This window comes from Azospirillum thermophilum (assembly GCF_003130795.1).
In the GTDB taxonomy this organism is placed as follows: domain Bacteria; phylum Pseudomonadota; class Alphaproteobacteria; order Azospirillales; family Azospirillaceae; genus Azospirillum; species Azospirillum thermophilum.
Genome location: NZ_CP029356.1, coordinates 712,672 through 828,014, shown reverse-complemented (window position 1 = coordinate 828,014; position 115,343 = coordinate 712,672). Strand labels below are relative to the sequence as shown.

General features: G+C 70.2%; 81 protein-coding genes and 6 pseudogenes (2 of these 87 only partly in view). 41 read left to right on the top strand and 46 right to left on the bottom strand.

Going from position 1 to position 115,343, the window contains the following annotated elements:
- Positions 1-455 carry the 5' end (the start) of a hypothetical protein gene (locus DEW08_RS30835; protein ID WP_146214759.1) on the bottom strand. Its footprint begins 670 nt before the window's first position, so 455 of the gene's 1,125 nt are visible here — the first part of the coding sequence; it begins with the start codon at positions 453-455; the stop codon falls past the left edge of the window.
- A gap of 275 nt (positions 456-730) precedes the next feature.
- Between DEW08_RS30835 and DEW08_RS31595 the strand changes: the two genes are divergently transcribed.
- The 4 genes from DEW08_RS31595 to DEW08_RS24730 all read left to right on the top strand — a co-directional run bounded on the left by DEW08_RS31595 (position 731) and on the right by DEW08_RS24730 (position 5,599).
- A complete protein-coding gene (locus DEW08_RS31595) occupies positions 731-1,912 on the top strand; it encodes a MerR family transcriptional regulator (protein ID WP_181449482.1) in 1,182 nt (393 codons plus the stop codon).
- A gap of 685 nt (positions 1,913-2,597) precedes the next feature.
- The gene (locus DEW08_RS24740; RefSeq protein WP_245986970.1) at positions 2,598-3,245 is read left to right on the top strand and encodes a hypothetical protein; all 648 of its coding nucleotides are present in this window, start codon (positions 2,598-2,600) and stop codon (positions 3,243-3,245) included.
- Positions 3,238-4,059 (top strand): response regulator transcription factor, encoded by an 822-nt coding sequence (locus tag DEW08_RS24735; protein WP_425429134.1) that lies wholly within the window; start codon positions 3,238-3,240, stop codon positions 4,057-4,059. Before DEW08_RS24740 ends, DEW08_RS24735 begins: the two co-directional genes overlap by 8 nt.
- Positions 4,043-5,599, top strand: a complete 1,557-nt coding sequence (locus DEW08_RS24730) for a sensor histidine kinase (RefSeq protein ID WP_109332183.1) — start codon at positions 4,043-4,045, stop codon at positions 5,597-5,599. The genes DEW08_RS24735 and DEW08_RS24730 overlap by 17 nt, the downstream gene beginning before the upstream one ends.
- Positions 5,600-5,606: 7 nt before the next feature.
- Here the strand turns inward: DEW08_RS24730 and DEW08_RS24725 are convergent, their stop codons facing one another.
- Positions 5,607-6,227, bottom strand: coding sequence for a glutathione S-transferase family protein (locus DEW08_RS24725; RefSeq protein WP_109332182.1), 621 nt, complete (start codon positions 6,225-6,227; stop codon positions 5,607-5,609).
- Between the two features lie 309 nt (positions 6,228-6,536).
- Between DEW08_RS24725 and DEW08_RS24720 the strand changes: the two genes are divergently transcribed.
- The 13 genes from DEW08_RS24720 (at position 6,537) to DEW08_RS24660 (ending at position 23,382) form a co-directional block, all read left to right on the top strand.
- Positions 6,537-6,938, top strand: a complete 402-nt coding sequence (locus DEW08_RS24720; RefSeq protein ID WP_109332181.1) for a response regulator — start codon at positions 6,537-6,539, stop codon at positions 6,936-6,938.
- A 122-nt stretch (positions 6,939-7,060) separates the two neighbouring features.
- On the top strand, positions 7,061-7,987 hold the full coding sequence (locus tag DEW08_RS24715) for an NAD-dependent epimerase/dehydratase family protein (protein ID WP_109332180.1): 927 nt from the start codon (positions 7,061-7,063) through the stop codon (positions 7,985-7,987).
- The gene (locus tag DEW08_RS24710; protein ID WP_245986968.1) at positions 7,975-8,856 is read left to right on the top strand and encodes a glycoside hydrolase family 191 protein; all 882 of its coding nucleotides are present in this window, start codon (positions 7,975-7,977) and stop codon (positions 8,854-8,856) included. Before DEW08_RS24715 ends, DEW08_RS24710 begins: the two co-directional genes overlap by 13 nt.
- Positions 8,853-11,120: a polysaccharide deacetylase family protein gene (locus tag DEW08_RS24705; RefSeq protein ID WP_109332179.1), complete on the top strand. Its 2,268-nt coding sequence runs from the start codon at positions 8,853-8,855 to the stop codon at positions 11,118-11,120. The genes DEW08_RS24710 and DEW08_RS24705 overlap by 4 nt, the downstream gene beginning before the upstream one ends.
- A 15-nt stretch (positions 11,121-11,135) precedes the next feature.
- On the top strand, positions 11,136-14,192 hold the full coding sequence (locus DEW08_RS24700) for a tetratricopeptide repeat protein (protein WP_109332178.1): 3,057 nt from the start codon (positions 11,136-11,138) through the stop codon (positions 14,190-14,192).
- Between the two features lie 85 nt (positions 14,193-14,277).
- Positions 14,278-15,858: a tetratricopeptide repeat protein gene (locus tag DEW08_RS24695; RefSeq protein WP_109332177.1), complete on the top strand. Its 1,581-nt coding sequence runs from the start codon at positions 14,278-14,280 to the stop codon at positions 15,856-15,858.
- A 36-nt stretch (positions 15,859-15,894) separates the two neighbouring features.
- The gene (locus DEW08_RS24690; RefSeq protein WP_245986967.1) at positions 15,895-16,548 is read left to right on the top strand and encodes a CsgG/HfaB family protein; all 654 of its coding nucleotides are present in this window, start codon (positions 15,895-15,897) and stop codon (positions 16,546-16,548) included.
- Positions 16,549-16,561: 13 nt separating this feature from the next.
- The gene (locus DEW08_RS24685) at positions 16,562-17,923 is read left to right on the top strand and encodes a GAF domain-containing protein (protein ID WP_109332176.1); all 1,362 of its coding nucleotides are present in this window, start codon (positions 16,562-16,564) and stop codon (positions 17,921-17,923) included.
- Positions 17,920-19,008, top strand: coding sequence for a tetratricopeptide repeat protein (locus tag DEW08_RS24680; protein ID WP_181449481.1), 1,089 nt, complete (start codon positions 17,920-17,922; stop codon positions 19,006-19,008). Before DEW08_RS24685 ends, DEW08_RS24680 begins: the two co-directional genes overlap by 4 nt.
- Positions 19,005-20,555, top strand: coding sequence for a GT4 family glycosyltransferase PelF (gene pelF / locus DEW08_RS24675; protein ID WP_109332175.1), 1,551 nt, complete (start codon positions 19,005-19,007; stop codon positions 20,553-20,555). The genes DEW08_RS24680 and pelF overlap by 4 nt, the downstream gene beginning before the upstream one ends.
- A 2-nt stretch (positions 20,556-20,557) precedes the next feature.
- The gene (gene pelG / locus DEW08_RS24670) at positions 20,558-21,937 is read left to right on the top strand and encodes an exopolysaccharide Pel transporter PelG (protein ID WP_109332173.1); all 1,380 of its coding nucleotides are present in this window, start codon (positions 20,558-20,560) and stop codon (positions 21,935-21,937) included.
- Positions 21,938-21,977: 40 nt separating this feature from the next.
- Positions 21,978-22,454: a hypothetical protein gene (locus DEW08_RS24665; protein ID WP_245986966.1), complete on the top strand. Its 477-nt coding sequence runs from the start codon at positions 21,978-21,980 to the stop codon at positions 22,452-22,454.
- Positions 22,455-22,536: 82 nt separating this feature from the next.
- Complete coding sequence (locus DEW08_RS24660) at positions 22,537-23,382, top strand: hypothetical protein (protein ID WP_245986965.1); 846 nt, start codon at positions 22,537-22,539, stop codon at positions 23,380-23,382.
- A 64-nt stretch (positions 23,383-23,446) separates the two neighbouring features.
- On the opposite strand, the gene DEW08_RS24655 is transcribed toward DEW08_RS24660, so the two are convergent.
- Positions 23,447-24,664, bottom strand: a complete 1,218-nt coding sequence (locus DEW08_RS24655) for an E22 family MetX-like putative esterase (protein WP_109332172.1) — start codon at positions 24,662-24,664, stop codon at positions 23,447-23,449.
- A 96-nt stretch (positions 24,665-24,760) separates the two neighbouring features.
- Positions 24,761-25,081 carry a heavy metal-binding domain-containing protein gene (locus tag DEW08_RS24650; protein ID WP_109332171.1) on the bottom strand — a complete coding sequence of 107 codons (321 nt, stop codon included), beginning with the start codon at positions 25,079-25,081 and terminating at the stop codon, positions 24,761-24,763.
- Positions 25,082-25,295: 214 nt separating this feature from the next.
- Between DEW08_RS24650 and DEW08_RS24645 the strand changes: the two genes are divergently transcribed.
- From DEW08_RS24645 to DEW08_RS24620, 6 genes are all read left to right on the top strand, one after another.
- A complete protein-coding gene (locus DEW08_RS24645) occupies positions 25,296-25,934 on the top strand; it encodes a hypothetical protein (RefSeq protein ID WP_109332167.1) in 639 nt (212 codons plus the stop codon).
- A gap of 338 nt (positions 25,935-26,272) precedes the next feature.
- Positions 26,273-27,241, top strand: a complete 969-nt coding sequence (locus tag DEW08_RS24640; RefSeq protein WP_109332166.1) for a YqaJ viral recombinase family protein — start codon at positions 26,273-26,275, stop codon at positions 27,239-27,241.
- Complete coding sequence (locus tag DEW08_RS24635; RefSeq protein ID WP_109332165.1) at positions 27,238-28,071, top strand: hypothetical protein; 834 nt, start codon at positions 27,238-27,240, stop codon at positions 28,069-28,071. The genes DEW08_RS24640 and DEW08_RS24635 overlap by 4 nt, the downstream gene beginning before the upstream one ends.
- Before the next feature lie 34 nt (positions 28,072-28,105).
- Complete coding sequence (locus DEW08_RS24630; RefSeq protein ID WP_245986964.1) at positions 28,106-28,408, top strand: hypothetical protein; 303 nt, start codon at positions 28,106-28,108, stop codon at positions 28,406-28,408.
- A gap of 30 nt (positions 28,409-28,438) precedes the next feature.
- Entirely contained in the window at positions 28,439-28,789 is a 351-nt protein-coding gene (locus DEW08_RS32890) for a hypothetical protein (RefSeq protein ID WP_245986963.1), read from the top strand.
- Positions 28,790-28,918: 129 nt separating this feature from the next.
- Positions 28,919-29,554 (top strand): LysE family translocator, encoded by a 636-nt coding sequence (locus tag DEW08_RS24620; RefSeq protein WP_109332164.1) that lies wholly within the window; start codon positions 28,919-28,921, stop codon positions 29,552-29,554.
- 4 nt (positions 29,555-29,558) lie between these two features.
- On the opposite strand, the gene DEW08_RS24615 is transcribed toward DEW08_RS24620, so the two are convergent.
- Positions 29,559-30,200, bottom strand: a complete 642-nt coding sequence (locus tag DEW08_RS24615) for a LysE family translocator (protein ID WP_109332163.1) — start codon at positions 30,198-30,200, stop codon at positions 29,559-29,561.
- 16 nt (positions 30,201-30,216) lie between these two features.
- Positions 30,217-31,152: a diguanylate cyclase domain-containing protein gene (locus DEW08_RS31370; protein ID WP_281262076.1), complete on the bottom strand. Its 936-nt coding sequence runs from the start codon at positions 31,150-31,152 to the stop codon at positions 30,217-30,219.
- On the opposite strand from DEW08_RS31370, the gene DEW08_RS31365 reads away from it, so the two are divergent.
- Positions 31,060-31,293, top strand: a complete 234-nt coding sequence (locus DEW08_RS31365; RefSeq protein WP_168220500.1) for a hypothetical protein — start codon at positions 31,060-31,062, stop codon at positions 31,291-31,293. The two genes, DEW08_RS31370 and DEW08_RS31365, sit on opposite strands and share 93 nt — an antisense overlap.
- Before the next feature lie 140 nt (positions 31,294-31,433).
- On the opposite strand, the gene DEW08_RS24605 is transcribed toward DEW08_RS31365, so the two are convergent.
- Positions 31,434-33,806, bottom strand: coding sequence for a Tex family protein (locus tag DEW08_RS24605; RefSeq protein ID WP_109332160.1), 2,373 nt, complete (start codon positions 33,804-33,806; stop codon positions 31,434-31,436).
- Between the two features lie 791 nt (positions 33,807-34,597).
- On the opposite strand from DEW08_RS24605, the gene hyfB reads away from it, so the two are divergent.
- From hyfB to DEW08_RS24570, 7 genes and pseudogenes are all read left to right on the top strand, one after another.
- A complete protein-coding gene (hyfB, locus tag DEW08_RS24600; RefSeq protein WP_245986962.1) occupies positions 34,598-36,658 on the top strand; it encodes a hydrogenase 4 subunit B in 2,061 nt (686 codons plus the stop codon).
- On the top strand, positions 36,655-37,659 hold the full coding sequence (locus DEW08_RS24595) for a respiratory chain complex I subunit 1 family protein (protein ID WP_109332159.1): 1,005 nt from the start codon (positions 36,655-36,657) through the stop codon (positions 37,657-37,659). Before hyfB ends, DEW08_RS24595 begins: the two co-directional genes overlap by 4 nt.
- Positions 37,605-38,255, top strand: a pseudogene (locus DEW08_RS32885) (hydrogenase-4 component E); the annotation flags it as partial. The gene DEW08_RS24595 and the pseudogene DEW08_RS32885, both read left to right, overlap by 55 nt.
- A gap of 7 nt (positions 38,256-38,262) precedes the next feature.
- A complete protein-coding gene (locus DEW08_RS24585) occupies positions 38,263-39,696 on the top strand; it encodes a hydrogenase 4 subunit F (protein WP_109332158.1) in 1,434 nt (477 codons plus the stop codon).
- Between the two features lie 22 nt (positions 39,697-39,718).
- Positions 39,719-41,284, top strand: coding sequence for a hydrogenase large subunit (locus tag DEW08_RS24580; protein WP_109332406.1), 1,566 nt, complete (start codon positions 39,719-39,721; stop codon positions 41,282-41,284).
- 10 nt (positions 41,285-41,294) lie between these two features.
- The gene (locus DEW08_RS24575) at positions 41,295-41,834 is read left to right on the top strand and encodes an NADH-quinone oxidoreductase subunit B family protein (RefSeq protein WP_109332157.1); all 540 of its coding nucleotides are present in this window, start codon (positions 41,295-41,297) and stop codon (positions 41,832-41,834) included.
- An 83-nt stretch (positions 41,835-41,917) separates the two neighbouring features.
- Positions 41,918-42,259 (top strand): hypothetical protein, encoded by a 342-nt coding sequence (locus DEW08_RS24570; protein ID WP_109332156.1) that lies wholly within the window; start codon positions 41,918-41,920, stop codon positions 42,257-42,259.
- Positions 42,260-42,288: 29 nt separating this feature from the next.
- Here DEW08_RS24570 and DEW08_RS24565 read toward each other — a convergent pair whose 3' ends face one another.
- A complete protein-coding gene (locus DEW08_RS24565) occupies positions 42,289-42,936 on the bottom strand; it encodes a response regulator transcription factor (protein ID WP_146214758.1) in 648 nt (215 codons plus the stop codon).
- 221 nt (positions 42,937-43,157) lie between these two features.
- The gene (locus DEW08_RS24560; protein WP_109332154.1) at positions 43,158-43,787 is read right to left on the bottom strand and encodes a LuxR C-terminal-related transcriptional regulator; all 630 of its coding nucleotides are present in this window, start codon (positions 43,785-43,787) and stop codon (positions 43,158-43,160) included.
- Between the two features lie 280 nt (positions 43,788-44,067).
- On the opposite strand from DEW08_RS24560, the gene DEW08_RS24555 reads away from it, so the two are divergent.
- Entirely contained in the window at positions 44,068-44,328 is a 261-nt protein-coding gene (locus DEW08_RS24555; RefSeq protein ID WP_109332152.1) for a hypothetical protein, read from the top strand.
- Between the two features lie 129 nt (positions 44,329-44,457).
- Here DEW08_RS24555 and DEW08_RS24550 read toward each other — a convergent pair whose 3' ends face one another.
- The 4 genes and pseudogenes from DEW08_RS24550 to DEW08_RS24535 all read right to left on the bottom strand — a co-directional run bounded on the left by DEW08_RS24550 (position 44,458) and on the right by DEW08_RS24535 (position 49,581).
- On the bottom strand, positions 44,458-46,548 hold the full coding sequence (locus tag DEW08_RS24550; protein ID WP_245986961.1) for a methyl-accepting chemotaxis protein: 2,091 nt from the start codon (positions 46,546-46,548) through the stop codon (positions 44,458-44,460).
- A 416-nt stretch (positions 46,549-46,964) separates the two neighbouring features.
- Positions 46,965-47,120 (bottom strand): annotated as a pseudogene (locus DEW08_RS24545) (ISNCY family transposase); the annotation flags it as partial.
- Positions 47,121-47,367: 247 nt separating this feature from the next.
- Positions 47,368-48,987 (bottom strand): ABC-F family ATP-binding cassette domain-containing protein, encoded by a 1,620-nt coding sequence (locus tag DEW08_RS24540; RefSeq protein ID WP_109332151.1) that lies wholly within the window; start codon positions 48,985-48,987, stop codon positions 47,368-47,370.
- Positions 48,988-49,095: 108 nt separating this feature from the next.
- A complete protein-coding gene (locus tag DEW08_RS24535; protein ID WP_109332149.1) occupies positions 49,096-49,581 on the bottom strand; it encodes an Lrp/AsnC family transcriptional regulator in 486 nt (161 codons plus the stop codon).
- A 139-nt stretch (positions 49,582-49,720) separates the two neighbouring features.
- On the opposite strand from DEW08_RS24535, the gene DEW08_RS24530 reads away from it, so the two are divergent.
- Together DEW08_RS24530 and DEW08_RS24525 are read left to right on the top strand one after the other, a co-directional pair.
- On the top strand, positions 49,721-52,153 hold the full coding sequence (locus DEW08_RS24530) for a transketolase-like TK C-terminal-containing protein (RefSeq protein WP_425429133.1): 2,433 nt from the start codon (positions 49,721-49,723) through the stop codon (positions 52,151-52,153).
- A gap of 190 nt (positions 52,154-52,343) precedes the next feature.
- Entirely contained in the window at positions 52,344-55,292 is a 2,949-nt protein-coding gene (locus DEW08_RS24525; protein ID WP_109332145.1) for a PAS domain-containing protein, read from the top strand.
- Positions 55,293-55,327: 35 nt separating this feature from the next.
- On the opposite strand, the gene DEW08_RS24520 is transcribed toward DEW08_RS24525, so the two are convergent.
- The 6 genes from DEW08_RS24520 to DEW08_RS24490 form a co-directional block, all read right to left on the bottom strand.
- Complete coding sequence (locus DEW08_RS24520) at positions 55,328-56,308, bottom strand: alpha/beta hydrolase fold domain-containing protein (protein WP_109332144.1); 981 nt, start codon at positions 56,306-56,308, stop codon at positions 55,328-55,330.
- A gap of 66 nt (positions 56,309-56,374) precedes the next feature.
- Positions 56,375-57,670 carry an O-acetylhomoserine aminocarboxypropyltransferase/cysteine synthase family protein gene (locus DEW08_RS24515; protein ID WP_109332143.1) on the bottom strand — a complete coding sequence of 432 codons (1,296 nt, stop codon included), beginning with the start codon at positions 57,668-57,670 and terminating at the stop codon, positions 56,375-56,377.
- Between the two features lie 35 nt (positions 57,671-57,705).
- Positions 57,706-58,755 carry an isopenicillin N synthase family dioxygenase gene (locus tag DEW08_RS24510; protein WP_245986960.1) on the bottom strand — a complete coding sequence of 350 codons (1,050 nt, stop codon included), beginning with the start codon at positions 58,753-58,755 and terminating at the stop codon, positions 57,706-57,708.
- Positions 58,756-59,138: 383 nt separating this feature from the next.
- Positions 59,139-59,759, bottom strand: coding sequence for a helix-turn-helix domain-containing protein (locus tag DEW08_RS24505; protein WP_109332139.1), 621 nt, complete (start codon positions 59,757-59,759; stop codon positions 59,139-59,141).
- 618 nt (positions 59,760-60,377) lie between these two features.
- Complete coding sequence (locus DEW08_RS24495; RefSeq protein WP_109332134.1) at positions 60,378-61,226, bottom strand: aldo/keto reductase; 849 nt, start codon at positions 61,224-61,226, stop codon at positions 60,378-60,380.
- 19 nt (positions 61,227-61,245) lie between these two features.
- Positions 61,246-62,490: a lactonase family protein gene (locus DEW08_RS24490; RefSeq protein WP_109332133.1), complete on the bottom strand. Its 1,245-nt coding sequence runs from the start codon at positions 62,488-62,490 to the stop codon at positions 61,246-61,248.
- Between the two features lie 249 nt (positions 62,491-62,739).
- Between DEW08_RS24490 and DEW08_RS24485 the strand changes: the two genes are divergently transcribed.
- The gene (locus tag DEW08_RS24485; protein WP_109332128.1) at positions 62,740-63,243 is read left to right on the top strand and encodes a hypothetical protein; all 504 of its coding nucleotides are present in this window, start codon (positions 62,740-62,742) and stop codon (positions 63,241-63,243) included.
- Here DEW08_RS24485 and DEW08_RS24480 read toward each other — a convergent pair.
- The 17 genes and pseudogenes from DEW08_RS24480 to DEW08_RS24405 form a co-directional block, all read right to left on the bottom strand.
- A complete protein-coding gene (locus DEW08_RS24480; RefSeq protein ID WP_109332402.1) occupies positions 63,223-64,254 on the bottom strand; it encodes an LLM class flavin-dependent oxidoreductase in 1,032 nt (343 codons plus the stop codon). The two genes, DEW08_RS24485 and DEW08_RS24480, sit on opposite strands and share 21 nt — an antisense overlap.
- A 48-nt stretch (positions 64,255-64,302) precedes the next feature.
- Positions 64,303-64,824 (bottom strand): peptide-methionine (R)-S-oxide reductase MsrB, encoded by a 522-nt coding sequence (msrB, locus tag DEW08_RS24475; RefSeq protein ID WP_109332127.1) that lies wholly within the window; start codon positions 64,822-64,824, stop codon positions 64,303-64,305.
- 141 nt (positions 64,825-64,965) lie between these two features.
- Positions 64,966-66,287 (bottom strand): annotated as a pseudogene (gene tyrS, locus DEW08_RS24470) (tyrosine--tRNA ligase).
- Between the two features lie 182 nt (positions 66,288-66,469).
- Positions 66,470-67,315, bottom strand: a complete 846-nt coding sequence (locus tag DEW08_RS24465) for a helix-turn-helix domain-containing protein (RefSeq protein WP_109332121.1) — start codon at positions 67,313-67,315, stop codon at positions 66,470-66,472.
- A gap of 30 nt (positions 67,316-67,345) precedes the next feature.
- On the bottom strand, positions 67,346-68,212 hold the full coding sequence (locus tag DEW08_RS24460) for an alpha/beta fold hydrolase (protein ID WP_109332120.1): 867 nt from the start codon (positions 68,210-68,212) through the stop codon (positions 67,346-67,348).
- A gap of 59 nt (positions 68,213-68,271) precedes the next feature.
- Positions 68,272-68,640: a nuclear transport factor 2 family protein gene (locus DEW08_RS24455; RefSeq protein ID WP_109332119.1), complete on the bottom strand. Its 369-nt coding sequence runs from the start codon at positions 68,638-68,640 to the stop codon at positions 68,272-68,274.
- A 126-nt stretch (positions 68,641-68,766) separates the two neighbouring features.
- Complete coding sequence (locus DEW08_RS31360) at positions 68,767-69,387, bottom strand: efflux RND transporter periplasmic adaptor subunit (protein WP_168220499.1); 621 nt, start codon at positions 69,385-69,387, stop codon at positions 68,767-68,769.
- Positions 69,273-70,952, bottom strand: coding sequence for a zinc metalloprotease (locus DEW08_RS31355; RefSeq protein WP_168220498.1), 1,680 nt, complete (start codon positions 70,950-70,952; stop codon positions 69,273-69,275). Before DEW08_RS31355 ends, DEW08_RS31360 begins: the two co-directional genes overlap by 115 nt.
- Entirely contained in the window at positions 70,937-72,283 is a 1,347-nt protein-coding gene (locus tag DEW08_RS24445; RefSeq protein WP_109332118.1) for an efflux RND transporter periplasmic adaptor subunit, read from the bottom strand. Before DEW08_RS24445 ends, DEW08_RS31355 begins: the two co-directional genes overlap by 16 nt.
- Positions 72,280-73,059 (bottom strand): efflux RND transporter periplasmic adaptor subunit, encoded by a 780-nt coding sequence (locus DEW08_RS24440; protein ID WP_168220497.1) that lies wholly within the window; start codon positions 73,057-73,059, stop codon positions 72,280-72,282. The genes DEW08_RS24445 and DEW08_RS24440 overlap by 4 nt, the downstream gene beginning before the upstream one ends.
- Positions 73,056-74,654, bottom strand: a complete 1,599-nt coding sequence (locus DEW08_RS24435; RefSeq protein ID WP_109332108.1) for a TolC family protein — start codon at positions 74,652-74,654, stop codon at positions 73,056-73,058. Before DEW08_RS24435 ends, DEW08_RS24440 begins: the two co-directional genes overlap by 4 nt.
- A 71-nt stretch (positions 74,655-74,725) precedes the next feature.
- Entirely contained in the window at positions 74,726-92,350 is a 17,625-nt protein-coding gene (locus DEW08_RS24430; RefSeq protein WP_146214757.1) for a cadherin-like domain-containing protein, read from the bottom strand.
- On the bottom strand, positions 92,347-93,567 hold the full coding sequence (locus DEW08_RS24425) for a DUF4347 domain-containing protein (RefSeq protein ID WP_109332106.1): 1,221 nt from the start codon (positions 93,565-93,567) through the stop codon (positions 92,347-92,349). Before DEW08_RS24425 ends, DEW08_RS24430 begins: the two co-directional genes overlap by 4 nt.
- Positions 93,568-94,178: 611 nt before the next feature.
- A pseudogene (locus DEW08_RS24420) lies at positions 94,179-95,140 on the bottom strand (ABC transporter permease).
- Positions 95,137-96,213 carry an ABC transporter permease gene (locus DEW08_RS24415; protein ID WP_109332105.1) on the bottom strand — a complete coding sequence of 359 codons (1,077 nt, stop codon included), beginning with the start codon at positions 96,211-96,213 and terminating at the stop codon, positions 95,137-95,139. The pseudogene DEW08_RS24420 and the gene DEW08_RS24415 overlap by 4 nt, the downstream one beginning before the upstream one ends.
- Positions 96,206-97,741, bottom strand: a complete 1,536-nt coding sequence (locus DEW08_RS24410) for a sugar ABC transporter ATP-binding protein (RefSeq protein ID WP_109332103.1) — start codon at positions 97,739-97,741, stop codon at positions 96,206-96,208. Before DEW08_RS24410 ends, DEW08_RS24415 begins: the two co-directional genes overlap by 8 nt.
- Before the next feature lie 42 nt (positions 97,742-97,783).
- Entirely contained in the window at positions 97,784-98,917 is a 1,134-nt protein-coding gene (locus tag DEW08_RS24405; RefSeq protein WP_109332102.1) for a sugar ABC transporter substrate-binding protein, read from the bottom strand.
- Between the two features lie 215 nt (positions 98,918-99,132).
- Here DEW08_RS24405 and DEW08_RS24400 point away from each other — a divergent pair, with 215 nt between their 5' ends.
- From DEW08_RS24400 to yjfF, 5 genes and pseudogenes are all read left to right on the top strand, one after another.
- Positions 99,133-100,119 (top strand): aldo/keto reductase, encoded by a 987-nt coding sequence (locus DEW08_RS24400; protein ID WP_109332093.1) that lies wholly within the window; start codon positions 99,133-99,135, stop codon positions 100,117-100,119.
- Positions 100,120-100,396: 277 nt separating this feature from the next.
- Positions 100,397-101,370, top strand: a pseudogene (gene ytfQ / locus DEW08_RS24395) (galactofuranose ABC transporter, galactofuranose-binding protein YtfQ).
- Between the two features lie 99 nt (positions 101,371-101,469).
- Positions 101,470-103,016: pseudogene (ytfR, locus tag DEW08_RS24390) on the top strand (galactofuranose ABC transporter, ATP-binding protein YtfR).
- Positions 103,013-104,047 (top strand): ABC transporter permease, encoded by a 1,035-nt coding sequence (locus DEW08_RS24385; RefSeq protein WP_109332092.1) that lies wholly within the window; start codon positions 103,013-103,015, stop codon positions 104,045-104,047. Before ytfR ends, DEW08_RS24385 begins: the two are co-directional and overlap by 4 nt.
- Entirely contained in the window at positions 104,044-105,018 is a 975-nt protein-coding gene (gene yjfF, locus DEW08_RS24380; RefSeq protein WP_109332091.1) for a galactofuranose ABC transporter, permease protein YjfF, read from the top strand. The genes DEW08_RS24385 and yjfF overlap by 4 nt, the downstream gene beginning before the upstream one ends.
- A 28-nt stretch (positions 105,019-105,046) precedes the next feature.
- On the opposite strand, the gene DEW08_RS24375 is transcribed toward yjfF, so the two are convergent.
- Positions 105,047-106,096 carry an NAD(P)-dependent alcohol dehydrogenase gene (locus tag DEW08_RS24375; RefSeq protein WP_109332090.1) on the bottom strand — a complete coding sequence of 350 codons (1,050 nt, stop codon included), beginning with the start codon at positions 106,094-106,096 and terminating at the stop codon, positions 105,047-105,049.
- A gap of 33 nt (positions 106,097-106,129) precedes the next feature.
- Positions 106,130-106,525 (bottom strand): (R)-mandelonitrile lyase, encoded by a 396-nt coding sequence (locus DEW08_RS24370; RefSeq protein ID WP_109332089.1) that lies wholly within the window; start codon positions 106,523-106,525, stop codon positions 106,130-106,132.
- 202 nt (positions 106,526-106,727) lie between these two features.
- Here DEW08_RS24370 and DEW08_RS24365 point away from each other — a divergent pair, with 202 nt between their 5' ends.
- Positions 106,728-107,621, top strand: a complete 894-nt coding sequence (locus tag DEW08_RS24365) for a LysR family transcriptional regulator (RefSeq protein WP_109332088.1) — start codon at positions 106,728-106,730, stop codon at positions 107,619-107,621.
- 54 nt (positions 107,622-107,675) lie between these two features.
- Here the strand turns inward: DEW08_RS24365 and DEW08_RS24360 are convergent, their stop codons facing one another.
- The 8 genes from DEW08_RS24360 to DEW08_RS24325 all read right to left on the bottom strand — a co-directional run.
- A complete protein-coding gene (locus tag DEW08_RS24360) occupies positions 107,676-108,626 on the bottom strand; it encodes an efflux RND transporter periplasmic adaptor subunit (protein WP_109332085.1) in 951 nt (316 codons plus the stop codon).
- The gene (locus DEW08_RS24355; protein ID WP_109332084.1) at positions 108,623-109,348 is read right to left on the bottom strand and encodes an ABC transporter ATP-binding protein; all 726 of its coding nucleotides are present in this window, start codon (positions 109,346-109,348) and stop codon (positions 108,623-108,625) included. Before DEW08_RS24355 ends, DEW08_RS24360 begins: the two co-directional genes overlap by 4 nt.
- Before the next feature lie 6 nt (positions 109,349-109,354).
- The gene (locus DEW08_RS24350) at positions 109,355-110,494 is read right to left on the bottom strand and encodes an FtsX-like permease family protein (RefSeq protein ID WP_109332083.1); all 1,140 of its coding nucleotides are present in this window, start codon (positions 110,492-110,494) and stop codon (positions 109,355-109,357) included.
- A gap of 5 nt (positions 110,495-110,499) precedes the next feature.
- On the bottom strand, positions 110,500-111,723 hold the full coding sequence (locus tag DEW08_RS24345) for a glycosyltransferase family 87 protein (protein WP_109332081.1): 1,224 nt from the start codon (positions 111,721-111,723) through the stop codon (positions 110,500-110,502).
- 26 nt (positions 111,724-111,749) lie between these two features.
- Positions 111,750-112,550, bottom strand: a complete 801-nt coding sequence (locus DEW08_RS24340; RefSeq protein ID WP_109332080.1) for a MipA/OmpV family protein — start codon at positions 112,548-112,550, stop codon at positions 111,750-111,752.
- 51 nt (positions 112,551-112,601) lie between these two features.
- Positions 112,602-114,014, bottom strand: a complete 1,413-nt coding sequence (locus tag DEW08_RS24335; protein ID WP_109332079.1) for a sensor histidine kinase — start codon at positions 114,012-114,014, stop codon at positions 112,602-112,604.
- Positions 114,011-114,682 (bottom strand): response regulator, encoded by a 672-nt coding sequence (locus DEW08_RS24330; protein ID WP_109332078.1) that lies wholly within the window; start codon positions 114,680-114,682, stop codon positions 114,011-114,013. Before DEW08_RS24330 ends, DEW08_RS24335 begins: the two co-directional genes overlap by 4 nt.
- Positions 114,683-114,858: 176 nt before the next feature.
- Positions 114,859-115,343, bottom strand: the 3' portion of a protein-coding gene (locus DEW08_RS24325) for a molybdopterin-dependent oxidoreductase (protein ID WP_109332077.1). 2,623 nt of this gene lie beyond the right edge of the window; the window shows 485 of its 3,108 coding nt (coding positions 2,624-3,108); the start codon falls outside the window, past its right edge — the gene reads right to left on this strand; its stop codon occupies positions 114,859-114,861.

The following is a 115,343-nucleotide window of genomic DNA, read 5'->3' as shown; positions in this document are numbered from 1 at the left end:
GGCTGGCGGCGGGCAAAGCCCTCCACCCGATGGAGCATGTCGTCCATGGTGGCGTTGCGCAGCATGTCCGCCATGTCGTCCACCCGCTCGGCGGCCTGGACGGCGTACTGGGCGGCGACGCTGTTCTCGCGGTTCAACTCGTCGGCCGCCTTGTGCAGGGCGGCGGCGACGCTGCCGAGCTGGTCGGCGGCGCGGCCGGTCTGCTGTTCCAGCAGCCCGCGGATGCGGCCCTGCGCGCCGCCCAGCGTCTCCCGCCCGACGTCCATGGCGTGGTCGGCCGCCTCGCTGCCCATGCGGCCGAGCGTGCCGCCGACGCCGCCATCGCCGGTCCGGTCGCCGGTCTGGCCGGAGGCGCGGGAGGTGTTCTCGGTCTTGTTGCCGTCCTGGGACCGGCCGGTCGCCTCCGCCGTCTTGCGGTTCGGTCCGCCGGTGCCCGACGTTTCGCGGTCTGCCATCTGCTTTCCTCCTCGGGATTTGTCTGTTCCGCGGCGAGCGGCACTTCGCCGCGCGTGGCGGCGTCCGATATCGTCAAGGGAAACAGCGAGGCAGCCCCACGGTTCCGCGATGGGAATGCCGCCACGGATCGGCAACGCGCAGTTGCCGCAGCCGCCGAAGAACAGGCGACGGGGCTGCGGCGGAAATGGACAGTCGCCACGGACGTGCTAAACTTTGCCGTGCAGTCGCGGGCTGTCCTGGCCGGTAGGGCGGATACGGGGATGGGGGCTGGTCGATGAGCGGAATGTTCGGAGTGGTGGCGGACGGCCAATCGGGCCTGTTCCGCCTGCAGCAGGCCAGGAAGCCGTGGGAGAAGGAACTGGAGGGCACGACTGCCCGGAGCCAGCTTTCCCGCAAGGCGGACCGGGCGCAGGCGGCCGGGTTCTCGCTGTCTCCGGACCAGATGCGCGACCATGCCGCCGCCCTGACCGCGATGGAGGAGGCGAGGCGGGTCGGCGGGCCCAAGGCCGCCGCCGAGCAGCGGCTGGAGGAGGTGGAGCGCAAGATCGAGGAGTTGAAGCTCGCCATGCGCTTCGCCCATGGCGATCGCGAGAAGCTCGCCCAGCTCGCGCGGGAGGCGGCCATGCTGGCCCGCGAGGCGGGGAGGGCCGCGAAGGACTACGGGACCGGCATCGCCAACGCGGCCGAAATGGGCCTGCCCGGCGGAGCCTGGGCTCCCGGCTCGACCGAGATCACCCGCACGACCACCACCACCTCCCTGACCGTGCGCCAGACGGAGGTCGCGCTGTCGCTGACCGTCACCTCCGGCAGCACGCCCGCAGCCGGTGTCCTTGCGGCTGCCGGCGATGCGTCGGCGGACGCGATCCCGGCCGGAGCGGCCTCGGCCGACGCCGTCTCCGCCGATGCGGACCGGGCGGCGGCGGATGCGGAAGCAGATGCGGCGGCGGACGGCGACGGGGCCGGTCTCCTGCCGGAAGACCTGGCCGAGCTGGTGAACGGCGTCCTGTCCCACCTCGGAACCGGCGGGCTCAGCGGGGCGGGCCGGCATGACCGGCGCGCGCTGATGCAGCAGTTGATCGCCGACAACGACATGAAGCTGTCCCGCTTCCGCGAGGCCGACGGCTTCGCCCGCCGCGTCGAGGCCGTGCTCGGCACCGCCCGTACCGTCATCGGCGAAGCCAAGGCCGCCAACATGCTCGATGAACTGGAGGAGCGGCGCAAGGCGAGGCGGGAGGCGTTCAAGGGTTACGACAAGGTTCTGGAGGAGGCGCAGAAGTCGGTCGACGGGCTGCGGCAGGCTGCGTTCGGCTCGAGCCTTTCGGCCGAGGCCCTGTTGGCGGCGCCCGGTGGCAACGATGCGGGCGGGGAGGTGGCATTCGACGGGATGGGGGCCGCAGGAAGTGCTGCGGACACCGGCGGCGATCCCGGGACCGTTGTCGTCAACATGCTGGCCTGAAGCAGCCGGTTCGTGTCGGGAGAGGGAGCCGCCGCCACGCCGGCTTAAGCCGAACGGAACCCCAGCTTCGATTTTGTCGACGGTCCAGTCTTGACGAAAGCCGCGGCCAGTATTACTTTTTGTGGTGTGAGACGTAATGCTGAAAACGCATTTGCCTTACATCGCCGACCATCCTGACGGTTGATCGGATTAACGGCTGGACTTATAGCGGCACCGCTTACTCGACGGCTGTCATGCCGGTCGATGCAAGATGAAGAGGTTGCCCGTCCGGCTGAACGGCGGCGGAGCCAGACCCGGGTGGCTCCGCCGCCGATTGTTTTTGTGGACCCTTGTGAACCCTCGTGGCCCCAGGATCTATCCCCGTTCCCTTCCCGCAGGGGCGGTTCCCCGCGATCACGAATGCACGTGACATTCGCATTGCCTTTTCCGCGTACGAAACTCCAGTTGATGTCGCGCCATCCCTTGGGTGAACAGGGCCAGACAAGTCATTGGGATTTCGCGCGAAATCATCACAATCATAAACAAATTTTTGAACCAGTTTGGCAAAAAGGGGGTAGCTTGTGTGAGTTTAACGGGGCATTAACCAGACTGGACTGAGTTTGGGGTCACCGGAAGCGGGATGTGGCGGCGGTTCGCCCGAAAGCACTGACCGTTCACTCAACCACATTGCTTGAAAGGCCCGACCATGACCACGACGGGGGTCATCCGCGAAATGGCTGGGGCACGCGTCGGACGGAAGAACCGGATCGCGCGTGCGGGTCTGATGCTGGGCATGCTTCTGCTGGCCGGGTGCCCCAGCACCACGGTCACTCCCGTCGAAGGGTTGCCGACCACGGCCGCGCCGTCTCCGGCCAAGGTCGCCAAGGCCGTCCGTCCGAAGCCGAAGGTGAAGCCGATCCCGCCGCCCGCGTCCGACCAGGCGCAGATGGCCACGGTACCCGAAGGCACCGGGACCGGCACCACCTCGTATGATGGAACGGCGGTCGCAGCCGCAACCACGGCCCAGCCGGTCGCCGGAGCGATCCCGCCGGATGTGGTGCCTGCCAGCCCGCCTCCCAAACTCGACCCCAACACCCTGGTCGGTCTCGATCAGAGCCAAACCCGCCGCCTTCTCGGAATCCCCGCCTCGACGGAAGAGGCTCCACCCGCCAAGGTGTGGCGCTATACCAAGGGCGACTGCACGCTCAAGGTCTTCTTCTTCATGGACATGACGTCCACCCAGGACTTCCGAGCCCTCTCCTACGATATGAAGAGCAGCCAAAATGTCCCTGATCACGACAACCGATGCTTCGCCCAACTTGTCGCCCAAGCCGGGAATGTCCGCAATGACTGAGTCCACCATTGCCCGCATCGCCCTGGTCGACGACGACGACCTGTTCCGCGAATCCCTCAGCCTGAATCTGGCGGACGAGGGCTATGAGGTCGTGACCTTCGACCGCGGCGAACCCGCGCTGAACTTCTTCGCCGAAGGCGGAGCGGTGGATATCGTCCTGCTGGACTGGCGCATGCCGAAGATGGACGGCATCGACGTCCTGCGGCAGATGCGGGCGCGCGGCATCGAGGTGCCGGTGATCTTCCTGACCGTTCTGTCCGACCAGATTTATGAAGAGGCGGCGCTCGCCGGCGGCGCGCTGGACTTCGTCGAGAAGTCGCGCAGCCTGTCGATCCTGCTGAAGCGCATGCGCCTGATCCTCGACGGTACCAAGGGTGCCAACGAGGAGACCGATGCCTCTTCCGCCCAGAACACCTACACGCTGGGCGATCTGGAGCTCCGCCTGGAGAACAGCCGGGCGCTGTGGTCCGGCAAGCGGATCGACCTGACGCTGACCGAATTCAACATCGTGAAGCTGATGGCGACCCGTCCGGAGGAGGATGTCTCCTATCGCGAAATCTACGACCTCGTCCATGGCAAGGGCTTCGTCGCCGGCTATGGCCCGTCGGGCTACCGTGCCAACGTCCGCGCCTTCATCAAGCGCATCCGCCAGAAGTTCCGGGCGGTCGACGCCGAGTTCGACTGCATCGAGAACTACCCGGGCTTCGGATACCGCTGGGGCTGCGGCGCCGGTGAGCGGACGGGGAACGGCGAGGACATGAGCCGCGCCGGTGATGCCGACATGATGGACGACGACGTTGCGGCTGCCGACTGAGCATCGCTTACGGTGGCTGTGGCGCTCCCTGGCAAGCCGGCTGGCGCTGCTGTCCATCGTCTTCCTGACGGTTCCCGTCCTTCTCTACGACCAGTTCCGCCGCGCGGACGAGGCCACCCAGGTGCTGCTGCTGCAAGGCGCGCAGCGCCAGGGTGAGCTGATCGCCCGCGCGCTGGAGCCCGATCTGGCGACGGCGGACCGCTCGGCCCTGCCGGGGCTGGGCAAGGAGCTGGCCCGCTTCGCCGACGGCCGGACCCGGCTGAAGCTGCTGGTCCGACCGCGCAACATGACGGGGGGCGAGGGCTTCTTCTACGTCGCCTCCGCCCCGGCCGTGCCGAACGACGTCCTGGATGCCGAGCGGCGCCAGCTTCTGGAGCAGGGGGTTCTGTCGCGCCTCGGCGGCTCCTGCGCCGGCAATGCGCCGCTGGCGCTGCGCGTGCCGCGGGCAAGCTCGGACGAGGACGAGGGCGGCGAGGAGCTCGTCACCTCCGTCACTCCGATCAACACGGCCTTCGGCTGCTGGGCGCTGATCACCAGCCATACCACCGCCGGCTATCTGGAATCGGCGCTTGGCCGGCCGTACTGGCGCACGCCGGCGGTGCAGGCCGCGGCGATGGTCTATGTCGGCATGGCGGCCCTGGTGCTCGCGGTCCTGGCCGGCGTCTGGCGCAACCTGCGCCGCTTCGGCGAGCTTGCCCGCGAAATCGTCGGCGGCGACGGTGACGGCGACGGAAACCGCTCCTTCGCCAAGCGCAACACGGTTCCCGAACTGGCCGGCGTGGCGGAGGATTTCGACCGGCTGGTCGACACCCTGCGCGAAAGCGCCCGCGCCATGCGGCGCGCCGCCGAGGACAACGCCCACGCCTTCAAGACGCCGATCGCGGTGATCCGGCAGGCGGTGGAACCGCTGCGCCGCAGCCTGCCGCCCGACAACACCCGCAGCCAGCGGGCGCTGACGATGATCGAGAAGTCGGTGGACAAGCTGGACGGGCTCGTCTCCTCGACCCGGCGGATGGACGAGGCGGCGGCAGACCTGCTGGCCCCGCCGCGCCGCAAGGTCGACCTGTCGCGGCTGGTGGAGCGCATGGCCAGCGGCTACACCGGCCTGCTGGCGGAACGGCAGCTCCACATGCGCTCGCGCATCGAGTCCGGGCTGGTCGTCCGCGCCAGCGAGGACATCCTGGAGACGATCATCGAGAATGTGGTGGAGAATGCGGTCAGCTTCTCCCCCCGCGACGGGGCGGTCAGCGTCCGGCTGGCGCGCAACGGTCCCTGGGCCGAGCTGACGGTGGAGGACGAGGGGCCGGGCGTCGACCCGGCCAATCTCCCCCGCATCTTCGAACGTTACTTCTCGCAGCGGGAGCCCGGCCGCGGCATCCCGGAGGAGGAGGCGGCAGCCCAGCAGGCCGGCGCCACCCACTTCGGCATCGGCCTGTGGATCGTCCGCCGCAACATCGAGGCGTTCGGCGGACGGGTCCGGGCCGACAACCGGCCGACCGGCGGCTTCCGCATGACGGTCGCCCTGCCGGTCGCCGCCTGAGGCTCCGTCAGGCCTCCACGTCGTGCTGGGGCATCAGCGCATACTGCCCCAGCACACCGGGGACGGTCCGCATCCGCTCGCGCCAGTCCGCGACATGCGGGTACTTGGCGAGGTCGACCGCGGCCTCCTCCGCAAGGTCGATCCAGGGGAAGGCGAAGATGTCGGCGATGGTGACGCGGTCGCCATCGATCAGGTCGTGGTGGGAGAGATGCTCGTCGAACTGGGCCAGCCCGCTGGCCGCCGCGGCATCGATCCAGGGCAGTGCGTTCGCATCGCCGTTGAACTTGCGCAGCGCGCGGGCGCGCTGCACCGGCAGCAGCACGTCGGCGAGCCAGCTCAGCCATTCGGCGATGCGGCGCTTCTCGGACTCGTCCCGGCCGCCGAACCGGCCGGTCTTCTCCGCGAGGTAGGTCAGGATGACCGGGGATTCGGTGACGGAGACGCTGCCGTGCACCAGCGTCGGGACCCGGCCGAACCGGTTGATCGCGAGATAGTCCGGCGACTTCTGCTGACCGGTCCGCAGGTCGACGTGGCGATAGGTGAAGGGGATCCCGGCCATGTTGAAGAACAGGGCGATCCGGGTCGCCGGCTGCGAGTTGAAATGACCGTAAAGCGTATAGTCGGACATGGTGGCGCTCTGTCTCCCTGCCTCTGGGCGTCGCGGCGCGTGGCCGCCGTTGCAGCCAACCATGGCGAAAAGCCGTTCCCCTGCGCCAGCGCAAAAATCATGGGGCACCGTCCGGGCCGCCGGGCAGGTCCGCCCATGCCCCGGCGTGGCATCGGTCTACAAATGGTGACAATGGGTTACATTGACCGGTTAACGGGCTTTAAAGTAAAAGCGTCCTCAACTGGCGGCATCCGTGGAGGGCGGCTCCTTGCCCTTCCCCCCGTCCCTGGCGGCGTAACGCTGCGGAACTGCATGATGGACGTTGGCGAAATGGGCGCAGACGACAAGGCGCAGATCATCCTGGTGGTCGAAGACAATGTGCTGATGCGCAAGCTCTTCATCCGCTGCCTGGAGGAGGCGGGGTATTCGGTGGTCGAGGCGCAGGACGCACGCACCGTCATGGACCTGATGCGCGAGGTGCGGCCCGATCTGGTGGTGATGGACATCCTGATGCCCGACCTGTCGGGCATGGAACTGATCAAGCAGATCCGCGCCGACTCCGATCTCGCGCCGACTCCGGTGGTGGCGGTGACCAATCTGGCGACCCCGGCGGACAAGCGCCGGCTGGCCGATGCGGGGTTCACCGGTCATGTCTCCAAGCCGATCAAGCCGAAGGAGTTCCAAGGCTCCATCGCCGCATTTCTGAAGGCGGCGCCGACGCCGGCTCTTTGAAGGGGCCGCGGCGCAGGTCAGGCTTGTTGCGGTCCGCCTGACCGCTCCCGACGTTATAGACGCCGAAACGACATCCGGGACCGTGGCGTCGGCTGCGGCGACCAGAAGGGAAGGCAAAGGACATGGCGCGTTATCTTGTCACGGGCGGGTGCGGCTTCATCGGATCGCACCTGGTGGAGCGTCTGCTGGCGGCGGGACACGAGGTCCGGGTTCTGGACGACCTGTCCACCGGAAAGCGGGAGAATCTGCCGGACGGCGTTCCGGTGACGCTTGGCGACGTCGCCGATGCCGCGGCGGTCGAGGCGGCGATGCGGGGCGTCGACGGCTGCTTCCACCTTGCCGCGGTCGCGTCGGTCGACCGGTCGCGCGAGGCTTGGCTGGAGACTCATCATGCCAATCTGTCGGGCACCATCGCCGTGTTCGATGCGGCGCGCCGGGCGCGGTCGGGCGGGCCGGTTCCTGTCGTCTATGCCTCCTCCGCGGCGGTGTACGGCGACAACCCGGACATGCCGCTGACCGAGGATGCGGCGACCCGTCCGCTGTCGGCCTACGGCGCCGACAAGCTGGGCTGCGAGTTGCACGCCCGCGTGGCGGACGGGGTCCATGGCGTCCCGACCACCGGATTCCGCTTCTTCAACGTCTTCGGTCCGCGGCAGGATCCCAAGTCGCCCTATTCGGGCGTGATCTCCATCTTCGCCGGGCGCATCGTCAAGGGGCAGCCGATCACCATCAACGGCGACGGCGAACAGGTCCGCGACTTCGTCTATGTGAAGGATCTCGTCCGCTACCTGACGGCGGCGATGGACAAGCCGCAGGCCGGCGCCCCCGTCTACAATGTCTGCACCGGCATCCCGACCTCGGTGAACCGGCTGGCCGAGGTGCTGGCCGACATTTCCGGCCGGCCGCTCGACCGCAGCTATGGTCCTGGGCGGCCGGGCGACATCCGGGTGTCCATCGGCGATCCCTCGCGCCTCGTCGCCGCCTTCGGCATGGCGTGCGAGGTCTCGCTGGAGGACGGGTTGCGGGAAACGCTGGCGTGGCTCGCGTGACGGGACGGGAGGTCGCGATCGGGCGGCGCAGCGTGATCCGGGCCATGGCGGCCGGGTTGGCCGGTGCCGCCCTGCCGTCCGGCCGGGAGGCGGCGGCCGGCCCCCTGCGCTGGGCGGTCTACTATTCCGACAAGGAGCCGCCGCGCGCCTTCTCCCCCTATTCGCTGCTGGTGCTGGACAGCCGCTACCACCCGCCGCTGCAGCCCTTGAAGGACCGCGGCAAGACCCTGCTCGGCTACATCAGCCTGGGCGAGGTGGAGCAGCACCGCCCCTGGTTCGAGCGGGTGAAAGGCTGGGGCATCCTGGCCGACGAGAATCCCAACTGGCCCGGCAGCTTCTATGTCGACGTGCGCGACCGCCGCTGGGTCAAGCTGGTGATCGAGGAGTTGGTTCCGGCCCTGCTGCATGACGGCTTCAACGGCATCTTCCTCGATACCCTGGACAATCCGCCGCATCTGGAGCGCACGGACCCGGTGCGCTGGGCCGGCATGACGGAGGGGGCGTGGCGGCTGGTGCGGGGAATCCGGGCCAACTGGCCGCATATCCGCATCATGCAGAACCGCGCCTACGAGATCCTGCCGCAGACCGCCACGGCGATCAGCGACGCGCTGGGCGAGAGCGTCTATGCCGGCTGGGACTTCGCGGAGAAGAAGCCGCATATCCAGAGCGAGGAGGATTACCGGTTCCAGGTGGAGGCGCTGAAGGCCGCCCAGGGACTCAACCCCCGCCTTAACCTATTCTCGCTGGATTACTGGGACCCTGCCGACGCCGAGGGGATGCGCGCGATCTATGCCCGGCAGCGGGCGAACGGCTTTTCCCCCTATGTCGCGACGGTCGAACTGGACCGGCTGGTACCGGAGCCGTCGTGAGTCCTGTGCGCCGTCTCCTTCCGGTCCTGCTGCTGATCCTGTTCCCGGTCGCCCAGATGCTCCCGGCGCGGGCTGCCGAGGCGGTGGTGCAGCGGAGCGTCCTGGCGCTGGTCGACCTGCGGGAGGAGAAGACGATCCGCCTGTCGCGCATCCATACCATGGCGGAATTGCCGCTGAACCACCTCGGCCTGTCGGTGGTCTATTGGGATGTCGCGCAAGGCCTGCCGGACCCCGACCGCTATCGTGACCTGCGCGGCGTGATCACGTGGTTCGCCGGAGATCCCTTCGCCGATGCGCAGGACTATGTCCGCTGGATCGAGCAGGCGATGGACCGCGGGCTGAAGGTTGCCGTCCTGGGGCAGACCGGCGTCCGCCGTTCCCTCGACGGAACGCTGACGCCGCTGGCGGTGGTGAACCGCTTCTTCGGCCGGTTCGGGTTGCGCGACGATGACGGCTATTCCGACCTGACCTACAAGTCGCGGCCGGCGGTTTCGGACGGGCTCATCGGGTATGAGCGGCCATTGGCCGGGATGCCGCCGGGCTATCCGCTGCTGCGCAAGACCGATGGGCGCTTCACGTCGCACCTCGTCATGCGGCGCGGCGGCGACGCGGCGACCGACAGCCATCTGGTGGTGACCGGGCCGGCCGGCGGGCTGGTGGTGGAGGGCTATGCGCGCCACCACGACGCGGAGATGAACCGCCGCCAGTGGCTCATCGACCCCTTCGCCTTCTTCCGGGCGGCCTTCGCCACCGACGACCTGCCGAAGCCGGATGTCACCACCCTGTCGGGCCGCCGGATCTATTTCAGCCACATCGACGGCGACGGCTGGCGCAACCAGACGGAGGTGGCGCCCTTCAGCAAGACCAAGCTGTTGTCCGCCGACGTCGTCCGGATGGCGGCCATCGAGGCCTTTCCGGATCTGCCGGTATCGGTCGCCCCCATCGTCGGGGACCTCGACCCAGTCTGGAAGGGGACGCCGGAGGCGCTGGCATCGGCAAAGCGCCTGTTCGCCCTGCCGCAGGTGGAGCCGTCCAGCCACACCTGGACACATCCCTTCCAGTGGGCCTTCTTCAAGGACTACGATCCGGCGAAGGAGGCGGCCTTCCTGGACCGGGCCGACGACTACGGCGGTCCGCGGAGCCCGCTCGACCGGCTGATGGGCAGGAGCAAACGCGACACGACGGCGGAGGACGCCGGGGAAGTGGCGGACATCGGGCGCTATGCCATCCCGCGCGCCTATCTGCGCACTCCCTTCGACCTGGACCAGGAGATCGGCGGAGCGCTCGACTATTTCACCCGGCTGGCGCCGGTCGGCAAGCGGGCGACGCTGGTGCAGTGGCCGGGCGACACCTCGCCCTTCGAGGCGGCGGTGGCGGCGGTGCGCAAGGCCGGTGCGCGCAACATGAACGGCGGCGACGCGCGCTATGACGCGGACTATCCCTCCATCATCACGCTGCCGCCGATCGGCCTGCCGGTGGGGGCGGAGCGCCAGATCTATTCCGGCAACAGCAACGAGAACACCTACACCGACCTCTGGACCAACCGCTTCTTCGGCTTCCAGAACCTGATCAACACGGTGCGCAACAGCGACAGCCCGATCCGCCTGAAGCCCTTCAACATCTACTACCACATGTATTCCGGGCAGAAGGCGGCCAGCCTGAACGCGCTGCGCAGGAATCTCCAGGCCGCCCGCGAGGCGGAGATCGCCCCGGTCGCCGCCTCCGCCTACGCCGCCATCGCCGAGGGCTTCTACACCACCCGCTTCCGGGCGGAGGGGGAGCGGCGGTGGCGGATCCTGGACCGCGGGGCGCTGAATACGCTGCGCTTCGACCACGCCAGTTTCACGGCCGTCGATTTCGCACGGTCCAGCGGCGTTCTCGGGCAACGACGTTTCCAGGGCAGCCTCTACGTCTCCCTCGACCCGGTGGTGGCCGAACCGGTGGTGGCGCTGGAGGAGACCGAGCGGGCGGACCGCGACCCGCCGGCCACCGTGCCCTATCTGATCGAGGGGCGCTGGGCGCTCGCCGGTCTGGCCGCCGATGGGCCGGGAGGCGCTTTCCGGGTGGCCGCCCAGGGCTATGGCGACGGCACGCTCACCTGGCAGGTTCCTGTTTCCGGCCGCTGGCTGGTGACGGCGGAACGCAACGGCACCCGGGTGTGGCAGGGAGAGGCCGAGGCGGGTGCCGACGGCCGCCTGCCGGTGACGGTTGCGGCGCCCGCCGTCGAGCCTCTGCTCCTCCGTCTCCGCCCGGCGGGCCGCTGAGGGGAATGTCGGGCGATGCGCGCAAACCTCCTCGTGGTCCTGCTGGTGCTGCTGTTCGGCGTCGGGGTCAGCCTGCTGCTGGTGCCGCGCAGCGGAGAACTGGCGCTGCAGAAGTTCCGCGACCAGGACTATGCCTCCGCCCGGACGGAGTATGAGCGGCGAATGGAGAATGGCGACCGCTCCGCCGCCACGGTCATGCCGCTCACCCGCCTCTATCTGGCGGAGGGCGAAGTGGAGCGGGCGATCGCGCTGCTGGAGGATCACGTCGACCGTCATCCGGCGGATGTCGACGGGCGGGAACTGCTGGCCCGCCTCTATCAGGACGCCCAGCGTCAGGGCGACTATCTCGAAACCCTGCGTGAACTCGCCCGGCTGAAGCCCGGCGACGAGATCTACCGGGACCTGGCGGTCCTCGCCGGATTCCAGAACCGTCCGGACATCCAGGTCGAGGCGCTGACCCGCTACGCCGGACTGCGACCGGACGATGTGGAGATGCAGCAACTGCTGGCCGGGCTGCTCGCCGTCCGCGGGGACGGGCTGACGGCGCTCGACTGGCTGCTGAAGGCGGACGACCGGGCGGAGGGGCATATCGCGTCGGACAGCCGGGAGCTTCTGCTGAGCCTGCTGATCGATCTCAACCGCGAGGAGGAGGCCTTTCCCCGCCTGCAGCGATGGCTGGGGGAGAACCCCCGGGTGGACGAGGTGATCGGCCTTGCCAGCCAGCTTGCCGCCGCCGGGCGGCCGGACCTCGCCCTGCGGCTGGTCGAGCCGGCGCTTGCCACGCCGGACGCGCCGCTCGGGCTGCGGTTGACGGGGATCGACCTGCTCCTGGCCGCCGGCCGGACGGAGGAGGCGCAACAGCGCCTGCTGGCGCTGAGCGGGCCCGTGGAGGACGCAGTCCTCGGCCGGCTGGTGTCGCTGATGCTGAACGCCGGGCTGGAGCGGCCGGCCTTTGCCGCGGTGCAGGGGCGCGATCTGCGGCTGGTGCCGGACTGGGCGCTGGCCGGGCTGGCGGAGATGGCGTTCCGCGCCTGGGACCGTGCGCTTCTCGACCGCATGGCGGCGGAACTGGGCGACGGCTTCCTGGCCGACCGGCCCGTGCTGGCGGCCAACATCGCTCTCGGCCGCAACGACAAGGCTGCCGCAACGCGCTGGGCGGAGCGGGCGGTCGCTGACCCGGACCAGCCAATGCCTGATCGGCTCGCCGGACTCCGCCTGCTCGACCGGCTCGGCAGGAGGGCGGAGGCGATATCGGCCTTCGACCGGCTGGCGCTGGCCGGGACCGTGCCGGACGACCTTCTGGAGGAGTTGGCCGGACTGTTCGCCGATCTCGGCCGGGCGCCGCGAGGGCTGTCCTGGTTCGTGGAGCGGCGCAAGGCGTCGCCATCGGCGGCGGCCGAGCAGGGCTGGGCCCGGCTGGCTGCGCGGACCGGCGATCCGGCGGAGGTCCTGGCCTGGCTCGACCGGCAGCCAGGGCTGGATGAGGGAGTGCTGCAGGACATCGCGGCGGCGGCGGCGGAGCGGGGGGCGGCGGCCCTGGCCCTGACGGCGGCCGGGCGCGTGTTCGCGCAGTCGCCGACTCCGCGCAACCGCTTCGCGCTCGCCACGGCGCTGCTCTCGGCCAAGCGGCCGGACGAGGCGCTGCCACATCTGACGGCCTTGCTCCCGGCGGGCGGCGTGGAGGTGGAGACCGCCTATCTCGCCGCTCTCGACGCGCTCGGCCGGACGGAGGAGATGACCCGCTACCTCGGCGACAAGCTCGCCCGTGGCGGCCTGACCGGGGAGGAGGAACAGGCCATTGCCTTCGCCCTGCTCGACCGCAAGGCGTATAGGGCCGCCCTGCCGGTGCTGCGGGCGAGGGCGGAGCGGTTGGGCGGGGAGTGGCTGTTCGCCTATGCCGACGCCGCCCGCAAGGCCGGTGCCGTGGAGGAGCTGGCGAGTCTGCTGGAGGCGCAGCTTGCCGATCCCGCGCTCGACCCGGCGGGGCGGGAGCAGCGCGCCTTCCTGCTTCTGGAGGCCGGAGGGCCGGCCCGTGCCCTGCCGGTGCTGAAGCGCCTCGCCACCGGCTCGCTCAGCGGACCGTGGGATGGGCTCTACCGCGATGCCCTGACCAAGCTCGGCCGCAAGGCGGAGCTGCGGCAGTATCTCGTCGCCCGGGCCGGTGATGCCCGGTTGCCGGCGGCGGAACGGCGGTCGCTGGCCTTCCTTCTGCTGGAACAGGACGACAAGCCCGCGGCGGTTCGGGTGTTGCAGTCGCTGGCCGCGGGAAAGGGGGCGGAGAGCGACGAGTTCCGCCAGCTCGCCTATCTCTGGGGGCCGCGTCCGCCGGCGTCCGCGCTCGACTGGATCGAGGCGCAGGCGAAGGCGGCGGGCACGCCCGACGGGCAGGCCGCCTGGTATGCCAAGCTGGCGGAGCTCGGCGGCGCCCGCCGGGTGACCGAGACGCTGGCACAGGCGGCCGGCGCTCCGGCCCCGCTGAAGGCGCCGCTGATCGAGGCGCTCGCCGCCGAAGGCAAGGGCAGGGAACTGGCCGACGCCGTCCGTGCCGCAGCCGCGACCGAACGGGATCCCGACAGGCTGCGGCGCTACGCCCGGCTCGCCGCCCAGTCCCGCCAGCGCGGTGCCGCCGTCGAGGCCTGGAAGGCGCTGCTTGCCGCCCGGCCGGAGGATGCCGAGGCGTTGCGGCAACTCGGCATGCTTGCCTACGACGAGAACCGGCTGGAGGAGGCGGAGCGGTTCCTCCGCCGCTTCCTCGCCAAGGGAGCGGGAGACTATGAGGCGAACTATTTCCTGGGAGAGGCGCTGACCGCCCGCAAGCGCGGCGCCGAGGCCGCCCCCTTCTACAGGCGGGCGCTGGAGCAGATCGCCGCCCTGCCGGCGCGCGGCGACGCGGTGCTGCAGACTGAGGCGAATGTGCTGAACCGGCTCGGCCGGGTGGACGACGCGGTCGCCCTGTTCGAGCGGCTGCGCCGGCAGCGTCCGGCCGACCGCCAGTTGAAGGCCGACTACGCGTCGATGCTGATCGAAAATGGCCGGTTGCAGGAGGCGCGCCGTGTGCTCAGCGTTCCCTAAGCAGGTTTTCCGAACTCCGCCCACACACGGGCGGGCTCGGAAAACCTGCGAATCTCTGGGTTTGCAGGTTTCTGCGGGCCGGGCCATGTGTGGTCCGATCTGGAGAAACCTGCTTAGGGTCCTGCTCCTCGCCGCAGCGCTGACGCTCGCCACGCCGGCGGCGGCCCAGGCGCCGTCCGCCAGAATCGACCTTGCGCGTGATGCGGCGGGCGCTTCCCTGGCGTTGGGCTGGCCGGTTCCGGTGGTCACCGAGGTGCGGCAGGAGGGTCGGGAGCTGTCGCTGGCCTTCAGCCGCCCGCTCGGCACCCCACCGCTGGAGAGCATCCCGGAGCGGCTGCAGGGCTGGGTCGACAACGTCCTCTACGGCTATGACAGCCTGCTGCTGGTGCTGGCCGAGGGAGTGTCGGCGGAGGTCTTGCGGAACGGCAATGGCCTGCGCATCGCCTTCTCACCCGACCGCCGGTCCCGCCGCACGGAGGAGACCGAGGCTGCCGAGCGCGCCGCCCAGCGCCGCATCGACTACTTCACCGCCGTCACCCTGATGGACTCCGGAGAGGTGCGGCAGGCGCGCGGCCTCCTGGCCGGTCTGCTGGCCCGCGATCCGGCCGATGCCCAATCCACCGCCCTGCTGGCCCAGGCGGAGGAGCGGCTCGGCCGCTGGCGGCAGGCGATGCGGCTCTATGATCGCGGGCTGGAGCTGACGCCGGACGAGCCGTCGCTGGTGGCGGGCAAGGCCCGGCTGCTCCATGATCGGGGCGACCGGCTGCAGGTCGACCACGACCTGTTCCGGGTGCGCAACGCCGACGTCCAGCGCGTGACCAGGATCAGCGGCGTGACAGACCTCGGCCGGGCCATCGGCGGAGCGGGCAGCAGCCTGCTCTATTCGCTGGAGGACCGGCAGGTCGACGTGGACGTCGTGCAGCGGCTGGACGGCGCTCCGGCGCCCTTACACGGCAGCCGGCGGCGGGCCGAGCTGACGCTGCTGCACGACTGGCCGGAACTGGAGCAGTCGCGCGTGTCGCTGTTCCTGGCACGCGGCACCGCCGGCGCCGGCTACAGCCATGGCTGGCGCCATGAGGATTCGGAGACGCGGACCGGGATCGCCTGGAACGAGCCCAGCTTCGCCTTCCTGGAGGGGCTGGTCGGCGGCGGCCGGCGCGACCGGCTGTTCCTCCAGCATGAGGAGAGGCTGTCGCCCCGCTGGATCGTCACCGTGGGCGCCGGCTACAACCGGTACGGCCTTGCCGGGGCACGTGATCTGGCGCGCTCGGCGACGGTCGAGGGCTCGGTGCGCTACATCCTGAACCAGGAGGGCCCTCTGGCCAGCGTCGCCTATCTGCTGGATGCCGAGTATGTCGGGCGCCGGGCCGAGCGTCTGAACGACCAGGGCGCCGCCTTCGCCCCGCTGCCCGCCGCGACGCGGGAGGTGCATGGGCTGCAGATCGCCATCGACGACCAGTTGACCGACTATGTCCGCTATGCTGTCCAACTCGGCTACGCCTATGACCGTCGCGGCAAGAGCGGTCCGCAGGGCGCCGTCAGCCTGGGCTGGGAGCCGAACGACAATCTGGAGGTCGGTCTGCGGGCCAGCCATGCGCAGTCGACAGCGCGCGGTACGGCGAACGCGGTCGATGCGGCCGGCGGCTATCTGATCTGGCGCTATTAATCACCCGGTATGGATCTCAGGGGTAAGAGGAACGCGATGGCATCGGTGGAGCGGGATTACGGCATGCGCAAGACGGCTGGAGGGACGGTACGGGGGCTGGCCTTGGCGGCGGTGCTGGGGGCGACGCTGGCGGGCTGCAGCTATGGCCGGGTGAACAGTCGCGACTATGCCCAGCCCACGGCGGCGCAGGCCCTGCCGGCCGGCTCGACCATCGCCGTGCTGCCCTTCGAGAATCTCACCAACCACGCCAATGCCGGCCTGGTCGCCGGCGATCTCGTCTCGACCGAGCTCTACACCCTCGGCCTGTTCCGGGTAAGCGAGGCCAGCCGGGTACGCAATCATCTGGCGTCCGCCAAGCTGGACGCCGAGAAGCTGAGCGACGGCGCCACCGCCCAGGAGATCGGGCGAGCGCTGGGGGTGGATGCGGTGCTGGTCGGCAGCGTGTCGGAGTACGGCTACCAGCATGGGCTGCGGGAAGAGCCGGTGGTCGGGTTGAACGCGCGGATCGTCTCCACCCGGGACGGCGCGGTGCTCTGGGCCTCCAGCCAGTCGGAGGCCGGGCGCGGCTACTTCAGCCGCGACAGCGTCAACAATGTGGCCCAGCGCGTGGTGACGCGGATGCTGAGCGGCCTGAAGGATGGGTTCTCACCCGCGGTTTCCGAATCCGCACGGCCGGCGGCCGGCGGTTGACGGGACGCCGTCCATGACCGCCGCCAGCGACGACCGGACCGATGCCGGACCACGGCGATTCCTGGGATTCCGCCGGGTCGCGCTGGTGGAGCTCGTGCTGTTCTTCGCGGTGGCCCTCGGGCTGGATCTGACGGTCGGCGACGGCCTGCGCTTCGACGGGGTGCAGCCGCATCCCTTCTGGATTCCCGTGCTGCTGCTGGCCATCCAGTACGGGACGGGCGAAGGCGTTCTGGCGGCGCTCGTCGCCTCGGTCGCGCTGCGGCTCGGCAACATGCCGGAGCAGCCCATCAGCCAGGACCTCTACCAGTATCTCTTCGCCCTCAGCCGGGAGCCGATCCTGTGGCTGGTCAGTGCCGTGCTGTTCGGCGAACTGCGCATGCGGCAAATCCGCGAGCGGGACGGGCTGCGCGCCGACCTGGACCTCGCCCGGGCCGAGGCCGAGGCGATCACGCGGTCCTACCGGCAACTGAAATCGGTGAAGGAGAATCTGGAGACGCGGGTGGCCGGCCAGCTCCGCACCGTCTTCACCCTCTATCAGGCGGCGAAGTCGATCGACCGGCTGGACGAGGGGGAGGTCATGCTGGGCGTTGCCGACCTGATCCGCACCGTCATGAAGCCGGACAAGTTCTCGCTGTTCCTGCTGAACAACGGACTTCTGGAATCGGTGACCAACGAGGGCTGGGACGACGAGAACGACAGCTATTCCCGCTGGTTCGACCACAGCCATGCCCTGTTCGAGACCGTCGTCGGGCGCCAGCGGCTGATCTGCGTCGCCCGTGACGAGGACGAGCGCATCATGGCCGGGGAGGGGGTGCTGGCCGGGCCGCTGGTCAGCAGCGACACCGGCGAGGTCGTCGGCATGGTGAAGATCGAAAGCCTGGGGTTCACAGACCTCAGCGTGAACACGGTCGAGAATTTCCGCATCCTGTGCGAATGGATCGGCACGGCGCTCGCCAAGGCCAAGCGGTATCGCGAGGTGAACGAGCAACGGTTGTTCACCGACGACGAGCTTTATTCCTCCACCTTCATCGGCCGTCAGGCGGAGTTCCTGGCCCGGCTTGGCCGTCGCATGGGATTCGAGACGACCTCCATCACCATCCGGCCGGGCGGCCTGTCCCGGTTGAGCGCCGCCCAGCGCGCGGAGCTGGCGTCCGCCATCGGGCGCGCCGTGCGCGACGGGCTGCGCGACACCGATCTCGCCTGCGATTTCGGACAGCATGGCGCGGTGTTCGGCGTCGTGCTGACCGGCACGCCGCTCGCCGGCGCGCGGCTGGTCGCGGCGAAGCTGGAGGCGGCGGTGCGGGAGGCTCTGCCGCCGGCCTTGTCCGCCATTCCCATCACCTTCGCCACCGAAAGGGTCGAGGTGCGGGAGTGACGAGCAACGATCTGCCGGACGAGGTTTCCCCCGGCGGCACGCTGGAGACCGTGGCCGTAGGGCTGATCGCCGGGGCGACGGAGGCCGCCGCGGTCATGCTGGCCTATGCCTGGCCGGGTCATGGCGCGGCAGGGGCGACCGCACTGCATGTTCTGACCGTCGCCGGCATCGTACTGTGGGTACGGCGGCGGGCGAGGCGGGACCTGGATCTCCGGATGCCCGGGCTGCTGCTGGTGACGACGCCGGTCCTGGGACCCGTAGGGCCGGCCTGCACGCTTGCCACCGTCCTGATGCACGCGCTGTTCCGCCGCTATGCGACGGGCTTCCACGAATGGTACCTGTCGCTGTTTCCGGAAAGCGAGGTCGAGCCGGCGCAGGAACTCTACGAACTGATCGTCTCCGGCCGCGAGGTGGCCCATCTGGCGGCGGGGGAGTCCTTCACCGACGTGATGTCGGTCGGGTCGCCCCAGCAGAAGCAGGCGGTCATCGCGCTGGTCGCCCGCCACTTCCGCCCGGCCTTCACGCCCGCGCTGAAGGCCGGGCTCGCCGATGCCGACCCGTCGGTCCGCGTCCAGGCCGCCACCGCCACGGCGCGGGTGGAGCACGAGTTCAACGAGCGATGGCTGGAGCTGGAGGCGGCGGTGCAGGCGAACCCCGATGCGGTCGCCACGCGTCATGCTTTGGCACGGCATCTCGACGATTACGCGTTCTGCGGGTTGCTCGATTCCAACCGGGAGGCCGAAATCCGGGACAAGGCCCTGGACGGCTATCGCCGCTGCCTCGAGCGGACGCCCGACGATGACGACATCCGCCACGATCTCGGCCGGTTGCTGCTGCGCTGCGGCCATGCAAGGGAGGCGGCAGGGGTGCTCGAACCGCTGGTGGACCGGGCGAAGGATCGGCGGATTCTCTACTGGTACGCCGAGAGCCTGTTCCGGCTCGGCCGCTATGCCGAGCTTCGCGCCCTGCCGCAGCACCGTCCCGATCTGCTCGGCCGGGTGGATGAACTGCCGGACGCCCTGCGGGACGTGTTCGCCCTGTGGTCCGGCGATGCTCCCTGGCTCGACAAGCGGGAGGCGGCATGACCGGTCAGCGTCCCTCCGCCCCCTCGGCTCCGCCGGCCGATGTCTGCCTGCTGATGGAAGGCTCCTACCCCTATGTCGCGGGAGGCGTCTCGACCTGGACGCATGATCTGATCAGGGCTCATGGCGACCTCGGCTTTCACGTCGTCGCCCTGGTCGCCGACCGCAACGATCGCCGGCCGGCATACGAGTTGCCGCCGAACGTCACCGGATTGACCCACGTCTTCCTGCAGGACCCCGACCCCGGCTGGCTCTGGCTGCCCGGCGCGCGGCGGCTGGTCGATGCGCTGGAGGCTCCGCTGACCCGGCTGCAGCAGCAGGGCGGTCTTGAGGAGATCGCGGAGATCGTGCGGTTGATCGCATCCCGGCGCGGCCGGGCAGGCAGGCGCATCCTGCTGAACTCTGAAGAGGCCTTTCGCATGGTGGTGCGGATGTGCCGCCGCTCGCTGCCCGATGCCAGCTTCCTCGAGTATTTCTGGGGAACCCGCGCCCTGATGAGCGGGCTGTTCGCCACCATGCTGGCGCCGATGCCCAGAGCCAAAGTGTATCATGCTATTTCAACGGGTTATGCCGGTTTGTTCGCAGCCCGCGCGAAGCTGGAGACCGGTCGTCCGGCGCTGCTGACCGAGCATGGCATCTACACCAACGAGCGCCGGATCGAGATCCTCATGGCCGAATGGCTGTTCGAGGGAGGCGACAACTCGCTGGCCGTGGAAAAGAAAAAGCGTGATTTGAGAGACCTTTGGCTGGATACCTTCGCGAGCTACTCGAAGGCATGCTACGACGCCTGCGACGGCATCTACACCCTCTACGGCGGCAACCAGGAATTCCAGCGGCGCCAGGGTGCCGACCCCGCAAAGCTGAAGATCGTCCCCAACGGCATTGACTATGCAGGATATTCGAAGGTTACACGCGACGGTTCCGACCGGCCGCCGACCATCGCGCTGATCGGCCGCGTCGTTCCGATCAAGGACGTGAAGACCTACATCCGGACGGCCGCCATCCTGCGCGAGGAGATCCCGGATCTGAAGGCGATGATCCTTGGCCCGCTGGAGGAGGATCCCGGCTATGTCGAGGAATGCCGGACCATCGTGAAGCATCTCGGGCTGGAGGAGACGGTCATCTTTGCCGGGCGGGTGAAGCTGACCGACTGGCTGGGCCGGATCGACGCCGTTGCGCTGACCAGCGTCAGCGAGGCGCAGCCGCTGGTGATCCTGGAGGCCGGGGCGTCGGGTGTGCCGACCGTCGCGACCGACGTCGGCTCCTGCGCCGAGCTGATCCTCGGCCGGCCGGACGAGAACCCGCCGCTTGGCCCCGGGGGGGCGATCACCCCGTTGGCGAGCCCGCTGGACACCGCGCGGGAACTGCGCGCCCTGCTTCTCGACCGCCCCTGGCGCGAGCGCTGTGCCGAAGCCATCCGCCAGCGGGTCGCCCGCTATTACGACAAGGTGGAGATCGACCGCATCTACCGCGCCATCTATGACGAGCACATCGCCATGCCCGACCGCCCGATCCTGGCCGGCCGCACCATGTCGGCCGGGGCGGCCTGAACATGGCCGGAATCGGATTCGCCCTGCGCAAGCTGGCCCGGCGGGACGACCTGCTGGGCATCCTGCAGGGATACGCCCATTCGGCCTTCATCACCTCCGGCCCCTGGATGTTCACCATCCTGGCGCTCGCCGCGATCAACCTGATCGGCGGCGATCTGGTCGGGGCGGAGGAACTGAGGCGCTTCCGCGTCGTCATCATCTACAATTTCTGCTTCTCCGCCGTGCTGACCGGGCCGCTGGTGATGGTCGCCACGCGCTATCTGGCGGACGCCATCTACGCCCGTCAGGTGGACGTGGCGCCGGGCATGCTTTTGGCGACGCTCGGCCTCTCCTACGGGGCCTCGATGCTGACGGCCGGGCCGTTCTATCTGCTGTTCAGCGGCCTGCCGGTGGCGATGATGGCCGGCGGGCTGGTGAATTTCCTGCTGGTCGGCGGCATCTGGGTGGTGTCGATCTTCCTGTCGGCACTGAAGGATTATGTGGCGGTGACGGTGGCCTTCGCGGCCGGCATGGCGATCGGCCTGGTCGCGGCGGCCGTGCTCGGGGCGTGGACCGGGCCGGCGGGAATGGTCTTCGGATTCTCGCTCGGGCTTGCCGTGATCCAGTTCGGACTGATCGCCCGGGTGTTCGCCGAGTATCCCTACCGTGTATCCAGGCTGTTCGCTTTCCTCGACTATTTCCGCCGCTATTGGGACCTCGCGCTGATCGGACTGACGGCCAATCTGGCCGTCTGGTCGGACAAGTGGATCATGTGGTTCTGTCCGGAACGCGAGGTCGTCAGCGGTGCGATGGTGATCTACTCGGCCTACGACAGCGCCATGTTCGTGGCCTATCTTACCATCCTGCCGGCTCTGACCCTGTTCACCGTCAACATCGAGACGCGGTTCTTCGAGCGCTACCAGGCTTTCTACCGCGATATCCAGAGTCACGCGACCTACGACCAGATCGCCCGGAACCACCGGGACATCGTGGCGGCCCTGATGGAAAGCGCCCGCAACCTGATCATCCTGCAGGGGGCCGTCTCCGCCGTCAGCATCTTCCTGGCGCCGGGAATCGTCGGGGCGCTCGGCCTGCAGTATCAGCAGATCGGCATGTTCCGCTTCGGCGCGCTCGGCGCCTTCTTCCAGGTGCTGTTCCTGTTCTGCACGGTGATCCTCGCCTACTTCGACTTGCGACGCCGCAATCTCGCCGTCCAGGTGCTGTATCTGTTTCTGAATGCCGGCTTCACCCTGGCCTTCAGCGACCTGGGCTTCGCCTGGTACGGCTATGGCTATTTCCTGGCCTCGCTCATCGCCTTCGCCGTCGCCTATCTGATGGTGGCGGATGCCGTGCGGCGACTGCCATATTTTGCCTTCGTCGCCAACAACCCGTCGGTGCGCTGACGCCCCAGGGGTGTCAGGATGGCCGGAGGAACGGAGGCAGATGGTGGACCGGCGTCTTCGGAGATTCCTGGTCGGGCTGGCCACGGCGACCGTGCTGGCGCCGCAGGGGCCGGCGCGGTCGGCCGACGTGCTGGGGGTGGAGCGCACCTCTCCCGACCATCTTCGTGCACCGTTCCGCACCTATGCACCGCAGGAGTCGCTTCCCTGGCGCCCGCGGCGCACGGAGAGTCAAGCCGTCTACAGCCTGCCGATGGGGCTGGAAGGCATGGCGACCATCGACCATACGCTGTCCCGTCTGTGTCAGCGCGGTGCCTTCGGGCAGAAGATCGACGGATACTACTGGGCCGCCACGCCGAAGCGGCGGTACGGCGTCGCCTTCTCCGGCGGGGCCAACCTGGACGATCCGCAAAAGCAGGCGAAGCCCGGCAAGACCTACTTCTTCCATGGCCAGGACAGCCGATGCGTCGTCTATGTCGGCGATCAGGCGAAGCTGATGCCGCACTATATCGGGCCATAGGCCCGGGCCTCTCCAAGCGCGGGGAGCGGAAGCGGCATCGGCGGTGTTGAACGGGGACCATCAACCATCCGGGACGGTTCCCATGAGAGGATTCCTGTTCGCCACCGTATCCGTCGCCGCGGTGGCTCTCGGCGCCGGGGCGCTGATGCGACGGCGCCGGCCGGTGGAAGATCGCCGCAGCCACCGCGTGCCGCCCGGTCCCGGCGCCTGGGCTCCGGCCCGTTCGGCGGCACTCGCTCTGCCGCCGGTCTCCCGATCGGGGATGGTGCAGGTGCGGACGGGACAGGTCGGGAACGGCCTGTCGCAGCACGACATCCACGAGCTGACGCGCAACTTCCTGCTCTATTACATCGTGCCGATGTGGCTGGCGGCCGGGCTGGCCGACTGGTACTGCCACCGTGCGACCCATATCGAGGAAACGACCGGCACCAAGGAGACGCTGCTGCATCTCGCGCAGTTGACCGAAATGGGCATCCCGACGCTGGCCGCGCTGTTCCTGGAGATCAATCCGCCGGTCCTGGCGCTGATGGCCGGTTCCTTCCTGGTGCACGAGGCAACGGCGCTGTGGGACGTCAGCTATGCCGTCAGCCGGCGCGACGTCACGCCGATCGAGCAGCACGTGCACAGTTTTCTCGAAATGCTGCCGCTGATGGGGCTGTCCTTCATCGGCCTGCTGCACTGGCCGCAGGTGAAGGCGATGGTCGGCGCCGGAGACCAGCCGGCCGACTGGAGCCTCCGCCTGAAGAGCGACCGGGACAAGTTGCCGATGGGTTACATCGTCACGCTGCTCGGCACCATCGCGGCGCTGGAACTGTCGCCCTACATGGAGGAGCTGTGGCGCGACTGGAACGCCTGGCCGGGCCGCCTCGTCCCGCCGGAGGCGGAGGCCATCCAGGCCCGGCGGCAGGAGCACGAGTGGGCTCTGTGATCCTGGCCGGCGGGTTGGGCGGCGCCCTTCTCCCGTTGCCGGGGGAAGGGCGTGAGCCCCGGGCCTATCTGGCAAGGAACTTGGTGATGGTGTCGCCGGCCTTGGCGATGTTGGCCACCCCGTCGAGATGGCCGAGCGTGCTGGTGATGGAGTCCGTGTACTCCACCGCCACGCCCTGCTTCTCCAGCCGTTCCTTCAGGGGGCGCATGGCGCGCTCCGGCGGGAAGACGAGGTCGTCGTCCGACGGGATCAGCAGCACCGGAACCTTGATCTTGGCGAGGCCGTCTTCCAGAGAGTTGCCGTTGCCGGTCACGAAGGTCTGGCTGGCCTTGACGAGATAGAGGAAGTGGTTGGCGTCGCTGACGGCGGCACGGGCGGCGGCGGCCTTGTCCAGCCATGCCTCTATGGCGAACTGGTTGTTCATCGCGGCGCGCGGGTCCTTGCCTTCCTCGGCCCATTTGCGGCCGAAGGCGGCGTCGGCCCACTTCCAATGGCGGGCGTGCAGCGTGACGACCTTCAGCGCCTCGGTCAGGCCCGCCTTGGGCTCCGCCTTGCCATAATAGTCGCCGTTGTTCCAGTTCGGGTCGACCTTGATGGGAGCCGCCCACAGGTTCAGCCAGCCGATCAGGAAGGGATCGGCTTCCGGTCCGCCGATGACGGCGACGACCCGCTTGACCATGTCGGGGTAGGAAGCGGCCCACTCCAGCGCCTGCAGCGAGCCCATGGACCCACCCATCACCGCCTGCAGTGACTTGATGCCGAGGCTGTCGAGCAGGGCCTTCTGGACATTCACGAAGTCGCGGATGGTGACGACCGGGAAGCTCATGCCGTAGGGCTTGCCGGTGTCGGGGTTGATGCTGGCGGGACCGGTGGTGACGACCGTCGGGTCCTTGGCCGACAGGTTCACCAGCGTGTCCGAACTGATGATGAAGTACTTGTCGGTGTCCAGCGGCTTGCCCGGACCGACGATCGAATCCCAATAGCCGGGTGCGGCGTCGTCCGCCTTGTACTTTCCGGCGGCATGGCTGGTTCCGCTGAAGAAATGGGCGACCAGGATGACGTTGTCCTTCGCCTCGTTCAGCTTGCCGTAGCTTTCCCAGCCGATGCGGACGTTCTTGATCGTTCCGCCGCCGGTGGTGGTGTAGGACGGCATCTCGAAGACCTTCTTCTCGACAAGCCCGTCCAGGGCCAGCGCCGGGCTGGCCGCCACCGCCCCCATGGTCCCAAGGGAAAGGACGGCCGCTGCGGCCAGACGGCCGAGGCGGCTAGACACTCCGCGCATGATGTTCCCCCCGATTGTTCTATGCGCGGACAGTGTACGGCTCGTCCGCCCCCTGTCCAGCGGCACGGCGTGCCCCTTACGGATGGCCCCCGGCCCTCAACCGAGACGGACGGCCGTGCCGTTGACCGACACCATCAGCATCCCGTTTTCCTTGCCGAGCACTTCATAGTCGACGTCGACACCGATCACTGCATCGGCGCCCAGCGCCTGGGCCGCCGCGGTGAGGTCGGCGAAGGCCGCTTCGCGTGCGTCGCGCAGGGCGCTCTGATAGCCGCCGGCCCGGCCACCGACGATGTCGCGGATCGAGGAGAACATGTCGCGGAACACATTGACGCCGAGAATCGCCTCCCCGGCGACCATGCCGAGATACTGGGTGACCCGGCGGCCTTCGATCGAGTCGGTGGTCGTGATGATCATGACGGTTGCCTCCACGCTTGCGGAAGCTTGTACATGGCCGGGACGGGAGGTGGTTCAAGCCCCCCTCCCGCCCAGCCCGCTACTGCGAAATCGCATGAGATCCGTGTCGAATGCGCGTCAGATGCGATGAACCCATGCACGTTCCGTCAACGTTCTCCTATCATGGTGCGGGCGGCAATCCGGAGCGACCGTCCGGGCCGAGCGGAGAGGCATCATGGACGATACGCGGCGGGCGCTACTGCGCTGGATGACCGGGGTGATGGAGGCGCATGGCTGGAGCGCCGGCGCCTGGGCCCGGATGGCCGGCGTCACCGCCACCAACCTCACGCGGTTCCTGCGCGATCCCGTCTTCGGCAGCCTGCCGAGCGCCGATACCCTGGGCAGGCTCGCCCGCATCGCCGGGTCTGAGCCGCGCTTCCTGGACGACGGTCCCTGTCCGCCGGTCGGACGGGTGCCCGTGCTCGACAATGATCAGGTGCACCGTTTCCTGGAGCTTGGCCGCCGTGCCGGCGAGGCGTTCCTGGCCGGACTGCTGCGCGACGGGGCAGAGACGGTGGCGGTCGCAGCACGGGCCTCCCGCCGCGCCTTCGCGCTGCGCATCGCCTCGCGCAGCCTGAACGCCGCCGGTGTCCTGCCGCAGGACCGGGTGGTGGTGGAGCCGACCGACGTCGTGACGCCGCAGGTGGGGGACGTGGTCGTGACGGTGGGGGACGGCTCGGTCTGCGGCTACCGCTTCCATCCGCCGCAGCTTCTTCCGGTGTCCACCGATCCCGATTGCCATCCGACGCTGATCGAGCGTGCCGTCGTCGCCGGAGTGGCGGTGCATGTGGTGCGGGCGCTGCGGGGCTCATAGATGCATTTTAGGAAAACCTCGGCTGTTTCTCAGATTAGTACCTGTATACACTCAAGTATAGTCTTGAAAAATCCGCCCAGATTTCCTGAGTGTGTCGTGAACTGATCGCCTGAACCGGCAGCCGCTTTCATGGGTGTCTTCGCTGCTTCTGACGCTTTAGCGGCAGCGGATGCTGCGCGACCTTATGGTTGCGCTCAAGGTTCTCTTTTTGTTCTTGAATCATGCGTGTTCGCAGCCCATATTCAGGGTCCAGCCGCTTTGTGTCGCTGGTTAGGCTGCGAAAGCGCAGCGAGCTTGTGGGAACGCACTGAAACAACCGGGGACGGCAGCGGGCTCAGATGGCGATTTCGGACGCGCAACGTGCCCTGCGGGCGGGGCGGATCGGGTCTTCGGACGCCACCCGCATCATGGCCGGCGACTGGGTGACGCTGTGGCGCGAGAAGACCGGACGGGCGGACGCGGCAAACCTCGATTATGTGGCGGCGGTGCAGATCGGGATCGCGACCGAGCCCCTGCACCCCCGTTTCGTGGAGCGGGCCACCGGCCGGCCCTGCATCGCGGCGGACCGGACCTACGTCCATCCGGCGCATGACTGGATGGTGGCCCATCCCGACTTCCTGACCTGGGGGACGGATGATGTGGTCGCTCCCGATGTGGTTGTCGAGGCGAAGTTCACCGGCGGGTTCCAGGCCGATGCCGACCTCGCCCGCCGCTACCATTGGCAGCTCCAGCACCAGCTCGCGGTGATGGGGCTGCGGCTGGGGCTGCTGTCGATCCTGCGGCCGACCGGGCATTCGCTGGTTCGGGTCGAGCGGGCGGAGGGCGACGTCGACCGGCTGGTCGAGACGCTGTCGGCCTTCTGGTGGCACGTCGTCAACGATGTGGAACCGAGCGATCCGCTGCCGCTCGACGCTCCGCGCTACGAGACGCGGCGGGTGGTGGACATGGCGCGGCATAACCGCTTCGCCAGCCTGGCGGCCCTGCTGATGGACCAGCGGGATGCCGCCCTGGCGGTGAGGGAGGCGGAGCAGGCGCTGAAGGGGTTGATGCCCGACGATGCGCGCGTTGCCTTCGTCGCCGGCGACGGGCCGGGGCAGGGCGTATGGCTGTCGCGGGATCGCGAGGGGCGTCTCAGCCTGCGCTACGGGCAGCCGCCGCGGCGGGCGCTGCAGGATGCCGAGGATTGGGCGCCGGCGCACGCCGAGCTTTGCGCTGACCTCAGCCTGGAGGCGGTTCTCGCCTCCGGTTGGGGTGAGGGGAGAGCTGAAACGATCGAGGAAAGAGGACCCGACCGATGGGACGAATGAGCAAGAGCGACACCGTTGTTCCGGACACCGAGACGGTGGAGACCCCCACCTCTCCGGCCGCTTCTGCGAAGACCGCCTCCAGCAAGACCGAGAGCGGCAAGGCGACCGCCCAGCCCGAGCCCGAGACGCGGCGCATCGACACCATGTTCCTGTGGAACCGGCTGAAGCGGACGGACCCCAAGGCGACCAAGCCCTTCACCCGCTCCGGCGGTTTCCGCGGCACCCAGATCGACCCGACCTGGCGGTTCCAGATGATGACGGAGGTGTTCGGGCCGGTCGGCAAGGGCTGGGGCTACGAGCAGCTCGACTGGACGATCGCCGAGCGGATGATCTTCATCTGCGCCCGCGTCTGGTACATCGACCCCGAGACCAGGGAGAAGTGCTTCACCGGCCCGCAGTGGGGCGGGACCGAGATGGTCCGCCGCCGCAATGGGATCGAGGCGCCGGACGACGAGTGCTTCAAGATGTCGATGACGGATGCGGTGGGGAAGTGCCTGCTGCAGATCGGGCTCGCCGCCGACGTCTACATGGGCCAGTTCGACGACAGCAAGTACCGGGAGGAGTCGGAGGCCTTCTATGCCGCCAAGTCCAATCCGGCCCTGCAGCCGGATGCCATCGAGGCGTTCGAGGCCGAGGTGAAGCAGCGCCTGTCCGCCTGCCTCGACCTCGACGATCTGGAGGAGGTCTGGCGGGCCGGCGTCGGCACCCGCCTGCGGGAGATCGGTACGGTCGACCGCGCCGCCCAGCATCGCATCACCGGCCTGTTCGCCCAGAAGAAGGCCGAGATTCTCAAGCGCGAGGAGGACGGGGACGACCGCGAGGCGGCCTGACCCCCTTTCCCCGCATCACGCGGGAGGTGAGACCATGCCGGACCCCGAACGCTCGCCCAGCGGCCTGTTCCGCATGAGCGCCTGGGAAGGCGAGATGGAGCGCAGCCACGCCCAGCTCCCCCGCTGGTACTGGAACGAGGAGGAGCGCCACCGCCGCTATGCCCGCTGGGTGGAGGCGGAGGCCGAGACGCTGGCGATGAGGCTGGCCGGCCTGCTCCGCCCCGACACCCCGGCGGACTCCGCAGGCCCGGCCCGCGCGCTGATCGAGTCGCTGGCGCGTGACGCCGAGTGGGCCAGGAGGTTGGAACGCACGGGTAGAAATCTGGCCGCCGCCTGACGCGGCCGGCCTGCAGAAGGACGAACAACCATGACCATCGAGGAGGTCCAGGCCCGGCTGCGTGCGGCACACGCCCGGATCGGGAACGAGGGCCGCTTCGCCCTCACCCTCAGTCTCGACGGGCGGGAGGAGTGCTACATCACGCACTGGTTCCGCCCCGAGCCCCATGCCTTCGAGGATTGCCGGGCCGTCGGGTCCGGGAGCCTCGCGGAGTGCCTGGCGGCGCTGGACCGCTATGTCGCGGCCTACGCCCGCCGCCCGACGCTCGAAGAGGTCGGGCGGACGCTGGGACTGGATCCGGACCCCGCGCCGGAAAAGGCGGCGCGGCGGCGGACCGGCCGGCAGCACGCCGACATGCCGATGCTGGTGGCGGCGGAGTAGCTTCCCCCGCAAGTCCCGGCCGTCGCCAGCCCTTGGCCCCTCGCCCACCCCGTGGACGGGGGGCCTTTTGTTTGTGCGGCAGAGGTGTAGTCTTGCATCCGCATCAACCGGAGGAGGAGGGGTGGCGGAATGGATGCGGTACTGGCACTGGCGGGGATCCTCGGCGCGCTGGCGGTCGGGGTGGTCAGCCCGGGGCCGAGCTTCGTGCTGGTGGCCCGCACCTCGGTCGCGGTGTCGCGGCGGGCCGGGCTGGCGTCGGCGGTCGGCATGGGGCTGGGCGGAGTGCTGTTCGGCGGCCTGGCGCTCGCCGGACTGCATGCCATCCTTTCCCAGGTCTCCTGGCTCTATGCCGGGCTGAAGCTGGCGGGCGGCGCCTATCTCGTCTGGCTCGCCGTCCGGATCTGGCGGGGAGCGTCGGAGCCGCTGAGCATGGGGGAGGGTGGCATCCCGCGCGAGGCGGGAACCGGCCGGGCCTTCTCCTTCGCGCTGATGACCCAGGTCAGCAACCCCAAGACCGCCATCGTCTATGGCAGCGTCTTCGCGGCGCTGCTGCCGCCGGACCCGCCCGGCTGGCTGTTCCTCGCCCTGCCGCCCTTGATCTTCCTGCTGGAGACGGGCTGGTACGCGGCCGTGGCGCTCGCCTTTTCCGCCGGACGTCCGCGCGCCGCCTACCTGCGCTGGAAGAGCCGGATCGACCGGGTGGCGGCCGGGGTCATCGGCGCGCTGGGGCTGCGGCTCGTGCTGGATGCGGCGCGGCCGTCGTGAGCGGTCAGCGCTCCTCCACCGCCAGCCGGAGGCCGAGCGCGATGAGCAGCGAGCCCAGCGCCCGGTCGAGCCAGAGGCCGAGCCGGCGGCTGTCGCGCAGCCGCACCACCAGCCGGTCGCCGAGGAGGACCAGCGGCGGCTCGATGAACATGGCGACCAGGATGATCAGCAGCCCGTGGACCATGAGCTGCACCCAGACCGGTCCGGCGCCCTCCACCACGAACTGCGGCAGGAAGGCCAGGAAGAAGATCGCCGCCTTTGGGTTCAGCAGGTCGATCAGCACACCCTGGCGATAGACCGACCAGATGTCGCCGCGCGCGCCGGACGGCACGTCGTCCAGGGTAAGCCCGCCCCCTTTGGACAGCAGTGCCCGGACGCCGATCCACAGCAGATAGGCGACGCCGACCCACTTCACCACCGCGAAGGCGGTGGCCGAGGCGGCGATGACCGCCGACAGGCCGAGTGCCGCCATCACCACATGGCCGAAGGCGCCGGTCCACACCCCGAAGGTGGCCGCCATGCCGGCGCGCGTGCCGCCGCGCACCGTGTGGCCCATGATGAAGGCCATGTCGGGGCCGGGCGAGATGTTCAGCAGCACGGCGGCGGTCAGGAAGGCCGACCAGTGGGCGAGGTCGTAGGAGAGCATCGGGACGATCCGGAATTCAGTACGGGTTGACTTCGCAGCGGTTCTTGCCGAGCCGCTTGGCACGGTACATGGCCTGGTCGGCGCTGCGCAGCAGCGCATCGGAGTCGGCGCCGTCGCGCGGGAAGAGAGCGACGCCGACGCTGGTGGAGACCCGGCAGGGCAGGTCGGGCAGCGGCGCCCGCACCGTTTCGATCAGCTTCTGGGCGACGGTCAGGGCGTCGTCGGCGCTGCCGATCCCCTCCAGCAGGGCGGCGAACTCGTCACCGCCCATGCGGGCGACGGTGTCGCTGTCGCGCAGCGCGGCGGCGAGCCGCTCCGCCACCAGGGTCAGGGTGGCGTCGCCGGCATGGTGGCCGTGGCTGTCGTTGATCTCCTTGAAGCCGTCGAGGTCGAGGAAGAGCAGGGCGAAGCTGCGGTTGTCGCGCCGCGCCCGGGCGATGGCGTGGTCCAGCCGGTCCTCGAACAGCAGCCGGTTGCACAGCCCGGTCAGGGCGTCGTGGCCGGCGAGGTGGCGCAGCCGTTCCGAGGTCGCCCGCTGCTCGGTGATGTTGCGGGCGATGCCTTCGATCCCGATCGGCCGGCCGCCGTCGTCGCGGCGGAAGACCGCGTTGACCGACAGCCAGAAGACGGTGCCGTCGCGCCGGCGCATCGGCACCTCGTACTGGCGGACCTGGCCGCCGTTGCGCTCCAGCGCCGCCAGGAAGGCCGAGCGGCCGTCGGGTTCGGCATAGTAGTCGGCGATCTGGATCCCCAGCACCTCGCGCTGGTCGAAGCCGAACTCCCGGGCGAACTGGGGGAGGCCATGACGACACGGCCGGCGAGGTCGGTGCGGTAGAAGGCGTCGGGCAGATTGTCGACGATGGCGCGGAGGTCGGACTCCGACTGGCGGAGCTGGCCCAGCGTGCTGCGCAGCATCTCCTCCGCGTCCTCGCGCAGGGAGAACTCCCGCCACAGCACCCAGCACAGCAGGATGGCGGTGCAGCCGACGAACAGCAGCCCCTTCATCGTCTGGCCGATCGTCACGCCGGTCAGCCCGGCCGCGGCGATGAGCTGGTCCGACCCGACCACCCAGAGCGAGGCGGCGACGCAGTAAGCGACGACGATCTTGAGGGTGGGCGAGTTCATCCGGTCCATGTCGGCAGGCAACCGTCAGGAACCCTAACGTGTCCGCCGCGCCGCGTCCATGGCCCTCGCGAAGCGGAGCGGTCCGGAAGGACCGCTCCCCGGTGGTGGTCAGCGCTTCCTGCTCGCCTGGGCGCGGGCGAAGGCCTCGGCGAAGGCGTTGTTGACCGGCTCGGCGGGCTTGGGCGGCTGTTTGGGCGCGCTCTGCCTGGGCGCCGCCTGCCCCTTGCCGGCAGGCCCCTTTCCGGCCGCGGGCGGACGGCGGTCGTCGCGGCCGCCGCGGGCGGGGCCGCCGGCCTCGCCGGCCGCAGCACGCGCCGCGGGCTCGCCCATCCGCATCGTCAGCGCGATGCGCTTGCGCGGGATGTCGACCTCCAGGACCTTCACCTTGACCACGTCGCCGGCCTTCACGACCGTATGCGGGTCCTTCACGAAACTGTTGGAGAGCTGGGAGATGTGGACCAGCCCGTCCTGGTGGACGCCGACATCGACGAAGGCGCCGAAGGCGGTGACGTTGGTCACCACGCCCTCAAGCACCATGCCGGTCTGCAGGTCCTTCAGCTCCTCGACCCCGTCCCTGAAGGTGGCGGTCTTGAACTCCGGACGCGGGTCGCGGCCCGGCTTCTCCAGCTCCTTCAGGATGTCCTCGACGGTCGGGACGCCGAACCGCTCGTCGGTGAACTCGTCCGGGGCGAGGGAGCGCAGGAAGCGGGCGTCGCCGATGACGCTGCCGAGCTCCCTGCCGGTCTTCTTCAGGATGCGCTCGACCACCGGGTAGGCTTCGGGGTGGACGGCGGAGGTGTCGAGCGGGTTGTCGCCGCCGCGGATGCGCAGGAAGCCCGCCGCCTGCTCGAAGGTCTTCGGCCCCAGCCGCGGCACGTCGAGAAGCTGCCTGCGCGAGCGGAAGGCGCCGTTGCGGTCGCGGAACTCCACGATGTTGCGGGCGATCGTCTCGTTGAGGCCCGACACGCGGGTCAGCAGCGGGACCGAGGCGGTGTTGAGGTCGACGCCCACCGCGTTCACGCAGTCCTCCACCACGGCGTCCAGCGAGCGTGCCAGCTTGCTGCCGGAGACGTCGTGCTGGTACTGGCCGACGCCGATCGACTTCGGCTCGATCTTCACCAGCTCGGCCAGCGGGTCCTGCAGGCGGCGGGCGATGGAGACCGCCCCGCGCAGCGACACGTCGAGCGACGGGAACTCCGCCGCCGCCGTCTCGGACGCCGAGTAGACGGAGGCGCCGGCCTCGCTGACCACCAGCTTGGTCAGGCCGAGCTCGGGATGGCGCTTCATCAGGTCGCTGGCGAGCTTGTCGGTCTCGCGGCTGGCCGTGCCGTTGCCGATGGAGATCAGCTCTGCGCCGTGGCGCTTGGCGAGGGCCGCCAGCACGGCGAGGGAGCCGTCCCAGTCGTTGCGCGGCGGATGCGGGTAGACGGTGGTGGTCTCCACCAGCTTGCCGGTCGCATCGACCACCGCGACCTTGACGCCGGTGCGGATGCCGGGGTCGAGCCCGATGGTGGCGCGCGGGCCGGCCGGCGCCGCCAGCAGCAGGTCGTGGAGGTTGCGGGCGAAGACGCGGATCGCCTCGTCCTCCGCCCGTTCCCGCAGGCTGCCCATCAGGTCGGTCTCGATGTGCGGGCCGATCTTCAGCTTCCAGGTCCAGCGGACGACGTCGGACAGCCACTTGTCGGCCGGCCGGCCGAGGTCGCGGATTCCGGTGTGGGCGGTGATGGCGGTCTCCGCCGGGTGGGGTTGCCCGTCATCCACGGCCAAGTCGAGCCGGAGGTCGAGCACGCCCTGCGCCCGGCCACGGAACAGGGCGAGCGCCCGGTGCGACGGGACCTTGGCCCAGGCCTCCGAGAAGCCGAAGTAGTCGGAGAACTTGGCGCCCTCCTCCGCCTTTCCGTCGATCACCTTGGAGGCGACGACGCCCTTGTCGGCCATCAGGCCGCGCAGCCGGCCGACCAGCTCGGCATCCTCGCCGAAGCGCTCCACCAGGATGTGGCGGGCGCCGTCCAGCGCCGCCTTGACGTCGGCGACCTGCCTGTCGGGATCGACGAAGGCGGCGGCCTCCGCCTCCGGCTTGCGGGTGGGATCGGACAGCAGCAGGTCGGCCAGCGGCTCCAGCCCGGCCTCCCGCGCGATCTGCGCCTTGGTGCGCCGCTTCTGCTTGTAGGGGAGGTAGAGGTCCTCCAGCCGGGTCTTGGTGTCGGCCTGCCGGATCTGCTGCTCCAGCTCCGGCGTCAGCTTGCCCTGCTCGCCGATCGAGGCGAGGATCGACTCGCGCCGCTCCTCAAGTTCGCGCAGGTAGCCCAGCCGCTCCTCCAGCGTGCGGAGCTGCGTATCGTCGAGGCCGCCGGTCGCCTCCTTGCGGTAGCGCGCGATGAAGGGAACCGTCGAGCCTTCGTCGAGAAGGGCGACCGCGGCGGCGACCTGGGCTTCGCGGACCGAGAGCTCGTCTGCGATACGGCGGGCGATGGACTGCATGGGACCTTGGACGTCGTTGGCGAACCTGAGCCCGCCCCTATACTCCCGACCGGCGCCGGACGCCAGCGCACATCCCGGTCGGGCGCCGGGCGGCATTGGGCGCAGTGTGCAGCGTGTTTCCGGCGCACAATGGTGAGAACCGCGATTCCGTTAGAAGAAACAGTGAGTTACTGCGTCCGTTCGTGTGCATCCGTTGTGCACGGCCTGCACAATGGGGAGAGGCGCGGCGGCGGCCTTCGAGCGGTGACAGGTCTGTCGATGATGAGCCCACAGTAACGGGGCGCCATCGCCGGGGCAAGTCCGGCAGGAAACGGCGGGGAAACGGCGGATCCGGCGATCCGGGGCCGGGCGGGACGCCCCGCGCCGGAGAGGGATGGACTGCTGTTGCAACCTCCCCACGGCGGTCCATCGCCCGCAGCAGGGATCGGGCGCAACCGGGAGGAGAGTCCCTGCGGAGACGGACGCGCCGGGACTGGCGGGACACGTCCCAGACGGTGCGATTGCCTGCTGCCAAGCTGGAGCCGGGATGCGCGGAAGAGGTATGACTTTGCAAAAAAGGATGTGCTTGAAGTTTTTCTACCGGCTTTACTCGGCGTTAACCTTCTTCGGCGTACAAACGCCCTTGCAACTTGGTTGCGTTTCCTCCCGAACAAACTCAAAGCGGTTCGCCTGAACTATCGGCGGGCCGCTTTTTTCTTTTCCGCATTCGCGTGCATGGCTGTCTTCGGATTTTACTATGTCGGCAATGGAATTTCCGCTTGCAATGCCGCCGGGGAACATCCTTACAATGTATGGGTATTAACCCCGCCGGGTTCCCCGCCTTGTTCCTGATGACAGTCCCGATCCTGATCCTTGTGGCCTTGGCAGCCGTCGGGGTTGCGGCACGCCGTGCGCCGTGGATTTCCGCCGCGGTCTATGGAGGAACCGGCGTGGTGTGCGGGGCCGCCGTCCTGGCCGCGGTCCTGGCGCTCGCCGGCCGCGCGCCGCCGCAGGAGCTGCTGCTGCCGATGGGGGTGCCGTGGATCGGGCTGCATCTGCGGCTGGATGCCCTGTCCGCCTTCTTCCTGCTGGTGGTGAATTTCGGCGGTGTCACCGCGAGTCTGTTCGGCTGGGGGTACGAGCGCGCCCATCACGGCGGCCACGACGCCCCGCCGGGGCCGGTGCTGCCGCTGTTCCCCCTGTTCCTGGCCGGGATGAACCTCGTCCTGGTGGCGGGGGACGCCTTCGGCTTCCTGGTCGGCTGGGAGGCGATGTCGCTGGCGTCGTGGCTGCTGGTGCTGTCCACCCATCGCGAGCCGGAGACGCCGCGGGCGGCGAGGCTCTACCTGATCATGGCGAGCTTCGGCGCCGCCTGCCTGCTGCTGGCCTTCGGGCTTCTCGCCGGGCCGACCGGCGACTACAGCTTCGCCGCGATCCGCGCCCATGTGCCGGACGACGCGGAGGTTGCGCTGGTCGTCCTGCTGGTCCTGCTGGGGGCGGGATCGAAGGCCGGGCTGGTCCCGCTGCATGTCTGGCTGCCGCTCGCCCATCCGGCGGCACCCAGCCATGTCTCGGCCCTGATGTCCGGGGTGATGACCAAGGTGGCGATCTACGCCATGGTGCGCATCCTGTTCGACCTGCTGGGCGAACCGGCCTGGTGGTGGGGCGGGGTGATGATGGCGGCCGGGGCGGTCACCGCCGTGATGGGCGTGCTCTACGCCCTGATGCAGGACGACGTGAAGCGGCTGCTCGCCTGCTCGACCATCGAGAACATCGGGGCGGTGGTGATCGCGCTGGGGCTGGCGCTGGTCTTCAAGGCCAGCCACACGCCGGTGATCGCGGCGCTCGCCCTGTCGGCCGGGCTGCTGCACGTCGTGAACCATTCGCTGTTCAAGACGCTGCTGTTCTATGTGGCGGGCGCCGTCCTGACGGCGACGGGGACGCGGGACCTGAACCGGCTGGGCGGGCTGATCCACCGGATGCCGGAGACGGCGGTGCTGGCGCTGGTCGGCGCCTCGGCCATCTCCGCGCTGCCGCCCCTGAACGGCTTCGTCGGCGAATGGCTGCTGTTCCAGGCCATCCTGAACGCGCCGGCCCTGCCGGAATGGTCGCTGAAGATCGCCATCGCCGTGGTCGGCGCCGCCGTGGCGCTCGCCACGGCACTGGCCGCCGCCTGCTTCGTGCGTTTCTACGGCACGGCCTTCCTCGGCCGTCCGCGTTCCGCCGAGGCCGGCGGGGCGGGGGAGGTCGGGCCGGCGATGCGCGCCGGGATGGCGGTGCCGGCGGTGCTGTGCATCCTGCTGGGCGTGCTGCCGACGCCGCTGCTGCGCCTGTTCGAGCCGGCCGTGCGGCTGATGGTGGAGGCCGGCCCCTTCGACGACCGGGCCTACCAGCCCTGGCTCTGGCTGTCGCCGACCTCGGCCATCGGCAATTCCTACAACGGCCTGATCATGCTGGTGGTGATCGGACTGCTGTCCGTCCTGCTGGTGGCGGCGATCCATCGCCGGGCGAGCGACAAGCTGCGCCGCTCCATCGCCTGGGGCTGCGGCTTCGAGACGCCGGACCCGGAGGGCGTGGCGCAGTACGGCGCCTCCAGCTTCGCCCAGCCGATCCGCCGCGCCTTCGGCGGCACCGTCTTCCATGCCCGCGACAGGGTCGACATGCCGGAGCCGGGCGATCTGCGGCCGGCGCGGCTGTCGGTCTCGTGGACCGACCCCGCCTGGGCGCTGGTCTTCACGCCGATCGGCCGGACGGTGGACTGGCTGACCCAGCGGGTGAACGGGCTGCAGTACATGACCATCCGCCGCTATCTGACGCTGATGTTCGCGGCGCTGGTCCTCGTCCTGATCGTCGTGGCGGTGACCCAGCGATGAGCATGCTCGCCGCCATCCTCTACCAGATCGTGCAGATGCTGCTGGTGCTGGCGCTCGCCCCGCTGCTGACCGGCTGGGTGCGGCTGGTCAAGGCGCGGCTGCTCGGCCGGCGCGGACCCTCGCTGCTGCAGCCCTACCGCGACCTGTCGCGCCTGCTGCGCAAGGAGGTGGTGCTGGCGCACAACGCCTCCTGGCTGTTCCGGTCGGTGCCCTACATGATGTTCACCGCCATCTGGCTGGCGGCCGGGCTGGTGCCGGTCTTCACCACGCAGCTCGCCCTCGCCCCCACCGCCGACCTGATCGCGCTGATCGCGCTGCTGGGCTCCGCCCGCTTCTTCCTGGCGCTCGCCGGCATGGACGTGGGGACGGCCTTCGGCGGGATCGGCTCGTCGCGCGAGATGATGATCGCCGCCTTCGCCGAACCGGCGATGCTGATGATGGTCTTCTCGGTCGCCATCCTGGTGCGTTCGACCTCGCTGGCGGAGATCGCCGACTTCATGATGTCCGGCACGGTGGGGCTGCGCGTGTCTCTGGCGCTCGCCCTCATCGCGCTGGTGATGGTGGCGGTCGCCGAGAACGCCCGCATCCCCATCGACAACCCCGCCACGCATCTGGAGCTGACCATGGTGCACGAGGCGATGGTGCTGGAGTATTCGGGGCGGCACCTGGCGCTGGTCGAGGCGGCGAGCATGCTGAAGCTGCTGCTCTATGTGGCGCTGATCGCCTGCGTCTTCGTGCCCTGGGGCCTGGCGACGGGCAGCCACGGCAGCGTGCCGGGCGGGCTGGTCAGCTTCGTTGCCAAGATGGCGGTCGCCGGCGCGGCGCTGGCCCTGTTCGAGACGTCGGTCGCCAAGATGCGGGTGTTCCGGGTCGGCGAGTTCCTCGGCGGGGCGCTGCTGCTCAGCCTGCTCGGCGCCATCTTCCTCTATGTGTCGCGGGGGTGTGAATGGTGGACATCGGCTATGACGCCGCGCATCTCCTGGGCGCGCTGGTGCTGCTGATGAGCTTCGCCCTGCTGTACCAGCGGCGGCTGTTCTCGCTGCTGCACATGTTCACCGGGCAGGCCCTGGCGCTCGCCGCGGCGGCGGCGTGGCAGGCCTATGCCCATGACGAGCCGCACCTGTACGTCACCGCCCTGCTGACGCTGGTGCTGAAGGCGGTGGTCATCCCGGTGGCGCTGCACCGCATCATCCTGAAGCTGGACATCCACCGCACGATCGAGCCGGCGCTGGGCATCGGCCTGACCATGCTGGCCGGGGTGTCGCTGGTGACGCTGTCGATCCTGCTGGTGCTGCCGGTGACGGAGAACTCCAGCGCGCTGACGCGGGAGGATCTGGCGCTGTCGCTGTCGGTCGTGCTGCTCGGCCTGCTGATGATGATCTCGCGGCGCAACGCGGTCAGCCAGGTGGTCGGCTTCATGTCCATCGAGAACGGACTGATCCTGGCGGCGGTCGGCGTCGCCGGCATGCCGCTGGTGGTGGAGATGTCGGTCGCCTTCTCGGTCATGGTCGCCTTCATCATCTTCGGAATCTTCCTGTTCCACATCCGCGAGCGGTTCGAGACGCTCGACATGCAGGCGATCGAGCGATTCCGGGGGAGAGCGATTGACCGCCCTGACCGTCATCGTCGCGACGCCGCTGCTGTCCGCCGCGCTGCTGGCCCTGGTGCCGGGCTGGCGGATCAGCGCCTGGATCAACGTCGCCTGCTGTGCCGTGACCTTCGCCGCCTCGCTCGCCCTGTTCGGGGCCGAGCCGTCGGCCGGCGCCTATTTCATCGTCGACAGCTTCAACATCACGCTGATCGCGCTGACCGCCTTCGTCGGGCTGACCACCAGCGTGTTCTCCGCCGGGTACATCGGGCACGAGGTGGAGACCGGGCGGCTGACGCCGCTGAAGCTGCGCTTCTACCACGCCATGTACCAGGCCTTCCTGTTCACCATGCTGCTGGCGCTGTCCGCCAACAACCTGGGCGTCCTGTGGGTGGCGGTGGAGGGCGCGACGCTGACGACCGTGCTGATGGTCAGCCTCTACCGCACGGCGGAGAGCATCGAGGCGGCGTGGAAGTACTTCATCCTGTGCGGCGTGGGCATCGCGCTCGCCCTGTTCGGCACGATCCTCATCTATATGGCCGCCCAGCCGGTGATGGGGCCGGGGCTGCCGGCGATGACCTGGAGCGCGCTGATGGAGCATGTGCCGAAGGTCAGCCCGGACATCCTGAACCTGGCCTTCGTCTTCCTGCTGATCGGCTATGGCACCAAGGTCGGGCTGGCGCCGCTGCACGCCTGGCTGCCGGACGCCCATGCCGAGGGGCCGACGCCGATCTCCGCCGTGCTGTCGGGACTGCTGCTGAACGTGGCGCTCTACGCCGTGCTGCGCTTCAAGATGCTGCTGGCGGCCAACGGGGCGGCGATCGCACCGGGGCCGCTGATGATGGCGATGGGGCTGTCGTCGCTGCTGCTGGCCGGGCTGATGCTGTACCGGCGGCGCGACATCAAGCGCTTCTTCGCCTACAGCTCGATCGAGCATATGGGGATCGTCACCTTCGCCTTCGGGATCGGCGGGCCGCTCGGCAACTTCGCCGGGTTGCTGCACATGGCGATGCACAGCCTGACCAAGTCGGCGATCTTCTTCGGCGTCGGCCATGCCGTGCAGGTGACGGGGACGCAGCGGCTGGAGGGCATCCGCGGGCTGACGGTCAGCCATCCGGCGCTCGGCTGGGGTCTGCTGCTGGGGGTGGCCGCCATCGCCGGACTGCCGCCCTTCGGCGTCTTCATGAGCGAGTTCCTGCTGATCAGCAGCACCTTCGCGCGGGAGCCGCTGCTGGCCCTGCCGCTGTCGCTGGGAGTGCTGGTCGCCTTCGGCGCGCTGGTGCTGCGGATGCAGCAGATCTGCTTCGGCGCGCCGGCGGCGGACGGGGGGCGCGGGCATGGCTCGCTGGCGCCGCTCTACGCCCATCTGGCGCTGGTCCTGCTGGCCGGGCTGTGGCTGCCGGAGCCGCTGGTCGGCTGGTTCCGCAGCGTCGCGGCGCTGCTGGGCTAGGGGAGGGGAACGGGTGGAGGACATGGCGGAGGAGCGGTCGCTGCGGCAGGTGCTGGAGCGGATCGGCGCGCCGGTGGCGGACCATCGCCCCTGGCCGCGCCACACCGTCGACCGTGCCGGCTGGCTGTCGCTGGCCGGGATGCTGCGCGAGCGGCCGGACTGGGGCCTGCTCGGCCTGTGGGGGGAGCCGGACCGCGTCCATGCGGCGCTGCGCGACGAGGGGGACGGCGAGGCCGGCGGTGCGGTGGCGGTGGTGAGCCTGCCCTGCCCGGACGGCCGCTTTCCCAGCCTGTCCGCCGCCCGCCCCGCCGCGATCCGGCTGGAGCGCGCGGCGCACGACCTGTTCGGGCTGGTGGCGGAGGGGCTGGAGGATACCCGCCCCTGGCTCGACCACGGACGGTGGGAGGTTGCGCGCCCGCTGGCGGCGGAGCCGGGACCGGGGCAGCCACCGCGGCCCTATCCCTTCCTGACCAGCGAGGGCGAGGGGTTGCACCAGATTCCCGTCGGCCCGGTGCATGCCGGCATCATCGAGCCCGGCCATTTCCGCTTCACCGCCAACGGCGAGACGGTGGTCCGGCTGGAGGAGCGGCTGGGCTATGTCCACAAGGGGATCGAGGGGCTGATGCGCGGCCGGCCGGCCGGCGAGGCGGCGAGGCTGGCGGCCCGCATCTCCGGCGACAGCACGGTGGCGCATTCGCTGGCCTTCGCCCGCGCGGTGGAGGCGGCGCTGGATGTCGAGATTCCGGAGCGCGCGGTCTGGCTGCGCGCGCTGATGGCTGAGCTGGAGCGGCTGGCCAACCATCTCGGCGACATCGGCGCGATCTGCAACGACGCTGCCTTCGCCTTCCTGCTGGCCGAGCTGGGGCGGCTGCGCGAGGCGGTGCTGCGGGCGGCCGACGCCTGCTTCGGCCACCGGCTGATGATGGACCGGGTGGTGCCCGGCGGGGTGCGGCAGGATCTGGCGCCGGGCGGGGTGGAGACGCTGCGGGCGCTGGTCGCCGAGCTGCGCCGCCGCGTCCCGCCGCTGGTCGCGGTCTATGACGGCAAGACCTCGCTGCAGGACCGCACCGTCGGCACCGGCATCGTCGGTCCGGAGCTTGCCCGCCGCTTCGGGGCCGGCGGCCATGTCGGGCGGGCGTCCGGCCGCGGGCTCGACGCCCGGCGGTCGCCCGGCTATCCGCCCTACCACCGGCTGGAGTTCCAGGTCCCCGTGCTGACCGAGGGCGACGTGAACGCGCGGGTGTGGATCCGCATCCGCGAGGTCGAGCAGTCGTTGTCGCTGGTCGAACAGATCCTGGACCGCATGCCGGGACCGCCGCAGGGGCTCGACGGCAGCGCGCCGGTGCCGCTCGCCGCGCTGCCGGACGGGCGGGGCGGGGAGGGGATGGCGCTGGTCGAGAGCTTCCGCGGCGAGATCCTGACCTGGGTCCGCGTGGCGCCGGACGGAACCGTCGACCGCTGCCACGTCCGCGACCCGTCCTGGTTCCAGTGGCCGCTGCTGGAGGCGGCGATCGAGGGCAACATCGTCGCCGACTTCCCGCTGTGCAACAAGTCCTTCAACTGCTCCTACTCCGGGCACGACCTCTAGGGGGCTGGCGATGTTCAAGCATATCCTGCGCTCGCTCGCCGGCGGACCGGTCACCGAGTCGGCCCCGCCGGCGTCCGATGCGGCGCTCGCCGAGCTGGGCGGGCGGCTGGGGGCGGCGGCGCAGCGGCGGCTGGGGCGCAGTCTGGCGATCCGCGAGGTCGATGCCGGCTCCTGCAACGGCTGCGAACTGGAACTGCACGCGCTGAGCAACCCGCTCTACGATCTGGAGCGGTTCGGCATCCGCTTCGTCGCCTCGCCCCGCCATGCCGACGTGCTGCTGGTCACCGGTCCGGTCACGAAGAACATGGCGGAGGCCCTGCGCCGGAGCTGGGACGCGACGCCGGACCCGAAATGGCTGGTGGCCTGCGGCGCCTGCGCCGTCGACGGCGGCGTGTTCGCCGGATCCTACGCCTGCGTCGGCCCGGTGGAGGCCGTTCTTCCCGTCGACCTGCGGATCCCCGGCTGCCCGCCGCGGCCGGCCGAGATCCTGGCCGGTCTGCTCGCCCTGCTGGAAACCAGCGCCGCTCCCGTATCGGGCCGGGCGGGTTAATCCCGACGTCTCCCCTTCCCCGCATGACGGAGGGAACGCGACCACGCTCCCCGGCGTATAAACCGGCAAGGGGGAGGGAAGCGATGGGGCTGGAACGTCACGCTTTTCTGGCATCCGCCACGCCGGTGATCCTGGCGGCGGGGCTGCTGCTGTCCGGCTGTGCGGTGCGGACGGTGGATTGCTGGCAGCTCGACGAACACGACCTGGAGGAGGCGCGCGGCCGGGGGCAATGCAACGACGCCTTCGCCCGCAACCGGGAGGAGCTGGTGCCGGTTGACAAGCTCGACCGGCCGGCGCGCAGGAAGGCGCCGGTGGTCACCGACGCCCCCGCACCGCCGGGGCCGCCGCCGGAGCCCCGGCGCAAGCCGCGGCTGAAGACCAGTGCCGCCTCGGTCGTGGCGGAGCAGGTGCAGGCGTTACGCTGACCGCCGTCCCGGCGACCTGCCCGCCGGCGTCAGTCGGCGAGGGCGGCGTAGCGCGCGGCCTGCAGGCGGTTCTGCACGCCGAGCTTGCGGAAGACATGGCAGAGATGGGACTTCACCGTCACCTCGCTGATGTTGAGGCGCCGGGCGATCAGCTTGTTCGCCAGCCCCTCGCGGACGAGCTGCAGAATCTCGCGCTCGCGCAGGGTCAGGGCGGTTTCGCTGGACGGACGGCTGTCGTTGGCGACCGGCGGTGCCGGGAAGACCGGCTCGCCCGGTTCCTCCGCCTGGAACAGGTCGGCCGGCATGTAGCGCTCCCCCGCGAGGATCAGCCGCAGGGCGGAGACCGTCACCGCGGCACCGGTCCGCTTGGGGATGAAGCCGGCGATGCCCAGGGCATAGAGGTCGAAGACCGTCCTGCGGTCCAGCATCCTGGAGACCACGGCGACCAGCAGGTCGGGAGCCTGGGTGCGGATGAGCCGGACGAGGTGGCGCGGGTCTCCGTCGGCCATCTGAAGATCGACCAGGGCCAGATCATAGGCGTCCTGGCGCTTCAAGACGTCGCGCAGCTCGTCGGTGCTTCCGCAATCGGTGATTTCGGTACCGTTCCCCAATTCCCGCAGAAAAGGATGAAGCCCCTCTCGAACCATGACATGGTCATGTGCGAGTAGAATGCGCACCGCATCCTCCTTAACCCGTAGGTATTATCTCTGTAGACAGGGGTATGTTCATTTATATTCCTCGAAAGATCAAGATGTTCATGACGCCAATAATGTTACAAATCATTACGAAAAGTTGCCGTACGCACCAGAATGCTGCAAAAAAAGGGGCTCCGCCGGCGTTCCGATGGAACGGCATGCGGAGCCCGTGAGTCGGCCCGGACGAGGACGGAGGAGAAGGGCTAAGTCCTGTCGAACTGTGCCGCCTGGATGCGGTTTCGGACCCCCAACTTGCGGAAGACGTGACAGAGGTGCGACTTCACCGTCACCTCGCTGACGTTCAGGCGGCGGGCGATCAGCTTGTTCGGCAGGCCCTGGCGAAGAAGGTCGATGATCTCGCGCTCGCGGGCGGTGAGACCGGTCCCTTGCGGACGGACGGACGGGCAGGGCGCCTGCGGCAGGGGACCCGGCCCGCCGGCCGGCAGCAGAGCGGCCGGGACGTAGCGTTCCCCCGCCATGACCAGATGAAGGGCGGAGACGAAGGCCCGCGCGCTCATGCGCTTGGGAATGAAGCCGGAGACGCCGGCGGACATCGCCCGCGACACCATCGCCGGGTCGGCCTTCGGTGCCAGAACCACCGAGCGGGCGCCGGGGTGAAGGGTGGACAGGGTGGTGATGCAGTCGCCCAGTTCCAGCCCCGGCATCTCATGGTCGAGGATGGCGAGATCGATGGCCGGGGAATTGCGGAAGGCACGCCACACCTCCCCCGCGCAACCGGCTTCCGTCACCCGCGCCTCCGCGCCCACCTGGATCAGGAACGGGCGGAGCACGTCGCGCACCATCGCGTGCTGTTCGGCAAATACAATGTGCATAGGACGATCCCATGTTGCGGACGGACGTTCCGCCCCGGTTTCCAGCCTCTTGTCTGGAGGCAGTATGGTTGCATCGGAAACGGGTCGTCAATTTCGGCACTGAAACATTTGGACACTGAGTGGTCGGTGCGACAATGATGCACACCCCGCCGGGAAGTATATGATCCGGCCGGTCCGAAAGTATCGGAGGAGCCGCTACAGCGGAATGACATACCCAGTAAATATTGTGTTTACGTTTATTCTGGCGGAAAACTGGTAATACCATTCGGAGCGCGCCCGCATGCCCTACGACCCGCTGATGATGTCTCTCAAGATCGTGGACACCGCCATCGTGACGGAGGAGGAGCGCGGCCTGCCCGAGGGCGCGCTGATCGCCGCGCTGTTCACCGCGACGGCGGCGACGCTTCTGCATCATTTCGGCTGGTCGGCCGAGACCCTGGCCTCTGCGGTCGCGGAGATGGCGGGCAACGAAGAGGATGGCGCCGCGGCGACGGCCGCCGCCGAGGTGGCGCGGCGATGGCTTCCGGCCCTGCTGCAATAGGCGCCGGGCAGATCGCTCGGCCGGTTCGGCCGCTACCGGCGTCGATTCGGGACGGCAGAAAGAGGCCGCGCCGCCGGAGCTGAGTTCTCCGGAAGCGCGACCCCTGGCGGCGGGATTATGGCGGCGGTATCACGCCGCTCGAATGGCGGTGAGGAACTGCTCCACCTCGCCCCGCAGCCGGTCGGCCTCGCGCGACAGCTCTCCGGCCGCGTCGAGCACCTGGCCGGCGGCGGCGCCGGTCTCGGTGGCGGCGTGGCTGACATCGGCGATGTTGTTGGTCACTGCCTGGGTTCCGACCGCCGCCTGATGAACGTTGCGTGCGATCTCGCTGGTCGCGGCACCCTGCTCCTCGATGGCGGCGGCGATGGTGGTGGCGATTTCATTCATCATCGCGATGGTGTGGCCGATGCCGGTGATCGACGCCGCGGCATTGCTGGTCGCCGTCTGCATCGAGGCGATCTGGGCAGCGATGTCCTCCGTCGCCTTTGCGGTTTGGGTGGCGAGGTTCTTCACCTCGGATGCGACCACAGCGAAGCCTTTGCCCATCTCGCCGGCTCTCGCGGCCTCGATGGTCGCGTTCAGCGCCAGCAGGTTGGTCTGGCTGGCGATGCTGGTGATGAGCTGGACGATCTCGCCGATACGATTCGCCTGCTCGACCAGGCCGTTGACGTGTTCGGTCGTCTGCTGCGCCTCCACCACCGCCTGATTGGCGATCCCGGTCGAGCGGGCAACCTGGGTGCTGATCTCGGCGATCGAGGCGGTCAACTCCTCGGTTGCGGTCGCGACGGTCTGTACATTGCTAGATGCCTGTTCGGCCGCGGCCGCGGTTGCCGCAGCCTGCTGATTGGTATGGACCGCCGTGTTCGACATGGCCTGGGCCGTCGACTCCAGCGTACCGGCGGAGGCCGACACAGTGTGCAGGATGCCCGACACGGTCGTGTCGAAGCCCTGCACGAGGGTCTCCACCACCCCGGCCCGGCGCTCCTCGGCCTGGACGGTTTCCAGGCGCTCGCGCTCCTGGGCATGGTCCTTGAAGACGACGAGGGCACCGGCAAGCTGGCCGATTTCGTCGCCGCGGTCGCGGTGCGGGACTTCGCAGGAGAGGTCGCCGCCGGCGACCTTCAGCATCGCCTCGGAAATCTCCTGAATGGGTGCTGCGACCCGGCGGCGGACGATGAGCATGCCGGCGATGCCGAGCGCCAGAGCCAGCACCAGCAGCGCGGCGTTGATCGACAGTGCCGTGATCTCCTCGCCCTGACGCTGTGCCGCGTGGGCGGCGATGGCATCGAGCGCGCTGTTGGCGACGGCATCGAGATTGCTCATCGAACGGTCGGCCAGTTCGTTCACGTCGTCCAGACGCATCGGCAGTTCCTGGCGGGCACCGACCGCCGCCAGGACCGACTCCCGGACCTTCAGATAGTCGCCGACATAGTTGCGCTCCGCCGCGGCGATTGCCGTCCTGATGGAATCAGGGGTCGTGGGACGCAGGGCAGCATCGCGCACCATGCGCCAGGCCGTCTCGAACTGGCCGCTTGCCAGTGCCATCCGGGCACGGTCCTCCGGAGAAACCTCCTTCCTGACGATCACGCTGTCGAACTGCACACGCAGCGGTGTCGCGGCTTCGCGCGCCGCCACGGCGGCGTCCTTCAAGGCGATCAACTCGGAAAACAGGGGGTCGAGCCCACGCATCGGCTCCAGCAGGGTCTGCGACGATCGGGCGAGCAGGTCGACGGCCCCCGTCGCGCCGCCCATCCACTCATCCACCAGACCCTTGCGACGTTGGTCGAGGTTCACCTTCAACGCGGCATCCACTTCGCGGCGCAGTTCCTCAAGCCGGGCAATGGCGGCCCGCGCCTCGGCGGCGCCAAGGCCGGAGGCGCACTCCACCGCATCGCAGACCTTCACGACAGCCTCAACGGCGACAGACGAGGTCTGCCGCCAGCCCGGCAGTTTCGCCGCCGTCGGCACATCGGAACCCGGAGGCTGCAACAGCAGCCGCCGCGTCGCACCACGCTCGGAGCGGATTGCCTGCATCGCCGTGAAGACGGTCCGCGAAGCCTCGGCCACGGTTTGGACGTTGCGGTTGTCCGACAGCGTGCGCAACGACGAGACGGTAGTCAGGCTGACGACCAGAACGAGAAATGCAACGACACTGCCGAATAACAACAGCAGTGTGGTGGTTACACTCAGATTGTGAAGACGCATCATCAGAAATCCCATGCCATCACCGGAGTAGATATCCGATTATCTTCTTATGACATGGCAACTAATTGCCGTCTATCATATCCAAGTATGTCATATGTTCTCCGAAAAACTGAATAATAGCCTGAAAGGCGGAGCGGAATAATGCATCTTTTTGTTGGTAATATTATTTCGCGGCCATGCCATGGCGGTCGGCCCCGGCTGTGTTGCCGTCGCTGGCGTCAGGGGGAAACACGTCGGAGGACCATGCTCCATGACCTCCGTGCACACCCTGTTCTGGCTGCCCATCCCGGAAGCCGCTTGGAAACGTCGATGGGCGGCCGGATCTGGCCGAATCCGTCATCCCCGCGAAGGCGGGGAATCAGAGTGCTTCGCGACCGAGCGACCGAAATGCCCTGGAGTCCCGCCTTCGCGGGAATGACGGGGGTTGGGTGACTCTCCGAGACGGCGAAGCGAAGCTGCATCAGCCGGCCCGTCGCATCGTCGATGAACACCAGAAGCGTGCAGGGATCGGCGCGATCCTCGAACCAGCGGTGCTCGCTGCCGTCGATCTGGACCAACTCGCCGAACCGCTCGCGGCGCAGCCGGGGAGGGTGGAACTGCCGGCGCTGCCGACCACGGCGACCGCTCAGCACCTCGCCGAGAACCTCGACCCCGTTGCAAGTCCCGTTCGCTCATCGCCACCCAGCCCACCGCCAGCCTCCCAGCCGGGCTTCACCCAGGCCAAGGCTGACATTTCTGCTTTGCCAGATCGCGACATTCTAACTTTGCGCCTACATGCTGAAGTCATATAATCAGCATTATGGAAAAACATGCCGCTCCGGCGCCGCCGCGGGATCAGCTGTGCAGGCCGGGCGCCTCGTGGCCGGTGCGCGCCACATATTCGGTGTAGCCGCCGCCATACTGATGGATGCCTTCCGGCGTCAGCTCCAGGACGCGGTTCGACAGCGCCGCCAGGAAATAACGGTCGTGCGACACGAACAGCATGGTGCCTTCATAGCTCCCCAGCGCCCGGATCAGCATCTGCTTGGTGTCGAGGTCGAGGTGGTTGGTCGGCTCGTCGAGCACCAGGAAGTTCGGCGGGTCGAACAGCATCTTCGCCATCACCAGCCGGGCCTTCTCCCCGCCGGACAGGACGCGGCAGCGCTTCTCCACGTCGTCGCCGGAAAAGCCGAAGCAGCCGGCCAGCGCCCGCAGCGAGCCCTGCCCCGCCAGCGGAAAGGCCCGTTCGAGGGATTCGAACACCGTATCCTCGCCGTCGAGCAGGTCCATCGCGTGCTGGGAGAAATAGCCCATCTTCACGCTGGCGCCGACGGTCACGCTGCCGGCATCCGGCTCGGTCACGCCCGCCACCAGCTTCAGCAGCGTCGACTTGCCGGCGCCGTTGACCCCCATGACGCACCAGCGCTCCCTGCGGCGGATGGTCAGGTCGAACCCCTGGTAGATGGTCCGGGCGCCGTATCCCTTGTGCACGTTCTTCAGCACCGCGACATCCTCGCCCGAGCGCGGGGCCGGCGGAAAGTCGAAGGTCACGGTCTGGCGGCGCCTCGGCGGCTCGACGCGCTCGATCTTGTCCAGCTTCTTCACCCGGCTCTGCACCTGGCTGGCGTGCGAGGCGCGGGCCTTGAAGCGCTCGATGAACTTCAGCTCCTTCGCCAGCATGGCCTGCTGGCGTTCGTACTGCGCCTGCTGCTGCTTCTCGTTCAGCGCCCGCTGCTGCTCGTAGAAGGCATAGTCGCCGGAATAGCTGTTCAGCGAGCCGCCGTCGATCTCGATGATCTTCGTCACGATGCGGTTCATGAACTCGCGGTCGTGCGAGGTCATCAGCAGCGCGCCCTCGTACTCCTTCAGGAACTGCTCCAGCCAGATCAGGCTTTCGATGTCCAGATGGTTGCTCGGCTCGTCGAGCAGCATGGCGTCGGGCCGCATGAGCAGGATGCGGGCGAGCGCCACGCGCATCTTCCAGCCGCCCGACAGGGCGCCGACGTCGCCGTCCATCATCTCCTGGCTGAAGCTCAGGCCGGCCAGCACCTCGCGCGCCCGTCCCTCCAGCTCGTAGCCGCCCAGCTCGTCGAAGCGCGCCTGGACTTCGCCGTAGCGCTCGATGATCGCGTCCATATCGGGATGGTCGGGATCGCACATCGCCGCTTCGAGGCTGGCCAGCTCCGCCGCCACGCTGCTGACCGGCCCTGCCCCGTCCATCACCTCCGCGACCGCGCTGCGGCCGGACATCTCGCCGACGTCCTGGTTGAAGTAGCCGATGGTGACCTGCTTCTCGATCGACACCTGCCCGGCGTCCGGCAGTTCCTCACCGGTGATCATCCGGAACAGCGTCGTCTTGCCGGCGCCGTTCGGTCCGACGAGCCCGACCTTCTCACCCCGGTTCAGCGACGCGGAGGCGTCGAGGAACAGGATCCGGTGGCTGTTGTGCTTGCTGATGCTCTCGAAGCGGATCATGTGCGGCAGGGTTCCATGGCTGGGGCGGCCCCTTATGCCACAGGATGGGCGATGCGCCAGAGTCCTGATCGCGTCCCCGGAGTCCGGGGCACGGGGAGCGCGGGACCGTCAGCCGTCCGCCAGATGGTCGAGCGGCAGGGCGGTCCGGTAGCGGACCTGTTTCAGGGCGAAGCCCGACTTGATGCTGGCGACGCCGGGGATCCGCGTCAGGTGGTCCTTCAGGAACCGCTCGTAGGAGGCGAGGTCGGGCACCACGACGCGCAGCAGATAGTCGGCTTCGCCGGTCATCAGGTAGCATTCCATGACCTCCGGCCGCTCCATCACCGCGGCCTCGAAGGAATCGAGCCGTTCCTCGACCTGGCGTTCCAGCGTGACGCTGACGAAGACGTTGACGGGCAGGTCCACGGCGACCGGATCGACCAGCGCCACATAGCGGCTGATCACCCCGCCCTCCTCCAGCAGCTTCACCCGCCTGAGGCAGGGCGACGGCGACAGCCCGACCCGCCCGGCCAGCTCGCTGTTGGACTGCCGGCCATCCTCCTGCAGCAGCGTCAGGATGCGGCGGTCGAGACGGTCGAGCTTGGGCTTTGGCATGATGGTCCCGCTGGGGCGTGGAAACTGGCAGAAGATTCTAATTTGCCTGCTCCGGCCACGCCAGTTCGCAAACATCTGCCGGCCCGCCGGTGATAGGCTGGAATGATCAGCATACCCCGCAGTCCCAGGAGACACCGCCGTGGCCAGCGCAGGACAGACCGCCCCCACCGCCCCGACCAGCCAAGCCGGGCTGGACATCCTGCGCGAGCTGGAACGGAAGGTTCTCTGGCTCTCCTCCTGGACGATCCACAACGCCAACCACATCCGCCCGAATCTCGACGGGCTGAAGATCGGCGGGCATCAGGCCTCCTCCGCCTCCATGGCCACGATCCTGACGGCGCTGTACTTCTCGGTGCTGCGGCCGGAAGACCGCGTCGCGGTCAAGCCGCACGCCAGCCCGGTCTTCCACGCCATCCAGTATCTGCTCGGCAACCAGACGCGGGAGAAGCTGGAGTCCTTCCGCGGCTACAAGGGTGCCCAGTCCTATCCGTCGCGCACCAAGGACATCGACGACGTCGACTTCTCCACCGGTTCGGTCGGTCTGGGCGTGGCGCAGACGCTCTTCGCCTCGCTGGTGCAGGACTATCTGAAGGCGCGCGGCTGGGCGCCCGGCCTGCCGGAAGGCCGCATGGTGGCGCTGGTCGGCGACGCCGAGATGGACGAGGGCAACATCTTCGAGGCGCTGCTGGAAGGCTGGAAGCACGGGCTGCGCAACACCTGGTGGATCATCGACTACAACCGCCAGAGCCTCGACGCCGTGATCCGCGAGGGGCTGTGGGAGCGGCTGGAGAACATCTTCCGCGCCTTCGGCTGGGAGGTGGTGATCCTGAAGTACGGCGCCCTGATGCGCGCCGCCTTCGCCGAACCGGGCGGCGACCGGCTGAAGGAGTGGATCGACAGCTGTCCCAACCAGCTCTATTCCGCGCTCACCTACCAGGGCGGCGCGGCGTGGCGCCGGCGACTGCTGGACGATCTGGGCGACCAGGGGCCGGTCACCCGCCTGATCGAGAGCCGCACCGACGACGAGCTGGCCCGGCTGATGGGCAATCTCGGCGGCCACGACCTCCCCTCCCTGCTCGACGCCTTCGCCCAGGCGCGCAGCCATGACCGGCCGGTCTGCTTCATCGCCTATACGGTGAAGGGGTTCGGCCTGCCGCTGGCCGGGCACAAGGACAACCACTCCGGCCTGATGACGCGCGAACAGATGGACGGGTTCCGTGCCGCCAACCATGTCCGCCCCGGCCACGAATGGGACCGCTTCGAGGGGCTGACCCTGCCGGAGGAGGTTCTGGAGCGCTTCCTGCGCGCCGTGCCGTTCAACGCCCGCGGCCCGCGCCGCTACGGCGCCCCGGCCGTGCCGGTGCCGGACCGCCTGCCGGTGCCGCAGCAGAAGACCCTGTCCACCCAGGCGGCCTTCGGCCTGATCCTGAACGAGCTGGGGCGCGAGCGGGGCGGGCTGGCGGAGCGCATCGTCACCACCTCGCCGGACGTGACCGTCTCCACCAACCTTGGCGCCTGGGTGAACCGCCGCGGCCTCTTCGCCAGGGAGGCGATGGCCGACCTGTTCAAGAAGGAGCGCATCCCCTCCACCTACAGTTGGGAGTTCTCGCCGGCCGGCCAGCATCTCGAGCTGGGCATCGCCGAGTCCAACCTGTTCATCATGCTGTCGGCGCTCGGCCTCTCCCACTCCGTCTTCGGGGAGCGGCTGCTGCCCATCGGCACGGTCTACGACCCGTTCATCATGCGCGGCGCCGACCAGCTCAACTACGCCTGCTACCAGGACGCGCGATTCCTGCTGGTGGCGACGCCGTCGGGAACGGCCCTGGCGCCGGAGGGCGGGGCGCACCAGTCCATCGGCACGCCGCTGGTCGGCATGGCGCAGGACGGGCTCGCCTATTTCGAGCCGGCCTTCACGGACGAGCTGGCGGTCGTGATGCGCTGGGCCTTCGACTACATGCAGCGCAACGGCGAGGGCCAGCCCTCCGAGCGCAACTGGCTGCGCGACGAGACCGGCGGCTCGGTCTATCTGCGCCTCTCCTCCCGCGCGCTGGAGCAGCCGACGCGGACCATGACGGCGGAGCTGGAGCACGACATCATCGACGGCGCCTACTGGCTGCGCCGGCCGGGCCCCAACGCCCAGGTGGTGATCGCCTATACCGGCGCCGTCGCCCCGGAGGCGATCGAGGCGGTCGGGCTGCTGGGCGAGGACCGGCGCGACGTCGGGCTGCTGGCCGTCACCTCGGCCGACCGGCTGCAGGCGGGGTGGAGTGCGGCCCAGCGGGCGCGGCAGCGCGGCCTCGTCCATGCCCGCTCGCATGTCGAGGCGCTGCTGGCCGGGGTGCCGAACGCCTGCGCCCTGGTCACCGTGGTGGACGGGCATCCGGCGACGCTCGGCTGGCTGGGCTCGGTCCACGGCCACCGCACGCGGGCGCTGGGGGTGGAGCATTTCGGCCAGACCGGCACCATCGCCGATCTCTACCGCCATTACGGCATCGACGCCCAGGGCATCGCGGCGGCGGCGGAGGCCGCCTCCCCCGGACGGCCGGTCCGGCACCTGCGCACCGTTTCGTGACCTGCAGCGATGGGTGGAGAAACCCCTGCCCGCCGCTTATCACCAAGGGCGAAATGACAGTCCCCGTACGCTCCCCTATATCTGCAGGGGCTTGTCGTGACACGGAGATGCCGCCATTCCCGCCTCGCCGCACTCTCCGCAGGCCGACCCGGTCTCCTTCCTCGACGACAGGGACGAGACCGGGGCGCTGATGCGGCGCCACGACTGGCGCCCGACGCCGCTCGGCGCGCCCGGCCGGTGGCCGGCCGTGCTGAAGTCGGCGGTGGGGCTCGCGCTCAACGCGGCACAGCCGGTGCTGATCCTGTGGGGGCCGGAGCGGCTGATGCTGTGTAACGGCGGCTTCGCGCCGCTGTGCGGCGACCGTTTCCCCGCCTGCCTCGGCCACCCCCTCTCCCTGCCCTGGCCCGAAGCCCGGGCGGCGCTGGAGCCCTTCTTCGCCGAAGCCTATGCCGGCCGCCCCTGCCGGACCGGGCGCATCGCGCTGTCGTTCGTCCGCGGCGGGCTGCCTGCCGAGGGGCATTTCAGCATCCGCTTCACCCCCTTGTGGACGGAGGACGGCGCCGTCGCCGGCCTCGTCTGCACCTGCGAGGAGGTGACGGGGGAGGTGATGGCCGAGCGGATGGCGGCCGAGCGGCGGCGGACCCGGCAGCTCCGCGCCCTTGCCTCCGCCGCGCTGGCGGTCACCACGGCGTCCTCCCTGCCGGCGAAGCTGGACGCGGCGGTCCGCGCCGCCTGCGACATCGTCGGGGCCCATCTGGGCATCATCAGCCTGTCGAGCGGTCCCGACCATCGCCAGACGATCACCGCCACCCGTCTGTCGGACAGCTATGCGCGGTGGCGCGGCTACATCGCCGAGCCGGACGGCAGCGGCATCTACGCCTGGTTATGCGAGCAGAACCGCCCCGTCCGCATGACCCAGGCGGAGCTGGAGGCCCACCCGCGCTGGCACGGCTTCGGCCGTCACGCCGGCCGCCACCCGCCGATGCGCGGCTGGCTCGCCGCCCCGCTGGTCGGGCCGGGCGGCGGCAACCTCGGCCTGATCCAGCTTTCCGACAAGGCGGACGGCTCGGAGTTCGACGAGGCCGACGAGGCCATCATCGTCCAGCTCGCGCAGTTCGCCTCCGCCGCGATCGAGCAGGCGCAGGCCGAGGAAGCGCTGCAGGAGAGCCGGGCGGTCCTCTCCCGCTTCATCGACGGGGCGCCGGCCGCCATCGCCATGTTCGACCGCGACATGCGCTATCTTGCGGCGTCGCGCCGCTTCCTCGCCGACCTCGGCGTGCCGGCCGGCGCCGACCTGACCGGCCGCAGCCACTATGATGTCTTCCCCGAGGTGCCGGAACACTGGCGCGCCGTCCACCGCCGGGTGCTGGCGGGGGAGACGCTCGACAGCGACGCGGAGCCCTTTCACCGGCAGGACGGCAGCACGGACTGGATCCGCTGGCGGATGGAGCCGTGGCACGACGCCGCCGGCCAGATCGGCGGCGCCTTCCTCTTCTCGGAAGTGATCACCGCCCAGCGCTCGACCGAAACCGCCCTGCGCGAGGCGCTGATGCGGTTCGAGGTGGCGCGCAGCGCGGCCGGGCTCGGCATCTACGACTGGGATGTCGCTGCCGGGCGGCTCGACTGGGACGACCGCGTGCGGGAGCTGTGGGGCCTCGCCCCGGACGAGCCGGTCAGCTACGACCGCTTCCTGGAGGGGCTGCACCCCGCCGACCGCGGCCCGACCCACGCCGCGGTGATGCGATCGCTCGACCCCGGCGGCACGGGGGAGTATGCGGCGGAGTTCCGCGTCATCGGCGGGCGGGACGGTCTGGAACGCTGGATCGCCGCCACCGGACAGGCGGTCTTCCGCGCCGGCCGGCCGGTCCGCCTGACCGGCACCGTCGCCGAGGTGACCACCCGCCGCCGCGCCGAGGAGGCGCTGGCGACGCTGAACGCCGAGCTCGAACGGAAGGTGCAGGAGCGTACGGCCCAGCTCGTCCAGTCCCAGAAGATGGAGGCGATCGGCCAGCTCACCGGCGGGGTCGCCCACGACTTCAACAACCTGCTGCAGGGCATCGGAAGCTGCGTCGGCATGCTGCGGCGCCATGTGCCGGAGGGCAAGCCCGCCCGGCTCTATGATGCGGCCATGGAGTCGATCCGGCGCGGCGGCCGGCTGACCCAGTCCCTGCTGTCCTTCGCGCGCCGCCAGACCCTGGCGCCGAAGCCGACCGACCTGCCCGCCCTGCTGGAGGGCATGCGCCCGCTGCTGGAGCGCACCATGGGCGGACTGATCCGCCTGGACATCGACATCGATCCGGACGGCGGGCCGGCGCTGGTCGACCCCGCCCAGCTCGAATCCGCAATCCTGAACCTCGCCATCAACGCCCGTGACGCCATGCCCGACGGCGGGCTGCTGACCCTGCGCACCGGAACCGCCGCGCTGGAGGAGGCGGGCGGCATGGGGGAAGGCGGCCCCGGCCTGCCGGACGGCCTGACACCGGGATCCTATGTGACGATCAGCGTCCGGGATACCGGCCTCGGCATGGATGCCGACACGCTGGCCCACGCCTTCGAGCCCTTCTTCACGACCAAGGGCCTCGGCGGCTCCGGCCTCGGCCTGTCGATGGTCCACGGCATGGCCGCCCAGTCGGGCGGCGGCGTCCGGATCGACAGCGCCCCGGGCCGGGGAACGGAGGTGACGCTCTACCTGCCGCCTGCGCCGGAGTCTGTCCAGGAGACCCCGGCGGTGCCGGAGGATGGCGAGGCCGGCACCGGCAGGTCGCTGCTGCTGGTCGATGACGACGCCATCGTCCGCTTCGGCATCAAGGCATTGCTGGAGTCGCTCGACTACACCGTGCTGGAGGCGGAGTGCGGCGAGACGGCGGTCGCGATTCTGGAGGGCGGCGGCGCCGTCGACATGCTGGTCACCGACTACGCGATGCCCGGCATGAACGGCGCCGCGGTGGTGCATGCGGCGCGGCGCCTGCTGCCCGGCCTGCCGGCGCTGATCATCACCGGCTATGCCGATATCCCGACCTTCGCTGAGGACGTCACCGTCCTGCACAAGCCCTTCCGCCCGGCGGAGCTGGAGGCCCGCATCGCCGCCATCCTGCGCGACCACAGCCGGCAGGACCGGGTGTCATCGTCCGTCCGGTGAGCGAGGAGGCCGGTGACCGAGGAGGCCGGTGGCGGTCAGGCCGCGAGACGGGCGCGCACCGTCTCCGCCGCGAGGCTGACGGCGCGGTCCGCCGCCTCCACCGTGCGCGTCATCGTGGCGAAGGAATGCGGCAGGCGCTCGCAGATCACCAGACGGTGGTCGACGCCGGCCTCCGCCAGCCTTTCCGCGAGACGCAGGCTGTCGTCGCGCAGGCAGTCGAGGCCGGCGGTCAGCAGCAGGAGCGGCGGCAGGCCGCTGAGGTCGGCCAGCAGCGGGGCCGCCCGCGGATCGCGCGTGATGGCCGGCCCGCCGAGATACTGCGTCCAGTACCAGCGCATCCGGTCCGTCGTCAGGCCATACCGCCCGTCGCCGTAGCGGCGGTGGGACAGGCTGTCGAAGTCATGGGCGAACATGCCGTAGAACAGCAGGCCGAAGGCCACGCGCGGCCCGCCCGGTGCCCGCGCCGCCAGGGCGGCGCCGAGCGCCAGATTGGCGCCGGCGGAATCGCCGCCGACGGCGATCCGCCCGGCATCGAGGCCATGGGCGGCGCCGTCGGAGGCGATCCAGCGCAGGGCGGCCAGCACCTCCTCATACTGGTGGGGGAAGCGCTTCTCCGGGGCGCGGGTGTAGCGGACGGCGCACACCACGGCACCGCTGCGCACGGCCAGCAGCCGCAGCAGCCGGTCGTGCGTGTCGACGCTGTTGACCACGAAGCCGCCACCGTGGACGTAGAGCAGCACGGGCCGCCCTGCCCCGCCCCCGGCCGGGCGGTAGAGCCGCAGCCGCAGGCAGCCGGACGGCCCATGGCCGGAGGCGGCGACCTCCACGATCTCGACCGACGGGAAGCTGCTGCCGTTGAGGAAGTCGTGGTAGCGCTCGGCGGCGGCGCGGGCCTGGGCGATCGTCTGGCGCAGCGGGTCCGCCGGTGCCAGCCCGTCGCGTGCCGCCGCCTCGGCCAACCGGACGACCTGGGGATCGAGATGGTCCATCGCGTGCAGGAAGCCGGTGTCCGGCATCACATCCTCCTTGGGTTTCACAGGAATCGATGGGTCCGTCCCGTCCCGTGCCCTCGCCCCGGCCGGTCAGGCTTCGGCGAGCGCCTGCTCCAGGTCGGCGATGATGTCGTCGGCGTGCTCGATGCCGATCGACAGGCGGACATAGCCGGGGGTGACGCCGCTCGCCCGCTGGTCCTCGGCGGAGAGCTGCGAGTGGGTGGTGGTGGCGGGATGGATCGCCAGCGACCGCGCGTCGCCGATGTTGGCGACGTGGTAGAGCAGCTTCAGGGCGTCGATGAAGCGGCGTCCGGCTTCCGCCCCGCCCTTCAGCTCGAAGCCGAGCAGGGCGCCGTAGCCGCCCTTCAGGTAGGCGTCGGCCCGCCGCCGCGCCTCGCCGCCCGACAGGCCGGGGAAGATCACGGACTCGACCTTCGGGTGGTCCTTCAGGTAATTCGCCACCTTGATGGCGTTCTCGTTGTGCTGGCGGATGCGCAGCGGCAGCGTCTCCAGCCCCTGGAGGAGCTGGAAGGCGTTGAAGGGCGAGATGGCGGCGCCGATGTCGCGCAGCAGGGTGACGCGGGCGCGCAGCACATAGGCGATGGGGCCGAGCGGCTTGGCCGCCTCCGTCCACACGGCACCGTGGTAGCTGGGGTCGGGCCGGGTCAGCAGCGGGAAGCGTTCGGCATGCTGCTCCCACGGGAATGTGCCGCTGTCGATGATCGCGCCGCCGATCGAGGTGCCGTGGCCGCCGATGTATTTGGTGGTCGAATAGACCGTCACCGCCGCCCCGTGCTCGAAGGGCCGCACGGTCAGCGGGGCCGCCGTGTTGTCGACGATCAGCGGCACGCCCAGCGACCGGCCGATGTCGGACACCTCCCTGATCGGGAAGACGTTCAGCTTGGGGTTCGGCAGGGTTTCCGCGTAGTAGGCGCGGGTGCGCTCGTCGGTCGCGTGGCGGAAATTTTCGGGATCCGCCGGATCGACGAAGCGCGCCTCGATGCCGAGCTGCCTGAAGGTGTTGGCGAACAGGTTCCACGTCCCGCCATAGAGGTCGGTCGAGGTGACGAAGTTGTCGCCCGCCTGCGCCAGATTCAGGATGGCGAAGAAGGAGGCCGCCTGGCCGGAAGACAGGGCCAGCGCCGCGGCGCCGCCCTCCAGGACCGCCAGCCGCTGCTCCAGCGCATCGACGGTCGGGTTGTTGACGCGGGTGTAGATGTTGCCCAGCTCCTCCAGGGCGAACAGCCGCTGGGCGTGGGCCGTGTCCTGGAACTGGTAGGAGGTGGTCTGGTAGATCGGCACGGCCACGGCGCCGGTGGCCGGGTCGGCACGGTAGCTGCCGCCGTGCAGGGCCAGGGTCTCGAAGCGGGGCGAACGGTCGGTCATGGCGGGCGGGTCCCTTCTTTCGTTGTGTGGTCCGGTCAGGCGGTGGCGGCCAGCAGGTCGGCGTGGTGGCGGCTGGCGACGTCGGGGTGCGAGCGCAGGCGGCCCTTCAGGGCATTGGCCCCGACGTCGTGGAACAGCGGGTTCAGGGGATCGCGCTCCGGCCCGCGCGCCTCGGCCTTCAGGTCGGGCGGCAGCGGCAGGACCGGCACGCGGGCGTCCAGCCGGGCGCCGAGGAAGAAGGCGATGGACAGCCGCTCCACCCCGGCGGGCGGCGTCACGACGCGATGGACGGCGGCGCGGAAATAGCCGTCGGTCGCCAGTTCCAGCAGTTCCCCGGCATTCACCACGACGGTGCCGGGACGCGGCGGCACGTCCAGCCAGCCCGCCGGCGTTTCGATCTGCAGGCCGCCGCGCTCGTGCTGGAGGACAAGGGTCAGCAGGCCGCTGTCCTTGTGCGGGCCGACGCCCTGGCTGCTGTCCTCGGGCACGGCGTCATGGCCGGGATAGCGGATCAGCTTGACGAGCTGGGTCGGCCGCTCCGCCACGATCGGATCGAGCGCATCCTCCCGCTGACCGACCGCCAGGGAGACGGCACGGAGCAGGCGCAGCGTCACCTCGGTCAGCGCGGCCTGCAGGGCGAGGATGCCGGGCCGCAGCTCCGGCAGGGCGGCCGGCCACTGGTTCGGCCCCTCCAGCCGCTGCCAGGCGGGAGCATCCGGGCCGCCGGGCAGCGCCGGCCGCTCCGACCCGATGTCGACCTGCTCGCGCCAGTCGGCGAGGCCGCGGGTCCTCTCCCATCCCGGGCGGGTATAGCCGCGGAAATGCGGGGAGTGGACCATCTCGATCGCCAGCTTTTCCGCATCGGGCAGCGCGAAGAACCGGCGCGACAGCGCGAATCCCTGCGCGACGAGATCGGGATCGACGCCATGGCCCGACAGGTAGAAGGCACCGAAGCGGCGGATGGCGGCGCGCAGCCCGGCCAGGAAGGCCGCACGCTCTTCGCCGGAGCCGTGCAGCCGGCGGAGGTCGAGGATCGGAACGGTGGTTTCGGCGGCGGCCGATGCCGCGGTTCGGGCCAGGGTCACGTCTCACTCCCTTGTGAAAAGGCGGAGGCAAAGGCGGGGGTGCCGGACCGGCGGAAGCGGCCGATCCATCGGGTGAGCGACGGCCAGCGGCGCACCGGCGGCGTCCGGCTCTGCGGTGGCCCGGCCCCCTGCCGCTCCGCCGGAACGCACAGGGCCATCGCCTCGGGGATCGGGATCCAGACGATGCTCCCGTCTCCCTTCGGGTACCGCCCCGCGGCGGAGCCTGGACCTTGGGTGCGGAGACCTTGGGCGCGAATCATGAGGTCCTCCCTTCGGGCCGGAAGAGGCCTATTTCACTTCTCTCTGATGCGATACATTGATTTTCAACTGCACAATCATGTTTTTTCCGGACGCAAGGACACCATCGGCAACTGCGGGAGCGGTCAGAGCAGGTAGGACATCACGAGGTAGAGGATGGCCTCCCCCTCGCCCACATGGCGGTAGCGGTGGGGCACGTCGGCCTCGAACAGGATGGCGTCGCCCTCCTCCAACCGGTAATCGCCGTCGCCGGTGGTCACCTCGACGCTGCCGCGGGCGACCAGCAGATTCTCGACCGTGCCGGGGGGATGGCCGTCGGCATGCTCGTCGGCTCCCGGCGACAGGCGCAGCTCGTAGAATTCGACCTGCCGCTCTCCCTTGAACGGGAAGAGCGCGCGCGAGGTAAGGAGACCGTCCCGCGAGGCGAGCGGGGCCGAGCCGGCGCGCCGGATCACCGTCGTGCCGGTGCCGTGACCGCTGTTCAGCAAGCCGGAGAAGGGAATGTCGAGCGCCTTGGCGACCGTCCACAGGGTCGCGATGTCGGCGTGCAGGCTGCCCGCCTCGATCTCCGCCAGGGTCTTGCGGTCGGTACCGGACAACTGCGCCAGCCGGTCGAGCGACAACCCCTGGCGCAGGCGGAAGCTGCGGACATTCTGCGCGATGACGCCCGCCATCCGCTCGACGGTCTGGTCATCGGGCGGACCCTGCAGGGTCTCCGGCGTGGGGGATGAGGCGGCGATCGTCATCTGAGCGGGCTCCTGTTCCAGTGACCGCCGGGTGGGCCGGCCTCGCGGCACGTCACCGACTGCGCCTCTCATTTCTCTACTTTCAAAGTGGATTGTCAACGGCGTTATTTCACAAGAAGTGTGTAATTTCACGTATAACAAGAAAGAATCGCTAATTTTAGCCACGCCGACTTCACCCCGCGGCCGCAACAGGAGGGGATGGCGGCTGTTCCCGACAGGAACCGTTCACCGGCATCAGGAGGTTTCGCAATGTCCAGGACCACCACGGACCACGAGGAGATCCGCAAATGGGCGGAACAGCATGGCGGCAAGCCCGCCGTGGTGAAGAGCACCCACGGGCACGGACCCGGACACGGCAAGTCCACCAAGACCGGCGTCGGCCTGCTGCGCCTGATGTTCCCCAAGGCCCGGGAGTCGGAGCACGACAATCTGGAGGAGATCGGCTGGACGAGTTCTTCCGCCAGTTCGACGACTCGAATCTGGCTCTGCTGTATGAGGAAGACTCGAACTTCAACAAGCTGGTCGGCCGCGAGACGGCGGAGCGGCGCGAGCACGGCGACCACAGGGCGGCGCGCCACTGACCCGGCTGCCGCCCTGCCCCGGCCGGTCGCCGTCGGGCTACAGCATCTCCAGCGGCCGGGGGCGGCCCGGCGGCGGGAAGAGGCGGTCCAGCTCGGTCAGGTCGTCGCCATCGAGCGGCAGGCCGACCGCCGCCCGGTTCTCCCGCACATGGTCGGCGGCGGTGGCCTTGGGAATGGCGATGACGCCCTCCCGGCGCAGCAGCCAGGCGAGCGCCACCTGCGCCGGTGTCGCCCCGTGCCGTTCGGCGATCCGCCGCAGGCCGGCATGGCCGACCAGCCGCCCCTGCTCGATCGGCGAATAGGCCATCACCGGGATGCCGCGCTGCCGGCACCACGGCAGCAGGTCGTATTCGATGCCGCGGCGGGTCAGGTTGTAGAGAAGCTGGTCGGTCTGCACCCCGTCGCCGCCGGGCACCCCCGACAACTCCTCCATGTCGGCGAGGTCGAGGTTGCTGACGCCCCAGTGGCGGATCTTGCCGTCGCGCACCAGCGTGCGGAAGGCCTCGACCGTCTCGGCCAGCGGGACGCCGCCCCGCCAGTGCAACAGGTAGAGGTCGATCCGGTCGGTGCCGAGACGGCGCAGGCTGCGCTCGCAGGCGGCGACGGCGCCGCGCCGGCCGGCGTTCTGCGGCAACACCTTGCTGACCAGGAACAGGCCGTCGCGGCGGCCGGCGATGGCCTCGCCGACGACCTCCTCCGCGCCGCCGTCGGCATACATCTCGGCGGTGTCGATCAGCGTCATGCCGAGATCGATGCCGAGCCGGAGGGCCGCCACCTCCTCCGCCAGGCGGCGGCCGGACTCGCCCATCATCCAGGTCCCCTGGCCCAGGACCGGCACCGCCTCCCCGGACGGCAGCGTGGTGGTCGGAAGGGGCGACAGGGACATGGGAACCTCCCGGGGCGGGTCAGAGGGTCAGGAACACGATCTTCGACGGGTTGCCGATTCCGGTGAACCGGCCGGTGAAGGTCAGACCGCCCGTCTGCCGGTCAACCGCGAAGCTGGTGATGTTGTCACTGCGGGTGTGGAGGACGTAGAGGAATTTTCCGCCCGGCTCGACGTCGAAGTGGCGGGGATAGCTGCCGCGCGTCCATTCCTGCCCCTGGTAGGTCAGGGCGCCGTCGCCCGCCGCCGCGAAGATCGCGATGGTGTCGTGCAGCCGGTTGCCGGCATAGACGAAGCGGCCGTCGGCGCTGACCGCGATCTCCGAGGCGAAGTTCGTGCCCTCGAACCCCTTGGGCAGGGTGGACAGCGTCTGCCGGATGGTCAGGGCGCCGCGCTGGGCATCATAGGCCATGACGTCGACGGTCGAGGCCTCCTCGTTCAGTGAATAGGCGACGGTGCCGTTGGGGTGGAAGGCGAAATGGCGCGGCCCGGCACCCGGCGCCGCCTGGACGAAGGGCGGGTCGTTGGGGGTCAGCGTCCCCTTCTCCCGGTCGAAGCGGTAGAGGAAGATGCGGTCGGTACCGAGATCGGACAGCAGCAGGAACCGGCCGGTCGGGTCGAGGTCGGCCATATGGGCGTGCGGCGCGTCGTGGCCGCTGATGGCGAAGCTGCCGGGCGGCGCGTCCTTCGCCCGCTCCGGACCGAGCGGGCCGGAGATCGGCTGGACGTGGCTCGCCTTGTCCAGCGAACCGTCGGGCTTCACCGGCATCACCGCCGCGTTGCCGCCCTCGTAGTTCGCGACGAACACGTAGCGTCCCTGCGGGTCCATGCCGATGTGGCAGGGGGCCGCCCCTTCCGAGCTGACCGTGTTGAGCAGCCGCAGGTCGCCGGTGGCCGGATCGATGGCGAAGGCGCTGACCGAGCCGGCCTTGGCACCCTGATAGTCGGTAATCTCGCTGACGGCATAGAGGAAGCGGCGGTCCGGGGAGAGAACGAGCGAGGACGGGCTGGGCACGTCGGAAAAGGTCTTGAGCGCGGTCAGGGCGCCGCTGTCGCGGTTCACCTCCAGCAGATGGATGCCCTTGCCGCGGTCGGTGTAGGTGCCGACATAGGCCAGGGTCCGCGTGCCGCCGGCAGCGGCGAGCGCCGCCCGTCCGCCGGCCGGCAAGGTGCCGGCGACAGCCATGGCGCCGACCGCCGCCATCACGGCCCGCCGATCCAGCGCGGGCGCGCCGGCACCGGATGTCCCTGTGAGATCCTCCGTCATCGACCGGCCCTCCCCTTCCCGATTCTTGTAGATTGAGAATCCGGTATATCGGACGATAATCCGAAAAACCGGACAGCCCGCAACGGTACGGCGAGGGGATGGCTTTGGCAAGTTGTGGCGGCCGGCCCAATCGGGGGATCAGCCGAGCGGGATAGGAGGTGGCGCAAAGGGCTGACCTGGGTCAAGGACGCGCCGGGCCTTCGCGGTTAGGCTCCGGACGGTTTTCCGATCCTTCGAGCACCGCCGACCATGGCTTCCTCCCTCCCCCGTGCCGCCGCCGGCGAAGACAGCGCCGGCAGCCTGTCCTCGCGCCGCGCCCTCGTCGTCCTCGGCATGATCTGCGGCCTGGCCCTGCCCGTCTTCCTGACGCCGTCCGAGAAGCCCGTGCCGCTCTATACCGAGCGGGTTCTGCACAACCTGACGCCGCAGGCCTGCCGGGTCGCGGTCTCCCTGCTCGCCGGCCGCTGGGCGGGCGACAGCCGCGTTCCCTGGATCTGGGCGGACGAGTCACCCCGGCTGGGCGCGCCGCGCGAGGTCCTGCAGCAGGTCACCGCTGACCAGGCTCCCCGTCCCTACGCGGTGGAGCCGGCCGCGGCGAAGGGGCGGATGCCGGGCAGGGCCTGCAGCTTCGAGAACAACTCGGTGCACGCCCTGTCGCTCGGCGGCATCGCGGCCCCTATGCGCCGACCCAGGATCAGCGATTGCCGGTGGTCCAGGCCATGTGACGGCCGGTCACGCCACCGGCCGCTGTGAGCCGCGCAGCTCCGCCATGACGTCGGCCAGGATCTCGTAGGAGCGGCGGCGGGCGGCATGGTCGTAGATGGCGGAGGCGACCATCAGCTCGTCGGCGCCGGTGCGGTCGATGAAGTCCTGCAGCCCGCGCCGCACGGTCTCCGCCGACCCGACGAAGGAGCAGGCCAGCATGGCCGAGGCGTGCGCCTTCTCCATCGGGCTCCAGTAGCTTTCGATGTCGTCGATCGGCGGCGGCAGCTGGCCGCGCGTGCCGCGGACCATGTTGGCGAAGGTCTGCTGGACGGAGGTGAAGAGGCGCTTCGCCTCGGCATCGGTGTCCGCCGCGATGACGTTCACCCCGACCATCGCATAGGGCCGGCCGAGCTGGTCGGACGGGGTGAAGTTGCTGCGGTAGACCTGCAGCGCCTGCATCAGCGCCTCCGGCGCGAAGTGGGAGGCGAAGGCGTAGGGCAGGCCGAAGCTGGCGGCGAGCCGGGCACCGAACAGGCTCGATCCCAGGATCCACAGCGGCACGTTGAGGCCGGCGCCGGGGACGGCACGCACCCGCTGGCCCGGCTGCACCGGTCCGAACAGGGCCTGCAGTTCCAGAACGTCGTGGGGAAAGCGCTCGGCGCTTTCGGGATCGCGGCGCAGCGCGCGCAGGGTCATCTGGTCGGTGCCCGGCGCCCGGCCGAGCCCGAGGTCGATGCGGCCGGGAAACAGCGATTCCAGCGTGCCGAACTGTTCGGCGATGACCAGCGGGGCGTGGTTGGGCAGCATGATGCCGCCTGCCCCGACGCGGATGCTGCGGGTGCCGGCCGCCACATGGCCGATCACCACCGAGGTGGCGGCGCTGGCGATCCCGACCATGTTGTGATGCTCGGCCAGCCAGTAGCGGTGGTAGCCCCAGCGCTCGGCATGCTGCGCGAGGTCGAGCGTGTTGCGCAGGGCGTCGGCCGGGGTGAAGCCCTGGGGCACCGGCGCCAGATCGAGGACGGAAACCGGATAGCCCTGTCGTTCAGCCTGCTGCATCGGGTCCTTCACCAGTCCTTGAAAACGGGGTGGAGCGAAAGGCGCATGTCAGGCGCCGGCGTCGACATAGTCCTGGACGGAGACCGGCAGCGACGACCCGCTGAGCTCGAACCGCAGCGAGACCGAGTTGATGCAGAAGCGCATTCCCGTCGGCGGCGGCCCGTCGGGGAAGACGTGGCCCTGGTGGCTGCCGCAGCGCGCACAGCAGATCTCGACGCGGATCATGCCGTAGCTGGTGTCCTTCAGCAGCTTCACATGGTCCTTGTCGAAGGGCGCGGTGAAGCTGGGCCAGCCGGTGCCGGACTCGAACTTGGTGCCCGCCTGGAACAGCGGCAGGCCGCACAGCTTGCAGCAGTAGGTCCCCGGCTCCTTGTTGGCGAGCAGCGTGCCGCAGTGCGGCGCCTCCGTCCCATGCTCCAGCAGGACCGCGCGCTCCTCGGCCGTCAGGCGCGATTCCAGGATGCGGCGCTGCCCGGCCGACGGCGGGGTCAGGTCGAAGCCGGTGGAGGACCGGCCATGGCCGTCGGGCTGGTGACCAGCGGATTGGGAACTGGTGGATCGGGTCGTCATGCTCCCTTGCCTCTCTCGAAACGGCGACCGCAGTAAGCTTGGGCCGCAACCCCGGTTTCGCCAGCGGCAAAGCCACGACGGCCGGGCGGAGCTGCCTTGCAGGGGGGCTCAGCCGCCCCCCCTTCCGCGACCCTGCCCGCGTCAGGCCGGCCGCAAGGCGGCGTGACGCTTGCGGCCGGCCGACAGCCTGATCTGCCCGTCCAGCAGGTCGCGCGGCGTGACGGTGGCCGCTTCGTCGGTGACGGTGGCGCCGTTGATCCGGGCCCCCGCGCTGCGGATGAGGCGGCGGGCCTCCCCCTTCGAGGCGGCGAGCCCGGCCGCCACCAGCAGGTCGGCGACGCGGATGCCGGCGGCAAGCTCCGCCGCGTCCACCGCGACCGCCTTCAGCCCGTCGCCCGCCTGCCCTTCCTCGAAGGTGAGGCGCGCCGTCTCGGCAGCCTGTGCCGCGGCGCCGGCACCGTGGCACAGGCGCGTCGCCTCGGTCGCCAGGATCTTCTTGGCCTCGTTGATCTCCGCCCCTTGCAGGGCCTCCAGCCGGGCGATCTCGCCGAGCGGCAGTTCGGTGAAGAGCCGCAGGAAACGGCCGACGTCGGCATCCTCCGTGTTGCGCCAGAACTGCCAGAACTCGAAGGGCGACAGCCGCTCGGCGTTCAGCCAGACGGCCCCGGCGGCGGTCTTGCCCATCTTGGCGCCCGACGCGGTGGTGAGCAGCGGGGTGGTCAGCCCGAACAGCTCCGTCCCGTCGCAGCGGCGGGCCAGCTCGATCCCGTTGACGATGTTGCCCCACTGGTCGGAGCCGCCCATCTGCAGGCGGCAGCCCAGCCGGCGCGACAGCTCCAGGAAGTCGAAGGCCTGGAGGATCATGTAGTTGAATTCCAGGAAGGTCAGCGGCTGCTCGCGCTCCAGCCGCAGCCTGACGGAGTCGAAGCTCAGCATCCGGTTGACGGTGAAGTGCCGGCCGACGTCGCGCAGCACGCCGATGTAGCCCAGCCCGTCCAGCCAGTCGGCGTTGTTCACCATCACGGCGTCGGTCGGACCGCCCGCTGTTCCGTCCGGGGCGAAGGCCAGGTACCTCGCGAAGACCCGCCGGATTCCCGCCATGTTGGCGGCGATCTGCGCATCGTCGAGCAGCGGGCGCGACGTGTCGCGGAAGCTGGGGTCGCCGATCCGCGTGGTGCCGCCGCCGATCAGCACGACCGGCTTGTGGCCGGTCCTCTGCAGCCACCGCAGCACCATGATGGACATCAGATGGCCGACATGCAGGCTGTCGGCGGTCGCATCGAACCCGATGTAGGCCGGAACCACCCCTGGCCGAAGAGGGCGTCGAGGCGGGCGAGGTCGCTGCACTGATGCAGGAATCCACGCTCCGCCAGGATGCGCAGCGATGCGGAGGTCAGGGAGATGGGGGCGTCGGTGGTGGTGGTCACGAGAGGTCTCCGGATTGCGGGCGACCCGGCGACCATCGTTGCATTCCATGCCGCCGGACCGCGGCGGCATGTTCAGATGGACAAGATCGAACGACGCCGCCTATGAGGGCAGCGGGTAATAGGCGTTCAGGATGAAGCTTCGCTCGATCATGGCCGGACCATGGCCCCGTCGAGGCGCCGAGTCAACGCTGCGCGTCGATGCCGGCCGCGCAACCCGGTCATGACGGGGCGAGAGCCTGCCGCATCGCCTCGGCCGTGGCGGCGTCGGCCGGGAAGAAGGCCTCGATCGCCAGTTCCGACAGGGTGACGTCCACCGCCGTTCCGAAGACCGTCGTGGTGCTGAAGAAGCCGAGGACGCCAGCCGGCGTGCGCAGCCGCAGCGGCACCACCACCCCGTCATGCGGCGACGCCGCCTCAAGCCGGCCCGGCCGGGACGGCGGGCAGGGAACCGGATAACCCTTCAGCTCGTCGCGCAGGGCGACCAGGACGGGGTCGGCGCTGACGTCGATCTGGCGGGTCAGGCGGTGCAGCACATGCTCGCGCCACTGCGCCAGATTCTCGATCCGCGGCGCCACGCCGGAGGGGTGCAGGCTGAGGCGCAGCACGTTGACCGGCGGCTGGAGAAGCTCCGCCGCGGCACCGGCGAGCAGCGGCGCCACCGCCCGGTTGGCCGCGACCAGCGTCCAATGCCGGTCGACGGCGAGTGCCGGGTGCGGCTCGTGCCCGGTCAGCACGAGGTCGACGGCCTGCCGGGCGGCCTGCATCTCCGGGTCCTCCAGCCGGTGCTCGGAGAAGACCGGCGCGAAGCCGGCCGCCACCAGCAGGGCGTTGCGGTCGCGCAGCGGGATGTCCATCCGCTCCGCCAAATGGAGCAGCATGGTGCGGCTGGGCTGCGAGCGCCCGGTCTCCAGGAAGCTGACGTGCCGTGCCGAGATGTCGGCCTCGCAGGCGAGGTCGAGCTGGCTGAGCCCGCGCCGCTTGCGCCAGTCCCGCAGCAGGTCGCCGACCGGCTGGCGCTTGACGGTGCGGGGCGGCGGGCGGTGGCGGGCGGCGGCCTGATGCATGATGCGGTTCCTTCCCCTCGGTGTTTTCCCTCACGATACCGGCACCGGGCGGCTGCTTTCCAGGAAGCCCAGCAGGTCGCGGTTGAAGCGCTCCATATGGCTGAGGAACAGCCCGTGCGGCGCCCCCTCGTAGAGCGCCAGCGTGGCGTTCGGCATCAGCGCGGCCGTGCGCCGGCCGGTGAGGTCGAGCGGGCTGGAGACGTCCAGGTCGCCGTGGACGACCAGGGTCGGCACGGTGACCTCCGCCAGCTCCGCCCGGAAGTCGGTGGAGGTGGTGGCGCGGTGGCAGTCCAGCAGCGCCTTCATCGAAGCCTGCAGCGCCATCGACCGCACCCAGTCCTTCATGACGGAGGAGCAGTCCGGGGTGAGGAAGGGGTCGATGTTGTCGGCGAGCCATTTCGGGAAGTCCCGCATCAGGCAGCCGGTGCGGAACTGCTCCAGGCCGTCCGGGTCGATGCCGTCGGGAGTGTCGGCGGAGCGGGCGAGCGCCGGGGTGGCCGTGCCGACCAGCACCGTCCGGGCGACGCGGCCGCTGCCGTGCCGGGTCAGGTAGCGGACGATCTCGCCGCAGGACATGGAGTGGCCGACCAGAGTGACGCCGTGAAGATCCAGCCGGTCGAGCAGGCAGGCGAGGTCGTCGGCCAGCCGGTCGAACTCGTAGCCCCGGCCGGGATCGCTCGACCGGCCATGGCCGCGGCGATCGTAGGCGACGCAGCGGTAGCCCCGTTCGGCGAGGGCGAGCATCTGGTAGCCCCAGGAGTCGGAGTTCAGCGACCAGCTCGCCAGGAAGACGACGGGCTCTCCCCGGCCCCAGTCGCGATAGAACAGCTTCGTCCCGTCATCGGTGTGGATGTAGCCCGGTTCGTCGCGGCGGGCGGCGCTCAGCCTCATGGTCATGATCGGTGCTCCCGGTTCGGTGGATCGCGGAGGGGATCGCGGAGGGGGAAGCCGGCGCGTCACACGCCGGCCGGCACCCGGTCGAGGAAGCCGGTCACCGACCGGATCCGCCCGTCGGCGGCGAGTTCGACGAAGTCGGTGCCGATCACCACCGGGTCGCTGCCCGCCGGTGCCAGCGACCAGGAGAAGCGCACGCGGTCGTTGTGACCGTCCGCCTTGCCGTGCAGGGCGAAGCGGAAGCCGGGAAAGCGCTGCTGAGCGGCGGCGATCAGCGCCCCGATCTCCACGTGGCCGATGCCGCTCATCAGCGGATCGAGGTAGCGGGCGTCGCCGGCCCAATGCTCGGCCAGCATCGCGGCGCGGCGGGCGGGGTCGGTCTCGTTCCAGGTGGCGACGTAGGTCTGGGCGATGAGGGCGGCGTCGGTCATCTGAGGTCTCCTCCGTTCGTCGGTGTCCGGATCAACCGGATGCCTGGAGGATGCCCCCCGCCCTGTCCGCCCGCGATTACCTGGGAGGTAAGGAGAGGTGGATGGGTGGTGGAAAGCGGCGGGCGGCTACCAGCCGCTCTCGCGGATGAACAGGCCGACCGCGTTGCGGCGCAGCCGTTCCGCCCAGCTCGTCCGCTCGCCCTCGATCACCACGACGCCGCGGCGGCTGCGCGGCTCGCTGCGCGGGGTGTCGGGGGTGAGGGTGACGCGGTAGACCGCCTCGGCCGGGATCAGCTTGCCGTTGGCGTCGGGGCGGACGGCGATGGCGCCGCCGTGGGTGGTGGACAGCTCCGGCTGCTCCAGCTCCGCCACGGCGCCGACATCGACGGTGGCGAGGCGCAGCGCCAGCTCCTCCCCGCCGTCGTCGGGAATGAAGCGGGCGGGCGCTCCGGCGGCGAGCCGGGCGATGTCGGCCTCCGCCACATAGCCCTCGGCCACCATGCCGCCGTCCTTGACCAGCAGGGCCAGCGGCTCGCGCGACGCGACCCAGGAGCCGGGCTTCAGATGCTCCGGCAGCTCGGCGATGCGGCCGGCGAAGGGGGCGCGGACGGTCATCGTGCCGCGCTGGGCGGTCAGGGTCCCCAGCTCGGCGAGCGCCCCTTCCAGCTCCTGCCAGGTGACGGGCAGGCGGGCGGCCTGCTCGGGATCGAACTGCTGGGCGGCGGCCTGGGCCTGGTACAGCCGCACCTGCCGCTCCGCCTGGAGGATGCGGAAGTCGAGGTCGGGGGAGCGCAGGAGGAAGGCCGGCGCCCCCTCCTCCACCGCCGCCCGACCGCCTCCGGCATGGCGGCGACGATGCCGGGGCGGGCGGCATAGAGGACCGCCTGCCGCTCGGCCTTCAGGACGGCGGGTGCGCTGATCTCCGTCCGCCAGGGCAGGAAGAAGGCGCCGACCAGCAGGGCCGCGGCGGCGAAGGTGGCGCCCGACCGCCGGTTCAGACGCAGGTCGCGGCGGCGCTGCGCCCAGACGCGCAGCTCCTGCAGGATGGGACGCGCGATGAACCAGCCGATCTCCACCATCATCAGGAACAGGCCCAGCAGCTTGAAGAACATCGCGTAGACCAGCAGCGCGATGCCGAGGAACAGGACGAAGCGGTAGACCCAGACGGCCAGGGCATAGCCGATCATGAAGCGCCGCCGGTCGGCCGGCGGCTGTTCGGGCGGCGGGTCGCCGAAGCCGAACAGCGTCTCGCGCAGCCAGTGCCGGCCGAGCGCGAAGGCGCGGTCCTGCAGGTTCGGCAGGTCGAGCGCGTCCGACAACAGGAAATAGCCGTCGAAGCGCATCAGCGGATTGAGGTTGATCGCCAGCGTCATCACCCAGCTCGTGCTGGCCAGCAGGAAGACGCCGGTGCGCAGCGCCCCGTCCGGCAGGACGCTCCACAGGACCGAGGCGAAGGCGGCCAGCGTCAGCTCGGCGAGCATGCCGCCCGAATCGATCAGCAGCCTCTGGCGGCGCGAGGTCAGGCGCCACGCGTCGGTGGTGTCGGTCCACAGCACCGGCACCATGACCATGAAGGCCAGCCCCATCGCCGGCACCCGGCAGCCGGCGCGCTTGGCGGCGAAGCCGTGGCCGAACTCGTGCACCACCTTGGCGACCAGCAGCGCCCCGCTGCCGAGGATCAGCCCGTCGATGGACAACAGATGCAGGAAGCTGTGGGTGAAGCTGTCCCATTGCCGCCCGATCAGGTAGAGGCCGAGCAGGGCGGTGGCGAGCACGAAGAGGAGGAAGCCGAGGGTGAACAGGCGCGCCGCGAGCGGCATCGCCGCGGTCAGGAAGCGGTCGGGCGAGATCAGCGGGATGCGGACGAACAGGTAGTTCTTCAGCAGCCACTTGGCCGGCCCCATCCGCCGCGCCTCCACCATGCGGGCGAGGCGCCCGGTCTCGGCGGGGCCGAGCGCCTGGAGCAGCTCGCACCGCTCGGCGAAGCGGGCGAACTCCAGCACGTCCCGGGCGGTCGCCGCGATCGGGGTGGCGCGGCGGATGGCGTCCGCCACGGCACCGGCGGTACCGAGGCCCCAGCGCTGCAGAATCTCGAACTCCAGCCAGCCGATGCGCAGGAAGCGGTTGGCGGAAGGGTCCTGCAGCGTCCAGCTCGGCGAGCCGTCCGCCCCGCGCGGTCCCGGCATCAGGTGCAGGTCGTCGCGCAGCGGCGGCAGCGGCACCTCCTCCGGCGCCATCTGGCCGGACGGGGCCGCGACCGCCCCGACCCCGGCCCCGGCCATGGCCGCCGTGCCGCTCAGAGCGCCAGCCATTGCCGGACCGAGGCGATGGGACGGCGCAGGACCCACAGCGCCAGCGGCGCCGTCTCGCCGTAGATCTTGGCGGTTCCCTTCAGGCCGATGCGCAGCCGGTCGGACGGCCCGGCAAGCTCGGCCTTCAGCCGGTAGGCGACGATGCCGTCCGGTGTCGCCTGGGCGCGGTAGCTGGTCGAGGTCAGGCGGCCATGCACGGGCGCGTCGGGGGCGACGTTCAGAAAGAAGGCGACCTCGGCATCCGGCGGGAACGGCAGCGCGTCGCCGACGGCGAGGCGGATTTCCAGCTCCACCTCCTTCGGGTCGGCCAGCATCAGGATCCGCTCGCCCTGCGCCACCGGCCGGCCGAGCCAGTCGTTGACGTTGTCGAAGACGGCGATCCCGGCCATCGGGGCGGTCAGGGCGGCACGGTCGAGCAGGGTCTGGAGATAGGTCGCCTCGGCGGCCTCCTGCTCCAGCTTGCCCTGCAGGACGGTCAGCCGGCCCTTCACCTTGGGATCGAAGACCGCCTGCTGGGCGGCCTGCTGGTATTCCGCCTGGGTGACGTCGCGCGCCTTCAACGCCACCTTGTGCTTGGCGGCGAGCTGCGCCGTGTCGAGCGTCAGGAGCGTCTGGCCCTGGACGACCGGCTGGTTGGGCGTGACGGCGACCGTGTCGATCACCCCGTCGAAGGGGGCGCGGATCAGGACCGGCGAGCGCGGAATGACCTCCGCCGGGGCGAGCACCGACTGGCGCACCGGCATCGCCCCGACCGCCGCGACGGCCGCCACGGCGAGGGCGGCGAGCAGGCGCCGGCGCCTCGTCCCCGCCGTGGGAAGGGTCGGCCGGCGCGACAGCGACAGCAGCCAGGCGTGGGCATAGCCGTCGCCGACATAGTCGAGCAGGTGGCCGTCCGCCTCGCTCCAGGGTTCGGTCCGGGCGAAGAGCAGCCCGCCGAGCTGGCCTGTGCCGGGAACCGCGAGCGGAAGCCAGTAGGCGTGCGGCGGCAGATGGTCGGCCCAGCCGGAGGCGGCGTCGGGCGGCAGCTCCGCCGCCTCGACCGCATGGGCCTTGCCGGAGGCGGCCAGCACCGGCAGGACGCGCCTCAGCCACGTCGCGTAGCTGCCGCCGAGGTCCGGGGCGGAGACCCCCGACAGAGCGGCGATGCGGCCCTGCGCCCCGCCCTCCCACAGCACCGCCTGCTGGTAGGGCAGCAGCCCGGCGGTCTCGTTCACCATGACGAAGGGCAGCTCGGTCCGTACGGCGGCCCTGGCGCGCTTGCCGAGCTGGAGCAGGGTCGAGAGGCGCAGGAGCTGGCGGTTGAGCTGGTTGCTCGTCACCTGGGCGGTCACGGCTGGCTCCCTGCCGGCGGCGTGATGATGGCCCGCCCGCTCATCCCGGCGAGCAGCCGGTCGTCGGGGTTGCGGATGCGGGCATAGAGCTTGATCGACTGGCTGACGGGATCGACGCGGCCGGACAGGCGCGACACCTCCCCCTCGTAGCTGCGGCCGTTCTCGTCCACCACCACCTGGAACCGCGTGCCGACCTTCAGCCAGGCGAGCCAGCGCGACGGGACGATGGCCTCCAGCTCCAGTTCCTTGTCGTCGAGGATGTCGAGCAGCGGCTGCCCCTCGCCGATGAACTGGTACTGGCGGACCGAGACGCCCGCCACCCGGCCGGAGAAGGGGGCGGCGACGGTGCAGCGCGACACCATGGCCTTCATCATGCCGACCTCGGCGCCCGCCTCGGCGACCTCGGCGTGGCCGACGCTGATCTCCTTGGCGCTGATCGAGCCGAGCTGCCGCAGCTTCTCGTTCACCTCCAGCAGGCGCCGCGCCTTCTCCAGCACCGCGTTGGCGCGGGCGAGCTGGCTTTCCTGCACCGCGCAGTCGAAGCGGACGAGGACCTCGCCCTTGCGGAAGGTCTCGCCGTCCTGCACCGCCAGCTCGACGATGCGGCCGGCCATGCCGCTCGCCAGAACGGTGGTGGTGCGGGCGGTGACCTGCGCGCGGATCTCCCGCTCGACCACCGGCGGGGCACCGGCGTCCGGCGGGACGGTCTGGGCGAGGCAGGGGGCGGCCAGGGCGAGAAGCCCGGCCGCCGCGGACAGCAACGGGAAGCGGATCACGATACCGGTTCACCCTCTGGCTTGGTCGCCTTGCGGGCGGGTTCCGCGGCGGCGGTGGGCACCGCCGGGGCCGGGCTGTCGGGCGCGCCTTCCAGCCGCGGCAACTGGCCCTTGTCGAGATGGTCGAGCGCGTCCTTCACGACGACGACGAGCTTCGACAGATCCTCCGTCTCGACCGACGCCGGGACCGGATCGAGCCCGACCGCCGTGTAGAGGTTGCCGAGCGAGGTCTGCAGCTCGGTGAAGGCGCGGTCGCGGTCGAGTTCCGCCGCGACGGAGGAGAGGCCGCGGCGGATGCGCTCGAACTCCGGCTCCGCCTGGGCGAGGCCGCCGTCGTTGGCGGCCTTGGAGATGCGGCCCTCGACCCGCGCGATCTCCAGCGCAGTGTCGTAGGTCTCCACCGAGCGGACATACTGCTGGTAGCTGACGTTCACCTGGGTCAGCACCGCCACCGACAGGGCGAGACGGCGGGTCCTGGCGACCTCGATCTGCGCCTCGGCGGCGTCGATGACCTGCGGGGCGCTCAGCAGGTTGACGAGGTTCAGCGTCGCGCGCACCCCCGCCTCGGCCCACAGGTTGTTCACGAGGTAGGAGTTGCTGTCGTAGTTCAGCGAGCCGAGGATCGACAGCCCGGGCATCAGCCGCGTGATCTCCTTGTAGAGATTGTTGCGATCGACGCGTTCCTGATAGGCCTCCTCGCGCAGTTCGGGGCGCTGGGCAAGGCCCATCAGCTCCAGCGTCGGCACGTCGACCGACAGGGTGCGCGGGAAGCTCGGCAGGGCCGGCGGCTCCTCCACCGTGAACTCGGTGGTCGGCGGCACGTTGATCAGGGCGGCGAGCTGCGCCTTGGCCACCGACAGGTCGGAGCGCAGGCGGCGGAGCTGGCTGATCACCTGGAGCAGGTTCTTGCGGTACTCCAGCGTCTGCATGACGGGAGCCAGCGCCTGGTCCTCGATCTGCGCGTTGGCGGCGAGCGCGCGCTCCGCCTCCTTCATCAGCGGGTCGATCTTGGGCAGCAGGCGCTGCGCGGTGCCGGCCCGCCAGTAGGCGGAGCGCACCTCCTTCACGATGTTGTTGACGACGCGCCGCCGCCGCTCGACGGCGATCAGCGCGCGGTCGGCCTGCTGGCGGGCCTGGAAATAGCCGACGCCGAAGTCGAGCAGGTTCCAGGAGAAAGTCAGGTCGCCGGTGCGGCGGTGCTGCTCCTGAGAGGTCGAGGGTTCCAGCGACTGGCGCCGCGTGATCACCGACAGGCTGGACGAGGCGCTCTCGTTGTTGCGGCCGACATAGCCGGCGCTGGCGGCCAGCCGCGGCAGCATGTTCAGCACCGCCACGTCGAACTGCCGCTCCTGCAGCGCCGCCTCGGTCAGGGCGAGCTGGTGGTCGTAGTTGTATTTCAGTGCGCGGGCGATCGCCTCATGCGCCGTGAGCGGCCCGACGACCGGCGGCTGGTTGCCGAACAGCGTGCCGTAGTCGGCGCGGGCGCGCTCGACATGCTCGGCCGGCTGGATCGGTTTGGGAGCGACGGCGCAGGCGCCCAGCAGCAGGATGACGCCGAGCGAGGAAGCGGAGCGCAGCGAACGGAGGGTGACCATCGGGGGATTCTTGCCTTAGGAGGAAAGGACTATGACCAAGGGAGTGGCGGACCGGGTGGGACAATGCGGCGTCATGCCGCCTCCTGGTCGGTGTCGGAGGCGGCGAGCAGCGTGTCCAGCAGGGCGCGCGCCTCCGCCAGCAGGCCCGGCAGCCCGGCCGCCTGGACCTGGGCGGTGAAGGCGGAGCGGCCGGCCGGCATGCCGAAGAAGGATTCCACGTCCACCTCCGCCCGCTGGTCCCTGGCCGGAGTCTGGGCGGGAGCCGTGGCGCCGGGAGCACCGGCCTGGGGGCGCCCGCCGTCCGGCGGCGCCGTCCGGTTGGGCGCCTCGCCCTGCGGTGCCGGAGCCGCCCCCTGCCCGCCGGCCGGCGGCACGGGGAGGACGGGCGGCGCGGCGCGGCCGGCGGCATTGCCGGCCTCGCGCTGGGCGTCGTCCACCGGCGTGCCGGTGCGGAGATCCTGGCTGACCAGGATGCGGAACTGCGCCGCCGCCTGATTGCCGCGGGTGTCCTTCGCGATGATCACGACATCCACGTTGCCGCGGGCGCTGGCCGGCGGGGTGCCGCGGAAGGTCATGTTCGGCGCGTCGAACTGCAGCCAGTTGGGCAGCGGACTGCCGTCGGGGCGGGTCGCCTGGTAGACCAGCTTCTCGCCCGGGTTGGTATGGCGGAAGACGTTCGGCGGCACCTGGAAGCTGGTCTGCTGCTGCGGCAGCATCACCTGGTTGCCGACCGAACCGGCCAGGAACAGATCGACGTTGGCCGAGGTGGTCTGGCGGAACAGCGCGTCGGTCGACAGCATGCCGGTACCGTCGGCGCGGCGGTTCAGGCTGGTCGCCGCCACCACCGCGTTGGCGCCGTAGCCGCTGGCCGAGCTGGTGCCGGTCACCACGTTCACCACGTCGACGAAGGTCGTCAGCGACGAGGGGGCGCCGGTGACGGGGCCGAGCGTCGGCGTGCCGGCGGGGCTGGTCGGACCGGTCGGGGTGGTCGTGTCCACCACTGTGATCAGCGTTCCCGGCGGAGGCGTCGGCGTCGTCGGGGTGGTGGGCGGCGTGGTCGGGGTGACCGGAGGCACCGGCGGCGTGACCGGGACCGCCGGATCGACCTGCGCGGTGATCGACAGGGTGGCGCCCAGCGTGACGGAGGCCCCGGCGGTGTCGGTCGCCCGCAGCAGCAGGGCCACGTCGCCGTTGGTGCCGGCCGGCGGCGTGCCGCGGAAGGTCAGGGTCGCCGGATCGAAGCTCAGCCAGGAGGGCAGCGGCCTCCCGTCCGCCAGGGTGGCGGTGAAGGTCAGCACGTCGCCCGCGTCGATGTCGGCGAAGCGGCTGCGCTCCACCGACAGAGCGATGGGCAGGCCGGCGAGCCCGCTCGCCTGCGGCGCGGGGCCGGTGACGGTGGGCGCGTCGTTGGTGCCGGTGATGGTGATCACCACCTGCCGCGTCTCGGTCCCGCCCTTGCCGTCGGAGACGGTGACGGCATAGGTCTCGGTCACCGTCTCGCCTTCGCGCAGGGTCTGCACGCGGGCGTTGTCGACGCTGTAGGTCCAGGTCAGCACCCCGCCGGTGCCGCTGCCGGTGGTATCCGCCGTCAGGACGGACGTCAGGCTGCCGAGCTGTGCCGTCCCGCTGGTCGAGACGAAGCGGGAGGCGACGGTGTGGCTGTCGCTGCGGTCCAGGTCGGTGAAGGCGATGGTGCCGCTGTCGGTCAGGACGCCGCCGGTGGCGCGGACATCCTCCTTGACGCCGCCCGAGCTGTCCTCGGCCGCCAGGACCGGGGCGTCGTTCACGCCGGTGATGACGACGGTCAGCGTCGCGCTGCCGCTGCCGCCGGCCGTGTCGGTGATGGTGTAGGTGAAGGTCTCCGTCAGTGTTTCCCCGGCGGCGAGCGCCTGGACCGCCGCCGAGGAATTGTCGACCGCATAGGACCAGGTGCCGGCCGCATTCAGCACCAGCGTGCCGTAGCTGCCGCGCAGCCCCTGCCCGACGGTCCCGGCCGTGCCGCCGAACCGGACGGCGGTGACGGCGGACGGATCGTCGGCATCCACCTCCGTATCGTTGGACAGCACGTTGCCGGTGGCGGGTGCGATGGCGTCCTCCTGCACGTCGCCGCGGTCGGCGACGGCGACCGGCCGGTCGTTCACCCCGGTGATGACGATCGACAGGCTGCGGGTGACGGCGGCGCTGCCGACATTCGTACCGTCGGCCGCGAGGAAATCGTCGACCGTGTAGGTGAACACCTCGTCGGTCAGCGTCTGCCCCTGGCGGAGCTGCTGGATGACCGCCAGGCTGTTGTCGATGGCGTAGCTGTAGGTGCCGTCGCGGTCGATGGTCAGCGTGCCGTAGCGGCCGGCGACCGTGACGCTGCCGGTGCCGGCGGTGTCCACCACCGTGGCCGCGGCCGCCCCGGCCGGCTGGATCGCCGTGACGAAGAGGCGCTGCGGCGCAATGGTGCCGAGCGCGTCGCGGTCGCGGTCGTTCGCCAGGACGGTGCCGGTCGCGGGGGCGGCCGCATCCTCGACGATGCCGTTCACGTCGTCCGCCGCCTCGATCGCGTCCTCCACCGCCGTGACCGCGGTTCCGAGGGTGACGGTGCCGGCCGACCAGTTGCCCGTGCCGCCGGCCGTCAGCGACTGGCCGGCGGCGGCCGAGGAGACCGGCGCGTCGGAAAGGCGCACGGTCAGGCCGCCCGGCGTGCCGTTCCAGTCGGCGGCCGGGACGAAGCGCAGCCGCGCCGTCACCGGCAGGACAAGGGCGCTGCCGTCCGACAGGCCGTCCGGCAGGGCCGTCCAGGTGATGCCGTCGGTGGAGTAGCTCCACTGGCCCTGGGCGGCGGTGGCCGCGTTGCCGACGATGGCGATCCCGGCGAGCGCGGGGGTGCTGGCGTCGGCGCCGCCGTCGATGCCCGTCCGGTCGTCCAGCGCGTCGCCGTAGAGCGCGCCGAACAGGCCGGCGACCGTCGCACCGGTGATGGCCGAGGCGGGGGTATCCTCGGCGACCGCCGGCAGCGCCGCCGTACCGGTGGCGGTCGGGGCGTCGTTCACGTTGGCGACGGAAGGCTGAAGGGTGAGCGTGCCGTCAGACCAGCGGTCGGTGGTGCCGAGCCCGCCGGCGACGGACAGGTCCTTCAGGTCGGCAGGACCGCCGCTGGCCGTCACCGGATTGGCCGAGCCGTCGGCTACCCGCAGCGTCAGCGCACCGGGCGTCCCGTGGAAGTCCGCCGCCGGCAGGAAGCGCACCTGCGTCGCGGCCGACAGGACGAGGGCCGAGCCGTCACCGAGACCGGTGGCCGGGATGTCGGTCCAGCCGGCGGCGGCGAGATACTGCCAGCTCCCCTGTCCCGGCTTGGCCCCGTTGCCGACGATGGCGACGAAGGTCAGCGGGGTCGCGCCGTCGGTGCCGCCCAGCGCGCTGCGGTCGTCGGTGGCGTCGCCGTAGCGCGTGCCGATCAGGTCGGCGAAGCTGGCGCCGGCCGGGCTGCTGTCCTCCGTCACCGCGATTGCGACGGTGCCGCCGACGGTCGGCCGGTCGTTCACCGGCGTCACGCCGGTCTGCAGCGTCAGCTGGTTGCCGCTGTCGGCATAGGGCGTGGCGCCGCCGGTGGCGCCGGCGGCCGAGAGATCGACCACCGTCCCGCCGGCCGGAGCGCCGCCGCCGGCCTCCACCAGCCGCAGGGCGAGGTCGGGAGCCGGGCCGTTGAAGTCGGCGGCCGGCTGGAAGCGCAGGCGGTCGTTGCCGTCCAGCACCAGCGCGGTGGCGAGGCTGCGGCTGCCGACCTCCTGCCAGGGGCCGGTGCCGTCGATCTGGTACTGCCACCGCCCCTTGGCCGGGTCGGCGGTGCCGCCGACGATGACGACGCCGTGGAAGGTGTTGGCGCTGCTGCCGCCGGCCACCGCGTCGGCGGCGTCGGACAGGCGGGACTGGAAGAGATCGGCCACCGTGCTGCCGAGGTTGGCGACGCCGGCGACATCCTCCGCCACCGGGGCCAGGGTGACCGCGGCGGTGGAGGTCGCGACCGGGGCGTCGTTCACCGCCTGCACCGTGAAGGTGACGGTGTCCTGGTCGAGCTTCACCCCGCCGGCGCCGTAATTGCCGTTGTCGCTGGTGGCGATGGTGATGGTCTCGGTGCCGTTGAAGTTCGGGTTGCCCCGGTAGACCACCGACCCGAGCAGGGCCTGGAGGTCGGCCAGCGTGCCGGCGACCGTCACGGCGGCATCCTCCACCCCGTCGCCGGACTGGAAGGTCACCCGGCCGCGGAGCGTCGCGTCGCCGAGCGTCAGCCGGCCGTTCTGCGCCGTCAGCGTGACGGTCAGGATGCGATCGGCGGTGACCGGATTCTCGTCCACGTCGGGATCGGCGATGTTGAAGCGGTTGGTCCCGCTGAAGGTGAAGGGGGTGTCCTCCAGGATGCCGGTGAGAACGGTCGGGACCGTGTTGACCGGCGGGTCGTTCACCGGGCTGACCGACGCCTTCAGGAGCAGCGTGGTGCGGCTGAACTGGTCGTTGTCGCCCGTGTTGCGGTCGCCGTCCGTGGTGTTGGGGTCGTCGGCGGTGGTGTCGGTGCCGGCGCTGGTCCGGTCCCACAGCTTCAGCGTCAGGCTGGCGCCGGGGTCGCCGTTGAACTGGGCAGCGGGCACGAAGCGGATGCGGTCGGCCGGGTTCAGCAGCAGGGCTGTCGTGGCGGAGACCGAAGCCGGAACGTCGGTCCAGGTGGCGCCGTCATCGAGCGAGTACTGCCACACCCCGTGGGAGCTGTTGGCGACGGCGGTGATGGCGAGGCCCAGCCCGTCCCTCGGCGTGCCGACGCTGCCGGCGTGGTTGTCGGCGTCGCCGGCGTCGGCGCCCAGGCTGGCAATCAGGTCCGCCACCGTGTCGCCGCGGTGGGTGTAGCTGCCGGCGCCGGTCCATTCCGGCGTGGCGGCACCGGTGATGGTGCTGCCGTCCGGCCGGCTGATCACCGGCGCGTCGTTCTCCGGCACCACCCGCAGGCTGTTGGTGAAGAGGCCGGCGACGGACTGGGTGGTGGCCGCGCCGTCCGGGCCGTTGCGCACGTCCACCGCCACGGTGCGGAGGGCAGCCGCGCCGCCGACCGGATCCTGACTGTCGTTGCGGAAGGCGATCTGGCGGATCAGCGCCTGGACGGCGGCCGGCGTGGCGTTGCCGTTCAGCGCGATCCGCAGGGAGGTCGCGGCGTCGATGCCGCCGCTGATGGTGCCGATCACCAGCGCCGCCCCGCTGCCGGCGCCGTCGGCGTCCCACAGGACCGAACTGCCGGACACGCTGATGAAGTGGCTGCCGGCATCGCCGGAGCCGGTGACGGTCAGGCGGTCGCCGTCCTGACCGCCGGCGGTGAAGCGCGCGGTGACGAGGCCGCCGCCGAAGCTGGAGTTGTCGTTGTCGGTGATCCGCACCGCGGGATCGTTGAACAGCCGGACGGCGCCGGCGTTCTCCGGATAGGTCACCGGCGCCAGGGCCGGGGTGGTGCCGGTGAAGATCGGCTCGTTCACCGGGGTGATGGCGACGCTGGTCACGGCGCTGGCCGTCAGGCGCTGGCCGGCGCCCTGGTCCACGGGCGTGGCGCCGCGGTTGTCGTCCACCGTCAGCGCGATGGCGACCGGACCGGCGGAGATGCCGTCGACATTCTCGCTGGTGTTGCGGTAGGTCACCGATTGCACGACGCGGCTGGCGAGCGCCTGCGTCACCGCCGTCGCGCCGTCGCCGAGTGTCACCACCAGCCGTCCGGGAGTGCCGGTGTCGAGCGTTCCGATGACCGGATCGTCGGCGGGATCGGCGGAGGCGTTGGCGAGGTGCAGCTTGCCGTCCGTCCCGACATAGACCGAGCCCGCCGTGCCGGCATTGCCGGAGAAGCCGAAGACGTCCTCGGCGTTCGGCGTGCCGCCGTTGCGCTGGAAGGTCAGCACCACGCCGCTGTAGTCGTTCGGGCCGGCCGAGGCATCGCCGATATCGGCGTCGAACAGCGTGGCGTCGGGGTCGAGCAGGACGGCCGCGCCATCCTCCACGAAGGTCGGGCCGGTCGGGCCGAAGCCGCCGATGGTCGGCCGGTCGTTCTCCGGCGTGACGCGCAGCTCGACGGTGGCGGTGCCGGCGACGCCGCCCGGCGTCCCGTCGCCGACCGTGATGGTCAGGGTGCGGGGGCCCGGCGTCGGCCGGTCGCTGCCGTTCTGATAGGTCAGCGCCTCGATCACCCGCTCGACGGTGCCGACGGTGGCGTAGGCCGCGGCGTCGGCGCCGGTCAGCGCGATGGTCAGGGTATCGGCGGACGTCCGGACGATGGTCCCGATGGTCCGCCACGCGCCGCCCGACCAGACCTGGACGGCGTCGCCCGAGCCGCGGCGCACCGCGCCCTCCCCCTCCGCCGGCTGCAGCGGCAGGGACAGCACGTCCTCGGCGATCAGGCCGGTGACGGTGACGGACCCGCCGGTCAGGCTGGGGCTGTCGGCATCGACCAGCGAGACGGCGGCGGCATTGGTGATCAGGGCCGCGGGCGTGCCGCCGACGACATTCACCGCGTTCTCCGCCATGGTGACGGCCTGATAGGCGCCGGCGAAGCGCGGCTGGTCGTTCACCGGCACCACGGTGATGGTGGTGACGGCCCGGTTGGTGTCCAGCGGGTTGCCGAGCGTGTCGCCCGCCGTGCCGGTGTCGCCGGTGCCGGCGTCGGTGATCCGGATGTCGATCGTCCGGTCGCCGGCCGTCGGGTTGTCGGACGCGTTGGTATAGCTGATGTCGCGCAGCAGGGCCTGATAGGCGGCCAGCGTCGCGGTGGCGCCGGCGGGGGTGATGTCGAAGACGCCGGTGGCCGGATCGTAGCCGACCCGGAAGGCGCCCGAGGCGACCATGACGTTGGTGCGGGCCTGGTTCAGGGTGAAGACCGTGCCGCCGATGGTCAGCGATTCCGCCGCCCGGTCGGCGGCGACGCCGCCCAGCGTCAGCGTCATGCGTACGGCGTTGGCGTTGTCCACGTCGCTCAGCAGAGCGGCGGCGGGGTCGGCGATCCCGACGGAGGGATGCGGGGCGTTGGCCGTTTCCGTCCAGGTGACGGCATAGTCGTCGCCGGCAGCCGCACCGTTCAGATCGACGCGCGGCGGGTCGTTGGTGACCAGCAGCGTCAGGTTGGCGACCGCGCTGTTGCTGGGCAGTTCGTGGACGGCGCTGGTGTCGTCGTTGGAACCGGCGTCGGTCACCTGCACCGTCACGCTGCGCGCGCCGCTGTCGGGCGTGTCGTTCAGGTTGCGGTAGGTGATGCCCTTCAGCAGGGTCTCGTAGCTGCCGACCGTCGCCACGCCGCCGGCGCGCGTGATGGTCAGGGTGCTGGTGGTGCCGGCGACGGCGACCGTCACCGCGAAGCCACCCACCGTCACCGGGGTGCCGGCCACGGTGCCGAGCGCGAAGTCGGTGCCGCCGATCCGCAGGATCTCGTCGTCGCCGTTGCGCACGCCCGCGACGGTGACGACCATGCGCGAGAGGTTGGCGCTGTCGGCGTCGACCAGCGTCGCGTCGGGGAACAGCGCCATGCCGGTGGTGGTATCGGTGCCCGCGGCCTCGCGGTAGGTCACGGTGACCGGATCGGCCGCCGTCGTGCTGTCGAGGTCGACGACCGGCGCGTCGTCCGTCCCGTTGATGGTGATGGTGAGGGTGGCGGTCCTGGCCGCCCCGGCCGCATTGCCGCCGGCGGGCAGGAAATCGTCCACCGTATAGGTGAAGGTCTCCGTCAGCGTCTGGCCGGCGCGCAGCCCCTGCACGGCGGGCAGGCTGTTGCTCAGGGCGTAGCTGTAGGTGCCGTCGCGGCGGATGACCAGCGTGCCGTAGGCGCCGCCGATGGAGGTGGCCGCGTCGCTGGCGGTGTCGACCGTGCGGCTGGTCGTGCCGACCTCCACAGCCGTCACCCGCAGGACCTGCCCCTCGCCCGCGTCGGCGTCCGTGTCGTTGGCAAGGACGTTGCCCGACGCGATCAGGCTGGTGTCCTCGGTCACGCTGCCGGTGTCGGCGGCCGGTACCGGGTCGTTCTCGACGGAGGCCACGGTCAGGTTGATGGTCGCGGTCCGGGTGACCGCCGTCGCGCCGCCGTCCTGGCTGGTCGCCGTGACCGTCAGCGGGATGAAGCCGGCGGTGATCCCGCTGGCGCCGCCGCCCTGGGTGTTCCAGTTGGGCGGCAGCTTGACCCACAGGTTGACCGTGCTGCCGCCGGTGCCGAGCGTGGCGTCGCCGACGGTGATGGTGGTGGCTCCCGCCAGGAGTTCCGTTCCGGTCCCGGTCGGTGCCGTGGCGCCGTTCACGACGTAGCGGGTACCGGCCGGCAGGCCGGCGACGGCGAGCGACAGGGTTTCGGAGAAGTCGGTATCCGTCTCCGCCACCCGGATGGGCAGCAGGATCCACGACCCCTCGGCCCCGCTCATCGCGACGGGCGAGCCTGGGTTGGTCTCGCCCGCGTCGGCGGTGCCGTTGCGGTTGGCATCGATCGTCAGGTCCGGGGTGTCGGAGACGCGGGAGACGGTGATGCCGACCGTCCTGCTCGCGGTTGCCGTGGCGGCGCCGCTGCCCGTCCCGCCGTTGCCGCCGTCGTTCACGTCGATCCTGACCGAGGCCGTGTTGCTGGACGCGGTCGGATAGTCGGCGGTCGGCGTGAAGGTCAGGGTCGCCAGGGCGGCGTTCAGGGCGACCCGCGTCCCGGTCAGCGTCAGGGTGGTGCCGGTCCCCTCGCCGGTGACGGCGTTGCCGGGATCGCTCACCGTGACCCGGCCGTTGGTCGCCGTCAGGGTGACGGTGAAGCTGTCGGCGGCGCCGGTGGCGAGATCGGCGGCGTCGCCGAAGAGGATCTGGTTGCCGCCGGTGAAGGACAGGACCGTGTCCTCGTCCACCGTGAGCGGGGTGGTGGAGGTGTCCGGCGCGGTGATGACCGGGGTGTCGTTGCGCGGCGCGACCGTGATGGTGAAGCTGCGCGTCGTCTGCAACCAGGTGTCGTTTGCCGGATTGCCGTCCGCCTGCGTGGCGTCGACATAGGCGGATCCCGGCTCGGCCCCGCCCGAGACGTAGCCGCCGAGGGTCGACGGCCGGGCGCCGCTGTTGCCGCGGTCGTTCACCACCAGGGTCACCGTGATGGTGCCGTTCCAGTCCGAGGCGGCGGCCCCGCTCACCGTCGGGTAGGAGACGGTGAGCGCGTTCAGCGCGGTGTTGATCTGCGCCTGGGTGCCGGTCAGCGTGATCGAGCCGCCGTTCAGGTTGGTGACCTGGGCGCCGCCGGTGGTCGTCCCGTCCGAGGTCAGGTTCTCGACCCCGGTGATGCTGGCGCTCTGGTCCACCGACACGGTGACGGTCATGACCCCGTTGCCGACATCGGGGTCGTTCACCGTGATGTTGGCGTTGGTGCCGTTCAGCACGATGCTGGCGTTGCCCTCGGCCGCATCGACGTTGCTGGCCGAGACGCGGGGCGCCTCGTTCTCCGCGGTCACCGTGACGGTCACGCTGCCGGAAATCGGCGTGCCGCCGTCGCCGTCGTCCGCCAGGAGGGTCAGCGTGCGCGTGGCGGTCGGCGTGTCCGACGTGTTGCGGTAGGTCAGATGTTCGATCAGGTGCTCGACCACCGCGATGTCGACGAGCGGGCTGCCGAAGCGGATGATGAACTTGCCGGCCTGGGTGGTGTCGGTCGTCCCGATCTGCACCCAGCCGGTTCCGTCGAAGAGATCGACCTTGCCGCTCGACAGCCGGAGCTGGCCAGCCGCCGTGCCGGGGTCGGAGGCGAGCGAGACCACGTCGTCGGCCGCCAGCCCGCCGACGGTCAGGGAGCCGCCGTCGAAGTCGCGGCTGTCGCCATCGGTCAGGTTGATGTCGGAGTCGATGAGGACCGGTCCGGCGTTGGCCGTGTTCTCCAGCACGGTGAGGGCGTCGAGGCCGCTCAGGACCGGCTGGTCGTTGACCGGAACGACATGGATGACGGTGGCCGGCTGGTTGCTGGGAAGCCTGTGGGCCCCGCCGGCATCGTCGTCGCCGGCGTCGGTGATCTGGACGGAGATGCGGCGGTCGCCGGCGGTCGGATCGTCGTTGGCCGTCGCGATGGTGTAGGTGATGCCGCGCAGCAGCGCCTGGAAACCGGCGATGGAGCGCGTGGCGCCGCTGGCCGGGGTGATGGTGAGGACGGTGCTGCCGTCGCCGGCCCCGTCGACGGTCGGGACCACCGCCACCTGGAAGCTCTGCCCGTTGACCGTGACCGTCGCGGTGGTCGTGGTGGCGAGCCTGAAGTCGGTGCCGCCGATGGTCAGCATCTCGTCGTTGCCGTCGCGGATGCCGGTGACGCTCAGCACCATGCCGACGGCGTTGCCGTTGTCGGGATCGCCGAGCGCCGCGTCGGACGCCGCGATCCTGACCGGAGTGTTGGCGGTGTTGGCCCCCTCCGTCCAGGTCACCTCATGGTCGGCGCCGCTGGTGGCGCCGTTGAGGTCGACGGTCGGCGGGTCGTTGTCGTCGCTGTCGGCCGCGGCGAAGTCGATGGTCCCGGTCAGCTCGTTGGACGGAAGGCTGGTCTTCCGCCCGGTCACCGTGTTCAGCCCGTCGTTGTTGCCGTCATTCAGGACGATCTTGTAGCTGCGCTGCGTGTCCGTGCCGTTGGCGGTCGGGTTGTCGCTGCTGCTGGAATAGCGGATGGCGTCGATGATCGCCGCGACATTGGCTTCGGTCGCCGCGGCGGTCAGGGAGATGGTGAAGGTCAGCACGCCGTTCGACACGGTGGAACTGGTCGCCCCCGCCCCGGTCGGGCTGCCGGCGAGGCTGAGGGTGTCGCCGTCGCGGTAGTCGGTGATCGTCACGACGATGCTGCCGCCGGCCATGCTGGCGGTGCCGGTGTAGTCGCTGCCGGTACCGTCGGGATCGGAGACGGTGGCGCCGCCGACCAGGGCGACCATGTTGGTTCCTGTGCCGACGCCGCTCGCCTCGCTGACGGTGGCGGCGGAATCGGTGGCGGCGATGGTCGGCGCGTCGTTGGCCGGCAGGACGCTGGTCGACAGCTTCGCCTGCCCGGACCAGTGGCTGGTCTGGCTGGCGAGCGTGGCGGAAATGTCCTGCAGCGGGGTCGCGGCGTTGTAGGAGACCGGCGTGTCGGACAGGCGGACCGTCAGGGTGCCGGGGGTGCCGTAATAGTCGTCGTTGACCGGGACGAAACGGATCTTCGCCGCCGTCGGCAGCAGGAGCGCCGATGTCTCTGACACCGAACCGTCGATGGCGGTCCAGCTCGTCCCGCCATTGACCGAGTATTCCCAGCGTCCCTGCGCCGCGGTGGCCGCGTTGCCGACGATGGCGACGCCGCCCAGGCTTCCCATGTCGGCCTTCGAACCGCCGGTGATGCCGGTCTGGTCGTCGGTCGCGTCGGCGAAGGAGGAGCCGAACAGCGTGGCGACCGTGGCGCCCGGCGGATCGAGGGTCTCCTCGTCGATGGCGGGCAGCGTGGCGTCCGCCGCGGTCGGCCGGTCGTTCTCGTTGGTGACCCTGGCCTGCAGCAGGACACTGTTGGACGACCAGCGGCCGGTCTGCAGGTCGGCGTCGCCGTCCGGCGTGTTGTTCAGGTTGCGTCCGGCACCGGTGGTGATGCCCGAGGTGCCGGCCGTCGTGTCGAGGTCGGCCACCCGGACGGACAGCGCGCCGGGGGTTCCGTAGAAGTTGCCGGCCGGAATGAAGCGGAGCTGGTGGGCCGGTCCCAGCACCAGGGCGCTGGTGACGCTGAGGGACGCCGGGACATCGGTCCAGTTCGTCCCGTCGAGCGAGTACTGCCATTTGCCCTGCGCCGCAACGGCCGCATTGCCGACGATGGCGATGTAGCCGGGGCCGGTCGCGGTGTTGCCTCCGCCGCTGGCGGACACGTCGTCGGCGCCGTCGCCGTAGCTGGTGATCCGCGTCAGGATGTCGGACACCGCCGTGCCGGCGGGGACCGAGGTACCCTCCTGGACCGTGACCGCCTCGATCGTCTGGCCTGCGGTGACCGTCGGGCGGTCGTTGACCGGGTTGACGGTGATGGTGATCGTCTTCGTCGTCTTCAGCGCGCCGTTGGTGCTGTCGGCATAGGCCGAGCCGACGGCGTAGGAGACGCCGGCCGCGGTGTCGATGGCGGTGGGGCGGGCGCCGGTGTTGCCCTGGTCGTTGACGACGACGGTCACGGTGACCGTCCCGTGCCAGTCGGCCGAGGTGGCGGCGCCGGGGTCGTCCGGATAGGTGATGGTGATGGCCTTCAGCCGGCTGTTCACCTGATCCTTGGTGCCGGTCAGGGTGACGGACCGCTTGTCGGCGGCGATCGCCACTGTGCCACCGGAGTTGCCGACGGTGGTGATGCTGCCGTGGTCGATGGACAGCGTCACCGACAGGGTGCCGCCATTGTCGTCGGTATCGGCGATGCTGATGTTGCCGTTGGTCCCGTCGAGCTTGATGGTCGAAGAGCCCTCGGTCGCGACCACCGGGCTGGCGGTGATCGACGGGGCGTTGTTGAAGGTGGAGGCGAACAGCGTCCGCTCCACCACCGCCACGTTGTAGATCGCGGAGATCGCCGACGTCTCGGTCGTGGGGTCGTAGGCCGTGGTCGGAATGGCCGAGGGGGCGTTGGCCGGCTTGCCGACGTTGGTCTGGTTGGTGGAGCCGCCGTTGGCGGATGCCTCGACCTCCGGGGTGCCGGGGTCGGAATCGACCAGCGCGCCGGTCACGCGGTCGCGCAGGCGGTCGTCGGCGATGATCTGGAGCTTGTAGCTGGCGTCGCTGTTGCCGATGTCGCCCGTCAGCCGGATCCTCAACCCGTAAAGGTAGGCGTTGAGTTCGGAGACGGTGCCGCGGAGGACGAGGGCCGTCCCGGCGCCGGTGTAGCTGGCATCGACGGTGGCGCCGTGGCCGGTCGCGTCGCTGTCCAGCGTGACGCCGGCATAGCTGGCGAGCGGGGCGCCGGTGGAATCCAGCACCCGCACCATCACCTGGATGATGGAGGCCGGGGAGAGATCGGCGTCCCCGACCGTCGTGGACCACATGCCGATCTTCTTCGGCATCTCGCTGTCGACGGCGACCTGGCTGCCGTCGACGGCCAGGGTGATCTGGTCGTTGACCGGCAGGACGGTGATGTTGAAGGTCGCGGTCTTCGTCGCGTTCGCGACGTTGCCGTCGCCGACCGCCGCCTCGAACTCGTCCAGCGCGACCTGCAGGGTGTCGCCGCCGTTGAAGTTGGCGGCGCCCAGATAGCGGACGCCACGGTTCAGGGCCGTCTCGATCGCGGCACGGGTGCCGGTGACGGTCAGGGTGCGGTTGCCGTTGCTGGCCGCGACCGCGACGCCGGCGCCGTTCACCAGCGCGATGGTGCCCTGGCTGACGCTGAGCGTCACCCGCATGTTCAGCCCGAAGGCGTCGGATTCGACGTCGGTCAGGGTGAAGCCGGTGATGACGTGGTAGGTATCCTCGCTCGCCGTCTGGTTGGCGACGCCGATCGTCAGGCCATGCTGGTCGTTCACGTTCGACGCGAACAGCGTGATCGTGTGCGTCGCGGTGTTGTTGGCGTCGTTCACCGGCGAGCCGTCGCGGTTCGCCGTGCCGCCATTGGTGCCGGCGGCCAGCGTTCCGGCCCCGTCGTGGAGCCGGTCGTCCACCGTCACGGTCAGGCGGATGATCTGGTCCGCGTCCTCCTGGACGAGATACTGCAGGCTGTCCAGCGCCGCCTGGATCTGCTGCAGCGTGCCCTGCAGGACGATCTCGCCGGAGGTCGACTGGATCCGCCCGTTGCCCAGCGTGGTTCCGCCGGTGACCACGGTGACGCCGCTGCTGGCGAGGATGCTGATGACGGCCGGCCCGGTGTAGGCGCCGTCGCTGATGGTCACCCGCAGGAAGTTGCTTTCGCCGGCGGTGATGCCGTCCGGCGTCCCGTCGCCGTTGCTGTCCAGATCCATGTCGCCGACGACGATCCGGTTGCTTCCGGTGAAGCTCAGCGGATCGGTGGTGCCATAGAGGATGTTCGCGGTCGGCCCGGTGACCGTCGGCTTCACGTTCAGCGGGTCGATGACGATCTGGAAGGTGCCGGCCGGTTCGGAGCCGCCGCCGCCGTCGCTGACCACGAAGGAGAAGCTGTCGGTGCCGGTCTCGGACCCGTTGTGGGTGTAGGTGATGAGCCCGGCGTCGAGGTCGGCCTGGGTGAAGGTGCTGCCGACGCCGAGCGCCACGCCGTTGCGCCGCAGCGTCCCGTTGTCGGTGGCGTCGGTGATGCGGTACTGGCGCTGGGTCGTCGTGTTGTCGGGGTCGGTGTAGCGCAGCGTGGCCGCCCCGCCGGAGATGGCATTGCCGGCCCCGGCCGTCGCGCTGCCGCCGATGATCCCCTGTCCGCCTTCGGCGACCCGCAGGCCGGTGTTGGCGGAGAAGACGGGGTCGTCGTTGAGGCTGGCGATGGCAAGGTCGATCGTCAGTTCCGCCCCGGTGCTCGGACCGTCGCCGGCGGCCGTCGCGGCGGCGACGCCCTTGCCGTCGTTGGGAACGATGCGGAAGCTGTCGGAGAAATTCTCGCTGCCGTCATGGACGTAGCGGAAGAACCCGGCGTTGAGCTGCGCCCTGGTCACCACGCCGTTCAGGGCGAGGTCCTGCCAGGAGCTGCCGTTCCAGAGCTGCAGCTTGCCGTACTGCGGCAGCCGCGTGACGGTGAAGGACAGCTCCGTGTCGGAGGAGCGGTAGTCGGGCAGTGCGATGGTATCGAGCGAGCCGTCGGCGTCGCCGAGCGAAATCGCCACGTTGCCGGGCGTGTTGAAGACGTAGATGCCCTGGGTGGCCGAGCTGGTGTCGTTGCGCTCCGTCAGGACGGCGGTGCCGGAGACACCGGCGGTGGGGGTGTCGTTTACTGGAATGACCTCGATCCCCACGGTGGTCATCGCGGAGATGTTGCGGCCGTCGCTGACCGAGAAGCGGAACTGCTGGACGTGGTCCTCCCCGCCGTCATGGACGAAGCGGACCTTGCCCTGATCCACGTCCTTCTGCGTGAAGGAGCCGTAGAGTGCCAGCGCCACCCAGTTCTGCGCGTCGTTGGCGGGAACCGGATTGCCGCCCCGGTAGATCTGCAGGAGGCCGCCGGTCGGCAGCTCCGTCAGGCGGAAGACCAGCTCGTCGGCCGGAGTATCGGGATCGGTGGCCTTCAGGTAGCCGCCGGTGGCGGCGCTGGTCGACTGGAAGTAGGTCGTCCCGCCTTCATGCACGCTGGCATTGCTGGTGGTGACGCTGCGGGCGTCGACCGTGCCGGGATCGTTGACCACGTAATCGATGGGGTCAGGCTCGCCGGGGCCGCCGGTGTTGCCGGTGACGGCCAGGTTGAAGGTCAGCGTGTGCGTCAGGTAGCCGGTGTCGCCGGCATTGCGGGTGCCGCCCTCGCGCCCGCCGGGGATCTCCGTCTGGCTGGTGGTCGAGAAGGCGGTGATCTCGCTGTCGCGCACCGAGAAGGACAGGGCCGCGGTCTGCGCCCCGTTGGCGGTCGTGCGGACATGCAGCCGGACGTGGTTGTCGTTCACCTCCTGCTGGGTGAAGCTGCCGCCGACGCCGAGGCTGCGCCACGCCCCGTCGCGGTAGACCTGGACCAGGGCCAGAGCGACGTCCGGACGGGCGGTCAGGGTGTAGACCACGATGCCGGGGGCGCTGTCGGGGTCGCTGACGCCCAGGATCGCATTGGTGATCGTGATGTCCCGGCTCTGCGACACGTTCACCGCGACCGGACCGGCCGGGGTCGTGGAAACGCCGTAGCCATAGGCGCCGGGGACGCCGGTCTGCACGACATAGCCGTTCGACACGCCGGCGCCGAAGGTGGACAGGACGGGGTCGTCGTTGTTCTCGCGCACGGCGATCTCGACGGTGCGCGAGCCGCTGCGGGTGGCGACCGGGCTGGTGCCGCCGCCGTCGTCGGTCAGGGTGACGCGGAAACTGGGGTTGCCGGCCGGCTCGTCCGGGCTGACGTCGAAGCTCAGCTTCATGGCGGCGAGCGTGCCGGTATAGCGGTAGCCGTCGGTGACCCGCGTGTCGCCGGCGTCGAAGACGTTGTTGTCGTTGGCGTCGATGTAGAGCGTGCCGCCCTTCGCGTCGATCTGGTCGATCACCACCGTCCAGATATCCGAGGTCTGGTCGGGATCGCTGGCCGAGATGGTCAGGTCGACGCCCTTGCGCCCCTCGTAGGCCGTCTGGGCCACGGTGAAGCCGGAGACGGCGGGCGGCTGGTTCACCGGGGTGATGGTGATCGGCACGATGCCGGAATCGGTGCCGCCGGCGCCGTCGTCGACCACGACCGCGAAGCTGTCCTGCGTGCCGCCGGTGGCGGTGGTCTGGTAGCCGGTGTGGACGTACCTGACCTTGCCGTCCTGGACGTCCTTCAACGAGAAGGTGGAGCCGACGACCAGGCGGGCGTGGGCGTCGCCGAAGACGAGATAGCCCTTGGCCGCGGCCGGGAGCTGGGTGACGCGGAAGATGATCTGCTGCGGCACCTGCGGCGCGCTGTTCAGGCCGATGTCGAGGTCGACGTCGGTCAGGCCGAAGTTGGCGGCGTCCAGCGTCACCATGTTGCCGGCCCCCTCCGCCACCGTGGCGGCGGTCGGGCTGAGGGTCGGCGCGTCGTTCACCGGCTGGACGACGATGTTGTTGATCAGCAGCGTCCGGGTGGCGTTGTTGGCGTCGGTCGCGTCGACGCGGATCTGGGCGCCGGTGCCGTTGTAGTTCGGCTCCGGCCGGACGGTGAAGCTGGCGATCGCGGCGGCCATCGCCGCCTCCGTCCCCGTCACGGTCACGACGCTGTCGCCATTGCTGGTGCCGTTGACGAAGGTCAGCCCGGCGATCTGGGTCAGGGTCACCGACCCGTGGGTGGCGGTCAGGGTGACGCTGACGATCTGGGTGTCGGGATCGTCGGAATCGGTCAGCGTCAGGCCGGAGATGGTGAGGCTCGTGTCCTCCACCGCCGTGCGGACGATGCCGGCGTTGGCGTCGGTGAGGACCGGCGCGTCGTTCAGGTTGTTGACGACGATGGTGCGGCTCGTCGTGGTCGAGGCGTTGGACGCGTCGGTCACGGTGACGGTCAGCAGCGAGGACCCGAAATAGTCGGCGGTCGGCGTATAGGTCAGGCTGTTGAGGGCGGCGTTGACGCTGGCCGGGCTGCCGGTGAAGGTGATCAGCGCCTGGCCGTTGCCGGTACCGTTGGTGAAGGTCAGGCCCGCCGTGGATCCCATGGCGATGGTGCCGTTGGCCATGGCGACCGTGACGGACACGCTGCCGTCGTCGACATCCGAGACGGAGAAGCCCGGAAAGGTCAGCGGGGTGTCCTCGTTGACCGTGAGGGTCGCGTTGAGCGGGGAGACCACCGGCGCGTCGTTCACCGGGTTGATCGTGATGGCGATGGTCTGGGTGACGGCGGTTCCGCCGTCGGAGACGTCGATCCGCACCGACCCGGCGCCGTTGTAGTCCGTGAAGGGCTGGTAGGTCAGCGTGCCGATGGCGGTGTTGATGTCCGCGATGCTGCCGCGGATGGAGACGACGGAACTGCCGGTCTTGGTACCCTGCAGGAAGGTCAGCCCCTTGACGCCCGCCAGGCCGATGGTCCCGCGGTCGGCGGTGAGGGTGACGGTCAGCGTGCCGCCGTCGGCGTCGCCGACGCTGAGGCCGGTGATGGCCAGCGTCGCATCCTCGTTCATCGAGTAGGACGAGGCCCCGAGGGTCAATGTCGGCGGTGCCAGCAGATGGCCGTAGCCGTCGGCATGGATCGTCGCCGCCTCGATGGGGCCGGTCGCCGCCTCCAGGGTCCAGTCGCCCCGAAGGCGGCGGCGCCGGTGGCGTCGACCGACGCCGCGACGTCGGCGCCGGTCAGCTCCGCCATCGAGGCGATGAAGCGGGCGCCCGCCTCGCCCGCGGCGACGTCGCAGCCGTAGATCAGGATGTCGGCGTCCTCGGTGAGGCCGGACCGCCATGCCGACAGCGCCGCGGCCGAGGTGCGCAGGCTGTCGGCGGTCAGCGTGTCGCGCCCCAGCAGAAGCTCGCCCGACGCACCGTGGGAGATGATCTGGAGCGAGCCGTAGCCGCCATGCGACAATGCCGCCCCGATGGCGGTCAGCGCATCGTCGTCGCCGTCGAGCCGGAGCACCTCCACCTTGGAATCGACGTAGCCGAGGAGCGTATCGACGTCGGTCACCCGGTAGTCGACGACCAGCAGCGTGCGGCCGGGCGAGGCCGGCCCGTCGGCAGGGACGCTTCCGCTCCAGGCCGCGGCCTCCGTCACCTCCACGTCGAGGCCGGTCAGGTTCGACAGCGTGTCGGTGAGCAGGCGGCTTCCGGCGCTGCCGGCGGATTCGAGCCCGTGGATGCCGATCCCGCCGCCATCCGCCAGATGGTCGCGCCAGGAGGCGACCTCGTCGGCCCGGCCCACCAGGGCGGCGGAGGTCAGCAGGTCGCGGCCGACAGGCAGGGCACCGGCGCTGCCCTGCGAGACGATGTGGATCGCGTCGAGGTTGGTCCGTCCGGCGAGTGCCCCGGTAATCTGGCCGATGCCGTCGCGGGCGGGGTCGAGGACGACCACCTCCACCCCGGACGGCACGCTGGCGGTCAGCGCCGGCAGGTTGTCCACGCGCGAATCGACGAAGACGATCTCATGGACCGGAGCGGCCGGCGGCGCGGCCGGCTGGCCTGCCGGCGCAGCGGGAAGGCTGCCGGTGTCATGACCGGTCGCCTCGGCCGGGGCGGGCGGCGCGTCGCCGGCATGCCGAGGCGCCGCCGTAGCGGAGGCGGCGTGAACCGCATCCTGCGCCGCATCCTGGGACGCGGCGGGGTCGCGGTGGGTCTGATCGATGACCTTGTCGATACTCTCGGCGACCGTCGCGACGGCTGCGCCGTCGAAGACATAGCGCGGCTCGAGAACGATCTTGAGCGAGTTACGCAAGGCCATGATTCCCCTCACACCGGAGTCGTTGGATAGTTTTATTCTTGGACATGAATTTATCAGGTGCAGCCATAGGTAGATTTACAATGACTGGCGCCTGTTATCTGAATTTCTGTAGATGATCTATTCTGCTGACTGTCTTGGTCGCGCGCTTGTTTGAAATCAGTCTTTGCAACACATTTCTCTAATGCCGCCCCTTCTGATTATACCGCTCCCCACTTAGAGCTAACCTAGTTGTGATTGACCCCAGGGGGCTACCTAAAATCTCTGCCGAATTGTGGCGAAATGCGACGTGGCGCCGCAGGGGGCGATCCGGAGCCTCCGCAGTATTTGGTAATTTCAAGCACTTATGGAGATTCGCCACATCGGCCTGACCGTGAAGCGCCACATCCTCCGGTGGTGTTGCCGGGGCTGCTGGGCAAGGAATCGCCCGTAGGACCGGAAGCTTCGTTTACGATGGCGAAATAATGTGAGGCGGTCCGGCGTGTGAAATGTCGCAACTCGCGACAGCCGAAGCTCCGCCTGCCCTGCAGCCTGCCGGATCAACAGCGGTGCCGGCCTGCCACGCGGCGTCTCCGGCGCGAGCAGGCGCCCGATCAACGCAGAGGACAGGACGGTCAGGCGCCGGCGCGGTCGCCGCGGCCGTAGACCAGCAGCATGGCGATGATCACGCAGCCATAGATGACCTGCCGCCCCGCCTCGGCCATCTGCATGATCGAGAGCACCGAGTTCAGCAGCACGATCAGGATCACCCCGACCACGGTGCCGAGGTAGCGCCCCGGCCGCCGAGGATGTGGGTGCCGCCGATCACCACCGCGGCGATGGCCGGCAGGACGTAGCCGTCGCCCATGCCCTGATAGGCCTTGGTCGAATAGCCGGCGAGCATCACTCCGGCGAGGCTGGCGAACAGCGAGCAGAGCACGAAGGCGAGGATGGTGACGCGGCGGCTGCGGATGCCGGACAGGTAGGCGGCGGCCTCCGAATTGCCGATGGCGTAGAGCGACTTCCCGAAGGCGGTGCGGCCGAGCAGCCCGGCGGCGAGCAGCGAGAGGGCGGCCCAGACGAGGACGGACACCGGCAGCCCGGCGACACGCTCGGCCCCGAGGAACCGCATGGCGTCGGTGGCGGCGGTCTGCGGCGCGAAGCCGCCGGTGTGCGCCACCATCACCCCGCGCAGCGCGGCATTGACGCCCAGCGTGAAGATCATCGACGGGACGCGCAGATATGCGACCCCCACCCCGTTCAGCAGGCCGACCCCCAGACCGACGGCCAGCCCCGCCGGCACCGCCAGCGGCCCGCCGACGGCGGTCGCGGTCATGGCCGCCGCCGACAGCGTCCAGGCGACCGACAGGTCGATATGGCCGATCAGGATGACCATCATCATTCCCGCCGCGACGAGGCCGAGGAAGGACCCGGTCTGGAGCTGCTGGATCAGGTAGGCCGGCGACAGGAGCGTCGCGACGCCCTGGGTGGCGAGCGTGTAGACCGTGCCGACCGCCAGGATGACCAGCACGAAGCCGGCCGCGATCAGGATCGGCTTGCTGTCGCCGCGCATCACGGCATGGGCTCCGGCGCTCATCGGAACAGCTCCAGCCGGTTGCGGGTGCGCAGCGTGCGCAGCGCCCCCAGGCTGACCGCCGCCAGCAGCACCAGCCCCTCGACCAGCGGCTGCATCAGCGGGGCGATGTCGAAGATGCGGAAGTTGAAGGAGATCGCCCGCAGCACCAGCGCCCCGACCACGGAGGCGACGGCCCCGCCGGATCCGCCGAGCAGCGACGTGCCGCCGATCACCACCGCCGCGATGGAGTTGAGCGTGTAGGCGCCGGCCTGGGGGATGTCGGCGTTGCCGGACGAGGTCTGGATCGCCAGGAACAGCCCGCCCACCGCTGCGAAGAAACCGGCCATCGCGAAGGCGGCCAGCTTCGCCCGGGCGATCGGCAGCCCCGACATATAGGCGGCCCCCTCCGCCGATCCGATCGCGTAGACCGTGCGCCCGGTCAAGGTGCGGCTGAACGGCAGCCAGACGCACAGCACCATGACGGCGAGCAGGACCAGCGGCACCGGGATCCAGGCGACGGGCTGGAACCCGACCGCCTGGCCGCCGTCGAACAGGCCGTAGGTCTCGGCGAAGTCGCTCAGCGCGTTGGTCATCGCCCAGGACAGGTCGGCGTCGAGCTTGCCGCCCGGCTTCGGCCGCAGGAACAGGGCGAGCCCGATGGCGACGGCCCCGGTGGCGAGCGTCGCGATGATCGGCTGGATGCGCCCATAGACCACGATGCAGCCGTTCAGCAGGCCGAACGCCGTGCCGGCCGCGAGACAGGCGACGATCCCCGCCGCGATCTCCAGCGGAGAGCCGGCGACCAGATGGCTGGCAAGGCAGTTCACCAGTGTCATCACCGCGCCGACCGACAGGTCGAGCCCGCCGGTCAGTACCGGCACGGTCTGCGCCATCGCGATCAGCGCGATGGTGAAGACCTCGTTGGCGTTCTGGATCAGCACCTGCTGGCTGAAGCCGCGGGGGTGGTAGAGGTTGTAGATCCCGTAGAACAGGACGAACAGGGCGATCGCCCCCGCCAGCCCCGCGTTCTGGCGCAGCCACAGCAGGGCGTTGCCGGACCCGGCGGGACGGGTGGTGACGGCGGCGTCAGCCATGGGCGGCCCCCATGTTGAGGGCGCTGGCGAGGATCGCCTGCTCGGTGATGGCAGCGCCTTCCAGGGTGCGGACGATGCGCCCGTCATACATGACGTTGACGCGGTCGCAGCAGCCGATCAGCTCGTCATAATCCGTCGAGTAGAAGAGGATCGCGGCGCCGGAGTCGGCAAGGTCGCGCAGCAGCCGGTAGATCTCCTGCTTGGTGCCGACGTCGATGCCGCGCGTCGGATCGTTGAGGAGGATCAGGCCGGGCTCGGTCATCAGCCATTTGGCGATCACCACCTTCTGCTGGTTGCCGCCGGACAGGGTCGAGACGCTGTCCTCCGGGCTGCCGATCTTGATCTGCAGGCGCCGCACCGCCTCCGCCACCGCCGCGCGCTCGCGGGCCCGGTCGATCACCAGACGCGAGACGCCGGAGGAGACGGAGGACAGAGAGGCCGCAACCAGATTGTCGGCAATCGACATCGGCAGCATCAGCCCCTCGGTCTTGCGGTCCTCCGGGATCAGGGCGAGCCGGGCGCCCTTGGCCTCGGCCGGCGAGGACGGACGGTGCGGCCGCCCGTCCACCGTCACGGTGCCGCCCACCCCCTTCAGCACGCCGAAGAGGGCGAGCAGAACCTCCTTCTGCCCCTGCCCGTCCAGCCCGCCCAGCCCGACGATCTCGCCGGGGGCGATGGTGAAGGACAGCCCCTTCAGCCGGTCGGCCCAGCTCAGATCCCGGACGTCGAGGCGCGGGGCCGGCCCCGGCGTGCCGGCGTGGGGGGCGGCCGGCTTGGGCGGATATTGCGCGGTGATCTCGCGGCCGATCATCAGCTCGATGATGCGGTCGGGGGAGCGGGTACCCTTGGCGAAGCTGTCGATGTGGCGGCCGTTGCGGAAGACGGAGAGCGTGTCCGCCAGGGCATCGATCTCGTGCATGCGGTGCGAGATGTAGAGAATGGCGACGCCTTCGGCCTTGAGGCGGGCGAGCATGGCATAGACCCGCTCCACGTCGGCCGCGGTCAGGGCCGAGGTCGCCTCGTCCAGGATGAGGAGCCGCGGACGCTTGGCGAGCGCCTTGGCGATCTCCACCATCTGGCGGCGCGACAGCGGCAGGTCCCGCACCTTCAGCCGCGGGTTCACATCCCCGCAGCCGATGGAGCCCAGGATCTCCTCGGCCCGCCGGCGCTGGGCCCGGCGGTCGATCAGGCCGAGACGGCGCGGCGGATCGGCGACCAGGATGTTGTCCGCCACCGTCAGGTCGGGCATCAGGGACAGTTCCTGGAAGACGCACACCACCCCGGCGCGGTTGGCGGCGGCGGGATCCGCGAAGGCGACGGGATGGCCGTCCAGCCGCATCTCTCCCTCATCGGGCCGGACCACGCCGGAGATGATCTTGATGAGGGTGGACTTGCCGGCCCCGTTCTCCCCCAGGACGGCGTGGATGGAGCCGCGCGCGCAGGCGAATGTGACGCCGTCGAGCGCCCGGACGCCGCCGTAGCGCTTGGAGATGCCCGAAAGCGTCAGGAAGGGCTGGGTCACGCGCACACCATCCTTGGGAAGCCGTCGAGGGAGAGGGAGCCGCCGGGGCTATTGCGTGTTCTTCGCGTCCTTGGCCATGATCTCCGGCGCCGAGATGGTGACGCCGCAGGCCGGGAAGGCGTTGGCCGCGAAGAAGTTGTCGGTCAGGTCCGGCCAGAAGTTCACCCCGGCCTTCAGGCTGTTGTAGTCCTCAACCGGGATCGGCACCGAAATGAGCTGAGGCATCGGATTGCCTTCCAGCGCCGAGACGGCGGCCTTCATGGACACCGCCACCAGACCGGCCGACTGCCCGTAGGACAGCCCCTTCAGCCCGTCCTTGGCGTGGGCGGCGATCAGCTTGCGGAAGCCGTTTTCGGACTCCCCGGCCATGGGGACGAAGGGATGCCCGGCATCCATCAGGGCGCGCACCGTGCCGGTCGAGCCGCCCTGGGTGAACACCGCGTCGAAGCGGCCATGGACGGCGAGCGCGTCGGCGGTCGCCTTCTGCGAGGTGCCGTCGTCCCAGTTCCCGACGATCTCGATGATCTGCAGGCCGGGCGCCTCCTTCTCCATCACTTCGCGGAAGCCCAGGTGGCGGTCGCGGTCCACGGAGTTTCCGGGGAGGCCGCGCACCTCCAGGACCTTGCCGTCCTTCTTGCCGCCGAGTTCCTTTAAAAGATGGCGGGCAGCGATGCGGCCGATCTCGAGCTGGTCCTCGTTGACCTGCATCACCTTGTCGGTATCGAGCACGTTGTCGAAGGGCACGACCACCACGTTGTTGCGGTCGGCGAGCCGGATCACCCGGTCGAAGCCGTCGGGCGCCACCGCAATGGTGACGATGGCGTCATAGCCCTGGTTGATGAAGTCCTCCATGGCGCCGAGCTGGGCCGCCACGTCGGTGCCGGTGGAGACCACCTTCAGCTCCTTGATCTTGTCCTTCATGCCGGGCTGCTCGGCATAGGCCTTGGCGGTCTGGATCATCTGGATCCGCCAGGTGTTGCCGACGAAGCCGTTGACGATGGCGATCCGGTAGGGACCCTGCTTCCTGGGCCACTGATAGTACTTCGTGTCCGCCTTCCACGGCTTGAAGCACTGCGGCTCCGGCCCCGGCCCGGATACCGCCTTGGGAGCGGCGGCGGCCCCGGCCGCGGACAACAGCATCCCGGCAGCCACGGCCGCCGGCAGGCAAATCCTGCGCATCATGGTTGTGTCCTCCCTGATTGGCGGCCCCGCTTGCGGGCCTTCTTGTGCGGGCCGTCGCCCCTGCCGGCGTCCGTCCGACCCCGCTGCCAAGCCGGAGTGTTCCAAATGATTGATATACTAGCAATCAGCCAATCGGATATCCCCGCTTGGGAAGGTTCCGGAACGGGCGCCCGCCGCAGGTGTTGTCGGAGGCGCAAAAAACGAGAGGTTTCCTCATGCCGGACAGCAAGCATTACGCGCCGCCGGGACCGCTGGGATTCGGCGGCGCCCCGTTGGGCAACATGTTCGAGGAGGTGCCGGACGACGTCGCCGAGGCCACGCTCGACGCCGCCTGGGACGCCGGGATCCGCTATTTCGACACTGCACCGGAATATGGCCCGGGCATCTCCGAGCATCGCTTCGGCCATGCCCTGCGCAATCGGCCGCGCGATGAATTCGTGCTGTCCACGAAGGTCGGCCGGCTGCTGCGCGCCGATGCCAGCAAGGGCGGCAGGCATGGTCCCTTCGTGAAGGGGCTGCCGTTCCGCGTCGACTACGACTACACGGCCGACGGGGTGCGCCGCTCCATCGAGGACAGCCTGCAACGTCTCGGCATGGCGCGCATCGACATCGCCTACATCCACGACTGTGCGGAGGATGCCCACGGCGACCGCTGGCTGGAGGTGTTCGATACCGCCATGACGGGAGCCGCCGTGGCGCTGACCCGGCTGCGCGAGGAGGGGGTGATCCGGGCCTGGGGTTTGGGCGTCAATCGGGTGGAGCCTTGCGTCATGGCGCTCGACCGGGCGGACCCCGACGTCTTCCTGCTGGCCGGCCGCTACAGCCTGCTCAACCAGCCGGCGCTCGACGAGCTGTTTCCCCGCTGCGCCGGGCGCGGCGTCCATGTCGTCGTCGGCGGCCCCTACAATTCCGGCATCATCGCCGGCGGCCGGACCTTCGAATACCAGGACGCTCCGGCCGACAAGCTGAACGCCCGAGACCGCCTCGCGGCGATCGCCCAAAGGCACGGGGTGGATCTGCGCGCCGCCGCCCTGCAGTTCTGCGCAGCCCACCCGGTCGTCGCCTCGGTCATCCCAGGCACGAAGAACCCGGCGCGCGTGCAGGAGAATGTGGAGCTGATGGCGCAGCCGGTTCCCGCCGATTTCTGGCAGGAGCTGAAGGCGGCCGGCATCCTGCCGGAGGCGGCGCCGACGCCGTCCTGATCGCCCGTGCCGGCCGGCCGTCTTCGTCGCCCGCCTTCGTTTCCCCCGATAACGCCGACCGGCCCTCGTCCAGAGCGATAGCAATTTACGTATCGGCACAACGGAAAATCGCATTGGACAGTTATGGTCGGCGCGCCTAACGTCAGGCAACCGAACAATCAGCAGGAACCGCCGCCGCAGGCGTCGGACCGTGCAGCAGCGCGATGCCGCCGCCTCGCCGCGGAACGCGGCCGGCTGCGCGGAACCAATGATCAAGACCAAGAAGGGGGAGCCACGCATGTCCAGGAATTGGCTGAAGTCCGCGGTCGCCGCCACCGTCCTCGTCGCGGCCGCCGGCACCGCCCAGACGGCCGGGGCAGCCGACGGGAAGCTGACGGTCGGCTTTTCGCAGATCGGCTCCGAGTCCGGCTGGCGCGCCGCCGAGACCAAGACGGCCAAGGCGGAGGCGGAGAAACGCGGGATCACGCTGAAGATCTCCGACGCCCAGCAGAAGCAGGAAAACCAGATCAAGGCCGTCCGCTCCTTCGTCGCCCAGGGCGTCGACGCGATCTTCATCGCCCCGGTCGTGGCGACCGGCTGGGATTCGGTGCTGAGGGAAGCGAAGGAGGCGAAGATCCCGGTCGTCCTGCTCGACCGCCAGATCGAGACGCGGGATCCGTCGCTCTACATGACCGCCGTGACCTCCGACACGGTGCATGAGGGACGGGTCGCCGGCGAGTGGCTGGCCAAGGAGACCGGCGGCAAGTGCGCGGTGGTGGAGCTGCAGGGGACCGTCGGTTCCTCCCCCGCCATCAACCGCAAGAAGGGCTTCGACGAGGTCGTCGCCAAGACTCCCGGCATGAAGATCATCCGCACCCAGTCCGGCGACTTCACCCGCGCCAAGGGCAAGGAGGTGATGGAGAGCTTCATCAAGGCGGAGAACGGCGGCAAGAACATCTGCGCCGTCTACGCCCACAACGACGACATGGCGGTCGGGCCATCCAGGCCATCAAGGAAGCCGGGCTGAAGCCGGGCAAGGACATCCTGGTGGTATCGATCGATGGTGTGCCGGACATCTTCAAGGCCATGGCCGAAGGCGAGGCCAATGCGACGGTCGAGCTGACGCCGAACATGGCCGGTCCCGCCTTCGACGCGCTGGTGGCCTACAAGAAGGACGGCAAGGCGCCGCCCAAGTGGATCCAGACGGAGTCGAAGCTCTTCACGCCCGACACCGCCAAGGCCGAATACGAGCGCCGCAAGGACGCCTACTGACCGCAAGGCTGGAGCGTCCTGCGCCGGGGATCCCGGAGGCGTCCCGGCGCCGTCCGGCATCCGTCGTCTCCACCGAAACGCCGTCGAGGCGAGGCTGCCATGACATCGCCCGCACCCCCCTCGAACCGCCCGCTTCTGGCGGTCCGGGGTCTGTCGAAGTCCTTTCTCGGGGTCCAGGCGCTGGACGGCGTCGACTTCACCCTGCGGCACGGCGAGATCCACGCGCTGCTCGGCGAGAACGGCGCCGGCAAGTCGACCCTGATCAAGACGCTGACCGGCGTCCATCAGCGCGACGCCGGCACCACGACCCTGGAAGGGCGCGAGATCGCGCCGCGCGGCGTCGACGACGCCCAGCGCCTGCACATCGGCACGGTCTACCAGGAGGTGAACCTGCTGCCCAACCTGTCGGTGGCGGAGAACCTGTTCCTCGGCCGCCAGCCGATGCGCTTCGGGCTGGTGGACCGCCGGTCGATGCGCGGGCGGGCACGGCTGCTGCTGGCGAGCTACGGCCTGTCGATCGACGTGACGGCCCCGCTCGGCCGCTATTCCGTGGCGACGCAGCAGATCGTCGCCATCGCGCGCGCCGTGGACATGTCGGCGAAGGTCCTGATCCTGGACGAGCCGACGGCCAGCCTGGACGCCCGCGAGGTGGCGGTCCTGTTCCGCGTCATGCGCACGCTGCGGGACCGCGGCATCGGCATCGTCTTCGTCACCCATTTCCTCGACCAGGTCTACGAGCTGTGCGACCGCATCACCGTGCTGCGCAACGGCCGGCTGGTCGGCGAGCGGCCGACTGCGGACCTGCCCCGGCTGGAGCTGGTCGCCATGATGCTGGGGCGCGAGCTGGAGGAGGCGGCGCACCGCATCACCCTTGCCGCGGCCGGAGAGGCGGAGGCCCGGCCGCCGCTCGCCCGGTTCCGCGGCTACGGCAAGGCGCGCAGCGTCGAGCCCTTCGACCTCGACATCCGCGCCGGGGAGGTCGTGGGGCTGGCCGGGCTGCTCGGCTCCGGACGGACGGAGACCGCGCGGCTCGTCTTCGGCATGGACCGCGCCGACCGCGGCGAGGCGACGGTGGAGGGCCGGCCGGTGCGGCTGCGGGGGCCCCGCGAGGCGATCCGTCTCGGCTTCGGATACTGCCCGGAGGACCGCAAGAAGGAGGGCATCGTCGGCGAGCTGTCGGTGCGCGAGAACATCATCCTGGCGCTGCAGGCGCGGCAGGGCTGGCTGAAGCCGATCCCGCGCCGGCGGCAGGAGGAGATCGCCGACCGCTTCATCCGGCTGCTCGACATCCGCACCCCGGACGCCGAGCGGCCGATCCAGCTCCTGTCCGGCGGCAACCAGCAGAAGGCGCTGCTCGCCCGCTGGCTGGCGACCGAGCCGCGGCTGCTGATCCTGGATGAGCCGACGCGCGGCATCGACGTCGGCGCCCATGCCGAGATCATCCGCCTGATCGAGAGGCTCTGCGCCGACGGCATGGCCCTCCTCGTCGTCTCCTCGGAGTTGGAGGAGGTGGTGGCCTACAGCCGGCGCGTCGTCGTCCTGCGCGACCGGCGCCATGTCGCCGAGCTGCGGGAGAAGAGGTCACCGTGGAGCGCATCGTCGGGGCCATCGCGTCGGAGAATCCGGTACTGGAGGACAGGCCATGACCGCCGCCCTGCCCGGCCGCCTGCGCAACCTCGCGCAGTACGGCGCGCTTGCCGTGGTGCTGCTGGCGAACGGGCTGCTGTTCCCGGATTTCTTCGCCATCCGCCTGCAGGACGGGCGGCTGTTCGGCAGCCTGGTGGACGTGCTGAACCGCGGCGCGCCGGTCGCCCTTCTCGCCATCGGGATGAGCATGGTCATCGCGACGCGCGGCGTCGACCTGTCGGTCGGCGCCGTCATGGCCATCGCCGGGGCGGTGGCGGCCACCATGACCCAGGCCGGCTGGAGCCTGCCGGCCGTTCTGGCCGCGGCGCTGGCCGCCGGGCTGCTGTGCGGCCTGTGGAACGGCGTGCTGGTCGCGCTGCTGCGCATCCAGCCGATCATCGCCACGCTGCTGCTGATGGTCGCCGGCCGCGGCATCGCGCAGCTCATCACCGAGGGGCAGATCGTCACCTTCGTCAGCCCCGGCTTGGCGGCCATCGGCAGCGGCTCCTTCCTCACCGTGCCGATGCCGGTCGTCATCACGCTCGCCGTGCTGGCGCTCACCGCGCTGCTGGTCCGCGCCACCGCGCTCGGTCTGATGATCGAGGCGGTGGGCGTCAACCCGCTGTCCAGTGCGGCGGCCGGAGTCAACATGCCGGTCGTGCTGATCGCCGTCTATGTCTGGTGCGGCCTGTGCGCCGCCATCGCCGGGCTGGTCGTCACCGCCGACATCCGGGGAGCCGACGCCAACAACGCCGGCCTCTGGCTGGAGCTCGACGCCATCCTGGCCGTCGTGATCGGCGGCACCTCGCTGCTCGGCGGGCGGTTCGGGCTGCTGCTGTCGGTGGTCGGGGCGCTGACCATCCAGGCGATGAATACCGGCATCCTGCTGAGCGGCTTCAAGCCGGAATTCAACCTGATCGTCAAGGCGGCGGTACTGATGACCGTGCTTCTGCTGCAGTCGCCGACGCTGACGCTGTTCCTGCCCCGGCCGCGCGGAGCGGCACCCGCCAGGGCGCCGGCCGCGGCCGGACGCCGGAGGACCGGAGCATGATCCACCGCTTCCTTCCGCTGATCGTCACCACCGCGGTGCTGGTCGCCGGCTTCCTGCTCTGTGCGGCGCAGTTCCCGGCCATCGCCTCGCTGCGGGTGGTGGGGAACCTGCTGACGGACAATGCCTTCGTCGGCATCGCCGCGGTCGGCATGACCTTCGTCATCCTGTCGGGCGGCATCGACCTGTCGGTCGGTGCGGTGATCGGTTTCACCACCGTCCTGCTGGCCGTGCTGATCGAGCAGGGCGGCTGGCACCCCGTCGCCGCCTTCGCCCTGGCGCTGCTGTTCGGGGCTGCCTTCGGCGCGGCGATGGGAGCGGTGATCCACTGGTTCCGCATGCCGCCCTTCATCGTGACGCTGGCCGGCATGTTCATCGCGCGCGGCATGGGGTTCGTGCTGACCACCGATTCCCTGCCGATCAACCATCCGCTCTACGGCGAGCTGAACGAGGTGGCGCTGCGTTTCGACGGCGGCGGCAGGCTCGGCCTGCCGGCCATGACGATGCTGGGCGTCGTTGCGCTGGCGATGCTGCTGGCGCACTGGACCCGGTTCGGCGCCAACATCTATGCGCTGGGCGGCAACCGCCAGTCGGCCGAGCTGATGGGCGTGCCGGTGGGACGGACCACCGTGACGGTCTATGCCCTGTCGGGCCTGCTGGCGGCGCTCGCCGGAATCGTCTTCTCCCTCTATACCGGAGCCGGCTATTCGCTGGCGGCGACGGGGGTGGAGCTGGACACCATCACCGCCGTGGTGATCGGCGGCACGCAGTTGACCGGCGGCTACGGCTATGTGCTGGGGACCTTCTTCGGCGTGCTGATCCAGGGGCTGATCCAGACCTACATCACCTTCGACGGGACGCTGAGCAGCTGGTGGACCAAGATCGCCATCGGCCTCCTGCTGTTCGTCTTCATCCTGCTGCAGAAGGGCCTGCTGGCGGTCTGGTCGGACCGCGGGAGGCCGGCGGAGGCGTGACGTCCGCCGGTCTCCCGCCCGCCCGGGATCAGCCAGCCAGCGAGGCGCTGTCGATGACGAAACGGTACTTGACGTCGCCCTTGAGCATCCGTTCATAGGCGGCGTTGATCTCGTCGGCGCGGATCAGCTCGATATCCGCGATGATGCCGTGCCCGGCACAGAAATCGAGCATCTCCTGCGTCTCGGGAATGCCGCCGATCATCGAGCCGGCGATCGACCGGCGCCGGGTGATCAGGTTGAACACGTCGGGCGAGGGATGCGGCGTCGCCGGCGCGCCGACCAGCGTCATCGTGCCGTCGCGCTTCAGCAGCACGAGGAACGCGTCGAGGTCGTGCGGGGCCGCCACGGTGTTCAGGATCAGGTCGAAGCTCTTGGCATGGGCGGCCATCTCGTCGGGGTTGCGGGAAACCACGACCTCGTCCGCACCCAGCGCCTTCGCATCCTCCCGCTTGGATTCAGACGTGGTGAAGGCCACGACATGCGCGCCCATCGCATGGGCGAGCTTGATGCCCATATGGCCGAGGCCGCCGATCCCGACGACGCCGACCTTCTTCCCAGGACCGGCCTGCCAGTGGCGCAGCGGCGAATAGGTGGTGATGCCGGCACACAGCAACGGCGCCACGGCGGCGAGCTGCTCCGCCGGGTGGCTGATCCGCAGCACATAGCGCTCGTGCACCACGATCCGCTGCGAATAGCCGCCCAGCGTATGGCCCGGCGCATCCCTGGTCGGGAAGTTGTAGGTGCCGATCATGCCGTCGCAGTAGTTCTCCAGCCCGGCATCGCAGTCCTCGCAATGCTGGCAACTGTCGACGATGCAGCCGACGCCCACGAGGTCGCCGTCGCGGAACCTCGTCACATGGGCGCCGACCGCCGAGACGCGGCCGACGATCTCGTGCCCGGGGACACAGGGCCAAAGCGTGCCGGCCCACTCGGCCCGCACCTGGTGCAGGTCGGAATGGCAGACGCCGCAATAGGCGATCTCGATCTGGACATCATGCGGACCGGGGGTGCGGCGCGTGATGTCGATGGGTTCCAGGGGGCGGTCGGCGGCATAGGCGCCAAAGGCTTTCACGGCCATGGAAGTCTGTCCTCTTTCGTTTGATCCTCGGCGTCAGGCGCCGTACTGCTCGTCCGTCACCTTTTCCAGCCAGTCGACGGCCCTGCCGTCGAGCTGTTCCTGGATGGCGATGTGCGTCATTGCGGTGGTCGGCGCCGCGCCGTGCCAGTGCCTCTCGCCCGGCGCGAACCGGATCACGTCGCCGGGGCGGATCTCCTCGACCGGGCCGCCCTCGCGCTGCACCCGGCCGCAGCCGGCCGTCACGATCAGCGTCTGTCCCAGCGGATGGGTGTGCCATGCGGTGCGGGCGCCCGGTTCGAACGTGACGCTGGCGCCGGTCGCCCGGGCCGGGTCATCGGCCTGGAAGAGCGGATCGATCCGCACGGTGCCGGTGAACCAATCGGCAGGTCCCCTGACGGACGGCTGCGAGCCGGCGCGCTTGATGTCCATGGTCTCGATCCTCCGGCAATCGTCGCTACGGAGCGGTTGTGCGGCAGAACGCTAACCGATGCGGTCACCCTTGATTAGCCGCCGCAACGCGCATGGACCTATCGATCCTGTTCATGAATGGAGCGATTGAGCGTTGCCGAGGCGGCCGGCCGCTTGCGGATCCGGGCCGGAAGCCGCATCCTGCCATGAAGAGGATTCATGAATGCAGCGTGAAACCGTTTCCGACCTCCTCGCCTTCCTCGCCGTCGCGCGCGAACGGAGCTTCACCAGGGCGGCCGCCAGGCTCGGGGTGTCCCAGTCGGCGCTGAGCCATACCGTGCGCCAGTTGGAGGCCCGGCTCGGCGTCCGGCTGCTGACCCGCACCACGCGCAGCGTCTCCCCGACCGCCGCCGGGGAACGGCTGCTCCAGAACGTCGGTCCGCGGTTCGATGAAATCCAGGGCGAGCTGGAGGGGCTGAGCGAGTTCCGCGAGAAGCCGGCCGGCACCATCCGCATCACCGCCACCGACTATGCGATCACCCATCTTCTCTGGCCGAAACTGTCCAGGGTCCTGCCGGATTATCCGGACATCAAGGTCGAGCTCGTCAACGACTACGGCCTGTCGGACATCGTCGCCGAACGCTACGACGCCGGCGTCCGGTTCGGCGAGCAGGTCGCCAAGGACATGATCTCGGTACGCATCGGCCCGGACGTCCGCTTCGCCGTCGTCGGAGCGCCGTCCTATTTCGCGAAGCACCCGCCGCCGGCGGTGCCGCAGAACCTGATCGAGCACCGCTGCATCACCCTACGGCTGCCCACCCATGGCGGGATCTATGCCTGGGAGCTCGGAAAGGACCAGCATGAGCTGCGCGTCCGGGTGGATGGCCAGCTCGTCTTCAACAGCATCTTCCATATCCTGGACGCTGCGGTCGACGGCTTCGGTCTGGCCCATGTTCCCGAGGAGCTGGCGCAGCCGTACATCCGGGAGGGCCGCCTCCGGCAGGTACTGGAGGACTGGTGCCCCACCTGGTCGGGGCTCCACCTCTACTACCCGAGCCGCCGCCAGTCCTCGCCGGCCTTCGCGCTGCTGGTGGATGCGCTGCGCCACCGGGACTGACGGGGACGGGCGAAGGCGCCCGGGAACGGTCCGCTTGGGCCGGTCTGGCGTCTTCTACCGGAGCATGGCCGACCCGCCATCCCTCCCCGCCATCGGGGACGGACCAGCAACGACATAGGCGCGGACGCGCTGGCCGATGCGCAGTTCGGCGTCCGGCGGAAGCGAAAGCACGACCTCCACGGTGCGGATATCGACCTTGGCCGTCGGGTCCTCCGACGCCGGCGGCACGCCGAAGACGGCGCCGATGCGCTTGACCCTGGCGGGAAAGCCGACCGCCTCGTCCGATTCCAGGACCACCCGGGCGGTTTGTCCGACCGACAGGTTGCGCAGGAACATCTCCTCCATGGTGCAGCGGGCGATGCGGGGGGAGTCGGGCAGAAGCTGGAACAGCTCGGTCACCGTCTGCACGGTTACCCCGTCGCCGGGGCGGGCGCGGCGGCGCACGATGGTCCCGGACACCGGTGCCCGGATCGTCCGCACCTCCACCTCGAAGCGGGATTCGGCGAGGCGGCGCTCGGCGAGCGTCACCGCCACCTCCGCGGCGGCGAGCTGGCTGCGCCGGACCGCCAGCTCCGTCTCCGCCTCGTCGAGCTGGCGGCGGCTGACCGCCTCGCCACTGCCGCGGCGCCGGAGGAGTTCCCGTTCGGCAGCGGCGACGCGATGCCGCTCCGTGACGACGACGGCACGGGCCTGCTCCAGCTCCGCCTCTGCGACCGCGGCGCGCAGCTCCGCTTGCCGGCTGTCGATGCGGGCGAGCGGCTGGTCGCCGGCGACGCGGTCGCCCTCCTCCACCGCCACTTCCTGGATCAGCCCCTCGCGCTGGGCGGCGAGGCGGATGACGCCGCCCTCCACGTCGATCCGGCAGCGGGATATGGCGGCGGGGTTGGTGACCGGCCGCGTCACGACGGCCTCGGCGGCGGTCTCGTCCCCGCAGCCCGACAGCAGGAGCAGCAGGAGAAGGAGAGCCGCGGCGTCGACGATGCGGTAGAGCAGAACGGGGTTCATGACGGAAGACCCTCTTGGGACGGTGGAGCGTCGACGCGGATGGTGTCGGACTGGATCAGCCCGTCCTCCATGGCGACCACCCGGTCGGCGAGGTCGATCAGCCGCGGATCGTGGGAGACGCAGAGGACCGTGGCGCCGTCCTCATGGGCGCAGGCCCGCAGCAGTTCCCCCACCGCATGGCCGTTGCGCTTGTCGAGCGCGCTGGTCGGCTCGTCGGCGAACAGCAGGGCCGGCCGCTTCGCCAGGGCGCGGGCCACCGCCACGCGCTGCTTCTCACCGCCCGACAGTTCCATCGGGCGCAGGTGGCTGCGCTCGGCCAGCCCCACCCGCTGCAGGCAGTCGACGGCGCGCGACAGCGCCTCCTGCCGGTCGAGCCCGGCATGGCCGAGCGGCAGCATCACCTGTTCCAGCGCGTTCAGCGCGGGAAAGAGGTTGAAGCCCTGGAAGACGAAGCCGCAGCTTTCCAGCCGGAAGCGGTCGAGGGCGCGGTCGCTCAGCTGCGTCAGGTCGCGATCGCCGGCCAGAATCCGCCCGGCATCCGGCCGCATCAGCCCGCCCAACGCCGCCAGAAGCGTGCTCTTGCCGCAGCCCGAGGGACCGACGACCAGCGTCAGCTCCCCCGGCTCGATCGCCAGAGACAGCCCGCGCAGCACCGGCGTTTCGATCCGCCCGGTGGTGAAGGACTTGTGCAGGCCGACCGCGGCCAGCGGAAAACCGGTCATCTCTCGTCACCTCAGCAGCATGGCGGGCTCGGCCCGGCGAAGCTGGCGGAGCGCCAGCAGGCCGGAGGACAGCGCCACCCCCAGCACCAGCAGGACGGCCAGCAGCGTCATGCCCGGCTCGATGCGCACAGGCACCTGATAGGCCCGGGCGAGCACCAGGACGCCGGCGCCGAGCAGGCCGGCCAGCAGCAGCCCGGCGGCTGCCAGCCACAGGGACTGCGCCAGGACGATCCGCCGGAGGCCGGAGGCCGGGACGCCCAGCGCGCGCAGCGTCGCGAACTCGCGGATCAGCCCGCCGATGGCGGCGGACAGGGTCTGGCTGGCGATGGCGACGCCGACCGTCAGCGCGATGGCCGAGCCGAAGGCGACGCCGACCCCCATGCCGGATTCCAGGATCCAGTAGCGCAGCGTGCGGTCGGCCAGATCTCCGGCGGCCCAGACGTCGAAGGCACGGCCCGGCCGGCCGGAGGTCATGTCGCGCACCACCGCCGCGGTCTCCGCGCCCGGCTTCAGCCCGACGAGGAAATAGGCGACGTCCTCGCTCGGCCGCGTCAGCCCGTCGAGCACCGCGACGGTCTCCAGCGAGGCGACGACATTGACCGCCCCGATGGCGCGCAGCCCGGTGGTGGCCCCGACGACCCTGACGCGCTGTCCGCCGATCTCCGCCGTGTCGCCCAGCGCCGCGCCAAGCTTGCCGAGGTCGGAGCGGTCCACCAGGATGCCGCCGGGCTCGCGCAGCGCGCGGCGCTGCTCCGGCGTCACGGCGTGGGCGAGCGCCAGCCCGTCGTCCCGCGTGTCGATGCCGGTGACGATGATGGTCAGCCCGCCGCGGTCGCCATGGGGCGAGCGCCAGTCGCCGCCCGACCACTGCATGCGCTCGACCCGCGCCACCGCCGGGTGCAGGCGCAGGAAGACCTCGGTGTCGGCCCGGATCGGCCGGCCGGCGTCGATCGTCTGCGTACCGGGAAAGCCGGCCCAGATGTCGCCGGCCGACGCGGTGACGTAGACGGTGATGGTGGAGAACAGGCCGACCAGCAGCCCCATCTGCACCAGGACCAGCAGGCCGGAGAAGGCGATGGCGAGGGCGGCGGGCAGAAAGCGCCGCCATTCGTAGAGCAGCGTGCGGCGGGCGAGCGGAACCAGCATGGCACCTACGCCTCCCGCCGCAGAACCAGCGGCGTCCGCCGCCGGATCATGTCCAGCAGAAGGCCGAGATGGACCAGCGTGACCGCCTGCTTCAGCCAGAAGGCGGTCGGCCGGTAGATCCAGTCGCCGTACATGTGGGTGCCGAGCGCCAGGCACAGGCCGGCGAACAGCAGGCAGCGCCGCCCCCCGCCCGGCGTCCAGGCCGCGACCGCCGCCAGCCCGCCGGCCAGCACCGCCAGCATGACGAAGGAGCCCTCCTCGACCCGGGGGTTCCACAGCAGCAGATAGCAGCAGCCGAGATGCAGGACGGCCACCGCCGCCGACACCCGGTCGAGCCGCCGCACCGCCACCAGCGCCGCGGCGAGCGTCAGAACGGCCGCCCCCAGGCGCCAGCCGAACAGCGTCTCCGCCGGTTCGATCAGCCCCAGCTTCTTCAGCAAAGCGCCGAGGTCGAACCAGGTGCCGCTGTCGGGCGCCGCCGCGACGCCCAGCTTGCCGACCATGGCGAGCCACTGGGCGACCGCATAGTCCGGCTGCGGGTGCATCAGCCCGGCCGCGATCCCGAGCAGAAGGCCGGCAACGAAGCCACGGCGGGTTCCCGGAACGGCGGCCGCGAAGAGAAGCCCCGGCACCAGGGCCAGCGGCTTGACGATGACGGCGACGGCCAGCAGGACCCCGCCGCGCGTCTCCCGACCGGCGGCGATCTCGGCCGTGGATGCCAGAAGCAGCGCCAGCATCAGCAGGGTCATCTGGCCGCGCAGCAGGTCGATGGTCGCCGCCGGGATGGCCAGCGCCAGGATCATGCCCGACGCGGCGGTCCCCGTCCGCGGCACGATCTGCCGTGCGAGGCGCAGCACCGCCAAGTACAGCGCTCCCGAGAGGAACAGACGCCACAGGTGGCTGTCGAACGGCTGCGGCAGCAGCGCGAAGGGCAGATAGACCAGCGTTCCCGACGGGAGATAGAGGAAGCCGTGCAGTCCCGGAGCGTAGAGCGGCGCCGCCGCGACCCAGGCCTCCGCGGCGGCGCGGTAGACCCAGGCGATGCAGCGGTGCGGCTGGACGACCGCGATCACCGCGACGACCAGCGTCGCGACCGCCCACAACCGGGCACCGAGACCGAAGCAGGGTGGATCCAGAAAGATCGCGCCGGGGGGAGCCTGTAGAAGACGGCCGGGCTCCGCCGGAGTCCGCGCGAGCGGCACTTCGGCCGCCGAAGGGGTGGTCGACATTGGAGCGGATCCGCTTACGGGAGGCGTCAGAACCGGTAGGTCAGGCCGGCGGCGACGAAGGGCTGCAACTGCCGCTCGACGATCGGGCTCTTCCTCGCATCGCCGAGCAGCACGCCGGCGCCGCCGACCGCGATGGCGCTGACATGGTCGGTGATCTGCCAGGTCAGGGTGACGGTGCCGTCCGCCTCCTTGAGGCCGGCACCCGGCTTGTAAGCGGCATGGCCGCTGCGCCGCGACTGGGCGGCGCCCACTCCGAAGAATTCGCGCATGTGGCGCTCGGAGGCATAGGTGGTGGACACGCCGAAGGCGAGGTTGACGGTGTCGCCGAGCGGCACCGTGTAGCCGGCGCCGACCTCCGCCAGCAGGCCGCGGCTGCCGCCCACGTCCTGCGCGACCGAGGCGTTGAACGAGACGGCGCCGAGCGACAGGGTGGTGAAAGCCTTCACCCGGGCAGCGTCCTCGATCTTCCCCATGCCGCGCAGGCGGGGACCGTCCTTCTCCTTGCGGCCGGGCGCCCAGCCGACCGACATCCCGACCGAGAGCAGATCGTTGATGGCGTAGCGTGCGCCGAGCCCGTCGTTGCCGAGGAAGACCGTATCGTTCCAGCCGAGGTTCACGAAGGGAACGGGAGTGACCTCGAGCTTGCGGCCTCCTTCGTATTTCGGGGCGACGCCGGCTCCGCCGCCGATGACGAAATTCCACCGCTTGCCCGGCTCGGATGACTTGGCCGGATCGGCAAGCGCCGGAGCGCCTGCAAGCGAGGACACCGCCGCGAGGCCGAGCAGGACGGTGATCCGGATCGGGCGGCGGGTAAGGGGACGGGACATCGTGTGACTGCTCCTTGCGATCGAAATCGCCGGAACAGTCGCGCCGCCACCTTACGCCAACATGACGCGTCCCGTGGCCGGCGGACCTTCGGACGGCAGCCGCAGCCGGACCGTCGCGCCGGGCCCAGGCCGCTCGACGATCTCCGCCTCACCGCCATGGAGCTGCGCGATTTCACGCACGATGGCGAGGCCGAGGCCGGAACCGGGATCGGTGCTGCCCCGCCAGAAGGGCTCGAAGGCGCGGCGGCGGCCTTCCGCGGTGAAGCCCGGCCCGTGGTCGCCGACCTCGATGGTGACGCCGCGGGACACCCGCACGCAGATCTCGCCCCCGGCCGGCTCGACCTTCAGGGCGTTGTCGATCAGGTTGCCGACCGCGCTCTCCAGAGCCTTGGGGTCGCAGCGCAGCGTCTGCGGACCGTCCGGCGCCTCCAGCCGGATCGCGCAGCCGGCATCCACCACCAGCGGCGCATAATCGGCGATCAGGCCGCGCACCAGGTCCACCGCATCCACCGTCGCCAGCCGCCGGCCGCGCATCTCGCCCAGCCGCGCGATCGCCAGCATCTGCTCCACCATGGTGGCGAGGCGGCGAACGTCGCGGGCGAGCAGCGAGCGGTCCGGTCCTTCCGGCATGCGCTCGATCCGGGCGGACAGCACGGTGACCGGCGTCCGCATCTCGTGCGCGGCGTTGGCGATGAACAGGCGCTGCTGCGCCACGCCCTCGTCGAGGCGGCGCAGGCAGCCGTTGACCGCTTCGACCAGCGGCAGCAGCTCCCGCGGCAGCCCCTCGGTGGACAGGCGCTGGTTCAGCGTGTCGAGGTTGAGGCCCGCCGCCTCCTCGGCGATGCGGCGGATCGGCCGCACCGTCGAGCGCAGGATCAGCAGCAGGGCGAGGACCGACATCACCAGCCCCGGCCCGACCAGCGCCCCGAATCCCTGCGCCAGAGCATAGAGCAAGGACGGGACGTCGCCCCAGTGGAAGCGGTTGCCGGTGGCAATCAGGATGAAGGGGCCGGCGGGCGACCTGCCGTACTGCAGGGTGCCGTAGCGGAAGCCGCGGCCGTCCGGTGTCGGGATGGAGAGCGACTGGTCGCTGGTCGGCGTCATCTCGACCCGGCGCAGCAGCGCCTCCAGCCGCGGCGAGGGGCCGTCCAGCACGCGCCGGTCCTCCTCCATCCGCACGGCGATCTCCAGGCCCGGGCTGTCGGCGAGATAGCGCTCCAGGTCCGGCGTCGGCCGCAGGGCCACGCCGCCGTCCGGATCGCGCACCACCGACTGCTCGACCATCCACAGCACCCGCAGGTCGCCCAGGCCGGTCTCCAGCGCCTCGCGGCTCGCCGGCTCCAGGATGATGCTGAGCAGGATCAGCCAGAGGAACTGCAGCGCCGCCAGGACCAGCAGCAGGCTGCGCAGCAGGCTGCCGCGCAGCGACCAGGGACGGCCGGGCCGCCGCAGGCGGGGGATCACGGCGCCTTGGTCAGCATGTAGCCGACCCCGCGGATGGTGTGGATCATCACGCCGGCACCCTCCAGCCGGCGGCGCAGCCGGCTGACCATGGCATCCAGCGCGTTGGACTGGATGTCGTCGTCGAAGCCGTAGACCTGCTCGGTCAGCGACTCCCGCGTCACCACCCGGCCCACCCGCGCCACCAGCGCGCCGAGCAGCGCCAGTTCCCGCCGGTGCAGGGTCAGCGGCTCGCCGTCCACCCGGACCTCGCGGCTCGACAGGTCGAAGCGGAGCCGTCCGACCTCCGCCGCCGGCATGGCGCGCCCGCCCTGGCCGCGGCGGAGCTGCACCCGGACGCGGGCCATCAGCTCGTCGAAGGCGAAGGGCTTGGTGATGTAGTCGTCCGCCCCGGCATCGAGCCCGTCGATGCGGTCGGTCAGCGAATCCATGGCGGTCAGCAGGATCACCGGACAGTCGGGCTGGCTCCGCCGCAGGACGCCGACCAGATCGGCCCCGTCACCGTCCGGCAGGCGGCGGTCGCAGACGGCGAGCGAATAGCCGGTGGTCGCCACCGCCTCCAGCGCGTCGGCCAGACAACCGAACCGGTCGACGATCAGTCCGCCCTCGCCCAAGCGCGCGGCCACCAGGGCCGCCAGCTCCGCCTCGTCCTCCACCAACAGGACACGCATGCTCTCCTCCGGACGCCGTCACGGGACGGAGGCGGGATCCCGGAGGCTCCTCCACCCGTGCGCGCAGTGCGTGAGCTTTGCGTCCCGGCGAGGCCCGCTGTCAAGGCCATGCCACGCGGAGCGATCCTGCGCGCCGGCTCCGCGACGGGCCGGCGCGCCCCGGATCATGCCCCGGATCATGCGGCCGCGGAGATGCGTTCGAGCCTGGCCGGGATGCCCTGGCGGACCGCCGTCCCGGCGACCGGATCGACCCAGACCGAGGCGCCCTTGCGGGTCGGGTCGGCAAGGCCGAGGTCGTTCAGGTTGATGCCGGCGGCGATCTCCGGCATGTCCGGCTGGCGGTGGTCGCCGATCCGGTGCGGACGCGCGCCATACTCCTTGTGTCCGAAGCCATGCTCCACCGCCAGCACGCCCGGCATGACCCCATGGCGGACGATGGCGGTCGCCAGTTCCGATCCGCCCGGCGTGGCGATGCGGATGCGGTCGCCGGTCGCGATGCCGAGCCGCCGCGCGTCCTCCACATTCACCCCCACCGGGTTGTCCGGATGCAGGTGGCGAAGGCGGCTCGCCGCGATGGTGTAGGCGCTGACCAGAACCGACTTGGAGCTGACCAGCGCGAACGGCCACTCCTCCGGCTTATGCACGGTGCGCACCGGCGTGC

Coding starts and splice junctions, on each gene's coding strand:
- DEW08_RS31595 (WP_181449482.1), top strand. CDS start 731: ATGAGCGGAATGTTCGGAGTGGTGGCGGACGGCCAATCGGGCCTGTTC.
- DEW08_RS24740 (WP_245986970.1), top strand. CDS start 2,598: ATGACCACGACGGGGGTCATCCGCGAAATGGCTGGGGCACGCGTCGGA.
- DEW08_RS24735 (WP_425429134.1), top strand. CDS start 3,238: ATGACTGAGTCCACCATTGCCCGCATCGCCCTGGTCGACGACGACGAC.
- DEW08_RS24725 (WP_109332182.1), bottom strand. CDS start 6,227: ATGTCCGACTATACGCTTTACGGTCATTTCAACTCGCAGCCGGCGACC.
- DEW08_RS24720 (WP_109332181.1), top strand. CDS start 6,537: ATGGGCGCAGACGACAAGGCGCAGATCATCCTGGTGGTCGAAGACAAT.
- DEW08_RS24715 (WP_109332180.1), top strand. CDS start 7,061: ATGGCGCGTTATCTTGTCACGGGCGGGTGCGGCTTCATCGGATCGCAC.
- DEW08_RS24700 (WP_109332178.1), top strand. CDS start 11,136: ATGCGCGCAAACCTCCTCGTGGTCCTGCTGGTGCTGCTGTTCGGCGTC.
- DEW08_RS24695 (WP_109332177.1), top strand. CDS start 14,278: ATGTGTGGTCCGATCTGGAGAAACCTGCTTAGGGTCCTGCTCCTCGCC.
- DEW08_RS24690 (WP_245986967.1), top strand. CDS start 15,895: ATGGCATCGGTGGAGCGGGATTACGGCATGCGCAAGACGGCTGGAGGG.
- DEW08_RS24685 (WP_109332176.1), top strand. CDS start 16,562: ATGACCGCCGCCAGCGACGACCGGACCGATGCCGGACCACGGCGATTC.
- pelF (WP_109332175.1), top strand. CDS start 19,005: ATGACCGGTCAGCGTCCCTCCGCCCCCTCGGCTCCGCCGGCCGATGTC.
- pelG (WP_109332173.1), top strand. CDS start 20,558: ATGGCCGGAATCGGATTCGCCCTGCGCAAGCTGGCCCGGCGGGACGAC.
- DEW08_RS24665 (WP_245986966.1), top strand. CDS start 21,978: ATGGTGGACCGGCGTCTTCGGAGATTCCTGGTCGGGCTGGCCACGGCG.
- DEW08_RS24660 (WP_245986965.1), top strand. CDS start 22,537: ATGAGAGGATTCCTGTTCGCCACCGTATCCGTCGCCGCGGTGGCTCTC.
- DEW08_RS24655 (WP_109332172.1), bottom strand. CDS start 24,664: ATGCGCGGAGTGTCTAGCCGCCTCGGCCGTCTGGCCGCAGCGGCCGTC.
- DEW08_RS24650 (WP_109332171.1), bottom strand. CDS start 25,081: ATGATCATCACGACCACCGACTCGATCGAAGGCCGCCGGGTCACCCAG.
- DEW08_RS24645 (WP_109332167.1), top strand. CDS start 25,296: ATGGACGATACGCGGCGGGCGCTACTGCGCTGGATGACCGGGGTGATG.
- DEW08_RS24640 (WP_109332166.1), top strand. CDS start 26,273: ATGGCGATTTCGGACGCGCAACGTGCCCTGCGGGCGGGGCGGATCGGG.
- DEW08_RS24635 (WP_109332165.1), top strand. CDS start 27,238: ATGAGCAAGAGCGACACCGTTGTTCCGGACACCGAGACGGTGGAGACC.
- DEW08_RS24630 (WP_245986964.1), top strand. CDS start 28,106: ATGCCGGACCCCGAACGCTCGCCCAGCGGCCTGTTCCGCATGAGCGCC.
- DEW08_RS32890 (WP_245986963.1), top strand. CDS start 28,439: ATGACCATCGAGGAGGTCCAGGCCCGGCTGCGTGCGGCACACGCCCGG.
- DEW08_RS24620 (WP_109332164.1), top strand. CDS start 28,919: ATGGATGCGGTACTGGCACTGGCGGGGATCCTCGGCGCGCTGGCGGTC.
- DEW08_RS24615 (WP_109332163.1), bottom strand. CDS start 30,200: ATGCTCTCCTACGACCTCGCCCACTGGTCGGCCTTCCTGACCGCCGCC.
- DEW08_RS31365 (WP_168220500.1), top strand. CDS start 31,060: ATGGCGCGGAGGTCGGACTCCGACTGGCGGAGCTGGCCCAGCGTGCTG.
- DEW08_RS24605 (WP_109332160.1), bottom strand. CDS start 33,806: ATGCAGTCCATCGCCCGCCGTATCGCAGACGAGCTCTCGGTCCGCGAA.
- hyfB (WP_245986962.1), top strand. CDS start 34,598: ATGGGTATTAACCCCGCCGGGTTCCCCGCCTTGTTCCTGATGACAGTC.
- DEW08_RS24595 (WP_109332159.1), top strand. CDS start 36,655: ATGAGCATGCTCGCCGCCATCCTCTACCAGATCGTGCAGATGCTGCTG.
- DEW08_RS24580 (WP_109332406.1), top strand. CDS start 39,719: ATGGCGGAGGAGCGGTCGCTGCGGCAGGTGCTGGAGCGGATCGGCGCG.
- DEW08_RS24575 (WP_109332157.1), top strand. CDS start 41,295: ATGTTCAAGCATATCCTGCGCTCGCTCGCCGGCGGACCGGTCACCGAG.
- DEW08_RS24570 (WP_109332156.1), top strand. CDS start 41,918: ATGGGGCTGGAACGTCACGCTTTTCTGGCATCCGCCACGCCGGTGATC.
- DEW08_RS24560 (WP_109332154.1), bottom strand. CDS start 43,787: ATGCACATTGTATTTGCCGAACAGCACGCGATGGTGCGCGACGTGCTC.
- DEW08_RS24555 (WP_109332152.1), top strand. CDS start 44,068: ATGCCCTACGACCCGCTGATGATGTCTCTCAAGATCGTGGACACCGCC.
- DEW08_RS24550 (WP_245986961.1), bottom strand. CDS start 46,548: ATGGGATTTCTGATGATGCGTCTTCACAATCTGAGTGTAACCACCACA.
- DEW08_RS24540 (WP_109332151.1), bottom strand. CDS start 48,987: ATGATCCGCTTCGAGAGCATCAGCAAGCACAACAGCCACCGGATCCTG.
- DEW08_RS24535 (WP_109332149.1), bottom strand. CDS start 49,581: ATGCCAAAGCCCAAGCTCGACCGTCTCGACCGCCGCATCCTGACGCTG.
- DEW08_RS24525 (WP_109332145.1), top strand. CDS start 52,344: ATGCGGCGCCACGACTGGCGCCCGACGCCGCTCGGCGCGCCCGGCCGG.
- DEW08_RS24520 (WP_109332144.1), bottom strand. CDS start 56,308: ATGCCGGACACCGGCTTCCTGCACGCGATGGACCATCTCGATCCCCAG.
- DEW08_RS24515 (WP_109332143.1), bottom strand. CDS start 57,670: ATGACCGACCGTTCGCCCCGCTTCGAGACCCTGGCCCTGCACGGCGGC.
- DEW08_RS24505 (WP_109332139.1), bottom strand. CDS start 59,759: ATGACGATCGCCGCCTCATCCCCCACGCCGGAGACCCTGCAGGGTCCG.
- DEW08_RS24495 (WP_109332134.1), bottom strand. CDS start 61,226: ATGTCCCTGTCGCCCCTTCCGACCACCACGCTGCCGTCCGGGGAGGCG.
- DEW08_RS24490 (WP_109332133.1), bottom strand. CDS start 62,490: ATGACGGAGGATCTCACAGGGACATCCGGTGCCGGCGCGCCCGCGCTG.
- DEW08_RS24485 (WP_109332128.1), top strand. CDS start 62,740: ATGGCTTCCTCCCTCCCCCGTGCCGCCGCCGGCGAAGACAGCGCCGGC.
- DEW08_RS24480 (WP_109332402.1), bottom strand. CDS start 64,254: ATGCAGCAGGCTGAACGACAGGGCTATCCGGTTTCCGTCCTCGATCTG.
- msrB (WP_109332127.1), bottom strand. CDS start 64,824: ATGACGACCCGATCCACCAGTTCCCAATCCGCTGGTCACCAGCCCGAC.
- DEW08_RS24465 (WP_109332121.1), bottom strand. CDS start 67,315: ATGCATCAGGCCGCCGCCCGCCACCGCCCGCCGCCCCGCACCGTCAAG.
- DEW08_RS24460 (WP_109332120.1), bottom strand. CDS start 68,212: ATGACCATGAGGCTGAGCGCCGCCCGCCGCGACGAACCGGGCTACATC.
- DEW08_RS24455 (WP_109332119.1), bottom strand. CDS start 68,640: ATGACCGACGCCGCCCTCATCGCCCAGACCTACGTCGCCACCTGGAAC.
- DEW08_RS31355 (WP_168220498.1), bottom strand. CDS start 70,952: ATGGCTGGCGCTCTGAGCGGCACGGCGGCCATGGCCGGGGCCGGGGTC.
- DEW08_RS24435 (WP_109332108.1), bottom strand. CDS start 74,654: ATGGTCACCCTCCGTTCGCTGCGCTCCGCTTCCTCGCTCGGCGTCATC.
- DEW08_RS24425 (WP_109332106.1), bottom strand. CDS start 93,567: ATGGCCTTGCGTAACTCGCTCAAGATCGTTCTCGAGCCGCGCTATGTC.
- DEW08_RS24415 (WP_109332105.1), bottom strand. CDS start 96,213: ATGGCTGACGCCGCCGTCACCACCCGTCCCGCCGGGTCCGGCAACGCC.
- DEW08_RS24405 (WP_109332102.1), bottom strand. CDS start 98,917: ATGATGCGCAGGATTTGCCTGCCGGCGGCCGTGGCTGCCGGGATGCTG.
- DEW08_RS24400 (WP_109332093.1), top strand. CDS start 99,133: ATGCCGGACAGCAAGCATTACGCGCCGCCGGGACCGCTGGGATTCGGC.
- DEW08_RS24385 (WP_109332092.1), top strand. CDS start 103,013: ATGACCGCCGCCCTGCCCGGCCGCCTGCGCAACCTCGCGCAGTACGGC.
- yjfF (WP_109332091.1), top strand. CDS start 104,044: ATGATCCACCGCTTCCTTCCGCTGATCGTCACCACCGCGGTGCTGGTC.
- DEW08_RS24375 (WP_109332090.1), bottom strand. CDS start 106,096: ATGGCCGTGAAAGCCTTTGGCGCCTATGCCGCCGACCGCCCCCTGGAA.
- DEW08_RS24370 (WP_109332089.1), bottom strand. CDS start 106,525: ATGGACATCAAGCGCGCCGGCTCGCAGCCGTCCGTCAGGGGACCTGCC.
- DEW08_RS24365 (WP_109332088.1), top strand. CDS start 106,728: ATGCAGCGTGAAACCGTTTCCGACCTCCTCGCCTTCCTCGCCGTCGCG.
- DEW08_RS24360 (WP_109332085.1), bottom strand. CDS start 108,626: ATGAACCCCGTTCTGCTCTACCGCATCGTCGACGCCGCGGCTCTCCTT.
- DEW08_RS24355 (WP_109332084.1), bottom strand. CDS start 109,348: ATGACCGGTTTTCCGCTGGCCGCGGTCGGCCTGCACAAGTCCTTCACC.
- DEW08_RS24350 (WP_109332083.1), bottom strand. CDS start 110,494: ATGCTGGTTCCGCTCGCCCGCCGCACGCTGCTCTACGAATGGCGGCGC.
- DEW08_RS24345 (WP_109332081.1), bottom strand. CDS start 111,723: ATGTCGACCACCCCTTCGGCGGCCGAAGTGCCGCTCGCGCGGACTCCG.
- DEW08_RS24340 (WP_109332080.1), bottom strand. CDS start 112,550: ATGTCCCGTCCCCTTACCCGCCGCCCGATCCGGATCACCGTCCTGCTC.
- DEW08_RS24330 (WP_109332078.1), bottom strand. CDS start 114,682: ATGCGTGTCCTGTTGGTGGAGGACGAGGCGGAGCTGGCGGCCCTGGTG.